The following is a 105334-nucleotide window of genomic DNA, read 5'->3' as shown; positions in this document are numbered from 1 at the left end:
CATCCCGGACCGCGCGCGCCGCTCCGATGCGCGGGGATCGCCCCCCGGTCGCCCCGATTCCGCCACCGCCGGGCGCCGCGACCCGCGCCGGGGCGCCCGTCCGGGCGGCGATCGTCCACGGCTGGGGCGCGACGGCGCCGAACCGGCTGCATTGCCGGCCGGGGCGTGAACGATCCCGCCCTAATTCCGCCCTTCGATCAAGGCACATCGGTGGCATCAATCGGGTGGGAGGAGATCGGAACCATGTCGCGCCACAGCAACCGGACCCAAATCCGTCGCAAGCCCCGCCGGACCAACCCGTCGGTCCTCCACGTCCTCGCCACCGAGGCCCCCGGCCTCCTCGCCTTCTCCGGCGGCGCCCTCGCCCTCCTGACGGTCGGCGCGCTGATCGTGGGCTCGGTGACCTGACGACGGCTCCGCGCCGCCGCGCCTCGGCGGGCCGCGCCTCGAAGCAGGTGGGGACCGCCTCACCGGCCCCGCGGCGATCCAGCGCCGCTCCCTCGTCCTAGAGATCGTCGCCCGAAGGCTCGCGTCTCGTCGAACGCATGGTGCTCGGGCCGGGTCGGACCGACCACCGTCTCGCCTGCGCCCCCAGCCCCGGCGCGTCGGGATCGCGCGCGCAGCCGGGGTCGTGGACAGGGCGGACATCTACGCCTCCGACGCGCTCCACCCGGAGAACCGCAACGTCCGCCCCGAGATCCGGACGCGACGCAAGCTGCGCCGCTACAACGGCGGGGGCGCGTTCACGGGGCGCGGTGCCGACCGCAGGACGCGCTAGCCCTTCTCCACCACCCGCAGCCCCAGCTCCATCATCTGCCCCGGCAGCGGCGCGCTCGGCGCGTCCATCATCAGGTCCTCGGCCCGCTGGTTCATCGGGAAGAGGATCACCTCGCGGATCGCCTCCTCGCTGGCGAGCAGCATCACGATCCGGTCCACGCCCGCCGCGCACCCGCCGTGGGGCGGGGCGCCGTACTGGAACGCCTTGACCATGCCGCCGAACCGCTTGCGCACCTCGGCCTCGTCGTAGCCCGCCAGTTCGAACGCCTTGAACATGATCTCGGGGCGGTGGTTCCGGATCGCGCCGGACACCAGCTCGTAGCCGTTGCAGGCGAGGTCGTACTGATACCCCTTCACCGCCAGCGGGTCGCTCGCCAGCGCGTCCATGCCGCCCTGCGGCATCGAGAACGGGTTGTGCGAGAAGTCGATCTTCCCGTCCTCGCCCTCCTCGTACATCGGGAAGTCCACGATCCACGCGAAGGCGAAGCGGTCCGCGTCGACCAGCCCCAGCTCCTCGCCGATCACCGTGCGCGCGCGCCCCGCGACCGCCTCGAAGTCGGACGCCTTCCCCCCGAGGAAGAACGCCGCGTCGCCCGACGCCAGCCCCAGCTGCTGGCGGATCGCCTCCGTCCGCTCCGGCCCGATATTCTTGGCCAGCGGCCCCGCCGCCTCCAGCCCGTCCGCGCCGTCGCGCCAGAAGATGTAGCCCATCCCCGGCAGCCCCTGTTCCTGCGCGTACTTGTTCATCCGGTCGCAGAACTTGCGCGAGCCCCCGGTCGGCGCCGGGATCGCCCGGATCTCCGTCCCGTCCTTCTCCAAGAGCGACGCGAAGATCGCGAAGCCCGAGCCGCGGAAGTGCTCCGAGACGTCCTGCATCTCGATCGGGTTGCGCAGGTCCGGCTTGTCGGTGCCGTACTTCAGCGCCGCCTCCGCATAGGGGATCAGCGGCCACTCCGCCGACGGGTCCACCTTCTTCTCGGTGAAGGCCGAGAAGACCCCCTCGATCACCGGCCCGATCGTGTCGAACACGTCCTGCTGCTCGACGAAGGACATCTCCATGTCGAGCTGGTAGAAGTCGGTGGGCGAGCGGTCGGCCCGCGGGTCCTCGTCGCGGAAGCAGGGCGCGATCTGGAAGTACTTGTCGAAGCCCGACACCATCAGCAGCTGCTTGAACTGCTGCGGGGCCTGCGGCAGCGCGTAGAACCTACCGGGATGCAGGCGCGACGGGATCACGAAGTCGCGCGCCCCCTCGGGGCTCGAGGCCGTGATGATCGGCGTCTGGAACTCGCGGAAGCCGCGGCCCCACATCCGCTCGCGCATGTCGCGCACCACGTCCGAGCGCAGCGCCATGTTGCGCTGCATCTTCTCGCGCCGCAGGTCGAGGAAGCGATACTTCAGCCGCGTCTCCTCGGGATACTCCTGGTCGCCGAACACCTGCAGCGGCAGGTCGCCGTTCACAGGCCCCAGCACCTCCAGGTCGCGGATGAACACCTCCACCGCGCCGGTCGCCAGCTTCTCGTTCACGAACTCGGCGTCGCGCGCCTTCACCGAGCCCTCGATCATGATGCACGCCTCCGCGCGCAGCTTCTCGACGGCGGCGAAGACGGGGCTGTCCGGGTCGGCGAGGCACTGCGTCGTCCCAAAGGCGTCGCGCAGGTCCACGAACAGGATGCCCCCGTGGTCGCGCACCCGATGGACCCACCCGGCGAGCTTCACGGTCTCGCCCACGTCGCCCTCGCGCAGGTCGGCGCAGGTATGGGTGCGGTAGGCGGACATGGGCGCGGACATGGGGCACGGCTCCTGAGATCGGGGTCGCAGGCGTTCACCCCGTCGCCGCCGCGAAGTCAAGGAATCCCTCCGCGGATTCCCGGCCCCGCCCGTGGGGGCGGTCCGGCCCGCGCGCGGCTACTCCGCCGCCAGCCGCGCGCCGCCGCCCCGCCCGACGACCCCGTCCAGCACCGCCGCGCCGCGCAGCATGACCGTGGCCGCGTCCACCGCCGCGCCCCGCACCGCGCGGGCCGCGCGCGGCCCGGCCGTCACGCACAGCGCCACGCCCCGCGACCCGGCCCGCAGCGCGTCCAAGCCCTCGGCCATCGCGTCCCACGGCCCGAGATGCGCCGCCACCGCCCGCTCCGCGCCCCGCGCCGCGACGCCGAGCCACAGGCCCCGCGCCCGCGCCTCGTCCAGCAGGCGGCCCATGCCGGGCCGCAGCGCCAGCCCGTCGCGCCGCAGCACGTGCGCCAGTTGCCGCTCCGTCGCGCGCTCCAAGCGTTCGATGTCCACCGCCACGCCCGCCGCGCGGCCCTGCGCGGCCAGCCGTCCGGCTCCGCCCATGGAGCGCATCGCGTCCCAGAGCGGCCGGTCCCAGAACCAGTCCAGCCCCGCCTCGGCGAAGGCGCGGTTGTAGCCCCGCCGCCGCGCTTCCGAGCAATCGGCCAGCGCGTCGACGGACGCGAAGAGGAGCGCGTCCATCCTAGTCCTCCCTCGCGCGCCCCGGCCAAGCCCGCGTCGATTCGGGGTGCAAGCTAGCACCGCCGTGCTCAACTTCTACGTGTATTTCGCGGGGTGGCCGCGGGGAGGTCGCACGGCCCCGCGCGGGCGGTCCCCCCGCCCGCGCGCCCGGTCGGAGGCGCCCCATGGGGGCGGGGCCGCCTGTGGCCCGCGCACGCCCTTGCCCCCACCCCGCCCCCCGCATAGGACGCAGCCGTTTGCCAGAGGGGGCTTTGATGCCGAAGCGCACCGACATCCAGTCGATCATGATCATCGGCGCGGGCCCCATCGTCATCGGACAGGCCTGCGAGTTCGACTACTCCGGCGCGCAGGCGTGCAAGGCGCTCCGCGAGGAGGGCTACCGCGTCATCCTCGTCAACTCGAACCCCGCGACGATCATGACCGATCCGGGGCTGGCCGACGCCACCTACATCGAGCCGATCACCCCCGAGGTCGTCGCCAAGATCATCGCCAAGGAGAAGCCGGACGCGCTGCTGCCGACGATGGGCGGGCAGACCGGCCTCAACACCTCGCTCGCGCTCGACGACATGGGCGTGCTGGCCGAGCACGGGGTCGAGCTGATCGGCGCCAAGCGCGCGGCCATCGAGATGGCCGAGGACCGCAAGCTCTTCCGCGAGGCGATGGACCGGCTGGGCATCGAGAACCCCAAGGCCACCATCGTGGACGCGCCCAAGCGCGCCGACGGCACCCGCGACATCGCCGCGGGTCTCGACGCCTGCATGGAGGCCTTGGAGTTCGTGGGCCTGCCCGCCATCATCCGCCCCGCCTTCACCTTGGGCGGCACCGGCGGCGGCGTCGCAAACAACCGCGCCGAGTACGAGGCCATCTGCCGCTCCGGCCTCGAGGCCTCGCCCGTGGCCCAGATCCTGATCGACGAGTCCCTCCTCGGCTGGAAGGAGTTCGAGATGGAGGTCGTCCGCGACAAGGCCGACAACGCCATCATCGTCTGCGCCATCGAGAACGTGGACCCGATGGGCGTCCACACCGGCGACTCCATCACCGTGGCGCCCGCGCTGACGCTGACGGACAAGGAATACCAGTTGATGCGCACCCACAGCATCAACGTCCTGCGCGAGATCGGGGTCGAGACGGGCGGCTCCAACGTCCAGTGGGCCGTGAACCCCGCCGACGGCCGCATGGTCGTCATCGAGATGAACCCCCGCGTCTCCCGCTCCTCCGCGCTCGCCTCCAAGGCCACCGGCTTCCCCATCGCCAAGATCGCCGCCAAGCTCGCCGTGGGCTACACGCTGGACGAGCTCGACAACGACATCACCGGCGTCACGCCCGCGTCCTTCGAGCCGTCGATCGACTACGTCGTCACCAAGATCCCCCGCTTCGCCTTCGAGAAGTTCCCCGGCTCCGAACCGCTGCTGACCACCGCCATGAAGTCCGTGGGCGAGGCGATGGCCATCGGCCGTACCATTCACGAGTCGCTGCAGAAGGCGCTGGCGTCGATGGAGACGGGCCTCACCGGCTTCGACGAGATCACGCTGCCCGACGACCCCGCCGCCATCCGCGCCGAGCTGGCCCGCCAGACCCCCGACCGCCTCCGCGTCATCGCCCAGGCTATGCGCATGGGCCTCTCGGACGACGACATCGGTGCCGTCACCAAGTTCGACCCGTGGTTCCTCGCCCGCATCCGCGAGATCGTGGACGCGGAGGCGCAGGTCCGCGCAAACGGCCTGCCGACCGACGAGGCCCCGCTCCGCCGCCTCAAGCAGATGGGCTTCACCGACGCCCGCCTCGCCACGCTCACGGGCCGCACCGAGCAGGCCATCCGCGCCGACCGCCTCCGCGCGGGCGTGGTCGCGCAGTTCAAGCGCATCGACACCTGCGCCGCCGAGTTCGAGGCGCAGACCCCCTACATGTACTCCACCTACGAGACCCCCGTCATGGGCGAGGCCGAGTGCGAGTCCCGCCCCACCGACGCCCGCAAGGTCGTCATCCTCGGCGGCGGCCCCAACCGCATCGGGCAGGGGATCGAGTTCGACTACTGCTGCTGCCACGCCTGCTTCGCGCTCTCGGACCAAGGGTTCGAGACCATCATGGTCAACTGCAACCCCGAGACCGTCTCCACCGACTACGACACCTCCGACCGCCTCTACTTCGAGCCGCTCACCTTCGAGCACGTCATGGAGATCCTCCGCGTCGAGCAGGAGGCCGGCACGCTCCACGGCGTCATCGTCCAGTTCGGCGGCCAGACCCCGCTCAAGCTCGCCAACGCGCTCCACGACGCGGGCATCCCCATCCTCGGCACCACCCCCGACGCCATCGACCTCGCCGAGGACCGGGAACGCTTCCAGCAACTCGTCCAGCGCCTCGGCCTCCGCCAGCCCGTCAACGCCATCGCGGCGTCGGACGAGGAGGCCCGGCTCAAGGCGCAGGAGATCGGCTTCCCCCTCGTCATCCGCCCCTCCTACGTCCTCGGCGGCCGCGCGATGGAGATCGTCCGCGACATGGGCCAGCTGGAGCGCTACATCCGCGACGCCGTCGTGGTCTCCGGCGACAGCCCCGTCCTCCTCGACAGCTACCTCTCGGGCGCCATCGAGGTCGACGTCGACGCCCTCTCCGACGGCACCGACGTCCACGTCGCCGGCATCATGCAGCACATCGAGGAGGCGGGCGTGCATTCGGGCGACTCCGCCTGCTGCCTGCCGCCCCACACGCTCGACGCCGCCACCATCGCCGAGATCGAGCGCCAGACCGTCGAACTGGCCCGCGCGCTCAAGGTCGTGGGCCTCATGAACGTCCAGTTCGCGGTCAAGGACGGCGACGTCTACCTCATCGAGGTCAACCCCCGCGCCTCCCGCACCGTCCCCTTCGTCGCCAAGGCCGTCGACAGCGCCATCGCGTCCATCGCTGCCCGCCTCATGGCCGGCGAGCCGCTCTCGAACTTCCCCCTCCGCGACCCCTACCCCGAGGGCACCGTCGACCACGTGCCCATGGGCGACGCCATGATGCTCGCCTCGCCCAAGACCCCGTGGTTCTCCGTCAAGGAGGCCGTCCTCCCCTTCGCCCGCTTCCCCGGCGTCGACACGCTGCTCGGCCCCGAGATGCGCTCGACGGGCGAGGTCATGGGCTGGGACCGCTCCTTCCCGGTGGCCTTCCTCAAGGCCCAGATGGGCGCGGGCACGCACCTGCCCGAGGGGGGCACCGCCTTCCTCTCCATCAAGGACGCCGACAAGACCGACCAGCTCGTCGAGACGGCGCTGACCCTCCACGACCTCGGCTTCTCCATCCTCGCCACCAGCGGCACGGCCGCCTTCCTCGACGCCAAGGGCATCCCCTCCACCCCCGTCGCCAAGCACCACGAGGGCGGCCGCACCATCGTCGACGTGCTGAAGGACGGCGAGGTCGCCTTGGTCATGAACACCACCGAGGGCGCCCAGGCCGTCGAGGACTCGCGGAGCATCCGCGCCGTCGCGCTGAACGCCCGCATCCCGTACTACACGACGCTGGCCGGGGCGCATGCGGCGGCGCTGGCGATGGCGGCGCGGGGCGAGGGGGGCGTGGAGGTGCGGTCGTTGCAGTAGGGCGGGGCGGCGACGATTCCGGCGAATCCGCCTGATCGTTGCCGCCGCCGGGACATGTCCGCCGCAAAGTGGCCCCCTCCATGATCCGGATAGCCTTCAGCGTAGCCTTCGACAGCGAACGAAGGCGGCCCCCGGCATGGAACCCATCTCCCTCTCCCTGATGTCCCTCGCGACGACCGGCCACGCCGTGCGGCGCCTGTCGGGCGCCATCGAGGAGGCGCGGACCCGCGAGCACGCCGACTGCGCGCCGTCCCGCCTCGACGCACCGCAATCCGACCTGCTCAGGGGGCTCACCGGTCTCGCCTCCGAGCCGGTCGCGATCCGCCGCCTCGCCCCCGCGGGCGCAGACGACCTGACCGCCCGCCTCGCGCGCTACGCCGCGCTGCACGGGCTGCTGCTGACGTTCCAAGTGGCTCTCGACGCGCTCTTCGCCCCCGCCGATCCGGCCGCCCGCAAGGTGCTGGCCGGGCGCCGGGTCGACATCCTGCTGGTCACCCCCGAAGGCGCGCCCGTCGTCGGCCTCGACCTCACGCCCCATGCGGGTCCATGCCACCGCGACCGCATCCGCCAACGCGCCTTCCGCGAGGCGGGCCTGCCGCTGCTGCGCGTGCCGCTGGACGAGGAGTGGGGCAGCCTCCGCACCCGCCTCGACGAACTGGCCCCCGAGGCCGAGGCTCCGGTCGACAACATCTTCGCCGAGGTCGCGTAGGGTAAAGGGGTGGGGTGGCCCCCGCCCGAGGGCGAACTCGGTGCGGGTCTCGACCCGCCCCGGCCACCCCCCGCCCGGGCGCCCGCTCCCACCCTACCGTCGCTCCGCCCGACCCGCCGCCCGCGCCACCACCGCCTCCAGCTCCGCCAGGGGCTCGCTCGGCTGCCGCCGCATCCTCTTCGCTTCCAACGCGTCCCGCGAGACGTCCGGCTTCGGCTCCCCCGTCCACGTCTCGCGGTAGTCCTTCAGCAAGCGTAGGGTGGGTGGAACCCAGCCCCTCACTCCGGCTGCCACCCCTCCCACTGCCCCCGCTCCCGCGCCTCCCGCTCCTCGCGCAGCCGCCGCAGCTCCTCCACCTGCGCCGTCATCGTCCGCATCAGGCCGGCCGCCCGCTCCACCTCCACGACCGTCTCCGCCGCGTCCGGCTTCGGCTCGCCCATCCACGCCTCGCGGGCCGACTCCACCAAGTCCTCGCCCTCCAGCATCCCCGCCAGCCGCGCCTCCATGAACGCGCGCAGCACCGTGTTGATGCGCGGGCCGTAGCCGTCGCCCATCGAGCGGAAGAACCGCATCACGTCGCGGTCCACCCGCATCGTCACCCGCTCCTTGACGGCCGAGCGGTGCTGCCAGACCTCGCGCCACGCCTCCGGCACCCGGCCCCGGCGCGTCACCGCGTGGTGCATGTCCCATTCGAACCGCAGCATCGCCCGCGCCATCGCGTCCGCCGCCCGCCGCTCCGCCTTCGTGCCCCGCGCCGCCATCGCCGCCCCCCCATCCGAGGCCCCCGGTGATCCGCTCGAGCGGTTAACGAAGCATGAAGGGGCGTATGACGCGCGTATGCACGACATATGAACGGGGGGTGCACGGGGGGTGCACACGCGATATGGCGGTCCCATGACCCGCGCCGCGATCACCGGAACGGGGGTGTTCACCCCCCGAGAGAGCATCACCAACGACGAACTGGTCGCCGCGTTCAACGCCTATGCCGACCGCCGCAACGCCGAAGGGGCCGACCCTCCGGTCCCCCACTCCAGCGCCGAGTTCATCACCAAGGCCAGCGGCATCGAGCGCCGCTATGTCCTTGACAAGTCAGGCGTCCTCGACCCCGACCGCATGTATCCCAAGCTGCCCGAGCGCGCGGACGACCAGCCCTCGCTCATGGCCGAGATGGCCGTCGACGCCGCCACGGCGGCGCTGTCGCAGGCCGGGGTGGGCGCCTCCCAGATCGACGCCGTGATCTGCGCCGCCTCCAACCACGAGCGCGCCTACCCCGCGATCGCCATCGAGATCCAACAGCTTATGGGGACGCAGGGCTTCGCCTTCGACATGAACGTCGCCTGCTCGTCGGCCACGTTCGGCATACAAGCGGCGGCCGACATGATCCGCGCCGGCTCCATCCGCAAGGCCTTGATCGTGAACCCGGAAATCTGCTCCGCCCATCTCGAGTGGCGCGACAGGGACTGCCATTTCATCTTCGGCGACGTCTGCACCGCGGTGGTGCTGGAGCGCGAGGAGGACGCCGCGCAGAAGCCCCGCTGGACCATCGACTCGACCCGCTGCGCGACGCAGTTCTCCAACAACATCCGCAACAACGACGGCTTCCTCCGCCGCACCCGCGACGCGATGGAGGACCGCCGCGACATGCAGTTCGTCCAAGAGGGCCGCAAGGTCTTCAAGGAGGTCCTGCCCTTGGTCTCCAACCACATCGCGTCCCACATGGCGGACGCCGGATGGCAGGCGGACGACCTCGACCGCGTCTGGCTCCACCAAGCCAACAAGTCGATGAACGACTTCATCGGCCGCAAGGTGCTCGGCCGCGAGCCAGAGCCCGGCGAGCAGCCCAACATCCTGCAGGACTACGCCAACACCTCCTCGGCGGGCTCCATCATCGCCTTCTCCAAGTACCAGGACGGGCTGGGCGACGGGGCGCGCGGCATCATCTGCTCCTTCGGCGCGGGCTACTCCGTGGGCTCCGTGCTGGTGGAGCGCCGCGCGCCTTGACCGGCGCGCTGCTCGGGATCACGACTCCCCCCTGACATGGCGAAGCTGCACTTCAACTACTCCACGATGAACGCGGGCAAGAGCACGTTGCTCTTGCAGGCGTCCTACAACTACGTCGAGCGCGGCATGGAGACCTACCTCCTGACCGCCGACTTCGACCACCGCTCGGGCGAGGGGCAGATCGCCAGCCGCATCGGCATCTCGGCCCCCGCGGACACCTACGGCCCCGACGACGACCTCCACGCCATGATCGCCGCCCGCCTCGACGACGGCGCGCTCGCCTGCGTCTTCGTCGACGAGGCGCAGTGGCTGTCGCGCGATCAGGTCTGGCAGCTCGCCCGCGCCGTCGACGACCTCGGCGTGCCGGTCATGTGCTACGGCCTCAAGGTCGACTTCCGGGGCGAGCTGTTCCCCGGCTCCGCCGCGCTGCTGGCGCTCTCGGACGAGATCCGGGAGGTCCGCACCATCTGCCATTGCGGGCGCAAGGCGACGATGGTGGTCCGCCTCGACGCCGAGGGCCGCGCGGTCACCGAAGGCCCGCAGGTCGAGGTCGGCGGCAACGACCGCTACGTCAGCCTCTGCCGCCGCCACTTCCGCGAGCGCATCGGCGACCGCGTCCCCCCGGAGATGCCGGTGTAGGGCGGGCGAACGCCCACGCGGCGCGACCGTGGGCTCTCGCCCACCCTACACCCCCCGCGCCATCGCGAACCGCGCGAAGGCCAGCCCCCCGATCTCCACGGTCTCGGGGGCCTCCACGGCCCAGCCCGCCGCCTCGAACGGCCCCCGCGCGGCGAGGCTGGCATGGGTGGTCAGCCGCACGAGCCCCTCCGCCCGCGCGCGCGCCAGCACCGCGTCGTGCAGGCGCCGGAACGCGCCCGTCCCCCGTGCCTCGGGCGCGACGAAGGCGAGGTCGACGTAGCCCCCCGCGTCCACGGACATCATGCCGCGCGGCCCGTCCGGCCCGTCGATCAGCGCGACCGCGTGGCCCGCCAGCCGCGCCGTCCATGCGGGCCCCGACCGGGGCCGCCCCCCGGCCCACGCCGTCCGATGCGCCTCCGAGTAGGGCGACGGCTCGGCGAGGATCGCCCGCGTCATCAGCGCGCCCAAGGCGTCGTGATCCGCCGCCTCCGCCCAACGCACCGTCATCCGCCCCTCCCGGCTTGACCCTTGGCGGGCGGGCCACTAGGACGCCGCGACCGCACCCCCATCCGGGGGCGCATTCCTGTTTCACATACCTCCGAGGGTGATGCCATGTCGCGCGTCTGCGAACTCACCGGCAAGGGTCCGATGGTCGGCAACAACGTCAGCCACGCGAACAACAAGACCCGCCGCCGCTTCCTTCCCAACCTGCAGGACGTGACCCTGCAGTCCGAGGCGCTGGGCCGCGCGTTCAAGCTGCGGATCTCCAACGCCGCGCTGCGCACGGTGGACCACCGCGGCGGGCTGGACGCCTTCCTCGCCAAGGCGAAGGACGCCGAACTGTCGGCCAAGGCGCTGAAGATCAAGCGCGACATCGACAAGTCGTCGGACACGGCGGCCGCGCTGGAAGCCTGAGGCTCCACGCCCGCGAACGGTTCGAAGCGCCCGCCTCCCGGCGGGCGTTTCTCGTTCTAGGCCGTAGGGTGGGCGAAAGCCCACGCGGTGCGACGTCCGGACCGTTCGGGACGCGCGGGCTTTCGCCCACCTTACCCCCGCGCCGCCGCCCTCTGGAACGCGGGCCGGTCGCGCATCATCCGCGCGTGGTCGCGCAGCCGCTCGTCCACCTCGATCTTCAGGCCCCGCGCCCAGCCGGTGCAATGCGCCAGCACGATGTCCGCGACCGTCGGCACCTCGCCCACCGCGTAGGGCCCGTCCATCAGGTCCGCCACGCGGGTCGAGTTGTGCCCCACCAGCCAGCGCGAGGCGTCCTTCACCTCCGGCACCCGCTTGTCCTCGGGCAGCCCGAACCCGTGCAGCGCCATCGCCCAGAGCGGCGCGTCGAGCATCTCCAGCACGGTGAAGGACATCGCGTCCTGCGTCCCGCGCGCCAGCGACCCGGCGGGATGGGTGAACCGCCCCTCGCGGTCGGCGAGGAAGTGCATCTGCGCGAGGCTGTCGAGGATCACCCCCTCGTCCGTCTCGAGGATCGGGATCGTCCCCTTGGGGTTCAGCGCATAGGCCTCGGGCGAGCGGGGGCCGACCTCGCGCCATTCGAACTCCACCTCCAGCTCCTCCAAGAGCCAGAGCGTCCGCATCGCGCGGCTCCGCACCATCCCGTGCAACCTGAGCATCAGCCTCTCCCCGCCATGCTGGCCAGCCGCAACAGCGCGCGCTCGGCCACGGGCATCTGAGGGGCCTTGGACGCCGACCGCAAGGTCAGGTCCGCGTCCATCAGGACCGCCAGCGCCGCCTCGATCCGGCGCGCGCCCCACGCGCGGGCCTGCCGCTGCGCCGCGTCCCGGTGGCGGCCCCACGCGCTGCCCGCGCCGGCCGCCGCCCCGTGCATCATCTGGAAGTGCCGCGTCGCCCCGATCACCAGCGTGACGGGCGTGACCCCCTGCGCCGCCAGCCGCCGGACGAGCGGGCCGATCTCCGCCACGCGCCCCTCCGCGGCGGCGAGGATCGCGGCGTCGGCCTCTGCGTCCACCGTGGCGGGGGCCATCAGGCGCACCGCCTCGGCGTCCGCCGGCCCGTCGGCATACAGCGCGACCTTCTCCAGCACCTGCCGGACCGCGCCCGGCGTCAGCTCGACCGCCAACGCCTCCAGCGCCGCGCGCCCCTCCGCCGTCGCCTCCACGCCCGCGTCGGCCATCGCCGCCGTGAGCTCCTCGCCCGTCATCGGGTCGTCGAAGAGGGCCACGGCGTAGAGCGACGGATGCGCCTCGAACGCCTTGCGGATCTTCGAGCCCTTCTTGAGGTTGCCCGCCGTCACGACCAGCGCGGCATCCCCCTCGGCGCGGTCGGCCACGGCGGCGAGGACCGGCTTGGCCTGCGTCTCCGTGATCCCGTCGACATGGACGACGCGCGGGCCGGGGAAGAACCCGGTCGCGCGCAGCTCGTCCGAGATGATCGAGGGCGTGTCGCGCAGGTCCGAGGGGGTGACGCGCGCGATCCGCATCTCCTCCTCGGCGCCCTCGCCCGCCAGCGCGCGGATCAGCAGGGCGCGCGCGTCCGACACCCGCGCCGCGTCCTCGCCGAAGATCAGCGCGCCGCCGGTGCCCTTCTCGGGCTTGCGCAGGAACCGCGCGACCTGCGCGCCGCGCAGGATCACAGGGCGTCGGCCCCGGCGAGCAGGCGGGCCACCACCCGGTCGGCGAGGATGATCATCAGCCGCCGCGTCGCGTCGCGCGCGGGCTCCGGCGTGGCGAGGCGCTCGCCGCTGACGGAGTAGCCGGTGAAGCTCCGCTCCGTGCCCTGCAGCAGGGGCGTCTCCGAGCCGATGGCCGTCAGCGTCCACGCCACCGTGCCCTCGACGTTGTAGCGGGTGATGCGGTTGGACCCGTCGATGCCGATGGCCACCCGGCGGGTCGAGATGTCGTAGGCGAGCGCGTAGCGGGGCGCCGCGGGCCGGTCGAGCCGCGCCTCGATCCGCCCGATGAACTCGAACCCCGCCTCGTTGTCGGGATCGTCCGCCCGCACCGCCCCGCGCAGCACGTCCGCGCCGCCGGGGCCGTAGGCCGGCTCGAACCCGCACCCCGCCAGCGCGAGCGCCCCGAGGAGGAGGCCGCGCCGGATCATGCGACCACGTTCACGATGCGGCCCGGCACGACGATGACCTTCTTCGGCGCCTTGCCGTCGAGCGCGCGCACCACCGCCGGATCGGCCAGCGCCATCGCCTCGACCTCGTCCTTGGGGGCGTCCTTGGCCACCGCGATCTCGGCGCGGCGCTTGCCGTTGATCTGGATCGGCAGCGTCACCGTGTCGTCCACCAGCAGCGCGGGGTCTGCCTCGGGCCACGGGGCCTGCATGACGTAGCCCGCGCCGCCCATCAGGCGCCACACCTCCTCGGCCAGGTGCGGGGTCATCGGCGCCATGAGCTGCGCGAAGGTCCGCATCGCCGCGCGGCGCGCGTCCCCGCCCGCGTCCGAGCCGTTGATCGCATTGGCGAAGGCGTAGAGGCGCGCCACCGACTTGTTGAACCCGAACCCCTCCAGCCCCTGAGTCACCTCGTGGACGGCGCGCGCCGTCTCCTTCTCCAAGGCGGCGTCGTGGTCGTTCGCCGCCCGGTCCGCGCGCGCGCAGTCCCCCGCGATCCGCCAGACGCGGGACAGGAACTTGTGGACCGCCTCCGCCCCCTCGGGCGTCCACTCGAAGTCGCGCTCCGGGGGCGAGTCGGACAGCACGAACCACCGCGCCGTGTCGGCGCCGTAGCGGGCGACGATGTCCATCGGGTCCACGACGTTCTTCTTGGACTTGGACATCTTGATCGCGGGGATCGTGTCGAAGGTCTCGCCCGTGGCGCGCACGGTCCCCGCCGACAGGTCCACCTCCTCGGGCATGTGATAGACCGGCTGCCCCTTGTCGCCCTTCGTCACGTAGGCCGGGTGCGTCACCATCCCTTGGGTGAACAGCGCGTCGAACGGCTCCTCCGTGCCCTGCGGCAGGTGGCCGGTCCTGACCATCGCGCGGGCGAAGAACCGGCTGTAGAGCAGGTGCAGGATCGCGTGCTCCACCCCGCCGATATACTGGTCCACGTTCATCCAGTAGGCGGCCGCGTCCACGTCCACCGGCTCGTCCGCGCGGGGCGAGGTGAAGCGGGCGAAGTACCACGACGAGTCCACGAAGGTGTCCATCGTGTCCGTCTCGCGCCGCGCCGCGCCGCCGCAGGCGGGGCAGGGCACGTCGCGCCATGTCGGGTGGCGGTCCAAGGGGTTGCCCGGCACGTCGAACGACACGTCGTCGGGCAGCACCACGGGCAGGTTCTCGCGCTTCTCGGGCACGATCCCGCAGGCGTCGCAATGGACCACGGGGATCGGGCAGCCCCAGTAGCGCTGACGGGAGAGGCCCCAGTCGCGCAGGCGGTATTGGGTCTTGCCACGACCGACGCCATTCTCCTCAGCCCAGCCGATCGCCTTCTCGATCGCCTCGTGCGCGGTCATGGGGCGCTTCTCGCCATGCTTGTGGCGCGGCACCACGAACCCGATGTACCAGACCGGCTCATCCTTGGGTGGAACGTCCGCCTCCTGCAGTCTCGGCAGGTTCTCCTCCTCCGCCTTGGCGCGCAGGCGGAGGCCCATCCCGCCGGTCGGCTTCTCCTCGAACGCGCGCCGAACGGGCAGGTCGTACTTGCGCGCGAAGTCGAGGTCGCGCTGGTCGTGCGCGGGGCAGCCGAAGATGGCCCCCGTGCCGTAGTCCATCAGGACGAAGTTCGCGATCCACACGGGGTGGTCGCGCTCGGGGTAGGCCGGATCGGCGACGCGCAGCCCGGTGTCCCAGCCCCGCTTCTCCGCCGTCTCCAGCGCCGCCTCGGTCGTCCCGCCCCGCCGCACCTCGGCGATCCAGTCGGCCAGCTTCGGGTCGTCCGCAGCCATCGCCTTGGCCAAGGGATGCTCCGGCGCGATGGCCACGAAGGACGCGCCGCGCAGCGTGTCGGGGCGGGTGGTGTAGACCTCGATCCCCTCGTGGCCGTGCGCCGGCGCGGTCAGCGCGAAGGTCATCTCCAGCCCGCGCGAGCGCCCGATCCAGTTCTGCTGCATCAGCCGGACCTTGTCGGGCCACGCCTCCAGCCCGTCGAGCGACTCCAGCAGGTCCTCGGCCATGTCGCTGATCGCGAAGGCCCATTGCTGCAGCTCGCGCCGCTCCACCTCCGCGCCCGAGCGCCAGCCCTTGCCGTCGATCACCTGCTCGTTGGCGAGCACGGTCATGTCCACGGGGTCCCAGTTCACCACCGCGGGCTTGCGGTAGACCAGCCCCGCGTCGAGCATGTCGAGGAAGAGCCGCTGCTGCTGGCCGTAGTACTCGGGGTCGCAGGTCGCGAACTCCCGCGTCCAGTCGAGCGAGAAGCCCAAGGGCTTCAGCTGCCCCTTCATCGTGGCGATGTTCTCGTAGGTCCACGTCTTGGGGTGGCCGCCGCTCGCCATCGCCGCGTTCTCGGCGGGCATCCCGAAGGCGTCCCAGCCCATCGGGTGCAGCACCGAGAAGCCGCGGGCGTGCTTGTAGCGCGCGATCACGTCGCCCATCGCGTAGTTGCGGACGTGGCCGATATGGATGCGCCCCGACGGGTAGGGGAACATCTCCAGCACGTAATATTTCGGCTTCTCGGACCGCTCCGCGCGGAACAGGCCCGCCTCGTCCCACGCGGCCTGCCATTTCGCCTCGATGGCGGATGCGTCGTAGCGGTCCATGATGCCCCCCGGTCCGTGCCCGGAGGGGCTTAGCGCCGCGGCGGCGGGGATTCTAGAGACGCGAGTCGCGGATGCGGAGCTGGCGGGCGCGGGTCAGGATCGCGTCCTCGACCTGCCGCCGCGTCTCGGGGCCGACGGCCCCCCCGCGCGAGCGGAGCGCGACGTTCAGCGACCGCGCGTCGAGCGCCGGGTCCTGGATGTAGACGGTGGCCTGATAGGCGCGCCCGCCGCCCGGCGGCGTCCCGTAGCCGAACTGGATGATGCCGGAGAACGGGTCCGCGTTCTGCACGGGCATGAAGGAGAGCACCTCCAGCGACGCCGCCCAGAGGTAGCGGTTCACCTCCAGCGTGATGTTCGGGTCGTCGTTGTTGTTGAACAGGTCGAAGACCGACGACGCGTTCGAGGTCCGTCGCTGCTCGCGCGCGAGGGTAACCGGGGTCTCCTGCTGCGACGCGCGCTCCGGGTCGCCGCCGAACACGCGATCCACGGTCCCGCAGGACGAGAGCGTCAGCACCGCGCCGAGGGCCGCGCCCGTCATTGCCTTGATCATCCTGCGTCCCCCGCGCTGTCCGTATGGCCCATTAGCCCGCCGCACGCCCCGTCTCAAGCGCGGGCGGCCATGGCAGGCCGGTATCACATATGCCGACCGCCCCGGACATTTCGGCGCGCGCGCGGCACGGTGCAGGGGACTGTGGCATGGTTGCACCAAGGGGATGGCATGTCGGGGACCGCCGATGGGCAGTCATTGCGAGCGGGGCGTCGATCACGGAAGTCAGCGTCGTGCCCAGCGCGATTCCCGTGGTGGGGAAGACAAGAAACACGAGGGAAACTCATGAAGAACGTTCTCTTCGCCTCGACTGCCATGATCGTCGGCTTCGCCGGCATCGCCGCGGCCGACGTCACCATCTCGGGCAACGCCGAGATGGGCATCTTCGGCGTCGACTCCGACGTGGAAGCCGACGACCAAGACGTCCAGTTCCACAACGACGTCGACGTCACGTTCACCATGTCCGGCGAGACGGACGGTGGCCTGGCGTTCGGTGCGTCCGTGGACCTCGACGAAGCCGGCAACCTCGGCGACGAGGAAGACAACATCGGCGTCGCCATCTTCCTGTCCGGCGCCTTCGGCACCGTGACGCTGGGCGACACCGACGGCGCGCTCGACTGGGCCCTGACCGAGGTGAACTTCAACTCGGGCTCCATCCGCGACGACGAGACCGAGCACGCCGGCTTCAACGGCAACGGCGGCCTCGACGGCTTCGGCCTGGGCGACAACCAGGTGCTCCGCTACGACTACACCGTCGGCGACTTCGCCTTCGCCGTGTCGGCCGAGCAGCTGCAGGAGAACGACACGCTCTCCGGCGACGTGAACAACCAGATCTCGGGCGAGACGCTCGGCATCGGCTTCCGCTATGCGGTCGACCTCGGTGGTTCGCAGATCAACCTCGGCCTGGGCTACCAGGACCACTCGGGTGAGCTGTCCGACGGCACCGACGTGGACGCGGACGCCATCGGCGTCTCGGCCAACGCCACCTTCGGCGCGATCACCGCGGGCGTGAGCTACCTCGACCTCGAGGTGGACGATGCGGACCTCGGCTACGAGCACTTCGGCGTCGGCATCGGCTACACCGAGGGCGCGATCTCGGCCTCGCTGAACTACGGCGAGTACGACAACGACGACGGCACCGAGGACGAGGGCTTCGGCCTGTCCGCCGGCTACGACCTGGGCGGCGGCGCGTCGATCCAGTTCGGCTACGGTGACGGCGACGAGGACGGCGTCGACGTGGAGACCTTCTCCCTCGGCGTTCGGATGAACTTCTGATCCATCCGGATCGAGTTTCGGGAAGGGCGCGGCTTCGGCCGCGCCCTTTTCGTTTGGGGCGGCCCTCCCTCCCGCCCGGCGCGGCCGCCGGCCCCGTGCAGCGGGGCCACGGGATCGGGCCGCGATGGGGCGCCGCGTCCCGCGATGTGGCGGCGCCGCATCAAGGGCGGACGGCGCGCGGCGCCCACGTTGATCGATTCGCGATTATCGACGATGCAGGTGGCCGACCCCGCGCGATCCCCGCGACGGGCGGCATGAACCCACGAGGATCATCATGAAGAACGTTCTCTTCGCCTCGACCGCCATGATCGTCGGCTTCGCCGGCATCGCCGCGGCCGACGTCACGATCTCCGGCAACGCCGAGATGGGCATCTTCGGCGTCGATTCCGACGATGGCGTCGACACCGACACCCAGTTCCACAACGACGTCGACGTGACGTTCACCATGTCCGGCGAGACGGATGGCGGCCTCGCCTTCGGCACGTCCGTGGACCTCGACGAGGCCGGCAACCTCGGCGACGAGGAGGACAACATCGGCGTCGCCATCTTCCTGTCCGGCGCCTTCGGCACCGTGACGCTGGGCGACACCGACGGCGCGCTCGACTGGGCCCTGACCGAGGTGAACTTCAACTCGGGCTCCATCCGCGACGACGAGACCGAGCATGATGGCTGGAACGGCAACGCCGGCCTCGACGGCTCGGGCGACGACCAGGTGCTGCGCTACGACTACACCGCCGGCGACTTCGGCTTCGCCGTCTCCGCCGAGCAGATCGACGGCACCTCCGGCGACCTCGACGGCGAGACGCTGGGCATCGGCTTCCGCTACTCCGCCGACTTCGGCGGCGTCGGCCTGAACCTCGGCCTCGGCTACCAGGACACCAACGTGGACGGCGCCGACGCCGACGCGTTCGGCGTCTCGGTCAACGGCTCCACCGGCGCCTTCACGGCCGGCCTGTCCTACGTCGAGGTCGACTCCGACGCGCCGGGCAACTCGTCCTTCGACCACATCGGCGTGGGCGTGGGCTACTCCGAGGGCGCGATCTCCGCGTCGGCCAACTACGGCCTCTACGACTACGACAGCGGCCAAGAGGCCGAGGGCTTCGGCCTGTCCGCCGGCTACGACCTCGGCGGCGGCGCCTCGGTCCAGTTCGGCTACGGCAACTCCTCGGACCAGAACGACGTCCGCGGCAACGGCGGCTCGCGCGACACCTACTCGCTCGGCGTCCGCATGAACTTCTGATCCCACCCGGATCGGACGACCGACGGAGCGGGCCTTGCGCCCGCTCCGTCTCGTTTGGCACACCGCCGCCCATGACCCTGCCCGCCATCACCGCCCGCCTCCACGCCGCCTGCGAGAGCGCCGGGCGCGCCCCCGGCGAGGTGACGCTCATCGCCGTCTCCAAGATGCAGCCCCCCGAGCGGGTCGAGGCCGTGCTCGCCGCCGGGCACCGCGCCTTCGGCGAGAACCGCGTGCAGGAGGCGCAGGGCAAGTGGCCCGCATGGAAGGACGCCCACGCGGGCGTCGACCTCCACCTCCTCGGCCCGCTCCAGTCCAACAAGGTCCGCGCGGCGGTCCGGCTCTTCGACGCGATCCACTCCGTCGACGGCCTCAAGCTCGCCGCGCGCATCGCCGACATCGCCCAGCAGGAGGGGCGCGCGCCGAAGGTCTTCGTGCAGGTCAACACCGGAGAGGAGCCGCAGAAGGCGGGCCTCGCCCCCGGCGCGGTCGACGAGGCCGTCCGCGGGATGCGCGCCATGGACCTGCCCGTCGCGGGGCTGATGTGCATCCCGCCCGCCGACGAGGCCCCCGCCCTCCACTTCGCGCTGCTGGCGAAGATGGCCGCGCGCAATGGCCTGACCGGCCTGTCGATGGGCATGTCCGCCGACTTCGAGCAGGCCGTCGCCTTCGGCGCCACCCATGTCCGCGTCGGCAGCGCGATCTTCGGCGCCCGCCCCTGATCCGCCCCACGCACGACCCCCGCCCCCCACGCACGACCCCCGCCGGCGTGGCCGACATGCCGAGCCGCGGGTGGCCCGGCGGCCATTGACGTCACGGAATGTCCCCGGCCCGCTTCCGGCGCCGGACCCCCCCTCGATAAGATCACGAGCCGGTCCGTCGCCCGACGGAGGCGCGACCGGACCGGAGGGGGACCCGTCATGCGCATCCTGTTCGTCTGCGTCGGAAGCACGTGCCGCTCGCCCGCCGCCGCCCATCTCGCCAAGGCGCTTCGCCCCGACTGGACCACGGACCACGCAGGCACCGCCGTCCGCCACGTCGGCGCGCCGGTGGACCCGCGCATGGCGACGCGGCTGAAGGCCCGCGACCTCGACCCCGCGCCCTCGCGCGCCCGGCAGTTCCGCTCCAACGACTTCGACCGCTACGACCTCGTCCTCGCCTTGGAGGCGCGCAACCTGCGCGACCTCGACGGGCTGCGCCCCGGCCTGATGCGCCCGCCGCACGTCCGCCTCCTCAGCGCGGCGGCGGGGTTGGGCGAGCGCGACATCGCGGATCCCTACGACACCGGCGACTACACCACCGCGCTCGCGGCCATCGACGCGGCCGTGGCGGGCCTGTCGGCCCGCTATCCCGTCCCCGAGGCGTGACGCGCGGGTCCGATCCCGGCCCGGCCCGCGCCCCAACCCCGCCGCACCCGCCGGGCAGGAAGGCGCCGACAGACGCGGGAGCCGCCCCATGATCGACCAAGACGAGACCCCGATCCTGACCCTGCCCGGCCCGTGGGGCGTGCCGATCCAGATCGCGCCGTCCTTCGGCCTGCTGGCCCTGCTCCTCGTCGGCTTCGACCCCTCGATGGGGTCCGTGGCCTTCTTCGGGATCGTCGCCGTCTCGATCCTCCTGCACGAACTGGGCCACGCGTGGGGCAACCGGGTGCAGGGCCTCCGGGTCGAGCGGGTCGTCCTGTGGGGCGGCGGCGGGTTCTGCGTGGGCGACCCCCGCGCCACCCCCCGCGAGCGCGAGCTCGTCGTCGCGATGGGCCCGCTCACCAACCTCGCGCTCTGGGCGATCTGCGGGCTCGCGGTCGGCTGGATCGACGGGCGGTACATGGCCGCCGCGATCTATCCGGGCGGCTGGGCCACGACCGCCACGCTCCTCGAGCAGGCGGCGTGGATCAACCTCTTCCTGTTCGGCCTCAACCTCGTCCCGGTGCAGCCGCTCGACGGCGGCAAGCTGCTCCATCTCGGCCTCCTGCGCGTGCTGGACCGCCGCCGCGCGGCGTGGGTCGCGGGGGCCGTGGGCCTCGTGCTGTCGGTCCTCTGGATCCCCGCGATGATCGCGGCCTTCTTCGCCTTCGGCTTCGCCCTGCTCTTCCTGCCCTCCATCGCCCTGCACCGGGCGATGATGCGCGGCGGCGCGGTGGCCTGACCGCCTAGTCCGCCATCGGCGCGGGGCACGCCGCCGTCCGCGCCCCGCCGCAGGCCAGCGCGGCCTCCATCCACCGGGTCCACGCCCGCACCTCGCCCTCGGCCGGCGGGGCGTCCCACACCCGGCTCAGCACGTGGAGGCGGTCGCCCCGGATCGCCCGGCTTAGCGTCACCGCCTCGGGGTCGTCGCAGGTCGTCAGGTGCAGCGCCCCCGTCGCCCCGCCGAAGGGCAGGACCGTGCCCGCCGGGCAGGCCGCCCCCAGCCTCTCCGCGAGCGCCGCCAGATAGGCCGCCGCCCCCTCGTCGCGGTCCAGCGACCGCACGATCAGGCGCCCCGCCCCGTCCCCGTCGCCGGGCAGCAGGACGGCCAGCGACCCGCCCTCCGGGTCGGGCGCCACGGCCGAGACCGTCCAGCCCGGCGGCGGCGCGGCCAGCAGCCGCTCCTGCGCGGCGACCGGCGCCGCCGCGATCAGCAGGAGGGCCGCGAGCCTACGCACACATCCGCTCGGCGGTGTCGACGAACTGCTTGTAGCGGGTCCAGAAGGCCTCGTCGCGCGCGCGGTCCGACTGCCGGACCTCCTGCGCGCGGTGCGGGTCGCGGTAGAAGGGCAGGGAGCGCCGCTGGTCGCCCGCGCTGAGCGTCCGGTCCGCCGCCGCCTGGACGCAGCCGCACAGCGCGCTCGTCGCCGCCCGCCGGTCCTGGCCGAGGCACGCCGAGCGGATCGGCCCCTCCGCGTAGGCGCGCACCGGTCCCCGGTCGCCCCCGCCGCCGCCGCCGCAGCCCGCCACGCCCACGGCCAAGGCCGCTCCGATCAGGAAGGATCTCATCACCGCTCTCCTCTCGCCCGTTCCGGGTCTCGGCGGGTGGGATGCCACGGGTGCGGCGCTGCGTCCATGCGCGCCCGCGCCGCGCGCCCTTTCCCAGCGGGCGCGCGTGCCATATCTGCGACCGGACCCATTCCAGCAGGCCGCCATGACCGACCTCTCCCGCATCCGCAACTTCTCGATCGTGGCCCATATCGACCACGGCAAGAGCACGCTGGCCGACCGCCTCATCCAAGAGACGGAGACCGTGGCCGCCCGCGACATGAAGGAGCAGCTGCTCGACTCCATGGACATCGAGCGCGAGCGCGGCATCACGATCAAGGCCAACACCGTCCGCATCGACTACAAGGCGGAGGACGGGAACACCTACGTCCTCAACCTCATCGACACGCCCGGCCACGTCGACTTCGCCTACGAGGTCTCGCGCTCCATGCGCGCCGTCGAGGGCTCGCTCCTCGTCGTGGACAGCACGCAGGGCGTCGAGGCGCAGACGCTGGCCAACGTCTACCAAGCCATCGACGCCGACCACGAGATCGTCCCCGTCCTCAACAAGATCGACCTCCCCGCCTCCGAGCCCGAGCGCGTGGCCGAGCAGATCGAGGACGTGATCGGCCTCGACGCCTCGAACGCGCTCCTCGTCTCCGCCAAGACGGGGCAGGGCATCCGCGAGACGCTGCAGGCCATCGTCGACCACCTCCCCGCCCCCAAGGGCGACGCCGAGGCGCCGCTCAAGGCCATGCTCGTGGACTCGTGGTACGACGCCTATCTCGGCGTCATCGTCCTGATCCGCGTCATCGACGGGCGCATCCGCAAGGGCGACCGCGTCAAGTTCATGTCGAACGGCACCGTCCACCAGATCGACCGCCTCGGCGTGTTCCGCCCCGCCATGCAGCCCTTGGACGAGCTGGGGCCGGGCGAGATCGGCTTCCTCACCGCCTCCATCAAGCAGGTCCGCGACACCCGCGTGGGCGACACCATCACCCACGAGAAGAAGGGCGCCGACACGCCGCTCCCGGGCTTCAAGCCCTCCCAGCCGGTCGTCTTCTGCGGCCTCTTCCCCGTCGATTCCGCCCAATACGAGGACCTGCGCGACGCAATCGAGAAGCTCGCCCTCAACGACGCCTCCTTCTCCCACGAGGTCGAGTCCTCCGCCGCGCTGGGCTTCGGCTTCCGCTGCGGCTTCCTCGGCCTGCTCCACCTCGAGGTCATCCGCGACCGCCTCGAGCGCGAGTACGACATCGACCTCATCACCACCGCGCCCAGCGTGGTCTACCACGTCCACATGCGCGACGGCACGGTGACGGAGCTGCACAACCCCGCCGACATGCCCGACCTCACGCACGTCGACCACATCGAGGAGCCGCGCATCAAGGCGACCATCCTCGTGCCCGACGACTACCTCGGCGACGTCCTCAAGCTGTGCCAGGACCGGCGCGGCATCCAGATGGACCTCACCTATGCCGGCCCCCGCGCGATGGTGGTCTACGACCTGCCGCTCAACGAGGTGGTGTTCGACTTCTACGACCGGCTCAAGTCGGTGACCAAGGGCTACGCCTCCTTCGACTACCAGCTGATCGGCTACCGCGAGGACGCGCTCGTCAAGATGCAGGTGCTCGTGAACGAGGAGCCGGTCGACGCGCTCTCGATGATGGTCCACCGCGACCGGGCCGAGCAGCGCGGCCGCGCCATGTGCGAGAAGCTCAAGGAGCTGATCCCCCGCCACATGTTCAAGATCCCGATCCAAGCCGCCATCGGCGGCAAGGTCGTCGCCCGCGAGACCCTGTCCGCCATGCGCAAGGACGTCACCGCCAAGTGCTACGGCGGGGACGTGTCGCGGAAGAAGAAGCTTCTTGATAAGCAGAAGGCGGGCAAGAAGAAGATGCGGCAGTTTGGGAGGGTCGAAATCCCCCAAAGCGCCTTCGTCGAGGCGCTCAAGATGGATGGGTGACTATCATCGCAGTTTGCGCTCGAGTTAGACGGGGAACCAATTGGTCTGCTCCGACTGATATGGACGCAGATCTGATGGGGGGTGGTGCTACATTTCAGGGGTGGGATCCTACAAGCAGCGGGTTCTACATCGCTCGTGGCCGAAGCAGTTTATTCACTACTCTGTTCTCGGCCAGAACGCTTCAAACGGCAGAGGTTGAAAAATATTAGGTATGTCAAGTGAGCCGAAGGTCATCGGGCGAGCAGTTGTAAGGACAGCCGAAGGAGACACTGCGGAGACGGGCCAGCTGCCAGCTTCGGTTATGAGAGCGCTGTTCGAAGAAGTCACTGGCGCTGGTCGACATCTTACCACCTCGGTGAGCCGAAGCGTCGTTATTGAGCGAGACGACATCGCGCAGCTATGCTACAAATTGGGGCAATGGGTCGAGAGCCTTAATCCGGAAGCGGCGAGTTTTTCCTTTGAGGTTGAGTTTCTCGACTCTTCTGGCGCGACGGAAGAAATTTCGCTGTCTTCATTGAACGAGTTTCTCCAGCATGATTTCTCGGGGACGTCACTTGTTTCGGAGATTAACATCAGATTTTCCTTCTTAGTTCCTAATTTTCGGACGGGCGAGCACAATAATTACGATATTCGGGTTGTTCTAAACGGCTTCACCTTGCAGCCTGATGGGTCAAATGCGGTTTTTGGGAACCCGACATATCGCGAGCGATATGGCGCTGCTATGCGAATCTACCTAAGCTATATTGATTACATGGTCGCGCGAAATTTGCAGGTTGTTGTCAAGGGTTGGTACGAAGAGCTGGAAGAATACGATATACCTCAACGTCCTGATTGGTTCCCGAAGCTGGCAGAGGATAATATATATTGGGGCCACGGAGTTTATCCTGTTTCGGCAGGATCGGTGTTCTTCCTAGTCGTTTCCTGGGGGATCCTTCTGCTCGTTGCGAACTATCAAGAAGGGATTTCTAGGCTTTTCCCCGAACTAATCTCTTTACAGGGATTTATTTACATACTCATCGCGTACCAAGCAATGTCTCTCGTTATACGAATGGTGCGGACGTATATTGAGAAGAGAATTTATCCGATTGGCTCGTTTCAAATACTTGCCATCAACAACTCCACAGCGCGGATGAAAGATAGGCATCTCGCTCTTCTGAATAGAAAAGGTAGAGTTGCGCGGGCGCTGTTCTACACCGTCTCGACAGGGGCCATCGGTAGTTTGATAGCAACCGCCGTACTGGCTATTGTGTAACTGTCTCGATCGGTTGGTTGATGTAGCGTAGCAAAAATAGGCTAGTTGGAAGCCACCAACTAAGCCGCTGGCTAGCGCAGGTTCTGCCTGCCCTATGCAACCTCGGCGTATGTTCGACGTTGCTCCGCCGTCCCAACCCGGAGCACCCCCATGTCCACCCAAGACGACCTCGCCGCCGCCTTCTGGTCCCACCTCGCCTCCGACCGCATCGTCATGCTCGCCACCGACGGCGCCCCGCCGCGCCCGATGGCGGCGCTGCTCAAGGACGGCGCCGGTCCAGTCCACTTCTTCACCGCCGCCGACACCGACCTCGGCGAGGCGCTGGCCTCGGGCAACGCCCGCACCGCCACCATGACCTTCCAAGCCAAGGGGCAGGACCTCTGGGCCTCCGTCACCGGCACGCTCACCATGCCGAACGACCCGCAGACCATCGACGCGCTCTGGTCCCCCATGACCGCCGCGTGGTTCGAGGGCGGGCGCGACGACCCGTCCCTGCGCCTGCTCCGCCTCGACCTGCACGAGGGCGAGGTGTGGGAGGACGTCTCCGCCCTCGCCGTCGCGCTCAAGGGCCTGACCGGCGGCACCGTCGACGCCTCCGACAAGAAGGGCCACGTCCCCCTGTAGGGTGGGCGAAAGCCCACGCGTCCGCGCCCTCCCGCCTTCCAGGCCGCCCCGCGGGCCCTCGCCCGCGCCCCGCGGCCCCCACGCGAAAGGGGCGGCCCGCCGGGCCGCCCCCTCCTTCCGTCACGCGGGGCTCACCCGTTGATCGCGTCGCCGAGGTTCTCCGCGTCGTCCACGAAGCCTTCGGCCGTCTCGCAGGCGGCGAGGCCGAGCACGAGGCCCAGCACGAGCAGCAGGCGGGCCATCAGAACAGGTTCCCGCCGTTGTTCTCGGCGGTCTCGTCGGCGGTGATCGCGGCGCCGGCGCCGATGGCGGCGGGAACGCAGCCGGCCACGAGCGGCAGGGCGAGCAGGAGGGCGGCGAGCTTGAGGCGGGTCATCGGGGGCTCCTTGGGGCTGGTGTCCCTGCCGCAACCCCCTCTCCCTCCGGTTGTTCCCGCCGCCCGCCGCCTTTGCGGAGTCCCGCCCACGGCCGCTCAGCCGCGCCGCCACGCCCACGGCGACCAGCGCGCCCGCGGCGCGGGCGGGGCGGCGGGCGGCGGCGCCTCTGCCTCCACGCGCGCCACGGGCGCGGCCACCTCCCCGCCGGGGATCGGCTCCAGCCCCGCCCGCGCCAGGAGCCGCCGCTCCGCCGCGCGGTCGAGCTGCACCTGCCGCAGCCGCACCGCCGCCTCGCTGGGGCTGAGGTAGCGGTCCCCGTCGCGGCGCAGCCCGTTCGGCACCCAGCCCGCCGCCGCGTCCGCGTCCTGCTCCTCCACCCGCGCGAAGCGGTCCAGCCACGCCATCCCGACCAGCGCCGCCACCGCCCGCCCGTGCCGGGTCAGCACCACCGCGTCCTCCCCGTCGCGGACATGGGCGCAAAGATCGGCGAGGCGCTCGCGCGCCTCGGAGACGGGCAGGCGCGGGGCGGGGCCGTCGAGCGGGGTCTTGGGCATGTGAAACCTCCGTACGTTTCGTGAAGACGGCCGCCGAGGCTCCGTACGAACGGTGAAGGAATCCTGAACGGAACCGGCGACTCGCCCCCACGTTGCAGGTGCAGCGAACAGGGAGAGACCCATGACGACCGCCTCCGCCCCCATCGAGCCGACCCCATACACCCCCCACGCCCGCCCCCCCGGCCGCTATGCGACCGGGCAGATCGTGGCCCACTGGACGGTCGTGGGACTCGTTGCGTTCCAATACCTTACGGGTTCCGGGATGGAGGCCGCCTACGCCTACGCGCTCGACTTCGGCACTCTGCCGCCCTCGGGGCACATGTGGGTGCACGGCATCATCGGCGCCTCCATCCTCGCCGCGATGGTCTGGCGCCTCGTCCTTCGCCTCCGCCTCGGCGCCCCCAAGCCGCCCGAGACGGAACCCTCTGTAATCAAACTGCTTTCCCGCTCCGTCCACTACGCCTTCTACGCGATCCTGATCGCCATGCCGCTGTTCGGCATGGCCGCGCTCTGGCTCAAGCAGGGCTGGCTCGGCTGGGCCCACGGCGTCGCCGCCTACGTCCTCGCCGGCCTGATCGCGCTCCACCTCGCGGGTGCCCTGTGGCACGCCGTCAAGCGCGACGGCACCATCCACCGCATCGCGCGCGGCCAGACCTATCCCTGACGGATCAGCGGCTTACACCGGCCCGTTCAGCTCGAGGAGGTTCCCCTCCGGATCCTCGAGGTAGACGTGGCGCAGCCCCGGGATCGCGAACTCCCCCGTCACCGAATGGGGGATTCCCGCGGCCCGGAGCCGCCCGATCACCGCGTCCAGGTCGTCCACCCGGATCGCCACGTGCCCGCCCACCGAAGGGTTGAAGGCCAGCCCGTTGCGCGCGGCGAAGTCCGGGTCGCCCTTGATCAGGTGCAGCCCCGAATGCCCGTCCCTCCCGTCGCCGAGGAGCGCCAACTTGTCAGGTTCGCCAGGGAGATAGCCGCGGCTCTCCGGGAAGCGCCAAGCCTGCTCCTCCATCCCCAGCACCGTCGCGTAGAAGGCGGCCGCCCGCCGCACGTCCTTCGCCTCCAAGTTCACATGATGGATCGACCAGCCCATTCGCGCCTCCCTGTTCGACGGGAACCCTAGCGCCTCCCCGGACCTCCCCCTAGGTCCGACGGAGAGGAGATCCGCCATGACCAACCCCTTGCTCGCCGACTGGGACACCCCCTTCGCGCTGCCCCCCTTCGACCGGATCGAGGACGACCACTTCGGCCCGGCCTTGGAGTGGGGCATGGCGGAGGGCCGCGCCAACGTCCAAGCCATCGCGGACTCGGAGGAACCCCCCACCTTCGCCAACACGATCGAGGCGCTGGAGCGGGCGGACGCCACGCTCGACCGAGTGGCGGGCGTGTTCTACAACCTCGCCTCCGCCGACTCGAACCCGGCGCGCGAGGCGCTGCAGCGCGACATGGCGCCGAAGCTGTCGGCCTACTCGTCCGAGATCACCAACAACACCGAGCTCTTCGCCCGCATCCGCGACCTCTGGGAGCGGCGCGACACGCTGGACCTGACCGACGAGCAGGCGCGCGTCCTGATGCTCACCCATCGCGGCTTCGTCCGCGCGGGCGCCGCGCTGGAAGGGGAGGAGGCCGAGCGGCTGACCGCGATCAAGGCCCGCCTTGCCACGCTGGGCACGCGGTTCCAGCAGAACCTGCTGGCGGACGAGCGGGACTGGTTCATGGACCTCACGGACGAGCAGCTCGCCCCCCTCCCGGACTTCGTGCAGCAGGCCGCCCGCGCGGCGGGCGCGGAGCGCGACCGCGCGCATGCGGTGGTCACCCTGAACCGCTCGCTGATCGTCCCATTCCTGCAGTTCCATCCCGACCGCGCCCTGCGCGAGAAGGCCCATACCGCGTGGACCGCGCGCGGCGCCAACGGGGGCGAGACGGACAACCGCGAGATCGCGGCCGAGATCCTCAAGCTCCGCGAGGAGCGGGCGAAGCTGCTCGGCCACGAGACCTTCGCCGACTACAAGCTCGAGACCGAGATGGCCGGCACCCCCGAGGCCGTGCGCGACCTGCTGATGGAGGTCTGGCGCCCCGCCCGCCGCGCGGCCCGCGCCGACGGCGAGGCGCTGGCCGTCATGGCGCGCGAGGACGGCGTGATCGGCCCGCTGGAGCCGTGGGACTGGCGCTACTACTCCGAGCGGCGGCGGCAGGAGATGCACGACCTCGACGAGGGCGAGATCAAGCGATACCTCCGCCTGCCGCAGATGATCGACGCGGCCTTCGCCTGCGCGGGCCGCCTGTTCGGGCTGGAGTTCGCGCCCCTCGACGTCCCCACCTACCACCCGGACGTGAAGGCGTGGGAGGTGACGCGCGACGGGCGGCACGTCGCCGTCTTCCTCGGCGACTACCTCGCGCGGCCGTCCAAGCGGTCGGGGGCGTGGTGCTCGGCCATGCGGTCCCAGTCGGGCCTGACGGACGAGCGGCCCATCGTGGTCAACGTCTGCAACTTCGCCGCCGGAGACCCCGCCCTGCTCTCCTACGACGATGCCCGCACGCTCTTCCACGAGTTCGGCCACGCGCTGCACCAGATGCTGTCGGACGTGACCTACCCGTCGATCAGCGGCACCTCCGTGGCGCGCGACTTCGTGGAGCTGCCGAGCCAACTCTACGAGCACTGGCTGGAGGTGCCCGAGGTGCTGGCCGAGTTCGCCACCGACGCGGACGGCACCCCGATGCCCAAGGACCTGCTCGACAAGGTGCTGGCCGCCTCCACCTACGACATGGGCCACGCGACGGTGGAGTATATCGGCAGCGCGCTGGTGGACCTCGCCTTCCACGACGGCCCCGCCCCCGCCGACCCGATGCAGAAGCAGGCCGAGGTGCTGGAGCAGTTGGGCATGCCCCGCGCCGTGGGGATGCGGCACGCCACGCCGCACTTCGCCCACGTCTTCGCGGGCGACGGCTACTCCTCGGGCTACTACAGCTACATGTGGTCGGAGGTGATGGACGCCGACGCCTTCGCCGCCTTCGAGGAGGCGGGCGATCCGTTCGACCCGGAGACGGCCAAGGCCTTGGAGGCGAACATCCTCTCGGCGGGCGGGTCCGAGGAGGCCGACGTGCTCTACACCCGCTTCCGGGGCCGGATGCCGGGGGTCGAGGCGCTGCTGAAGGGCAGGGGGCTGGACGCGGCCTGAGGGGCCTCGCCGAACTGTGGCGCGACGCGCGCGTCACGCTGCGCTAGAGGCGGCGCCATGCCCATCACACCAGACCAGTCCGACGCCCTGATCGCCGCCGTCCGCGCGGTGGCGGCCGAGGCGATCCTGCCGCGCTTCCGCAACCTCCCCGACGGGGGGATCGACGCCAAGCGCGCCTTCGACGACCTCGTCACCGTGGCCGACCGCGAGGCGGAGGCGGCCCTGACCGCCCGCGTGGCGGACCTGCTGCCCGGCGCGGCCGTGCTGGGGGAAGAGGCGGTGGCGGCGGACAGGTCCGTTCTGGGCTGCATCGATGCCGACCGCTGCGTGGTGATCGACCCGATCGACGGGACGTGGAACTTCGCCCACGGGATCGCGAACTTCGGCGTCATCGTCGCGGTGGTGGAGGCGGGCGCGACGGTCTGGGGCCTGCTCTACGATCCCTCCTTCGACGACTGGATCGTGGCGCATCGCGGCGGGGGTGCGTCCTTCGTCCGGGGCGGCACCGCCCGGCCCCTGCGCCTGCCGCAGGAGGCGCTGCCCCTCGACCGGATGCGCGGCAACCTCAACGGCGACCTCTACCCGCAGGCGGACCGCCCCGCCATCGCTGCCCTCGCCCCGCGCTTCCGCCGGACCTCCTCGCTGGGAGCTAGCCTGCACGAGTATCGGTCGCTCGCCACCGGGGCCACGCAGTTCTGCCTCAACGGAATGCTCAACGTCTGGGACCACGCGGCAGGCGTGCTGATCCTGGAGGAGGCGGGGGGCCGGTCGGCCCTACTCGACGGGACGGACTACGCGCCTGCGATGCGGGAGGGGCGGCTGCTCAACGCGGCGAACCCCGCGACGTGGGACGCACTGGCGAAGGTGGTGAACGAAGCGTTGGCGGGGTGATGGGGTGAAACCCCATCCTACCCCAGGACCGTAGGATGGGGTTTTACCCCATCATTCGACCCTCTCCACCTTCACCGCCGAGAACTTGAACTCCGGGATCTTCCCGTAGGGGTCGATCGCCGGGTTCGTCAGCAGGTTCGCCGCCGCTTCGACATAGGCGAAGGGCAGGAACACCATGTCCGGCGCCACCGCCCGGTCCATCCGCGCCATTACCTCGATCGACCCGCGCCGGGTGGTCAGGCGGACGTGGCCGCCGGGGTCGACACCCAGCCGCCGCAGCGTGGAGGGGTGGAGCGAGCAGTTCGCCTCCGGCTCCACGGCGTCGAGCACGCTCGCCCGGCGGGTCATGGAGCCCGTGTGCCAGTGCTCCAGCTGCCGCCCCGTGGTCAGGATCATCGGGTAGTCCGCGTCCGGCACCTCGTTGGGCGGCACCACGCTCGCGGGCGTGAACCGCGCGCGGCCCTCGGGGCGCGGGAAGGCGTCGCCGAACACGACCGACTGGCCGGGATCCTCGGGGGACAGGGACGGGTAGGTGACGGGCTCGCGCTCCAGCCGCTCCCACGTGATGTTGGCGAGCGACCTCATGTTGACCGCCATCTCCGCGAACACCTCGGACGGGTGCATGTAGCCCCAGTCCAGCCCGCAGCGCTTCGCCAGCTCCACCGTGATCGCCCAATCCTCGCGCGCCTCGCCCGGCGGCGGCACGGCGGGCCGCACCATCTGCACGGTCCGGTTGGTGTTCGAGACGGTGCCCGTCTTCTCGTAGAGCGCCGAGGCGGGCAGGATCACGTCGGCGTAGTTGGCCGTCTCCGTCAGGAAGATGTCCTGCACGACGAGGTGGTCCAGCGCGGCCAACGCCGCCCGCGCGTTGTCCACGTCGGGGTCCGACATGGCCGGGTTCTCGCCGAGGATGTACATCGCGCGGATGTCGCCCGCGTGGACCGCGTCCATGATCTCGGTGACGGTCAGCCCCTTCTCGTCCGAGAAGTCCTCCGACCCCCAGACCCCCGTGAAGGCCGCGCGCACCGCGTCGTCGGTCACGCTCTGGTAGTCCGGCAGGAACATCGGGATCAGGCCCGCATCCGACGCGCCCTGCACGTTGTTCTGCCCGCGCAGCGGGTGCAGCCCCGTGCCCGGACGGCCCACGTGCCCGCACATGAGGGCCAGCGAGATCAGGCAGCGCGAGTTGTCGGTGCCGTGGACGTGCTGCGATACGCCCATGCCCCAGAAGATCATCCCCGCCTGCGCCTTGGCGAAGTCGCGCGCCACGGCGCGCACGGTGGCCGCGTTGATGCCGGTCAGGTCCTCCACCGTCTCGGGCGCGAAGCCCGACAGGTGGGCGCGCTGCGCCTCCCAGTTCTCGGTCATCGCGGCGATGTACTGCCGGTCGTAGAGCCCCTCCTCCACGATCACGTGCATGATCGCGTTGAGCAGCGCCACGTCCGCGCCGGGCCGGAACTGCAGCATGTGGGTGGCGTGCCGCTTGAGCGCCTGCCCCCGCGGGTCCATGACGATCAGCTTCCCGCCCCGCTTGGCGAACTGCTTGAAGTAGGTGGCCGCGACGGGGTGGTTCTCGACCGGGTTGGCGCCGATCACGATGGCGACGTCGGCGTTCTTGATCTCGTTGAACGTGGCCGTCACCGCGCCCGACCCGACGTTCTCGATCAGCGCGGCGACCGAGGAGGCGTGGCAGAGCCGGGTGCAGTGGTCGACGTTGTTGTGGCCGAACCCCTGCCGGATGAACTTCTGGAAGAGGTAGGCCTCCTCGTTCGTGCACTTGGCCGAGCCGAAGCCCGCCACCTCGCGCCCCCGGCCCTTCAGCCCCCCGGCGGCGGCGTCCAGCGCCTCCTCCCACGTCGCCTCGCGGAAATGCGTCGCCAGATCGCCGGGATCGACGTTCAGCCCCTTCGCGGGCGCGTCCTCGCGCCGGATCAGCGGCACGGTCAGGCGGTGGGGGTGGTGGATGTAGTCGAACCCGAACCGCCCCTTCACGCAGAGCCGCCCCTCGTTCGCGGGGCCATTGATGCCATCCACCTTCACCACGCGCGGCCCGTCGCCATCGTCGCGGACCTTCAGCGAGACTTGGCAGCCCACCCCGCAGAACGGGCAGACGCTCTCCTCCTCGCGGTCGTAGGCGGCGCTGTCGCCCACCTCGCCCGCGCCCACCATCGACGCCTCCATCAGCGCGCCGGTCGGGCAGGCCTGCACGCACTCGCCGCAGGCCACGCAGGTCGACTCGCCCATCGGATCGTCGAAGTCGAAGGCCGGGTAGGCGTCGTGCCCCCGCCCGGCCATGCCGATCACGTCGTTGACCTGCACCTCGCGGCAGGCCCGCACGCACAGCCCGCACTGGATGCAGGCGTCGAGGTTCACCCGCATCGCCACGTGGCTGTCGTCGAGGAGCGGGATGCGCTCGACCTCCAGCGTGGGCAGGCGGCTCTCGGTCACGCCCTGCGCCTCGGCCTGCGCCCAGAGGTCGGAGGAGCGGTCGTGCGCCGCCTCCCGCTCCGGCTGGTCGGCGAGCAGCATCTCCACCACCATCGCGCGGGCCTTCACGGCCCGGTCCGTGGCGGTCCGCACCACCATCCCCTCGACGGGCTCGCGCACGCAGGACGCCGCCAGCACCCGCTCGCCCTCCACCTCCACCATGCACGCGCGGCAATTGCCGTCGGGGCGGTAGCCGGGGCTCGGCTTGTGGCAGAGGTGCGGGATCCGCAGGCCGCGCCCGTGCGCCACCTCCCAGATCGTCTCGCCCGCGCGCGCGGAGACCTCCTCGCCGTCCAGCGTGAACGTGATCACGGCGTCATGTGTGTCGCGCATGGAAGGCCCTCCGGTCGCGCCGACCCTATGCCGGACGCGGACCCGCCGGAAGGGAGGCGCGCGACCGCCCGCGGCCCGCGCGCGACCCCGCCCCCCTCATCTTGGCGGAAATACCTCGGGGGAGGCCGAAGGCCGGGGGCGGAGCCCCCTCAGCGGATGAACCGATCCACGTAGTCCGCCCCGAGGCCGCACGCCTCGTAATGCGCGCGGCACATGGCGATCTTGGAGAACACGTCCTCCGTCCCCGTCACCTTCCCCCACGGGTCGCAGTAGATCATGCAACCGTTCACTTGGAACAGCGTCTGCATCTCCTCGACGTCCTCGGGCACCACGAGCGTGTGCGTCTCGCCCGGCGGCTCCATGACGTAGGCACCCGTCGTCGCCTCCCAGTCGTGCTCGAGGTAGGACCACCGCCCCTTGAGCACGAAGCCATGCACGGCGTTGGGGTGCAGGTGGCGCGACAGGATGCCCGAGCGGCGGACGCGCAGGACGTTGACCCAGTAGCCTTGTGAGGCCGACAGGCAGAGCGGGCGGAACCACACGCCCTCGGCCTGGGGCACCCAGACGCGCTCGTCCTCGGGCACGGCGTCGGGGACGACGATCTCCGCCGCCGCCTCCGGCGGGAAGGGCAGCTGATAGGGCAGGCGATCGGTGTCGGCGTCCTTCATGGGGCGGTCCTCCTGCGGAGGAGCTATCACACCCGTGGGGCGGGGTTCACCCCGCCGTCCGTCAGGCCACCGAATACCCTCCGTCCACGGGCAGGATCGCGCCCGTCACGAAGCCCGCCGCCGGGCTGGCGAGGAACAGCGCCGGCCCGCCGAGGTCCGCCGCCTCGCCCCACCGCCCGAGCGCCGTGCGCGACAGGATCGCCGCCTCCTTCTCCGTGCCGCGCAACGGATCGGTCAGCGGCGTGGCGATCCAGCCGGGCGCCAGCGCGTTGACCCGCACGTCCGGCGCCCATGCCAGCGCCAGCGACTTGGTCAGCTGCGCCACGCCCCCCTTCGACGCCGCGTAGCCCGGCGCGACGGGCGAGCCGAAGAAGGACAGCATGGAGGCGGTGAGGACGATGCTCCCCCCGCGTGCCCGCAGCGCCTCCGCGGCGGCGAGGCAGCACCGCATCGTGCCGGTCAGGTTGACCTCCACCGTCCTAGCGAACCCCTCGGGCGTCAATTCCGTGCCGCGCCCGATCACGCCCGCGCAGCACACCAGCACGTCGACCGCGCGCCCCGCGAAGAACGCCGAGACCGCGTCCGCGTCCGTCACGTCGAGCCGGTGCGCAGCCCCGTCCTCCACGCCGGTCGCCACCACACGGTCGCCCGCGTCGCGGAAGGCGTCCGCGATGGCCGCCCCGATCCCCGAGGTGCCGCCCGTCACCACCACGTCCCGTCCCGCCATCCCGATCCTCCCTGCCGCGCGGCGACCGTGCCCCACCCGCGCGGCTGGTGCCAGCGCGCCGGGGGGGCTAGTCCGGGCGGGAAGGGAGATCGCCCATGACCGTCGCCATCCTCGGGGTGTTCGTCGCCGACACCACCTTCCGCGCCCCGCGCCAGCCGGTGATGGGCGAGACGATCCTCGGGACGGGCTTCGCCCTCGGGCCCGGCGGCAAGGGCAGCAACCAAGCGGTCGCCTGCGCCAAGGCGGGCGGGGCGGCCCTGATGGTCACGCGTATCGGGGCGGACACGTTCGGGGACATGGCGCTGGACGCATGGGGCGCGGCGGGCGTCGACGCGGTCCATGTCGAGCGGGGCGGGACGCCGACGGGGGCCGCCTACATCTTCGTGGACGAGGCCACGGGGGACAACGCGATCATCGTCTATCCGGGCGCGGCCGGGACGATGGACGCGGCCTTCGTGGACGAGCGCGCGGACGCCTTCCGCAGGGCGGACGTGGTGATGACGCAGCTGGAGCAGCCGATGGGCGCCGCGATGCGCGCCCTCGCCCTCGGCCGGGAGGGGGGCGCCGCGACGCTGCTCAACCCCGCGCCGGCGGCCCCGCTGCCGGACGGCATGCTCGCCCTCTGCGACTACGTCACCCCCAACGAGACCGAGGCCGAGGCGATCACCGGCCGTCCGGTGGGCTCGGAGGAGGAGGCCCGCGCCGCGGCCGCCCGCCTTCTGGAGATGGGCGTGGCCAAGGCCGCGATCCTGACCTTGGGCGAGCGCGGCGCGCTCTACCACGCGGCGGACGGCACCTCCGAGATGGTGCCCGCCTTCCAGGCCGGGCCCGTGGTCGAGACGACGGGCGCGGGCGACGCCTTCAACGGCGGGTTCGCCGCCGCGCTGTCCGGGGGGATGGCGCCGCTCGACGCGGTCCGCTTCGGCTGCGCGACGGCCTCCCTCTCGGTGACCCGTCCGGGAGCGGCGGTCTCAATGCCGACGCGGGCGGAGATCGACGCCCTCCTGGGGTGATCCGGTTCCCTGTCAGCCGAGCCTGACAGGAAAATGTTGCGACAAATCAACACGCGGCATGCGAGCGCATGCCGAAACGGCGACCGTCCCCCTGACAGGGCTGCGGGTTGCTCTATCTGACCGGGCTGAAGGTGGATCGGTTGAACGACTCGTCGCCTTCCGCGATACTCGCGCCTTGGCCGCACCCGCAGGAGAACCTCCGGGGCCGCCGCCGAGGCGCCATCGTGGACGACGAGCCGAGAGACGAGGCATTCTGGACGCGGCAGCTCGTGGCCGTGGGGGCGCGGCGGGACCGCGCGGCCTACGCGCAGCTGTTCGAGTTCTACGCCCCGAGGATCAAGGCCTTCCTCATTCGGACGGGCCTCGGCCCGTCGGCGGCGGAGGACTGCATGCAGGACGTGATGGTCACGGTCTGGCGCAAGGCGCACATCTACGACCCCACGCGGGCGAGCGTGACGACGTGGCTGTTCACCATCGCGCGCAACCGCAAGATCGACCTCATCCGCCGCGCCCGCCGCCCGGAGCCCGAGCAGTTGCCGTGGGGCCCCGAGCCGGAGCCCGCGCAGGCCGACGTCATCGCCCTGCAGGAGGACGCGCGGCGCCTGCGCCAAGCCGTCGCGCAGTTGCCGCCGAAGCAGCGCGACCTCGTGGAGCGGGCCTTCTACGGCGACCTCTCCCACAGCGAGATCGCCCTCGAGACGGGCCTGCCGCTGGGAACGATCAAGTCGCGCATTCGATTGGCGATCGACCGCCTGCGCCACGCGATGCAGGCCGACCCGGCCGAGGAGCGCGTGCCATGAGCGTGACGCACGAGATCGACGACCGCCTGCTGATGGGCTACGCCGCCGGCCTCCTGCCGGAGGCCTACGATCTGCTCGTCGCGACCGCCGTGTCGCTCGACGACGAGGCGCGCGCGCGGCTGGAGGGGTTCGAGGCCTTGGGCGGCGCGCTTCTGTCGGAGCAGCCCGTCGCGCCGCTCCGCGAGGGCTCGTTCGAGGAGGTGATGGCGCGGATCAACGGCACCGTCCCCGAGGACACCGTGCATCCCGACGTGCGCACGCCTCGCACCGACCCCGTCCTGCCGCAGCCGCTGCGCGACGCCCTCGGCGGCGACCTCGAGGACGTCCGGTGGCAGTCGATCGGCCTCGGCTCCCGCCAGGCGATCGTCCCGACATGGGCCGAGGAGGGGGCAAGCGTCCGCCTCATGCACATCCCCGCCGGGCAGGCGATGCCGGAGCACGGCCACGACGGGGCGGAGTACGTTCTGGTCCTCAAGGGGTCCATCGAGGACCGGGGCATGACCTTCCGCCGCGGCGACCTGTCCCACGCGGACGGGACGGTCGAGCACACGCCGACCGCCGGGCCGGGCGAGGACTGCGTCTGCCTCGCGCTGACGGACGCGCCGCTCCTGCTGAAGGGCCTGCTCCCCCGCATCGCGCAGCGGTTCCTCGACATCTGACATGACGACGGGCGACTGGCTCGTCTTCGCGGGCTTCTGGGCGGTGTTCGTCGCCTCGCCGGGGCCCAACGCCGTCAACTGCGTCCTCGTCGCATGGCGCGCGGGCCTCCCCCGCGCCCTGTGGTGCGTCGCCGCGATCCTGACGCAGGCGACCCTCTTCCTCACCGCGGCCGCCCTCGGCGTGGCCGCCCTGCTCGCCGCGACGCCGGGCGCGGCGGCGGCGCTGACGCTCGCGGGCGCCGCCGTCCTGATCGGGCTCGGCATCCGCGCGTGGCGCCGCGCGGGCGCCCCCGTCGCCGAGCCGCCGTCGGACGGCGCGATCTACCTGCGCGCGCTGGCCATCGCCACGTTCAACGCCAAGTCGCTCGCGGGCTACCTCGCCGCCTTCACCCAGTTCGTCCGGGCCGACCTGCCCCTCGCCCCGCAGATGGTCGCGATCTATCCGACGGCGCTGACCCTGACCGCGCTGGCCTACACCGGATGGTGCGCGCTCGGGGCGGCGCTGGGGCGCGGGGCCTTGGGCGTGGTCGCGAGCCTTTGGCTTCGGCGGGCGCTCGCCGCCTGCTTCATCGCCTACGGGGTCGCGCTGGCGCTACTGTGAGGCCGCCGCCGCCGGGCTGTAGAGCGGCACCGTCGAGATCGACATCTTGGCCGAGCCCTGCGTGAGCTCCTGCGCATGGACGAGGTAGATCAGCGTCTGGTTCGCCTCGTCGAAGATGCGCTTGATCCGCAGGGTCTTGAGGATGATCGACCGGCTCTCGCGGAACACGGTCTCGCCGTCCTCCGAGCGGTCGATGTCGCCGATCGTGATCGGCCCCGTCTGGCGGCAGGCGATGGACGCGTTGGACGGGTCCTCGAACCAGTTGCCTTGGGACAGGCGGTCGATCAGCGAGCGCTCGAAATAGGCGATGTGACAGGTCACGCCCTCGACGTCCGGGTCGTTGATCGCCTCGATGATGATGTCGTTGCCGACCCAATCGACGCCCACCTCGCCCACCTGCTCGGCGGTGGCGGTGAACGGCAGCAACAGGGCGAACAGGGCGGGGACGAGGCGGCGCATGGGGCTCTCCGGTTTCCTCAGGAGAACGGGAGGGGGGGATCGCCGGTTCCGCACCGTTTCCCTTCCGCGCCTCGACGACCTCCCCGCGCGGGCCTAGGTTCCCGCACATGGAGTTCCTCGCCAGCCTGCATCCCCTCGCATGGGTCGCCTTCCTCGCCATCGGCGCGGCGCTCGTCGCGCCGACCCGGGCCTTCCGCGAGTTCAAGCGGCGCCCGTGGAAGGACGGGCGCGGACGGGACGGGCCTGACCGGGAGGCGGGCGGTCCGCCCCAAGGGTCCTGTGGCGCGCCGCACATGGCGTGGCCCGAGGCCGGGGCGGCGGCGGACCCGAGGCGGGACCGCTGATGCAGATGGTCATCTCCCGCAGGGGCATCCGGTTCGAGCGCGTGCCCCCCGGCGTCCAGCTTCGCCGACTGCTGCGGGCCGTGCGCGTCACCGCGCTGGCCTTCGCCGCATGGGTCGTCACGCAGACCTTCATCCTCTTCACAGTCGACGCGATCCTGTGAACCCGTACGGTCCGACCCGCGGCGAGGCGAAGGTCTGGCTGGTGATCGGCCTCTTCATCCTCGCGCTGCTGGTCCTCGCCGCCGTCACGCGCGGCGTGCGGGGCATCATGGCGGTCGAGATCTTCGGCTTCGGCGGCCTCTTCGCCGTGGGCCTCACGATCTGGGCCGTCCGCGCCCTCTGGCGGACGCGGGGCGGATCGGAGTAGGGCGCGCGCCCATGTCCACCGATCCCGGCCCCAACGCCGTCTCCACCCCCTACGACCCGCCCACGGGCCCGATCCCCATCGTGCACGAGGATGCGGACCTGCTGGTCGTGGACAAGCCCGCCGGCCTGCTCTCGGTGCCGGGACGGGGCGCGCACCTCGCCGATTGCCTGCTGACGCGGCTGCAGGCGATGCGGCCCGAGGTGCTGCTCTGCCACCGGCTCGACCGCGACACGTCCGGCATCATGGTCTTCGCGCTGACCAAGGAGGGGCAGCGCCGCATGGGCCGCCTGTTCGAGACCAAGCGCGTGAAGAAGCGCTACGTCGCCTTGGTCCACGGCGCGGTCGCCGAGGCGGAGGGGACGATCGACCTGCCGCTGATCGTGGACTGGCCCAACCGCCCGCTCCAGCGCGTCGACCACGAGATCGGCAAGGCGGCGGTGACGGACTGGACGCGCGGCGCGGTCGAGGGCGACGTCACGCGCATGATCCTGCGTCCCCGCACGGGGCGGTCCCACCAGTTGCGCGTCCACATGCGCGAGTTGGGCCATCCCATCGTGGGCGACCCGTTCTACTCGGAGGGGGCGGAGACGCATCCCCGCATGTACCTCCACGCCGAGGGGCTGAAGTTCGTCCATCCGGTCACGGAGAAGACCATGCGGCTGGAGGTGCCCGCCCCCTACTGAGCGTCCTCGCCCGGCCCCGGCCCGCTGCAATTCGTTCCAAGACGGGCCGCCGCCGCGGGAGACGATCCCGTTTTGCGCGCCCGCCTGTTCCGGCCGCGCCCCGCCGTCGCTACATCCCCCTCACACACCAGAGGAGGCCGTCATGGCGCTGCGCATCAACCAAGTGGTCCCGGACTTCGAGGCCGACACCTCCGAGGGCCGCATCTCGTTCCACGACTGGATCGGCGACTCGTGGGCGATCCTGTTCTCGCACCCGAAGGACTTCACCCCCGTCTGCACCACCGAGTTCGGCGCCGTCGCCCAACTGGCCGACGAGTGGGAGAAGCGGGGCGTGAAGGTGATCGGCATCTCGGTCGACGACGCCGAGAGCCATCGCAAGTGGAAGTCCGACATCGAGGCGTTCGGCGGCGCGAAGGCCGGCTTCCCGATCATCGCGGACGACTCGCTGGAGGTGTCGAAGGCCTACGACATGCTACCCGCCGACGCCTACCTGCCCGACGGGCGCACGCCCAACGACACGGCGACGGTGCGCTCCGTCTACGTGATCGGGCCGGACAAGCAGCTGAAGCTGTCGATGACCTACCCGATGAACGTCGGGCGCAACTTCGCCGAGGTGCTGCGCGCCGTGGACGCGCTGCAGGCCGCCGCCAAGCACGGCGTGGCGATGCCCGCCAACTGGGAGCGCGGGCAGGACGTGGTGATCCCGGCCACGGTGTCGGACGAGGACGCCAAGGCCAAGTTCGGCGCGTTCAAGACCCACTTCCCCTACCTGCGCACGACGGCGGACCCGTCGGCCTGAGCGGCGTGCAGGCCCGCCCCCGACGTCAGTCGAGGGGCGGGCCGACGAAGCGGACGTCGTGCTCGCCCGCGATGCGGACGATCGTGTCCATGTCGGTCGCCGGGTCCGCGCCCGAGGCGGTGACGGCGGCGAACGTCTTGGACGCGGCGCCGGGGGTTAGCATCACCAGCGCGACCGCGTCCTCCACGCCCTCGAACGCGTGCGGCACCCCCAGCGGGATCATCGGGACGTCGCCCGGACCGGCCTCGAACTCGTCGTCGCCAGCGCGGGATCGGACGCGGCCCGATATCACCGTGAACACCCCGTGCTCCCCGTCATGGACGTGGAGGGGCGGCCCGGCGCCTGCGGGGATCTCCTCCTCCAAGATGGCGAACGCGCCATCCTTGGCCTCGGTGGGAACGGGTCAGGCCGAAGGCGAGATTCTCCCCGCCGCGGCCCATCGGAGCGTGAAGGGCGTCCATGGGGGCCTCCCTTGCGCTGCGACGGGCGCTGGGGAGCGAGGGCTGTTGCGTCGATATCCGGATGTGCGAGGCCGGGTGGGACGCGGACGCGCGTCAGCCCTTGGGGCGGAGGCGGATGACCACGTCGATCTTCGCGACCTCCATGCCCGAGGGGATGTCGGGGAGGTTCGAGATGGTCAGCCCCTCGGACCCGGCATCGGCCAAGGCGCCGTCGCCCTCGAAGTAGAAATGCGCATGGTCGTCGGTGCGGGTGTCGAAGATGGAGCCCGCGCCGTCGACGGTGATCTCCTGCACCAGCCCGGCCTCGGTGAAGGCGCGCAGGGTGTTGTAGACCGTCGCCAGCGAGACCTTGTCCCCCGAGCGGCGCGCCGCGTCGTGCAGCCATTCGGCCGTGACGTGCCGGTCCCGCCCGTCGCCCTTGAGCAGCGCGGCCAGGAGCAGCCGCTGCCGCGTCGGGCGCAGGTCCGAATGCGAGAGCCACCGGCGGCCCACTTCGAGCGCGTCTTGGGAAAGGACGTCCATGTCCTTGAGAATAAGTCGCAAGGCCCGCCGGTTCAACGTGAATCGCGTTCGCGCGCCGATCCCCTCGGGTTGCGGGGTCGAAACGTCGGGTGATAGGGCGGGCCGATCGTCACAGGGGGGCCGCATGAGCCAGTATCCGACCTCGTTCGACAAGGACGACCTGATCCGATGCGCCCAAGGGGACCTGTTCGGCCCGGGCAACGCCCAGCTCCCGATGCCGCCGATGCTGATGATGGACCGGATCACCGAGATCTCGGGCGACGGCGGCCCGCATGGCAAGGGCCACGTCGTGGCCGAGTTCGACATCACGCCCGACCTCTGGTTCTTCGACTGCCACTTCCCCGGCAACCCGATCATGCCCGGCTGCCTCGGTCTCGACGGGCTGTGGCAGTTGACGGGGTTCAACCTCGGCTGGCGCGGCTGGCAGGGGCGGGGCTACGCGCTCGGCGTGGGCGAGGTGAAGCTGACCGGGATGGTGCGCCCCGACCGCAAGATGCTGACCTACCACGTGGACTTCACCAAGGCGATCCAGACGCGCCGCCTGACGATGGGCGTGGCCGACGGGCGCGTGGAGGCGGACGGCGAGGAAATCTACGTGGTCAAGGACATGAAGGTCGCGTTGTCCGAAAGCTGACGCGCCCCTTGACCGGGGATCGCCGCGGGCCGAAGTGAACCGAACTGTTCACTTCGTGAGGTTCCATGCCCGACATCGCCATCCGGCCCTTCCGCCCGTCCGACCGATCCGCGCTGCGCGCCCTCGTCACACGCGTGTTCCCCGACCGCGATCCGCTGGAGCGCGTGGCGACCCATCTCTTCGCGACCCGCGGCGAGGGCCTCCTGCCGCTCCTCGGCATCCGCGCGCCGCGCTTCTGGCTCGCGGACGGGCCGGACGGCGTGGCGGGGATGATCGGCCTCTACCGCCGCGCCGCGGACGACGCGCCGTGGGTGGCTTGGTTCGGCGTCGGTCCGGAGGGCCGGGGCAGGGGGCTGGGGCGCCGACTGCTCGAGCATGCCGCCGAGACGGCGCGGCGGGAGGGGCACGACCGCCTGCGGCTCTACACCTCGACCCATCCCTCGGAGGCGGCGGCACAGCGTCTCTACGACCGGACCGGCTTCCGCCTGACGGGGCGGCGCCGCCCGCTGTCTTGGCGCCTCGCGGGGAGCCCATTGGAGATGCTGCTGCGCGAGCGTGCCCTCTGACGGTCCCGGCCCGCCCTTGCCCCCTCGGGCGGCGGCATCCTAGAGGGGGCGCGACCCTTGAAGGAGGATCGCAATGCGTCGCGTCGTCGTCACCGGGCTGGGCATCGTCTCCAGCATCGGCACCACCGCGGAGGAGGTCACCGCCTCGCTCAAGGCGGGCAAGTCGGGCATCTCCTTCGCGCCGTCCTACGCGGAGCACGGGTTCCGGAGCCAGATCCACGGCGCGCCGGACATCGACCCCGCCGAGCACATCGACAAGCGCGACCTGCGGTTCATGGGGCCGGGTGCGGCCTACGCCTACATCTCGATGAACCAAGCCATCGCCGACGCGGGGCTGACGGAGGCCGAGGTCTCGCACGAGCGGACGGGGATCGTCGCGGGGTCGGGCGGGCCGTCGACGTCGAACTTCCTGATCGCGCACACCACCGTGCTGGAGAAGGGCTCGCCCAAGCGGATGGGCCCCTACATGGTGCCGCGCTGCATGTCCTCGACGGTCAGCGCGAACCTTGCCACGGCCTTCGCCATCAAGGGGATGAGCTACTCCATCACCTCGGCCTGCTCGACCTCGCTGCACTGCATCCAGAACGCGGCCGAGCAGATCGCGATGGGCAAGCAGGACATCATGTTCGCCGGCGGCGGCGAGGAGCTGGACTGGACGCTGTCGTGCCTGTTCGACGCGATGGGCGCGATGTCGTCGAAGTACAACGACACCCCGGAGAAGGCGTCGCGCGCATTCGACGCGGACCGCGACGGGTTCGTGATCGCGGGCGGCGGCGGGATGGTCGTGCTGGAGGACTACGAGCACGCCAAGGCGCGCGGCGCGCGCATCTACGCCGAGGTGACCGGCGCGGGCGCCACGTCGGACGGGGTGAACATGGTCGCGCCCTCCGGCGAGGGGGGCGAGCGGGCGATGCGCCTCGCGCTCCAGTCGCTGCCGGAGGACCGGACGGTCAGCTACATCAACGCGCACGGCACCTCGACGCCGGTGGGCGACGTGGGCGAGGTGGAGGCCGTGCGCCGCGTCTTCGGCGAGGGGGCCACGCCGCCGATCTCGTCCACCAAGTCGATGACGGGTCACTCCCAAGGGGCGACCGGGGTGCAGGAGGCCGTCTATTGTCTTCTGATGCTACGCGACGACTTCATCGCACCGTCGATCAACGTCGAGACGCTGGACCCGGCACTCAAGCCCGCCGAGATCGCCACGTCGCTCGTCGAGGACGCGGGCCTCGACACGGTGATGACCAACTCCTTCGGCTTCGGCGGGACCAACGGGTCCATGCTGCTGTCGCGCCTGCGGGACTGAAGCCATGGACATGACCGGAAAGCGCGGCCTCGTGATGGGTGTGGCCAACGACCGCTCCATCGCGTGGGGCATCGCCCGCGCCTTGCACGGGGCGGGGGCGGAGATGGCCTTCACCTACCAAGGCGAGGCGTTCGGCAAGCGTGTGCAGCCGCTGGCCGAGTCCGTCGGCTCGGACGTGCTCCTCGACGTGGACGTCACGGACGATGCCTCGCTCGACGCCGCGTTCGAACGGCTTGCCCGGTGGGGCCGCCTCGACTTCGTGATCCACGCCGTCGCCTTCTCGGACAAGGCCGAGCTGACGGGCCGGTTCGTCGACACGAGCCGCGCCAACTTCAAGCACTCCCTCGACATCTCCTGCTACTCGCTGATCGAGATCGCGCGGCGGGCCAAGCCGCTGATGACCGAGGGCGGGACGATCCTGACGCTGACCTTCCAAGGCTCGCAGCGGGTCACGCCGTTCTACAACGTGATGGGCGTGGCCAAGGCGGCGCTGGAGTCCTCCGTGCGCTACCTCGCCTCCGACCTCGGCCCCGAGGGCATCCGCGTCAACGCGGTCTCACCCGGCCCGATGAAGACGCTCGCGGGCGCGGCCATCGGCGGCGCGCGCAAGACCTACCGCCACACGGAGGCGAACGCGCCGCTGCGCGCCAACGCCACGCTGGAGGCGGTTGGCGGCACGGCGCTCTGGCTCTGCTCGGAGGCGGGGGCGTGCACGACAGGGGAGATCGTGCACGTGGACGGGGGTTTCCACGTGATGGGGATGCCGGTCTCGGAGAACCTCTAGCGCAGCGCCAGCGTCGCCAGCGTGATCGCGTGGAGCGCGGCGATGGCGAGGTTGGCCACCGCGACGGGATGGCCGATGCCGAGGAGCGGCACGGTCAGGAGCTTGTAGGCCACCTGCACGACGAGCAGGCCCGGCGCGAGCGCGGCCCGCCCGGCGGGCCACGCGAGGAGCACCGCCGACAGGAGCAGGATCGCGGCGTAGACGCAGATCAGGATGCGGCGCGCGGCGGTATCGGGGCCGAAGGCCTCGTCCTGCGTCCCGGACCACAGGCCCCAAGCCACGGGCACCAGAACGGCCACGTTCACCACGAGCGAGATCACCACCATCATGGCGGGGGAGATGGGCCGCTGCGCGCGCTGGACCAGCGCCCGGCCTGCGGTTAGCCGTCGCGTCGGAGGACCGCCCATGCCCATCCCCGAGACAATGCGCGCCGTCGAGATCGCCCGCCCCGGCGGGCCGGACGGGTTGCGGCCGACGACGCGCCCCGTGCCCGTCCCCGCCGCCGACGAGATCCTGATCGCCGTGGATCATGCCGGGGTGAACCGTCCGGACGCGCTGCAGCGCGCCGGCCTCTACGACCCGCCGCCGGGGGCGTCGGACCTGCCGGGCCTGGAATGCAGCGGCACGGTCGCCGCCGTGGGCGGGGCGGTGAGCCGCTGGGACGTGGGGGACCGCGTCTGCGCGCTGCTGCCGGGCGGAGGCTACGCGGAATACGCGACGACCCCCGCGGCGCACGCGCTGCCGATCCCCGGCGGCATGGACCTGCGGGCCGCCGCCGGCCTGTGCGAGACCTTCTTCACCGTCTGGTCGAACGTGTTCGACCGGGGCCGCCTGCGGGCGGGGGAGCGGTTCCTCTGCCACGGGGGCACCTCCGGGATCGGGACGACGGCGATCCAGATGGCCCGCGCGGCGGGCGCACGGGTCTGGGCCACGGCCGGCTCGGACGCGAAGTGTGGCGTGGTCGAGGGGCTGGGGGCCACGGCGATCAACTACCGCGACGCCGACTTCGTCGAGGCCCTGCGCGCGGCAGGGGGCGCGGACGTGATCCTCGACATGGTCGGCGGGGACTATGTCGCGCGGAACCTCAAGGCCTTGGCCGAGGACGGGCGGCTCGTGCAGATCGCCTTCCTGCAGGGGCCGAAGGTGGAGATGAACCTGATGCCGCTGATGACCCGGCGGCTGACGGTGACCGGCTCCACGCTGCGACCCCGCTCGGTCGCGGAGAAGGCGCGCATCGCCGCTGAACTGGAGCGCGACTGGTGGCCCCGCCTCGCCGCCGGAACCATCGCGCCCGTGCTGGACGAGGTGTTCCCGCTGGAGGAGGCCGCCGCCGCCCATGCCCACATGGAGGCGGGCGCGCACGTCGGGAAGATCGTGCTGAAGGTGCGCTAGCCTCCGCGACCGCCGCTCAGGCGTTCAGGCTCTCGATGTATCCGCGCAGCTCCGACGCCTCGCGTCGCGCCTCGCGCAGGCCCTCCATCGCGGCGGCCAGCTCCGCCTCGGTCTGGACCAGCTTGCCGGACACCTCCCGCTCGCGGGCCTGCGCCCATGCGACCGCTTGGTCCCGCTCCTCCTCGGCCACGTGCAGCGCCTGCGCCATCTGGTCGATCTCGCCCATGTCGTCGGCGGTCACCCGGCGGAAGCGTCCCACCACCCACGAGGCCACCCAGCCCAGCGTGAACGCCACCAGCAGCACCACCGCCACCGTCACGACGAACTCCGTGCGGTTCATCCCTCGTTCTCCTCGCTCTCGCCTTCCGCGTCGCCGACGTCCCCGTCGGCGGCTCCCGCCCCGGTCTCCGCGCCGGCCTCGACCGGTGCCGCCGCGCCGGCCGGCACGGGGCTGCCCGGTCGTCGCCCGAGGAGGCTGAACTCGATCCGACGGTTGGCCTCGCGCCCGACCTCGGTATCGTTGTCGGCGATGGGACGCGCCTCGCCGTAGCCCACGGCCGTCATCTGCGACGGGGGCACGCCCCGCTCGATCAGCGCCGCGCGCACCGCGTCGGCGCGCGCTTGGCTGAGCTCCTCGTTCATCACCTCGCGCCCTTGGCTGTCGGTGTGGCCCTCCACCTCGACCACCACGAAGTCGCAGACCCGGAACACCGCGCGCAGGGCGTCGAGCGGATCGGTGTTGGAGATGGAGGCCGCGCCGGGATCGAAGGCGACCTTCTCGTCGATCAGCACGGCGTTGAGCCGGTCCTCGCATTCCTCGGGCGTGGGGATGTTGAGGGTCGGGTCCAGTTCCCGGAGGTAGGTCACGTCGACCCGGTAGTCCGCCTCGGCGCCGAGCCGATCGGACAGCAGCGCGGCGATGGACGCCTCGGCCTGCGGGTCGCCGGTCTGCCCTTCCAGCGCGATCACGGCGGGCTGCACCACCAGCCGTCCGGAGGTCAGCCGGTCCAACGCCTCCAGCCCCGCGAGCACCCGCACCGGCCAGCCCTCGGGCAGGTCCGCGTCCTCGCGCAGCGCGACCCAAGTCCGCTCCGCCCCGAACAGCGCGCGCCCGTAGCTCTCGACCGCCGCCCTCTGCCGCGCGTCCCCGATCCGCCCGCGCAGGCGGACGTCGCCATCGGGGCCGCGGGCGGCGACGAACTCCGGGGTGCCGTCGTCGCGCTCGCCGCTGCCGTCGATCTCGACGGTCTCGGGCAGGACGCGGGACAGGGCGAACAGGGGGGGCAGGTCCGCCTCGAGGCCGTCGGCGATGCGGGCGAAGCGGTCGGGGTCGGTGCCCTCGGGCGCGACCAAGGTGACGTCCGTATCCGACAGGGTGACGGTTCCGCCGCCCACCTCGTCCAGCGCCGCGATGGCGCGCGCGGCGGCCTCGCCCCACGTCGCGGTCGGCGCACCGAGCGCGAGGCGGCACGGGGTCGGGCCCTCGAACCCCGCCGCGGCGGCGGCGGCCTGCACGGCGTCCATCGCCGCCTCGTCGTCCACCGCGCAGGCCGAGAGGCGAAGCCGGTCCTCGGCCATGGTGGCGCGCAGGGTGAAGGGCGCGACGACGGGGCGCGGGGCGTCGATCTGGAGCGACAGCGCCACGCCATCGGGGCGGGCCGAGGACAGGCGCGCCTCGAGGCGGCGACGGTCGGAGTCCGATTCGGCCACGGCGGTGATCTCGACCCGGCCGGGCTCGACGCTGATCTTCGCTTGCGGCAGCGCCTCCAGCGCCTCCAGCGCGTAGGACACCGCCGGGCGCCAGCCCTCGGGCACCCGCCCGCCCGCCGTCTCCAGCAGGTCGGTGTACGGCACCTCCAGCGCGTCCAGCGCCGCCATCACGCGCGCGTCGCCCCCCTCGGGCGCCAAGCCGATCAGCGACACGCCCGCCGCGTTGCGCAGCATCTCGAGGGCGAAGCGCGGCGGCGCGACCTCCTGCGCGGGGGTGACCTCCAAGGCGTCCACGATGCGCGCGGGGTCCACGCCCTCGCCGGCCAAGGTCACCGCGCGGAAGCGGGCCGGCTCGTCGGGGGCGGTGCCGGAGATCACGACCTCGAGGCCGTCGGTGTGCACCTCGGCCCAGTCGTAGCCCGCCACGGACATGCGCCGCTCCACGTCGGCCCGCGAGACGCGCTCGACCCACAGCGCCGCCCCGTACGCCGTCGCGGCGCAGGCCACGGCGGCGATGCCGAAGGCGATGCCGGTCGCGCGTGCGTTGGCCGACGCCATGGGTGGTCCTCTCGATTGCCCCTCGGGACGGCTGGTTAGCCCCCACCCGGGGCGGGCACAATCAGACGAGCGCGGCGGCGGCGAAAAACGGCAGGGGGATCAGGCCCGCGTCCCGGTTCGAGCGGAACGCCGCGAGGCAGGCGGCCGGGTCGGCGAGGTCGAGGCCCCGCATCTGCCGCCGAAGGTGCCAGCCGAAGGATGCCGCCCCCGCGAGGCCGAGGACCAAGGACCACCCCGAGAGCGCGGCCCCGGCCGACAGCGCCATGAGGATCGTGGCCCCCAGCGCGAACCCCGCCAGCCAGCGCGGCGCGTCCGTGCCGAAGAGGCGCGCGGTGGAGCGGACGCCGATCGTCGCGTCGTCCTCGATGTCCTGGAAGGCGTAGATCGTGTCGTAGAACAGCGTCCACGCGATCCCGCTCGCATAGAGCAGCAGCGCGGCGAGGGGCACCTGCCCCGCCTGCGCGGCCCACGCCAGCAGCGCGCCCCAGTTGAACGCGAGGCCGAGGAACATCTGCGGCCACCAAGTGAACCGCTTGGCGAAGGGGTAGACCGCCACGAGGGCGAGCGAGCCGATCCCGAGGCCGATCGCCAATGGGTGGAAGGTCAGCAGGACGGCGAAGGCGATCAGCGCTTGGGCGGCCATCCACGCGAGCGCGCCGCGCACCGTCACCTGGCCGGACGGGATCGGGCGGGACCGGGTGCGCGCGACGGCGCCGTCGAACTCCCGGTCGGTGACGTCGTTCCACGTGCACCCCGCCCCGCGCATCAGGAACGCGCCGAGCGCGCAGCCGAGCGCGATCCACAGCGCGCGGGGATGCCAGCCGTGGGACGCGACGGCGAGGGCGACGGCCCACCAGCACGGCAGCAGCAGCAGCCACGTCCCGATGGGGCGGTCTGCGCGCGACAGGCGGAGGTAGGGTCGCGTGGGCGCGGGCGCGAGGGCGTCGACCCAGTTGTCCTTGACGGCGTCGGCCACGGTGCCTTGAACGGCTCTGTTCATGGAGGGGGCCTCGCGCATGGTCAGGCTGCACGTAACAGGCCCGCTCGGCCCCGGACAACGGGTCGAGACGTCGCCCGCGCAGGGGCACTACCTCGCCAACGTGATGCGGCTGGGGCCGGGCGACGCGGTGGAGGTGTTCGACGGGCGCTCCGGCGGCTGGCGGGCGGAGATCGAGACGGCGGGCAAGCGGGGCGCGGCCTTGGTCTGCGCCGCGCCGGTGCGCGCGCAGCGCGACCCGCCGGACGTGTGGCTGTGCTTCGCCCCGGTGAAGAAGGCCCGCACCGACTTCATCGTCGAGAAGGCGGTGGAGTTGGGGGCGTCCCGAATCGTGCCGGTGCTGACCCGCTTCACCAACTCCGAGCGGGTGCGGGTCGACCGGCTGCAGGCGCATGCCGTGGAGGCCGCGGAGCAGTGCGGCGGAACCTTCGTCCCGGCGGTGGCCGAGCCGGTGCGGCTGGACCGCCTGCTGGACGCGTGGGACGACCGCGCGCTGGTGTTCGCGGACGAGACCCTTTCCGCCGATCCCGACTGGGCGGGGTCCGGTCGCGAGGCGGCCGCCCTCCCCCCGGCGCCCGCGGCGATCCTGATCGGGCCGGAGGGCGGCTTCTCCCCCGAGGAGCGGAACCGCCTCCGCGCGATGAAGCAGGCGTGGCCCATCGCGCTGGGCCCCCGCATCCTGCGCGCCGACACGGCGGCGGTGGCGGCGCTGGCCCTGTGGCAGGCGGCGCAGGGGGACTGGGGCTAGGGGATCCTGCCACGGGGGGTGTCCCCCCGGCGCGGCGGCCCGGCGGAGCGCGTCGGCCGAAGCTACTCGGAGGGGTGCATATCGGGGGCGTCCCAGGTTTAGGTCGGACCCGACTCAGACCGGAGCCGCCCGCCATGATCCGACCCGAAGCCTCCGCGATGCTGCTCCGATGGCGCGAGGCGCTGGTCGGGGCGGGGGCGGTGGCCTTAGGTCTTTGGCTGCTGGCGAGGGGGGGCGGGCTGCCGTGGCTCTTCGGTCTCGTGCTGGTCCTGATCGGCGCGGTCCTGCTCCCCTCCGGCTGGCGCAGGGCCCGCCTGCGGACCGAGGCGGAGGCGCCCGGAATCGTCAGCGCGGTCGAGGGGACGATCGCCTACATGGGCCCGATCACCGGCGGCATGGTGAGCTTGGACGAGCTGTCGGAGGTCGCCTTCCGCCGCGCCTCCACCGGCGAGGGGTTCTGGCGCCTCGCCGCCGTGGACGGCGCCCCGCTCACCATCCCCGAAGGCGCGCGGGGCGCGGAGGTCCTCCTCGACGCGCTCGCCCCGCTCCCGGGCTTCGACGGCGGCGCGATGGTCCGGGCGGTGCGGGGACGCACAGGCACCACGGTCGTCTGGCGCAGGTCCCGCCCGCTGGCCCTCCCGCGCGGTTGACAGGCCCGGCGGGCGCGCTCACTCCGAGGTCCGAGCGAACGGAGGCCGCCCATGTCCATCCCCCAGTCCGGCGGCGCGACGATCACCGACCACGCCCAGTTGGCCGAATATCTCGAGTCCGGCTGCAAGCCCCGCGACGAATGGCGCATCGGCACGGAGCACGAGAAGTTCGGCTACTGCGCCGACTCGCTGCGTCCGCTGCCCTACGAGGGCGAGCGGTCGATCCACGCGGTGCTCTCCGCGCTGCGCGACCGCTTCGGCTGGGCGCCGGTGGAGGAGCAGGGCAAGCTCATCGGCCTGACCAAGGACGGTGCCAACGTCTCGCTGGAGCCGGGCGGCCAGCTGGAGCTGTCGGGCGCGCCGGTCGAGACGATCCACCACACCTGCGACGAGGTGAACGACCACCTGCGCGAGGTGAAGGCCGTCTCCGACGAGATCGGGGTCAAGTGGATCGGGCTGGGCGCGGCGCCCGTCTGGACCCACGACGACATGCCGCTGATGCCCAAGGGCCGCTACAAGCTGATGGACGCGTACATGGACACCGTCGGCACGACGGGGAAGATCATGATGCGCCGCACCTGCACGGTGCAGGTCAACCTCGACTTCGCCTCAGAGGCGGACATGGCCAAGAAGCTGCGCGTGGCGATGGCGCTGCAGTCGGTGGCCACCGCACTCTTCGCCAACTCGCCCTTCCTCGACGGCAAGCCCAACGGCCACCGCTCCTACCGCAGCCGGGTCTGGCGCAGCCTCGACGACGCGCGCACCGGTATCCCCGCCTTCGTCTTCGAGGACGGGTTCGGGTTCGAGCGCTGGGTCGACTACGCGCTGGACGTGCCGATGTACTTCGTCCACCGCGACGGCACCTATATCGACGCGCTGGGGATGTCGTTCCGCGACTTCCTGCGCGGCGAGCTGCCCGCGCTGCCGGGCGAGTTGCCGACCACCGCCGACTGGGCTGATCACCTGACGACGCTGTTCCCCGAGGCGCGGATCAAGAAGTACATGGAGATGCGCGGCGCCGACGGCGGCCCGTGGCGCAGGCTCTGCGCGCTGCCCGCCTTCTGGGTCGGGCTGATGTACGACGACGCCGCATTGGAGGCGGCGTGGGACCTCTGCAAGGGCTGGGACCACGAGACGCGGCTCGGCCTGCGGGTGGCGGCGTCCGAGCGGGCCTTGGAGGCGGAGTTCGGCGGCGTGCGGATGATGGACCTCGCCCACGACTGCGTGGCCATCGCGGAGGAAGGGCTGCGCGCGCGTGCCCGGCCCGGCGCGGGCGGGCTGGTGCCGGACGAGACCCACTTCCTCAACGCGCTGAAGGACACGCTGGAGAGCGGGCGCACCTTGGCCGACGAGATGCTGGACGACTACGAGGGCGCGTGGGCGGGCGATCTGAGCCGGATCTACGCGGAGCGGTCGTACTAGAGAACGACGCGAGCGCATCGCCGGGCCGTGGCGCGGCCGTATCGCGCGGGGCGCCTAGCCTTGGGTGGCTTCGATCCCCTCCAGGAACCGCATCACCTTCGCCACCGGCATCTCGCATGGCTTGAGCCGCGGCCCGGACTCCAGCCGGTAGAGGTTGAGCGACACGTAGTCCGACCCGTCCAAGGACCGCGCCACCAGCTTCTCCGACCGCCCCGCCGCGTGGTGCAGGTGGCTGACCAGCCAGTCCTTGCCGCCCGACCGCACCCGGAACGCGCCCAGCGGCAGGTCCGCGAGGATCGCCGCCGCGCGCTCGGCCTCGCTCACTTCGCCCCGATGCGCGGCTCGCGGCCCGCGGCGATCCGGCGGATGTTGGCGTGGTGGCGCGCGAAGATCAGCACCGCGAGGGCGGCGGCGAAGCCCCAAGCGTCGGGCCGCAGCCACAGCGCCCAGAGCGGCGCGCCCGCCGCCGCCACGAGCGCGGCGAGCGAGGAGATGCGGAAGGCGCCCGCCGTGGCGAGCCACGTCAGGCAGGCCGCGATCCCGACGAGGGGCGACAGCGCCAGCAGCGTCCCGAGGAAGGTCGCAACGCCCTTGCCACCCTTGAACCCGAGGTAGACGGGGAAGCAGTGGCCGAGGAACGCGGCCACGCCCGCGACCTGCGCCGCGTCCTCGCCCAAGGTCGCCCGCGCCACCAGCACCGCGAAGGCCCCCTTGCCCGCATCCCCGATCAGCGTCAGCGCGGCGGCGGGCCTGTTCCCGGTCCGCAGCACGTTGGTCGCGCCGATGTTGCCCGAGCCGATCGTCCGCAGGTCGCCCAGCCCGAAGAGCCGCGCCATCACGATGCCGAACGGGACGGAGCCGAGCAGGTAGGCCAGCGCGGCGGTGAGGAGCAGGAGCGACGAAGGCGTGAGGAGGTCGGGCATGGGGGGCGATGTGCCGAACTTGGCCTGCTAGGTCCAGATGAGCGATGCACGCCCCGCGTTCGCTGGCCCTAAACCCCGCCCCAGACCAGCTCGCCGCCGACCCACGTCGCCTTCACCCGCCCCTGCAGGCGCGTGCCGTCGAAGGGCGTGTTCTTCGACTTCGACGCCATCGCCCAGCGGTCCAGCACGAAGGGCGCGCCCACGTCCACCAGCACGAGGTCGGCCACCGCCCCCTCGGCCAGCGAGCCCCCCTCGATCCCCAGCCTGCGGGCCGGAGCCGTCGACATCGCGCGCCAGAGGACGGGCAACTCGATCATCCCCGCATGGAACAGCCGCAGCGCGGCGGGCACGAAGGTCTCCAGCCCCACCGCGCCGGACGCCGCCTGCTCGAAGGGCAGGCGCTTGGACTCCTCGTCCTGCGGCGTGTGCATGGAGCACAGCACGTCGATCGTCCCGTCAGCCAAGGCCTCGGCCACCGCGATGCGGTCGTCCTCGTCGCGCAGCGGGGGCTTGAGCTTGAAGAAGGTGCGGTAGTCCGCGACGTCGAGCGCGTTGAGCGTCACATGGTGGATCGACGTCCCCGCCGTCACGTCCAGACCCGCCGCCTTGGCTGCGCGCAGCGGACCCAGCGCCCCCTCGGTGGTGATCTGGTCGGCGTGCCACTTGGCCCCGGTCATCCCGACGAGGGCGAGGTCGCGCTCCAGCCCCATCCGCTCCGCCACCGGCGAGACGGCGGGGAGGCCGCGCAGGCTCGCGAACTTGCCCGAGGTCGCCGCCGCGCCGTCCGAGAGCGACGGCTCCTGCGGGTGGCCGATCACCAGTGCGCCGAGCGAGCGCGCGTAGGTCAGGCAGCGCGACAGCGCCTTGGCGTCGCGCACCACGTGGTCCCCGTCGGTGAACGCCACCGCGCCCGCGTCGGACAGGAACCCCATCTCGACCATCTCGCGCCCGGCGCGGCCCTTGGTCAGCGTGGCCATCTGGCGGACGCGGACCCCGGCGGTCGCGGCCCGGCCTTGGACGAAGGCGAAGGTCTCGGGCGTGTCGACGGGCGGGGTCGTGTCGGGGCGGCAGACCATCATGGTCACGCCCCCGCGCCGCGCGGCCTCGCCTGCGGTGCGGAAGCTCTCCTTGTGCCGCTCCCCCGGCTCCCCGACCTTGACCCCGAGGTCGACGATCCCCGGCGCGAGGTGGCGCCCGCCGCAGTCGATCACCTCCTTCGCCGGACCCGGCGGGGTGATTCGCCCGTCCTCGATGCGGATCTCGCCCTCGGAGACGGTCCCCGCCTCGGGGTCGATCAGGATCGCGTTGGTCAGCAGAACGGACATGGCGGACTGCTAGCCGCGCCGTCCTCAGAGCGCCAGCACGAGGATCGCGGCGAGGACCAGCGCGGCCAGCACGATCCAGACGATCGTGCGGTTCGACGTCGTGTCGCCGGTGGAGGCGGCCGGGGTGGCGACGCGCGGCACCTCCTCGGGCGCTTGGCGGGGCAGGGGCGCGGCGGCGTGGTCGGCGGCGGCGGTCGGGTAGGAGCCGACCATGTGCAGGTCGTCCGCCAATTCGAGCGTCCCGCCCGTCGGAAGCGCCTTGGGCGTCACGACGACGACCGTGCCGCGCAGCGCGTCGAGCCAGACCGCGTCCGTCTCCAACGCGCCGGGATCGGCGTCGTAAGCGGAGGCGAGATAGGCCCGCAGGCCCATGCTCTCGACGTCCTGCGCCGAGAACGCCTCGACCCCGGCGGGATCGACGGGCGCGCCGAGCGCCTCGGCCAAGCTTCCGCCGGGCGCCTCGCCGCGGAGCCGGGAGAGATGGGTCGTCGTCTCGATCCCCGCCTCGGGCCGGGCGGCGAGCACGTGGATGCGGGTGTCGTGGGGCGGGAGGGTGAGGCTGCGATCGGTCATGGCCGTGCAACGCGGGAGGGGGGCGGCGGGTTCGATCCGCCGCCCAGGAGGTCAGTGGTCGTGGCCTCCGCCGGCCCGCGCCTCGGCCTCGGCGCGGGTCTCGACGGCGAAGACGACCTCGACGGGTCCCGCGTCCCGGAAGGTCAGGGTGGCGGGCACCTCCGCCCCGGCCTCCAGCCCCTCGACGAGCTGCATGAACATGACGTGCAGCCCACCGCGCTGCAGCACGACCGTCTCGCCCGCCGGCACCGGGATGCCGCCCTCCACCTCGGACATGCGCATGACGCCGCCGTCCATCTCCATCCGGTGGAGTTGGGTCGCGCCGGCGATGGCTTCGTCCACGCTGGCGGAGACGAGCACGTCGTCGGCGTCGCCCGCATTCGTGATCTCGAGGTAGCCGCCCGCGACGGGGGCGTTGGGCGGGGTTTCGATCGCGTAGGGATGCGCGATGGAGAGGGCGCCGACGCCGTAGTCGTGCGCGACGGCGGGCGCGGCCGCGAGCAGGGCGGCGAGCAGGATGCGGGTCTTCATGGGATGCGTCTCCGGACAGGTCTGATGAGGGTGGGTCAGAGCGTCGGAGGAGGTGCGCGGGCCCGGATCGTCGAGGGCCGGGCGACGGGGCCGTCCGCCGGGACCGGTTCGGCGGAGACGGTGAAAGCCGCGGCGGACGCCGGCGGCATGGGGCGCGCGGGTCGGTCGGACGGGATCGCGGCGAGGCAGGGGCCATGCCCCTCGATCTCGACCGGCGCGCCGTCGCCGCCGAGATGCACGGTCACGAGCCGGTCGCCTTGGCAGATCACCACGCGCTCCAGCCCCAGCCCCTCGGCGAGGGCCGCGCCCATCGCGGGCAACGTCAGGCCGATCGTCAGCAGGAGGGCGAGGAGCGCGCGCATGGCATGCGGTGTGACGGGCGCCGGGCCGGGCCGCAAGCGCGTCACGACGTCCTAGGCCGGACCAGCAGCCACGACAGCGCCGCCGATCCGGCCGCCAGCGCCGCCCCCGCCATCGCCGCGAGGGCGAAGCCCGCCGTGAGCGACTCGGCCTGCCCCAGCAGCACGAGGCCGAGCAGCGCCGTCGCCACCAGCCCGCCGACCCGGCTGATCGCGTTGTTCACGCCCGAGGCCACGCCCGAGTAGTCGTCCCCGGCGGCGGCCAGCACGGTGGAGGTGAGGGGGGCCACCGCGAGCGACATGCCCACGGCCATCACCAGGAGGCCGGGCAGGATGTGCACCCGGTAGTCGACCCCCTCGGCGGGGGTGAAGGTCCACAGCCCGAACGCAAGCGCCACCAAGGCCGCGCCCGCCGTGAGGAGGATCCGCGCGCCCAGCCGGTCCGCCAGCGTCCCGCCGACGAAGCGCGAGGCCAGACCCATGATGAGCGGGAAGGGCAGGAGCGCGGTCCCGGCGGCGGTGGCCGACCAGCCGAGGTCTTGGATCATCACGTAGGGCAGCAGCAGGAGCAGGCCGCCGAGCGCCGCGTAGAGCAGGAAGGTGTAGAGCGAGAGGCCCGAGAACGTGCCGTCCCGGAACAGCGCGAGCGGGATCATCGCGCCATCGCCCTTCGTCCGCTCGATCCAGAGGAAGGCCGCGAAGAGCGCCGCGCCCGCGACCAAGGCGCCCAGCACCAGCGGCGTCGCGCCTCGCTCCGGAAGGGCGACGAGGCCCCAGATGCCCGCGCCCAAGGCCGCGGAGACCAGCGCCGCGCCGGTCCAGTCGAGAGCCGCGCGCTCGCCCCGGTCGGCGGTCGATTCGCGCACGGAGCGGAGCGCGAACCAGAACGCGGCGACCGCCAGCGGGATCACGGCGACGAAGGCCCACCGCCAGCCCGCCACGTCCACGATCCAGCCGCCCGCCACCGGCGCCAAGGCCGACGCGGCCGCGCCCGCGCCGGCCCACGTCCCGATGGCCTTCCCCCGTGCCTTGCCGTCGAAGGCGTCCGAGATGATGGCCAGCGAGGTGGGCGCGACGAGGGCCGCGCCTACCCCCTCCAAGGCCCGGCCCGCCATCAGGATCGGGAAGGTCGGCGCGACCGCGCAGATCCCGCAGGCGACGGTGAACACCACCAGCCCGGCGAGGAACACGCGCCGTCGCCCGTAATGGTCCCCGAGCGCGCCGCCGATCAGGACGAGCGCGCCGAGGGGCAGCAGGTAGGCGTTCACGATCCACTGCGCCCCCGTTGGCCCGGCGGCGTAGGTCTCCTGCATCGCGGGCAGCGCCACGTTGACGATGGAGCCCACGATGAACGCGAGCGCCGATCCCAGCGTGGTGGCGATCAGCGTGCCGGTCGTGTCGGGGCAGGTGCCGTCGGACGGGCGTCCGTCGGCGCAGGGCAGGGGGAGGGACTGGGCCATGCCCGCCCCCTATCACGGGGCACGCGTCCCGTCTCACCCCGCCTCACTCGGCGGCCTTCTCCAAGGCGATGGCCTGCGCGCGCGCGCCGCGCTCGGGCGACCACGGATCCTCCACGTCGTCGAACCGCTTGGTCTCGCGCACGCCGGGGAGCGCCGCGACGTCGCGCATGACGCGCTCGGGGAACCAAGCCCGCTTCACCGACGTGAAGCCCAGCTCGCGCAGTACGCCCGAGACCGATTGCCCGCAGGTCGCCTTGCCCGCCGTGCCATGCGCCTGCACCAGTTGCAGGGCCCGCTCGGCGGTGGCCGCGTCGACCGCGATCTCGTGCTTCACCACGTGGTAGGAGGGGCGGGCGTGGTAGTCCTCGTAGAACTCCACCAGCCCGGGCGTCATCCCGAAGAACACGTCGCCGCGCTCCGGCGCGGTCGGGTGGTACCACGATCCCGCCGGATCGAAGAGCACGCGCTGCGACCCCGACACCATGAGCGCGGAATGGCCCCCGCGCCCGGAGAGGTTCGAGATCATCGTGTAGACCGTCAGCGTCGGCGCGCCCGGCGCGCGGTAGGCGGCCGCCTGCGCCTGCGCCAAGGGAGCCTGCACGTCCTCGTTGACGCAGCCCGCGAGAAGGGCGGGCAGCAGGATCAGCGCGGCGAGCCGTGCGAGCCAGCGCCTCAGGTGCGGAAGATCGCGAGCAGGACGAGGATCACGATGATCGCGATCACCGCGTTCTTCGTGAAGCGCATGAAGCCGTCGAAGGTCTTCTCCTGCTCCGTGATGTCCATGGTGCCCGGCTCGTGCGGCTTCTGGTCGGCCATCGGTCGTCTCCTGGTCGTTCGCGGGGCGGGTAGCCCACGGTGCGGGCGCTGTCACGGGGGAGATCGGCGGGGCGAGCGCGTGTCGTGTCGTCGCGGTCATGTCTCGAGATCCTCGGTCTTGTCGTCCTGCAGCGCGGCGGCGAGGCGGAAGCCGATGCGCTGGCCGTCGTCCTCCGGCGGCCTCGGTTCGGCGCGGAGCATCAGGTTGAGCTGGGTGACGTGCTGGATCACCTGCGCGGGGTGGCCGTTGCGGTCCACGCCGCTGAAGGTCACGATATCGGGCGCGTGGAACCCCACGCCCCGCACCCGCAGCAGGCCGCCGGGGCCGCCCGCGAAGGCCATCGCGACCACCTTGTCCTCGGGCAGGCCCTCCTCGAACCGCTTGAGGTAGAGGATCGCGCGCTGCGCCGCCCACTCCGCCGGGGAGCGCGCCTTGCGGATGCCCTCGGGGACCGGCTCGGCGTGGTCGCGCCCGTCCGCGCGCAGGTCGTGCGCGTTCTCGAGGGCCTCGGCGGTGGTGGCGATCTCGTCCATGCGCGCCTTCGTGGCGCAGGGCGGGCGGAGGGCCAAGACGCGGGCCGATCACGTGTCCCGTGAGCCGCGGAGTCGCGCCTCAGGTGGCGCGCCAGAGCCACACCCCGTCGCCCCGGTCCTCGCGGCTCGCGCGCCCGGTGAGCCAGAGGCGGTTCAGGTGCGCCGCCGCCTCGAAGAAGGCGAGGCCGTAGGTCTTCTCGTTGACCGGACGCTTGAACAGCGGCGCGAAGCACTCGCCCCCGGTGCGGGGCGCCTCGGCCAGATGGGCGTGCAGCCGGTCCAGCGCGTGCACGTGGTTCTCCCGGAGCGACCGCATCCGCGCGGGCAGGCCCGTGTAGGGCGTCTTGTGGCCGGGCAGCACGAGGTGGTCCTCGCGCGCCAAGGGGGCCAGCCGCGCGCAGGACGCCATCCAGTCCCCCACCGGGTCGCCGCCCGGCTCGGTCGGGTAGAGCCCGAGGTTGGGCGAGATGCCGGGCAGCAGCTGGTCGCCCCCCAGCACGAGGTCGCCGCCGACCTCGTAGAGCACCGCGTGCTCGGCAGCGTGGCCGTCGCCGGTGTGCACGTCCCACGTCCGCCCGCCCAAGTCGATCCGGTCCCCCGCCTTGATCCGCGTGAACCCGACGGGCAGCGGCGCGACGATGTCGGCGAAGTTGAACGGCCGCTCCTCGGCGCGGGCGGCCAGCACCGCCGCGTCCATCCCGTAGCGGCGGCAGAACTCCAGCGTCTCGGGCGTGGGCCGCGCCTGCTCGTCCAAGGTCAGCATCCGCGCCATCAGCCACGCGGTGCGCGTCGTCAGCAGCTCCGCCCCCCGCTCCATCAGCCAGCCCGCGAGGCCGACGTGGTCCGGGTGGTGATGCGTTACCAGCACCCGCACGATCGGCAGGCCGTCCAGCGGCCCCGCCATCAGCCCCTCGAGGATCGCGCGCGTCCGCTTGGTGTCGAACCCGGTGTCCACCATCGCCCAGCCGTCCCCGTCCCGCAGGAAGAAGACGTTGACGTGGTCCAGCGCCATCGGCAGCGGCAGGCGCGCCCAGAGGACGCCCTCGGCCACCTCGGTCGCCTCGCCCTCGGCGGGCGGCGCGTCCCACGGGAAGCGCAGGCCCCGGCAGCCGGGATCGTCCGAGCGGTCGCCGCCATCCATGGGCGCGTCCCCTTCCTCTTGCCGGAAATATCCCGGGGGCGCGGGGGCTGGCCCCCGCCGGATCGCCCCGCCTCGGCGGGGCGAGACGATCAGGCCGCGATCTCCTCGGCGCTCATCGCGTAGAGATCCTCGGACCCCAGCCGCGCCTTGGCCATCTCGGCCAGCGCCTCGGGCAGCATGCGGGCGGCCGCGAAGCGGGCCAGCGGCGCGCGGGCCGCGTCGGCGCTCGCGGCGCGCAGGTGGTAGGCCGTGCCCAGCACCCGCGCGAAGGCCTGCAGGTAGGGCACCGCGCCCGCGAAGCGGTCCTGGGGCGCCTGCGCGACCATCCATTCGGTCAGCGTCCGCAGCTCCGCAGCGGCGGCGTCCAGCGCCGGGTCCAACCCGAGGATCTCGTCGAGCACGGCGAAGGCCGCCGCGCCGCCATCCATCAGCTTGCGGCCCACGAGGTCCATCGCTTGGATGCCGTTGGTGCCCTCGTAGATCGCGGTGACGCGCACGTCGCGCAGGTATTGCGCCGCGCCCGTCTCCTCCACGAAGCCCATGCCGCCATGCACTTGGATGCCCTCGCCCGCCACGGCGATGCCGGTGTCGGTGCCGTAGGCCTTGGCGATGGGGGTCAGGAAGGCGCCGCGCGCCAGCATGTCGGCGTCGCCGTTCGCCCGGCCCAGGTCGAGCGCGACCGCCGTGTCCATGCAGAGCGCGCGCGCCGCGAAGGTCCGCGCCTTCATGTCGAGCGCCATGCGCCGGACGTCGGCGTGCTCCATGATCGAGCCGCCCTTGCGCTCCGTGCGCCCCTGCACCCGGTCCATCGCATAGGCCATCGCGTGCTGCATCGCGGCCTCGGCCATCGACAGGCCCTGCACGCCCACGCCGAGGCGGGCGTTGTTCATCATGGTGAACATCGCGGCCATTCCCTTGTGCGGCTCGCCCACCAGCCAGCCGGTCGCGCCGTCGTACTGCATCACGGCGGTGGGCGAGGCGTGCAGGCCCAGCTTCTCCTCCAGCGAGACGACCTTCAGCGTGTTCGCCACGCCGATGCCGCCGTCCTCGGTCGGAAGGTACTTGGGCACCATGAAGAGCGAGATCCCCTTGGTCCCCTCGACCCCGTCGGGCAGGCGGGCTAGCACGAGGTGGCAGATGTTCTCGGCCATGTCGTGGTCGCCCCACGAGATGTAGATCTTCTGCCCGGTGATCGCGTAGGTGCCGTCGCCGTTGGGCTCCGCCTTCGACTTAAGCGCGCCCACGTCCGAGCCGGCCTGCGGCTCCGTCAGGTTCATGGTGCCGGTCCACTCGCCCGAGATGAGCTTGGGGATGTAGAGGTCCTGCAGCTCCTTGGAGGCATGCGCCTCCAACGCCTCGATCTGGCCTTGGGTCATCAGCGGGTTGAGCTGCAGCGACAGGCAGGCCGAGCCGATCATCTCATTGACGGCCATCGTCAGCGCGATGGGCAGGCCCATGCCGCCATGCTCCTCCGGCCCGGACATGCCGATCCAGCCGCCCTCGGCGATCGCTTGGAATCCCTCCTTGAACCCGTCCGGCGTGCGCACGACCCCGTTCTCCAGCCGCGAATGCTGCTGGTCGCCCACCCGGTTCAAGGGCGCGAGGACGTCGGTGCACATCCGCCCCGCCTCGGTCAGGATGGCCTCTACGGTCTCGGGCGTGGCCTCGGCGAAGCGGTCGGTGGCGGCGACGCGGTCGAAGCCGACCACGTGGTCGAGCACGAAGCGGATCTCGTTGGCGGGGGCGCGATAGGGCATGGCGGACCTCGGAACTGGGGGCGTTGCGGGCGATGGCCCGCACGGCGTAACTCGCGTGCATGCTAGGGGCGGGGGCGCAGGCGTGACAACTCGGACACCACGTCACGGGCGGGCGCGGCGGCTCGCCGCGGACCCGGACGGCGTCGCAGAGGCGGCGCGCGTGCTGCGGGGCGGCGGCCTCGTCGCGTTGCCCACCGAGACGGTCTACGGCCTCGCCGCCCGCGCGGACGACCCGGACGCCGTGGCCCGCATCTACGCCGCCAAGGGGCGCCCGTCCTTCAACCCGCTGATCGTCCACGTCGCGGACGCTGCCATGGCGGCCGAGGTCGCCGAGGTCGCCGAGGTCGACGCGGTCGCGCGCGGTCTGATGGATCGCTTCTGGCCCGGCCCCCTGACCCTCGTGCTGCCCGCGCGCCGGGGCCTCGCGCAGGCCGTGACCGCCGGCCTGCCCACCGTCGCCGTGCGGTGCCCCGACGGGATCGCCCGCGACGTGATCCGCGCGGTCGGGGTGCCCCTCGCCGCGCCGTCAGCCAACCCGTCCGGCCGGGTCTCGCCCACCACCGCGGCGCACGTGCTCGACGGGCTCGGCGACCGGATCGACGCGGTGCTGGATGGCGGGCCCTGTGCCGTGGGGATCGAATCGACCATCCTTCGGGTCCATCCGCCCACGCTCCTGCGCGAGGGGGGGCTGGCGGCGGAGGAGGTGGAAGCGGCGCTCGGCCACCCCCTCGAGCGCGACACCACGCCCGGTCGCGTCGCGGCCCCCGGCCAGATGGGAAGCCACTACGCCCCGAAGGCCGCCGTCCGCTTGGGTGTGGCGGTCCGGGCGCCGGACGCGGTCTTCGTCGGATACGGCACGGCGCAGGCGGACGTCCTGTTGTCGGAGGCGGGCGATCCGGTGGAGGCGGCGGCGCGGCTGTTCGCGGCGCTGCGCGCGGCGGACGACATCGCGACCGCGCGGGGGCTGTCGCGGATCGACGTCGCGCCGGTCCCGGAGGAAGGGTTGGGACGCGCGGTCAACGATCGGCTGCGCCGGGCCGCCGCGCCGCGCGGCTAGGCGTGGCCCGCCACCCCGGAGAGCTGGGCCGCGCCGATCCCGGCCTGTGCCAGCGCGCCTTCCCACTTGGCGGCGTCCGACCCGCCGAGGACCACGCCGGGGGTGGCGTCGGCGACGAACCAGACGTTGCGCGCCAGCTCGTCCTCGAGCTGCTGCGGCCCCCACCCGGAATACCCCATCGCGATCAGCGGATCGACGGGGCCGCGCCCCTCGGCCACCTCGCTCAGGATGCTGCGCGAGGAGGTCATGTAGAAGTCGTCAGACACCTTGAGCGTCTCCGCCCCCTCATCGTGGTCGGGTCCGTGCAGCACGAAGGCCCGCTCCACCTGGACGGGGCCGCCGGCATGGACCCGGTGGCCGAACGGCGTCCGGTCGGAGCGGCGCCCGAGCTCGAGGAGGAGGCGCCGGAGCGTCATGTCCGGCGCGGGCCGGTTGACCACGAGGCCCATCGCGCCATGCGGGCTGTGCGCGCAGATCATGACGACGGACCTCCGGAAGGCGACGTCCTGCACACCGGGCATGGCGATCAGGAGGCGGCCCGTAAGTCTTTGGTGTCCGTAGGTGAAATCCATGACTGCACCATATGTCAACTTAACCTGACATTCAATCGTCGTTTTTGGATGACGGGCGGGATCGCGCCTGCGGCGGCCTGCGGGGCGGGTCTCGCGACGTGCCGTCATCGTGAGTTCCCCCCCGTGCCCCGAGCCGGTATCGCGGCCGGATGCGTGCCCTCCTCCTGTTCCTCTGCCTCGTCCTGTCGCCGCCCGCGTCCGCGCAGCCCGTCTCCGATCCGTCGGGGCTGATCTCCATCGAGGTGATGCCCGGCTGGCGCGAGAGCCGCGGCACCCACGTCGCGGGCCTCCGGGTGCGGCTGAAGCCGGGGTGGAAGACCTACTGGCGGCGCGCGGGCGAGCTCGGGATCGCGCCGCGCATGGACTGGCGCCGCTCCCGCAACGCCGCCGCGGTGGAGGCCCGCTGGCCGACGCCGTCGGTGTTCCGCTCCCAAGGCGCGATGTCGCTCGGCTACACGGAGGACTTCGTACTCCCCTTGGTGATCCGCGTCGGACGGTCGGCGCGGGACGTCGACCTGCGGGGCCGTCTGGACCTCGGGGTCTGCGCCGAGATCTGCGTACCGGTGCGGCTGGACGTGTCGGGACGCCTACCGAAGGGCGGCGCGCCCGATCCGGAGATCCGCGCCGCGCTGGCCGATCGTCCCCGCCCGTCGCGCGCCCGCGCGACCTGCACGCTGCGCCCCACCGAGGCGGGGATCGCGCTGACCGGGCGCCTCGACCTGCCGCCCCTCGGCGGGCCCGAGACGGTGGTGTTCGAGCTGGACGACCCGTCGCTCTGGGTCACGGACGCCGAGGTGCGCCGCGAGGGCGGGGCGCTCGTGGCGACGTCGGAGGTGATGGGCGGCGACAGGGGGATCGCGGTGGACCGGCGCCGCGTCCGCATCACCGTGATCGGCGGCAGCGGGGCCGTGGAGATCGAGGGCTGCCGCGGTGGCTGACGCGGCGCGAAACCCGAATCGCTTCCGCGACGTTGCCCCCGGCACGACACCGAAGGAGACCCCCATGCCCGAGAGCTTCGTATCCGGCCTAGACGAGCAGACGCAGCAGCAGATGTGCGACCTGCTCAACGCCCGCCTCGCCGACTCGACCGACCTCACCCTCGCGGTGAAGCAGGCGCACTGGAACCTGCGGGGCCGCGGCTACATCGGCGTGCACGAGTTGCTGGACGAGGTGGCCGACCGCCTCCGCGAGCATTCCGACCTCATGGCCGAGCGCATCGCGATCATGGGCGGCCACGCCAAGGGCACGCTGCAGGCGGCCGCGCAGAACTCGACCTTGGAGCCCTATCCGCAGGAGCTCACGGACCTGCAGGCCCACATCGACGAGCTGGTGAAGCGGTTCAAGCACCACGGCAAGCTGATCCGCGAGGGGATCGAGGCCGCCGACGAGGCGGGCGACCCGGACGTCGAGGACCTGCTGACCGAGGTGAGCCGCGAGGTCGACAAGGACGCGTGGTTCATCGGCGCGAACGGCGCGCGCGACTGACGCGCCGCCCGCTCCCGGCGCGAGGCGGGGTTGCCCCCCGCCCCCCCGCCGCCCTACCTGCATCCCGACCTCACGGGAGACGCGACATGCTCAAGGGACTTGGTGGCCTCGGCGGGCTCGGCGACATGGCCGGGATGATGAAGAAGGCCCAGGAGATGCAGGCCCGCATGGCCGAGGTCCAGGAGAGCCTCGGCTCGACGATGGTGACGGGCGAATCCGGCGCGGGCCTCGTGAAGGCGACCGCCACCGCCAAGGGCGAGCTGACCGCCCTCGACATCGACCCCTCGATCTTCGACCCGTCCGAAAAGGAGATGGTCGAGGACCTCATCCTCGCCGCGATCAAGGACGCGCAGGCGAAGGCCTCAGAAACGGCCCAAGCGAAGATGGCCGAGGTGACCGAGGGGCTGGGCCTGCCGGCGGGGATGAAGCTGCCTTTCTGAGGGCGATTCGGCGCCCCCCAGACCTTGGGGTCGGGGACGTCCGGCCCCATATATCAGGGCATGGACACCACCCGTGACATCGAGGCGCTGATCGACCTCATGGCCCGTCTGCCGGGCCTCGGGCCGCGCTCGGCGCGCCGCGCCGTGCTGCACCTGCTGACCAAGCGGGACGCGCAGATGCGGCCCCTCGCGCAGATGATGGGACAGGTCGCGCGCGACGTGCGGACCTGCCTCAACTGCGGCAACCTCTCCACGTCCGACGTCTGCTCGATCTGCGACAGCAACAAGCGCGCGAACGGGCAGATCTGCGTGGTCGAGGACGTGGGCGATCTCTGGGCCATGGAGAAGGCGCAGGTGTTCCAAGGCCGGTACCACGTGCTGGGCGGGACGCTGTCGCCGCTGGACGACGTCGGCCCCGAGGATCTCGGCCTGCCGCGGCTGCGCGACCGGATCGCGGCGGAGGGGGTCACCGAGGTCATCCTTGCGCTCAATGCGACTGTGGACGGGCAGACGACCGCCCATTACCTTGCCGGCGAACTGGCCGATCTAGGGGTTGCGGTCAGCGGACTGGCGCAGGGCGTCCCGATGGGCGGAGAGTTGGACTATCTCGACGACGGGACGCTGAGGGCGGCCCTGTCGTCGCGTCGCCCGCTCTAGGTCGCGCGCGCCGGTCCCGGAGGAAGGGAACGGATCATGGTCGAGGTGGTGGTGGGCATCGTCGTGGCGCTCGCGGCGTTCGGCGTCGGCATGCGCTTCGGGCGTCGCGCGGAGGGGGCCGGCGGCCCGCGCCCCGCCGCCGCCCTCGCCCCGCAGCCCTCGCTGCGCGACGGGCACCGCCCGCTCTCCGAGGCCGACCTGCCCGACGCCGCGACGGTCCGCTCCGCCATGACGGGCGGCGAGTTCGCCTACCACGTGCAGCCGATCTGGAACGTCGAGACCGGGCGGATGATCGGCGTCGAGGCGCTGTCGCGCTGGCTCCGGGCGGACGGCTCGATCGGCCTGCCGGAGACGTTCCTCACGCAGATCACCCGGAGCTACGCCGACGGCGGCACGCCCCCGATGGACCGGGCCGGCGCGACCGCGCGCCCCTTCACCGACGCGGGGCTGTTCTGCGCGTTCAACCTGTCGTCCCAGTTCCTCGACCGCTCGGCCACGGATGCCGCGTGGATGGACGACCTCCTCGGCGCCTTGGCCCCCGACCGGATCGTGTTCGAGATCACCGAGGGCGCGACGATCTCCCACCCCGACCGGACCGCGCGCCTGATCGACGCGCTGCGCGAGCGGGGGGTGCGCTTCGCGCTGGACGACTTCGGCACGGGGCTGTCGAACCTCGAGCGGCTCCAGACCTACCCGGTGGACTTCGTGAAGCTCGACCGCCGCTTCGTGCAGGGGATCGGCGCGGGCCGGGACGTGGGGATCCTCAAGGCGCTCGTGGGGCTCAGCGAGGACCTCTCCTTCGACGTGATCGCCGAGGGCATCGAGGCCGAGGACGAGCGCGACCGCATCCGGGCGGCGGGCATCGTGCTGCAGCAGGGCTACCTCCACGGGCGGCCCGGCCCCGTCGACGACTGGGCCGCGCGGATCGGCGAGCGGCTGGAGGCCTAGCGCGCCGGGTCGAGCAGCGCGTCGCGCATCGCGCAGTCGCGGACCACGTCGCGCCCGCAGTCCCGCGGCTCCAGGTCGCGCGTCAGGCAGACCCGCACCTCTTGGATGCGCCGGTCGCGGCAGGTCACGGTCACCCCGTCCGCCGAGAGCCGCGGGTTGGCCTGCAGGAACGCCTCCTCGACCACGCGGGCGGGCAGGGTGACGGGGCGGTCGAGCGCCTCTAGCGCCTCGGGCCTCTCCACGCGGTCCCACGCGAGGCGCGTCAGGGCGAAGTAGTCCGCCGCCGTCAGCCCCGAGCAGCGCCCGTGCTTCTTCCACTGGTGCCACGCCAGCCCAGACGAGCCCATCACGTCGGCCATCGCGCCCGTCTCGCCGCGCGTCGCCTCGCGGTGGGGGGTGCGGCAGTAGGACGGCCAGCCGACCTCCCCCTGCGGCCAGAGGCCGTGCAGCGTCCACGTCCGGTCGGCCCCGTCGGCGCAGTCGGGCGAGCGGCGCGCGTCCCCCTCCAACGCGCACCACGTCGGCGTCCACGAGAGCGCGAGCACGTAGTAGTCGAACTCTCCCGCCGCCTCGCCCTCGGCGAAGGCGGGCGCGGCCAGCAGCGCGATAAGGCCCAGCACTCGTCTCATGGCTTCCCCTCCGGTCGTCGTGGGCCTATATGCCACCCAAGTTCCCCGACAGCGAGAACCCGCAGGCCCCGCCTGCCGCCGGAGACGGCGCATGAGAGAGATTTGCCCGACGCCCAGGAGGCCCCGCCATGAACAAGCCGCTTCACGCCAAGGCCACCGCCGTCTGGCTGGTCGACAACACCACGCTGACCTTCAAGCAGGTGGGCGACTTCTGCGGCCTGCACGAGCTGGAGGTGCAGGGCATCGCGGACGGCGACGTGGCCGTGGGGGTGCGCGGCTTCGACCCGGTCGCCAACAACCAGCTGACCCGGGAGGAGATCGAGGCGGCCGAGAAGGACCCGCTCCACAAGCTGAAGCTGAAGTTCAACGCCGCCGCCGTGGGCGAGGAGAAGCGCCGCGGCCCACGCTACACGCCCCTGTCCAAGCGGCAGGACCGCCCGGCGGCGATCCTGTGGCTGGTGAAGTTCCACCCCGAGCTGGCCGACGCGCAGATCTCCAAGCTGGTCGGCACCACCAAGCCCACGATCCAGTCGATCCGCGAGCGCACGCACTGGAACATCCAGAACCTCGAGCCGGTCGATCCCGTCGCCTTGGGCCTGTGCAAGCAGTCCGAGCTGGACGCCGCCGTGCAGAAGGCCGCCGCGAAGGCCGCCAAGGAGGGCGGCGCGATGTCGGACGACGAGCGCCGCAAGCTCGTCTCGACCGAGCAGTCCCTCGGCATGGACACCGAGCCGCGCATCCCCGCCGCCATGGCCGGGCTGGAGACGTTCTCCCTGACCGGGGGCGACGACGAGGACGAGAAGGAGCCGTCGCTGGCGGGCCGCGACGCGGACAGCTTCTTCAACCTGCCCGAAGGGGCGGACGAGGACGACGACGACAAGTGAGGCGGGGGCGCGGCGGACCGCTCCGCCGCGCCGTCAGTCCTCCTCGAAGGGGTCGACCTCCTCGGCCTCCTCCAAGGCGTCGAGGGCGGCCTGCGCCTCCTCCGCGGCGCGGGCGCGGACCTCCACGACCTTGGCGCCCGGGAACGCCTGCATCACCGCCTGCGTCAGAGGGTGCTCCATCGCCTCCGCCGCCACCGCGTCCCTCTCCGCCGAGGCCACCTCGGCCACCGTGGGCGCGCCGCCGCCGGACACGACCGACACGCCCCAGCGCGCCCCCGTCCATGTCTGGAGCCTCTGCTGCAGTCGCGAAGGCAGATCCTCCGCCGCGCCGGGGGCCAGCTCGAACTCGATCCGGCCGGGCGCGTAGGCCGCGAGCCGGACGCCCTGCTCGACCGCCGTCAGGAGCGGGATGTCACGGTTCGCACGGATCAGCTCCATCACGCTCGCCCACGTCCCGAACCGGGCCAGCGCCTGTTGCTGCGCCTCGCCCTGCGCCGAGACCACGCCGCCGCCCGCCACCGCGCGCACCCCGCCGCCGGAGGGCGCGGGCGTCGGGGCGGGCGCCGCGGCGGTGGGCGCGGGCGCGTCGCGCAGCTTGCGGATCAGGTCGTCGGGCGAGGGCAGGTCGGCGACGTGGGTCAGCCGGATCACCGCCATCTCGGCGGCCATCATCGGGGTCGGCGCCTGCGCCACCTCCTCCAAGGCCTTGAGCAGCATCTGCCACGCCCGCGCCAGCGACCGCTTGGGCAGTCCTTGCGCGAAGGCCTGCCCCCGCGCCCGCTCCTCCGGCGCCACGGTGGGGTCGTCGGCGGCGTCGGGGGTGACCTGCAACACGCTGACCCAGTGCGTGATTTCGGCGAGGTCGCGCAGCACGGCCAGCGGGTCGGCCCCGTCGGAGTACTGGCGCCCCAGCTCCTCCAGCGCCTCCGCCGCCTGCCCGCGCATGATCGCCTCGAACAGGTCCAGCACCCGCGCCCGGTCCGCCAGCCCCAGCATGTCGCGCACCGCGTCCGCCTCGACCGTCCCGCCCGACATGGCGATGGCTTGGTCGAGGATCGACAGCGCGTCGCGCACGCTGCCCTCGGCGGCCCGCGCGATGAGCGCCGTGGCCGCGTCGTCCACCGTGGCGTCCTCCTTGGCGGCGATGGACGACAGGTGCGCCATCATCACCTCCGGCTCGATCCGGCGCAGGTCGAAGCGCTGGCAGCGCGACAGGACGGTGACCGGCACCTTCCGGATCTCGGTGGTGGCGAAGATGAACTTCACGTGCTCCGGCGGCTCCTCCAGCGTCTTGAGTAGCGCGTTGAAGGCCGAGGTGGACAGCATGTGCACCTCGTCCACGATGTAGACCTTATAGCGCGCGCTGGCCGCCCTGTAGCGGACGCCCTCGATGATCTCGCGCACGTCGTCCACGCCGGTGTTTGAGGCGGCGTCCATCTCCTGCACGTCGACGTGGCGCCCCTCGGCGATGGCGACGCAGGGCTCGCAGACGCCGCAGGGCTCGACCGTGGGGCCGCCGTTCCCGTCCTTCCCGATGCAGTTCAGGCCCTTCGCGACGATGCGCGCCGTGGTCGTCTTGCCGGTGCCGCGGATGCCCGTGAGGATGAAGGCCTGCGCGATGCGGCCCGTCTCGAAGGCGCGGCGCAGGGTGCGGACCATCGCCTCCTGCCCGATCAGGTCGGCGAAGGTCTCCGGCCGATACTTGCGGGCCAATACCTTGTAGTCGTGTGTCATGCGCGTCCCCCGTCTCCCCTCCGATCTAGGGGGTCGGGGCGCGCGGGGCCACCCGGCTCAGAGGGTCCAGAGCACGTAGCCCACGGCGACGGCGGCGAAGCTGAAGACCGAGGCCATGAGGGTGAAGAGGTGGACCGGCTGCGCCTCTGCATGGTGGTCGTCGAGGCGGCGCTGGGCCTTGCCCGCTTGGATGCGGGCCGACCAAAAGATGACGATGGCGATCGCGAGGAAGAGCGTCGCCACCGTCTTGGGGAGCCAGACAGGCTCGGCCTCGCCGAAGATCGCGCGCAAGCCCAGTGCCAGCGCCACGGCGGCCATGCCGGTGCGCATCCAGCCCGCGAAGGTCCGCTCGTTGGCGAGCAGGGTGCGGTCCTCGGCCCAGTCGGTGCGGTCCTTGGCCAGCTCGTTCTTGTCGTCGGTGTTGGCGGTGCCTTGGGGGTCGCGCATGGGGGGCGAACGGACGGCGCGGCGGGTGGTTCCGGACGAAAGGTCCACGCGGGGGCAGGCGCGCGAATTCCACGCGCCCCAGCCGCTTGAGCCGATTTGGTGTGCCGTGCCGGCGAGGGGCTGCCCCATGCGCCCCCGTGCATGCGTCCGTCGGACGGGGGCAGGCGTCCGCCCATCGCTTCCGTGGATCGAGGGGTGCGGAGCGGCGTCGGGGTCGGGGGGCTGCGGGAGACCGCACTCCCGCCCCATTCCCCTGCGACGACGACGGCATGGGACGCCTGGTCCTCCTCCTCCTCTGGACCGCCCTCGCCTCGGCGATGGCGTGGGCCGTATGGGCCGACGCGGCGGCGGAGCCGTGGGAACGGGGGGTGGCCCTCCTCTTCCCGACGTTCGGGGCGCTGGCCCTGTGGATCGAATGGCCCCGCCTGCGCCGGCGGCGCTCGCTGCACCGCGACCGCCGGGACGGCGCGGAGGTCTGGGTGTGGATCGACTTGGACGGCAAGGAGGCGTGGTCGGCGGAGGACCCGACGCCGGAGTGGGACGCGGCGGACGGGGACGGCGATGGGGATGGCGGGGATTAGAGGCCCGAGGGGTGGGTCCGTCCAACGGATGCGCGTCGTCCGGCGGCGAGTTCGGCCCCGTCCGGCCCGATCACCCGGCAGCGGGCGAGGGGCTCGCGCTCGGGCAGGGTGCGGTGGAACATCCTCGCCGCGATCAACTCCTCGGCGAAGGCGCCCTTGACGAAGTGGGACGAGAACAGCGTCGGGTCCATCCACAGGTCCGGCCCGTCGAGCACGGCGGACGAGACCGCGAAGTCGTCATGGCCGAAGATGCCGCTGATCCGACCCTTGGCGAGCGGATGACGGCTGCTTTGGAAGTTCCGCGACCGCTCGGGGTCGAAGCCCTCCTTCTTGGCGCAGAGGTTCAGGAGGAGGTACTCCCCCTCGTAGGCGGTGCGGCGGTTCTTCTTCAGCAGGCGGACGGGGTGGAGCGTGTTCGGCCCCATGTCGTGGCGGGACATGATCTCGGCGAAGGCCCCCGAGACGGCGAAGAGCCCGTTCGCCATGAAGATATGCCTGAGCTTCTTGCGCTCGTTGGAAGACTTGCGGATCCACATCTCGTCCGGGAAGCGGTCGGCGGCAATCTCCTCGCCGGCCTGCGAAGCCCGGATCAGCGCGATGAAGTTCAGCTCCCCGGTTTTCTCGTCCTCCTCGGACTGCGCGCAGGTGAAGCCGTAGATCGAGTTCCCGTCCTGCGGCGTTTTCGTCACCCAGACGCTTGCCGCCCCCACGCCGGTCAACGGAGGCCCCTCATTCCCCCACGCGCCGGATGGCCACCGCGAACCACGGCGCGCGCTCGGGCTGGTCGTTGGGCTTCATCACGCAGAGCAGCTCGTCACCCACCTCCAGCTCCGCCGCCTCGGCGGTGGCGTGCGGGATGAACACCTGCTCGTCCGTGTCCGCCCGGATCGCGAAGGCGGGGGCGTTCTCGTTGGCCTTGGTGACGAAGACGGTGGCTTTCTCGGCCATGCGCGGGCTCCTCCGCTCCGGCGACGGGCAGCCGGCGGTTCGCGGCGTCCTAGCAGATCGACGGGGGGGAGGGGAGGGTGATCGCGGTGCGCCGGAGCCCCTGCGGCGGGCGCGCGCGAGGGGCGCGGGGCGGTCGATCGAGGGTGGGGGCCGCTGGGGCGTCGCTCTCGGGACATTCGCTGCGCGAATGCCCTGCCGCTCCGGTTGCGCCGGTTGGAACGACGAAGCCCGCGCCTGCGCGCGGGCTTCGTTGGTGAGGGGTCAGCAACGACCCAAGCGGGTTCCGTTGTGGCTGCTGCCTTCCGGCCCTGACCAGGTTGGCGGAGCGCCTGCCCGCACCAACCCCTCGGGGCGTCAGATAGGCGAGCGGGCCGGGGCGCGCAAGGATCAGAGGGCGCCGAACAAGCGGAGCATGAGGATGGTGGCGGCCACGGATGCGTCGATCACGGCGGCCGCTGCCGCGAAGGGCGCGAGCAGCCGCGCCCGGTCCGGGTTCGCGCCCTCGAACCGGAGCTTCTGCTGCTCCGCGACGAGCTTGAGCGTCTCCGCGTTGATCTTGCCCGTCTCGGCGATGATCCGGTCGAGTTCGAGCGGGCGGATGCGATGCGCCTCCTCCATCTCCATCGTCCGGTCCGTCATGGCGTCCTCCTGCCCGGAGTCACGAGTATCCAGAGGTAGACGCACCCCTGACCCCCGCCAAGGGACGCGGCCTCAGGCCAGCGCGCCCTGCGCCGTGATGGCGCGCGCGCCCGCCATGTAGGGGGCGAGAACCTCGGGCAAGGTCACGGAGCCGTCCGCCTGCTGGCCGTTCTCCAAGACCGCGATGAGGCAGCGGCCCACAGCGAGGCCGGAGCCGTTGAGCGTGTGGACGAAGCGCGGCTTGCCGCCGTCCGCGGGCTTGAAGCGGGCGTTCATGCGGCGGGCTTGGAAGTCGCCGGTGGTGGAGCAGGAGCTGATCTCGCGGTAGGTGCCCTGTCCCGGCAGCCAGACCTCGATGTCGTGGGTGCGGCGCGCGCCGAAGCCCATGTCGCCGGTGCAGAGCACGACCGTGCGGTAGGGGAGATTCAGGCGCTGCAGGATGCCCTCGGCGCAGGCGGTCATGCGCTCCAGCTCGGCGCGGGAGTGGTCGGGATGGGTGACGGAGACCATCTCGACCTTCTCGAACTGGTGCTGGCGGAGCATGCCCGCCGTGTCGCGGCCCGCGCTGCCCGCCTCGGAGCGGAAGCAGAGCGTGTGGGCGGCCATGCGGCGGGGGAGGTCGGCATCGGCCAAGGTGTCGTTCGCGACCGAGTAGGTGAGCGTGACCTCGGAGGTGGGGATGAGCCACATCCCCTCGCGGGTGCGGTAGCTGTCCTCGGTGAACTTGGGCAGCTGGCCCACGCCGTACATGGCGTCCTCGCGGACGAGCACGGGGCTCGTGTGCTCGGTCAGGCCGTTCTCGGTGGTGTGGACGTCGAGCATCCATTGCGCGAGCGCGCGGTGGAGGCGGGCGACGGCGCCGCGCAGCATCACGAAGCGGCTGCCCGACAGCTTGGCGGCGGTCTCGAAGTCCATGCCCGGGAGGACGCCTTCGATCTCGAAGTGCTCCTTCGGCGTGAAGTCGAGGTCGCGCGGGGTGCCCCAACGGCGGAGTTCGACGTTGTCCGCCTCGTCCGCGCCGTCGGGAACGTCGGCGTCGGGGGTGTTGGGCAGCTCCATCAGGCGGTCGCGCAGGGCGGCCTCCTTGGCGCGGGCCTCCTCCTCCAGGCTCGCGATCTCGTCCTTCTTGGCCGCGACCAGCGCGCGCAGGCGCTCGAATTCGGCCTCGTCGCCCGACGCCTTGGCGGCGCCGACCTGCTTGGAGGCGGCGTTGCGCTCCTGCAGCGCGGCCTCGGCACGGGTGATGGCGTCGCGGCGGGCGGCGTCGAGGGCCACGAGGGCATCCGCCTCGGGCGGCAGGCCTCGGCGGGACAGGGCCGCGTCGAAGGCGGCGGGATCGTCGCGGATCGTGCGGATGTCGTGCATGGGGGGCCTCCGGGTGCGTCGCGCGGGCCGTATGCCGGAGGCGCGCGTGGGGGGGAAGGGCGGAGCGACGCGCGGCGGGCCGCGCCGCCGCCACATCCCCCGGCCAAACCGCCGCGCTACCCTTGCGCCCCGGGCGGGGCGCGGCCATGTGCCCCCAAACCAACAAGGGGACACCGATGCTCTTCGCCACGCCCGCCTACGCCCAAGACGCCGCCGGGGCCGCCGGCGCGTTCGGATCGTTCATCCCGCTGATCCTGATCTTCGCGATCATGTACTTCCTGCTGATCCGCCCGCAGCAGAAGAAGGTGAAGGAGCACCGCGCGATGGTCGAGGCGCTGCGGCGCGGGGACCAGGTGGTCACCGCCGGGGGGCTGATCGGCAAGGTCGTCAAGGTGAAGGACGACAACGAGGTCGAGGTGGAGCTGGCCGAGGGCGTGAAGGTGCGCGTCGTCCGCTCGACCATCGGGCAGGTGCTGTCCAAGACCGAGCCGGCGGCGGACTGACATGCTGCAGATCGAGGGCTGGAAGCGGGTCCTGATCACGCTCGTCTGCCTCGCGGGGATCCTGCTCGCGGTGCCGAACCTGTTCTACGATCGGGTCGAGCGGTTCAACGACGCCGAGGCCGCGATCGAGGCGGGCGTGACGACGCCCGAGGACGCGGCGGACGCGGGGTTGTGGCCCGGCTTCCTGCCCTCGGGTCTGGTCAACCTCGGGCTCGACCTGCGCGGGGGCGCGCATCTCCTGGCGGAGGTGAACCTCGCCGACGTGTATGCCGCCCGCGTGGACGCCTACTGGCCCGAGGTGCGCGACGCGCTGCGCGGGGTGCGCGCCGAGGCGGGGACGATCCGGCGGCAGGAGAGCGCGGGCGACGCGCTGGTGGTCCGCATCAGCCAGCCGGAGGGCATGGCCGCCGCCGTGGAGGCGGTGCGCGGGCTCGCCCAGCCGATCCAGACGCTCTCGGGCGTGGGCTCGACGGACATCGAGGTCTCGGGGGCGGGCGACCTGCTCACCCTCACCCTGTCGGACGCCGAGCGCGCCCGCGTGGACGAGCAGACCATGCAGCAGTCGCTGGAGGTGATCCGGCGCCGCGTGGACGAGGCGGGCACCCGCGAGCCGACGATCCAGCGGCAGGGCGCGGACCGCATCCTCGTGCAGGTGCCGGGCATCGGCTCGGCGCAGGAGCTGAAGGACCTGATCGGCTCGACCGCGCGGCTGACCTTCCACGAGGTGATCGGCTCGACCGGCGACCCGGAGGCGCGGGTGTCGGCGGACCAGCTGCTGGTGCCCGTGGCGGACCCGTCGCGGCAGGGCGAGCTGCGCATCCTCGAGCGCACGCCCGTCGTCACCGGCGACGACCTGACGGACGCGCAGTCGGCCTTCGACCAGAACGGGCGGCCCGCCGTGACCTTCCGGTTCAACCCGGCGGGCGCGCGGCTGTTCGGGGCGTTCACGAGTGCCAACGTGGGCCAGCCCTTCGCCGTGGTCCTCGACGGCGAAGTGGTCACCGACCCCGTCATCAACGAGCCGATCACCGGCGGGTCGGGCCAGATCACGGGCAACTTCACCGTCGAGGAGGCCAACGTCCTCGGGATCACGCTGCGGGCGGGCGCGCTGCCGGCCGAGCTGACCTTCCTCGAGGAGCGGACCATCGGGCCGGAACTGGGGCAGGACAGCATCGACGCGGGGCAGGTGGCCGCGCTGGTCGCCATGGGCGCCGTGGTCGTGTTCATGGTGCTGTCCTACGGCCTGTTCGGGGCATTCGCGACGGTGGCGCTGGGCCTCAACGTGGCGCTGATCTTCGGGCTGCTATCGCTGATCGGCGGCACGCTGACCCTGCCGGGGATCGCGGGGATCGTGCTGACCATCGGCATGGCGGTGGACGCCAACGTGCTGGTCTTCGAGCGCATCCGCGAGGAACTGCGTACCGCGAAGGGCCCGGCGCGGGCCATCGAGCTGGGCTACGAGAAGGCGCTGTCGGCCATCGTGGACGCCAACGTGACGACCTTCATCATCGCGGTGATCCTGTTCGCGCTGGGCTCCGGCCCGGTGCGGGGCTTCGCCATCACGCTGGGGGTCGGCATCCTTACCTCGGCCTTCACGGCGATCTTCGTCACCCGCCTGCTCGTGGTGATGTGGTTCGAGCGCCGCCGCCCCAAGACGATCGAGGTCTGACATGCGCCTGCGCTTGGTCCCCCAAGAGACGAACTTCGACTTCTTCCGCTTCCGGAACGCGACCTTCGGGGCGTCGATCGTCGCGGTGATCGCGTCGCTGGTGCTGTGGCTGACGGTCGGGCTCAACTTCGGGATCGACTTCCTCGGGGGGACGACGATCCGCACCGAGAGCGCGGCGGCCGTGGACGTGGGCGCCTACCGCGCGGCGCTGGAGCCGCTGGCCTTGGGCGACGTGGTGATCTCGGAGGTGTTCGACCCGACCTTCGCGCCCGACCAGAACGTCGCCCAGATCCGGGTGCAGGCGCAGGACGGGGCCGAGGCGGTGACCTCGGACACGGTCGCGTCCATCGAGGCGGCGCTGCAGGGCGTGGACCCGTCGATCACCTTCCCGAGCGTGGAGTCGGTCGGGCCGAAGGTGTCGGGCGAGTTGGTCACCACGGCGCTGGTCGCGCTGGGGGCGGCCATCGCGGCGATGCTGGTCTACATCTGGCTGCGCTTCGAGTGGCAGTTCGCGGTGGGCGCGGTGGCGGCCCTCGTGCACGACGTGATCCTGACGATCGGCATCTTCAGCCTGCTGCAGATCCGCTTCGACCTCGCCACCATCGCGGCGCTGCTGACGGTGCTGGGCTACTCGATCAACGACACGGTGGTGATCTTCGACCGGCTGCGGGAGAACCTGATCAAGTTCAAGAAGACGCCGCTGATCGAGGTGATGAACCGGTCCGTCAACGAGACGCTGGCGCGGACGCTGATGACCTCCGGGACGACGCTGCTGGCGCTGATCGCGCTGCTCGTGCTGGGGGGCGACGTGATCCGGGGCTTCGTCTTCGCCATCTTCTGGGGCGTGATCGTGGGCACCTACTCGTCGGTCTACGTGGCGAAGAACGTGGTTCTGATGCTGGGCGTGGACCGCGACCCCAAGAGCCCCGACGCGGGCACGCAGTTCGCGGACGTGGACGCCTGACGGCGGGCCGCCGGGGGCGCCGCCCCCGGACCCCCGGAGTATTTCCGGACCATCGAAGGGCGCGGGTTGCGCGGTCGGCGCGCGCGGCGCAGGCAGGCGCATGGACTGGCTGCCGCTCCCCGTCCCGGACCTGACCTGGCTCGCCTGCGCCGCGGTGGTGGCGGGGCTGGTGCGCGGCTTCTCGGGGTTCGGGACGGCGCTGGTCTACGTGCCCTTGGCGGCGCAGGTGCTGCCGCCGGTCTGGGTGGTGGTGACGCTGACGGCGATGGACCTGCTCGGACCGCTGCCCTTGGTGCCGCGGGCGCTGCGGGACGGGCGGCTGCGGGACGTGGGCGTCACCTTGGGGGCCGCCGCGGTCACCGTATGGGCCGGGCTGGCGCTGCTCGGGCGGCTGCCGGAGCGTCCGTTCCTCCTCGTGGTGTCGGCGGTGGCGTTAGGATTGGCGGCGCTGCTGGCGTCCGGGTGGCGGTATCGCGGGACGCTCACCGCGCCGATCCTCGCCGGGTCCGGCGGCTTGGGGGGCTTCCTCGGGGGGCTGACGGGGCTGGCGGGGCCGCCGGTGATCCTCGCGCAGGTGGCCTCGATGCAGGCGGCGGCGGTGACGCGGGCGAACGTGCTGCTCTACCTCGTGGGGATCGACGTGCTGATGATGCTGGCGCTGGGCGCGCGCGGGATGCTGACCTTGGAGGCGGTGCTGCTCGGCCTCGCGCTGGTGCTGCCCTACGGGGGCGCGGCGTGGGTCGGGGGGCGGCTGTTCGACCCGGGCCGGGAGCGGCTGTGGCGGGGCGTGGCCTACGGGGTCATCGCGGCGTCGGGGCTCTCGGGGCTGTGGGCCGCGCTCTAGCCTCGCGGGCGAGCAGGGCCCACGCGACCGCCATCAGCGCCGTCGCCACGACGAAGGGGGCGCCCGCGAAGTCGCGCCCGCCGGTGGTGGCCCAGCCGAAGGCCTGCGTCATGATCAGGGGCGAGATGGCGGCGGCGACGGCGGTGATGGAGGCCAGCACGCCTTGCAGCTCGCCCTGCTGGTCGTCGTCGGCGATGCGCGAGGCGATGCCTTGGAGGGCCGGGGCGACGAGGGCGCCGAGCGCGGAGAGCGGCGTGAGGGCGAGCATGAGCCAGCCGTTCCCGGTGGCGGCGACGGCGACCACGGCGGCGAGGATGGCCGCGTTGTAGGGCATCCCGATGGCGAGCGTTCGGCGCTCGCCCAGCCGGGGGATCACGAGGCGGATGAGCCCGCCCTGCACCACGACCATCGACACGCCGTAGACCGCGAGCGAGGCGCCCACCATGAACGCGTCCCACCCGAAGGCGGCTTGGGTGAAGTAGGCCCAGACCGCCGGGTAGACCCAGTTCGCCACCTGGTAGAAGAACCACACCGCCATCAGGAGGCCGAGGCCCGGCAGCGCCCCGATCGCGCGGAACGCCCCGAACGGGTTCACGCGGCGCCATTCGAGCGGGCGGGCGCGGCGCAGCGTCTCGGGCAGCACGAAGAGGCCGAAGGCGAGGTTGAGCGAGGCGAGGATCGCCGCCGCCCAGAACGGCGCGCGGGTGCCGAGATCGGCGAGCAGGCCCCCGATGGCGGGGCCGAGCACGAAGCCGATGCCGAAGGCCGCCGAGACGAGGCCGAAGTTCTGGGCCTTCTCCTCGGGCTTGGAGATGTCGGCCATGAGCGCGGTGGCCGTGGACATGGTCGCGGCGGCGATGCCCGCCACGATGCGGCCCACGAGCAGCAGCCAGAAGGTCGAGGCCAAAGCGAGGATCACGTGGTCGACCGCGATCACGAGGAGCGAGCCGAGCAGCACCGGGCGGCGCCCGAAGCGGTCCGACAGGTTGCCGACGGCGGGCGCGAAGAGGAACTGCATCACCGCGTAGGACGAGGCCAGCACCCCGCCCCAGAGGGCCGCGCCGGACAGGTCGGTGCCCCGCACCTCCTCCAGGAGCGCGGGCATGACCGGGAGGATCAGGCCGATGCCCATCGCCTCGATGGTGATGGTCAGGAGGACGAAGAGGATGCGGAGGTCCATCGCTCCGCCTTGTCATCCCGCGCGCGTGCGGGGAAGAGGCGCGCATGGGAGAGATCGTCCTCGTGCGCCATGGGCAGGCCAATTCCTCCGCCACCTCGGAGGCGGAGTACGACCGGCTGTCCGAACTAGGCCATCGGCAGGCGGAATGGCTGGGCGACTGGCTGCGGGCGAACGAGGGGCCGTTCGACGCGGTCCACCGCGGCTCGCTCCGCCGCCACGCCGAGACGGCGGCGGGGATGGGGGTGGAGGCCGAGGTCGACCCGCGGTGGGACGAGCTGGACTACTTCGACCTCGGCCACGCGCTGGCCGAGGCAAAGGGCGTGCCGTTCCCCGGGCCGGGCGAGTTCGCGGGCCACGTGGTCGAGGTGATGGAGGCGTGGCACGCCGCCGAGATCCGGGGCCGCGAGGACTGGACCTCCTTCGAGGGGCGCGTGGGCACGGCCTTGGCCGAGGCCGCGACCGAGGGGCGGCGGGTGCTGGTGGTGACGTCGGGCGGCGTGATCGGGATGGCGCTGCGCCGGGTGCTGGGCCTCGACCCCGCGCGGATGGCGCACGTGCTGGTTCCGATCCTCAACACCTCCGTGCACCGCTTCGAGGTGCGCGGCGACGCCGCGATGCTGTCGGGCTTCAACACGGTGCCGCATCTGGAGGCGGAGGAGCGGCGGGCGGCGCGCACGACCTACTGACCCGCGGACGGATGCCGCCGGCTCGCGATGTCTTGACCGGCGGACGGATTGCCGGGCCGGGGGCGTGACCTAGCCTGCTCCCCTAGGGAGGACTGCCACATGATCCGCTATGCCTTGCTCGCCGCGACCCTCGCGCTCGCGACCCCCGCCGCCGCCGATGGCCACCGCACCGCCGCCGCCGAGGGGACCGCGGTCTACTTCGTCGGGCTGGAGGACGGCGCGACCGTCCGGAGCCCGGTCACCATCAACTTCGGCCTGCGCGGCATGGGCGTGGCCCCGGCCGGCGCCGAGATCGAGAACACCGGCCACCACCACCTGCTGATCGACCGCCCGGCCTTCGGCGAGGGGGAGGCGGACGAGGCCGACTTCGCCATCCTCAACGACGACAACCACCGGCATTTCGGGGGCGGCCAGACCGAGGTGACGCTGGACCTGCCCCCGGGCGAGCACACGCTGCAGCTGGTGCTGGGCGACGCGGGCCACGTGGCCCATGCCGAGCCGGTGACGAGCGAGCGGATCACGATCACCGTCGCCGAGTAGGCCCCTTGCGCCCGCCTCCGGTTCCGCCATCGTGGCGGGCGGGAGGCGATCCATGCACATCCACGTCCTGCCGCTTGCGCGGCCGACCTTCGACGTCCCCTATGCGGAGGAGGCGCTCGCCGCGATGCGGGCGCGGCTGGACGCGTGGGCCGAGGCCGGGGGGCACCGGGTGACGGGGTCGGACGCGCTCCTGATGGGGGCGGAGGACGGGGCGCTGGATGCGTCGGCGGACGTGCTGCTGATCCTCCAGGTGACCTTCACGGACGCGGGCTTCGCCACCGCCGCCGCCTGCGGGTTCGACGGGCGCGTGGCCGTCTGGGCCGCGCGGGAGCCGCGGGCGGGCGGGCGGCTGCGGCTGAACGCCATGTGCGGGCTGAACCTCCTGTCCCATGCGCTGGGGCTCGCTGGGCGCGACTTCGCGTGGGCCTACGGCGAGGCGGCCGATCTCGACGCGCTGACGACGGGGCCGCTGGCGGACCGGCCCCCGCTCGCGGAGGCCGACGCCGCGCCGCGCCCGGTCCGCGCGCTGCGGATCGGGCGGATCGGGGCGCATCCGGACGGGTTCGACACCTGCCGCTACGATGCCGGCGCCCTGAAGGCGCTGGCCGGGGCGGAGGTGGAGGAGATCCCGCTGCCCGACCTGTTCGACCGGGCGCGCGCCGTGCCCGAGGAGGCCGTCGCTCCCTACGCGGCGAAGGCCGCCGGGCTGGTGGGCGCCGGCGAGTTGGACGCGGGGGAGATGGACCGCTCGACCCGGCTGGCCGCCGCGCTGGACGGTCTGCGCGCGGAGCGGCGGTTCGACGCGATGGCGATCCGGTGCTGGCCGGAGACGTTCACCGAGTATGGCGGCGCCGTCTGCGGGCCGGTCTCGATGCTGGGCGAGGCGCGGGTGCCCTGCGCCTGCGAGGCGGACGTCTACGGCGCGCTGACCCAGTCGATCCTGCAGGACGTGGCCGACGCGCCGGTGTTCCTCGCGGACCTCGTGGACGCGGACGACGACACGGTGGTGGCGTGGCATTGCGGGCAGGCCCCCGCAAGCATGGCGGCGGGGACGCCGGAGGCGACGGTGCACACGAACCGGCGGCAGGCGCTGCTCTATCAGTTCGCCCTCAGGCCCGGGCGCGTGACGCTGTTCCGGGTGAGCCAAGCGAATGGCGCGCCGCATGTCGCGCTGGCGACGGGCGAGGTGGTGGACGCGCCGATGGCGTTCACCGGGACGTCCGGCACGATCCGCCCCGACGGCGGGGGGGCGGCCTTCCTCCGGACGCTGATCGACGCGCGGCTGGAGCACCACATGGCGCTGGCCTACGGCGACCACGCCGCGGCGCTGCGGGGGGTGGCGGCGGGCCTCGGCGTGCCGGTCCTGGAGATGACGGCATGATCCGGTACGGGCTGATCGGCGGCGGGATGATGGGGCAGGAGCACATCCGAAACATCGCGCTGCTCGGCGACGCCGCCGTCACCGCCGTGGCCGACCCGGACGAGGGGATGCGCCAGCTCTCCCTCGCCACCGCGACGTCGGCCAAGGGCTACCTCACCGCCGAGGACCTGATCGCGCGGGGCGAGGTGGACGTGTTCCTCGTGGCCGCGCCCAACGACCTCCACGCCGGGCTGGTCCAGCAGCTCATGGCGACCGAGAAGCCCATCCTCGTGGAGAAGCCGCTGGCGACGACCACGGCGGCCTGCCGCGACCTGCTGAACCAGTCCAAGGGCCGCCGCGCGCCCATCTGGGTGGCGATGGAGTATCGCTACATGCCGCCGATCCAGCGCCTGCTCGGCGCGCTGGAGCAGGGGGCGGCGGGCACGCCGCGGATGTGCGCCATCCGCGAGCACCGCTTCCCGTTCCTGCCGAAGGTCGGCGACTGGAACCGTTTCAACGCGCGGACCGGCGGCACGCTGGTCGAGAAGTGCTGCCACTTCTGGGACCTGATGCGCCTGCTGCTGCGCGCTGATCCGGTGCGGGTCTACGCCTCGGCGGGCGTGGACGTGAACCACGCCGATGAGCGCTACTACGGCCACCGGCCCGACATCGTGGACAACGCCTTCGTGGTCGTGGACTTCGAGAACGGGGCGCGGGGGATGCTGGACCTGTGCATGTTCGCGGAGGGCTCCCACTGGCAGGAGACGGTGACCGTCACCGGCGAGGTGGCCCGGCTGGAGGCGCGCATCCCCGGCCCGCTCCGCTTCGCCCCCGAGGGGGCGCATCCGCAGGCGCAGTTCGTCACCTCCGTCCGCGCCTTCCGCCGCGAGATCGTGGAGGAGGTGCCGGTGCCCGCCGAGCTGCTGCGCGCGGGCGACCACCACGGCTCGACCTTCTACCAGCACCGCCGGTTCCTCGACCTCGTGCGGCGGGGCAAGGGGGTGCCGGAGGTGACGCTGGAGGACGGCTACTGGTCCGTGCTCGTGGGCGAGGCGGCGGAGGAATCGGCGCGCTCGGGGATGCCCGTGGACCTGCGCGGACGGCGGCCTTGATCGGGATCGGCCGCCTTCGGCGACCGATCCGCCGGGGCTCCGCCCCGGACCCCGGAGTATTTCCGGAACATCGAAGGGGGCGCCCGTGATCCTGATCACCGAGTTCATGGACGAGGCGTGGGTGGAGTGGCTGCGCGGGCGGGCGGAGGTGGTGTACGAGCCGGACCTTCCGGATCGTCCCGACGACCTGTCGCGGCTGGCGGCGGGGGCGCGGGCCCTGATCGTGCGGAACCGGACGCAGGTGCGGGGGCCGCTCTTGGAGACCGGGTTCTCCTGCGTCGGGCGGCTTGGCGTGGGCCTCGACAACATCGACATGGACGGCTGCGCCTCGCGCGGTATCGAGGTGTTCCCCGCCGTGGGGGCCAACACGTTGTCGGTCGCGGAGTACGTGGTCACGACGGCGGCCGTGCTGCGCCGGGGCGCGTACCTGATGCGGGGCGCGATGGAGGCGGGCGGCTGGCCGCGCGGCCTCGCCGGGCAGGGGCGCGAGATGGCGGGCGCGGTGCTGGGGCTGATCGGCTATGGCGGCATCGCGCGGGAGGCGGCGCGGCTGGCCCGCGCGTGGGGGATGGAGGTGGTGGCTGCCGATCCCTACGCGCGCGACTTCGAAGGCGCGCGGGAGGCCACGGCGGCCGAGGTGCTGGCGCAGGCGGATGTCGTGTCGCTGCACGTGCCCCTGACCGACGAGACCCGGCATCTGATCGACGCGGACGCGCTGGCCGCGATGAAGCCCGGCGCGGTGCTGGTGAACGCGGCGCGCGGCGGCGTGGTGGACGAGGCCGCCGTCTGCGCCGCGCTGCGCTCGGGGCAACTCGGGGGCGCGGCGCTGGACACGTTCGAGACGGAGCCGCTGGGCCCTGACCACCCCTTCGCGGGCGTGTCGAACCTGATCCTGACGCCGCATATCGGCGGCGTGACGCAGGAGGCGAACGCGCGGGTCTCCGAGATGACCGCGCGGCGCGTGGCGGAGCATCTGGGCCTGTGATCGAGATCGCGTCCTCCGCGCTGACCGCGCGCCTCCTGCCGATGGGGGCCATCCTGCGGGACCTGCGGCTGGCGGGGCACGAGGCGCCGCTGGTCCTCGGCCTCGCCGACGATGCGCACTACCCGGAGCATTCCAACTACATGGGCGCGACCGCCGGGCGGGTGGCGAACCGGATCGGCGGGGCGCGCTTCGTCCTCGATGGGGCGGAGCACCGCACCGACCCCAACTTCCGGGACCGGCATACGCTGCATGGCGGCTCGCGCGGGATGGGCAAGCGGGTGTGGGACGTGGTCGAGACCGTCCCCGACGCCGTGACCTTCGGGATCGACCTCGCGGATGGCGAGATGGGCTTCCCCGGCGCGCTGCGGGCGACCGCGCGCTTCGCGGTGGAGGGGTCCACGCTCCGCATCGACTACGAGGCCACCTGCGACGCGCCGACGGTCTGCAACCTCGCCCATCACAGCTACTGGAACCTCGACGGGACGGAGGACCTGCGCCACCACGTCCTGACCGTTGATGCCGACCGCTACCTGCCGGTGGACGACGACCTGATTCCCACGCGTGTCGCCCCGGTGGCGGGGACGCGGTTCGACTTCCGCGACGGGCGCCGGTTCGGGGGGCGGGACGACGACCTGCCGCTCTTGGACCACAACCTCTGCCTGTCCGACGGGCAGGGGCCGCTGCGCGATGTCGCCATGCTCCACTCCGAACGGTCCGGCATCGCCATGACCATCGCCACCACCGAGCCCGGCCTGCAGGTCTACGACGGCGCCAAGCTCGCGACGCCCGTGCCCGGCCTCGACGGCCGCACCTACCGCGCCCGCGCGGGCGCCGCGCTGGAGCCGCAGGGCTGGCCCGACGCGCCGAACAACCCTGGCTTCCCCTCGGTGGCGCTGCGCCCCGGCGGGACGTATCGTCAGACAACCACCTTCGCCTTCTCGAAAGGATAGCCCATGCTCGACGCCACCCGCTCTTGGATGCGCGAGGCCAACCTGATCGGCGGCGACTGGGTCGGCGCGGATTCGGGCGACACCATCGACGTCACCAACAAGGCCACGGGCGAGGTGATCGGCACGGTGCCCGCCGCCGGCACGGCCGAGACCGAGCGCGCCATCGCCGCCGCCGCCGCCGCCTTCCCCGCATTCCGCGACATGCCCCTGATGGAGCGCTGCGGCCTGCTGTGGAAGCTGCACGACGCTCTGATGGACAACCAGAAGGCCTTGGCCGAGCTGCTGACCGTCGAGATGGGCAAGCCCTTGGCCGAGGCGATGGGCGAGATCGCCATCGGCGCGCAATACGTCCGCTGGTTCGCCGAGGAGGCGCGCCGCGCCAAGGGCGAGATCGTGCCCGCCGGCGTGAACGGGCGCCGCATCCTCGTGACCAAGCATGCGGTGGGCGTGGTCGGCATGATCACCCCGTGGAACTTCCCGTCCTCCATGCTCGCCCGCAAGATCGCGCCCGCGCTGGCCGTGGGCTGCACGGTGGTGGCCAAGCCCGCGACTGCCACGCCCTACAGCGGGATCGCGTGGGGCGCGCTTTGCGAGGAGGTGGGCTATCCGAAGGGCGTGGTGAACGTCGTCACCGGCTCCGCGCGCGAGATCGCGGGCGCGCTGATGGCCGACCCGCGAGTGCGGAAGATCACGTTCACCGGCTCGACCGAGGTGGGTAAGGAGCTCATCCGTCAGTCGGCCGACACGGTGAAGAAGGTGTCGATGGAGCTGGGCGGGAACGCCCCGTTCCTCGTGTTCGACGACGCCGACCTGGACGCGGCGGTCGACGGGGCGATGGTCTCCAAGTTCCGCAACTCGGGCCAGACCTGCGTCTGTGCCAACCGCATCTACGTGCAGGCGGGCATTCACGACGCCTTCGTGGCCAAGCTGAAGGCCGCCGTGGAGGCGCTGAAGGTCGGCGACGGGCGCGAGGACGGCGTGACGCAGGGGCCGATGATCGACGCGGACGCGGTGGAGAAGGTCGAGGCCTTCGTGGCGGACGCCAAGGCCAAGGGGGCCGAGGTCGTGACCGGCGGCGGGCGGCACGCGAAGGGCGGCACCTTCTTCGAGCCGACCGTCGTCACGGGCGCCACGCAGGCGATGGACTTCGCCACCGAGGAGATCTTCGGCCCGCTGGCGCCCGTGTTCCGCTTCGAGACCGAAGCCGAGGCCATCGAGATGGCGAACGCCACCGTCTACGGACTGGCCTGCTACGCCTACACGAAGGACCTCGGGCGGGCGTTCCGGCTGAACGAGGGGCTGGCCTACGGGATGATCGGGATCAACTCGGGGCTGATCACCACCGTGGAGGCGCCGTTCGGGGGGGTGAAGGAGTCGGGCCTCGGCAAGGAGGGCGGGTCGCAGGGGTTGGAGGATTATCTCGAGACCAAGTATGTCTGCGTGGACGGGATCTGACGCCCGATGGGGTAGAACCCCATCCTACGATCCCGTTGGTAGGATGGGGTTCCACCCCATCATATGAGCCTACCCTGCCGCGGCCATGTGCCCTCGTGGCGGAGCAGCGCCTCCTTGGTGGCGAGGCTGCCGCTGAACCCGCCCAGACCGCCATCGGCGGCGACGACGCGGTGGCAAGGGATCAGGAGCGGGATCGGGTTGGCGCCGTTTGCGGCGCCCACCGCGCGGGCCGCGCCGGGGTCGCCGAGGCCGCGGGCCACGTCGCCGTAGGAGCGCGTCTCGCCCTTCGGGATGGCGCGCAGCGCGTCCCAGACCCGGCGCTGGAAGGGGCTGCCCTCCGGCGCCAGCGGCAGGTCGAAGGCGTCGCGCGTCCCGTCGAAGTAGGCGGCGACCTGGGCGCGGGCCTCGGGCAGGGCACCGGGCTCGTCGCCCCAGTCGACGGCGCGGTCGCCGGGGAGCCATGCATGGGTGATCGCGGCGTCGGTGCCGCGCAGCCAGAGCGGGCCGAGCGGGGTGTCGATCCGCGCGGCGGTCACACCGGGTTCGGGGGATCGCGCCCCTCGGCGATGGCGACGGCGTTGTCGAGCGCCATGTGCCCCATCTCCTCGCGCACCTCCAAGGCGGCGGTGCCGAGATGCGGCAGGAGGGTGACGTTCTCCATCGCGATCAGCGCGTCGGGGACGTGCGGCTCCCGCTCATAGACGTCCAGCCCCGCGCCGCCGATGGCGCCCTTCGACAGCGCGTCGATCAGCGCGGCCTCGTCCACCACGTCGCCGCGGGCGATGTTCACGAGGATGGCGTGGGGACGCATCGCGGCGAGCGCCGCCGCGTCCATCAGGTGACGGGTCTCGGGCGAGGCGGCCACGGCCATGACGACCACGTCCGCCGCTGCGCAGACCTCGGCGACGGAGCCCAGCTGGCGCGCCCCCTCCACGGCCTTCTCCGAGCGGTTCCAGTAGACCACGTCCATCCCGAAGCCGCCCGCGCAGCGCCGCGCGATGGCCTGCCCGATGCGGCCCATGCCGACGATGCCCACCGTCTTGCCGCTGACGTGCAGGCCCAGCATCTGCACTGGGTGCCAGCCGCGCCACTCGCCCGCGCGGACCATGCGCTCGCCCTCGCCCGCCCGACGGGCGGTCATCAGCATCAGCGTCATCGCGATGTCGGCGGTGGCGTCCGTGACGGCGCCCGGCGTGTTCGTCACGACCAGCCCGGCCGCCCGCGCCGCATCCACGTCGATGTGGTTGTAGCCCACGCCGAAGTTCGCCAGCCCCTTGGCCCGGATCTTCCCCCCGTAGGCGTCGGCCCCCAGCGGGTCGCCCAAGGTCGGCAGCAGCACGTCGTGGGTGGCGAGCGCGTCGCGCACCTCCTCGGGCGACATGGGCTGCGTCGTGTCGCGCACGGTGACGTCGAAGCGGGCCCGCGCCGCCTCCATGACGCTGTCCGGGAGCGCGCGTGAGATGTGGAGCTTCAATGCATCCTCCCGCCCAAGGGCACGTCGTGGTCCGGCGCGAGCAGCACCACCTCGCCGTCGGCGTCCGGGACGCCCAGCACGAGCACCTCGGACATGAACGGCCCGATCTGGCGGGGCGGGAAGTTCACGACGGCTACCACGTGGCTCCCTATCAGCCCCTCCGGCGTGTAGTGCTTCGTCACCTGCGCCGAGGTCTTCCGCTCGCCGAGCTCGCCGAAGTCGATCCACATCTTGATCGCGGGGCGGCGCGCCTCGGGGAACGGCTCGGCGCGCGTCACCCGGCCCACGCGGATGTCGACCTTCAGGAAGTCGTCGAAGGAAATCATCCGCGCAGCTCTTCGCTTCGCCGCGCCGCAGCATCGACCGTGCGCGTCATCAGCCCCGTCAACTCGGGCATCAGCACCTCCAGCCCGGCCTGCGTCGTGCCGTTCGGCGACGTCACGTTCACCCGCAAGCGCTCCGCGCTCTCCTCCAACCCGTCGAGCAGCGCGCCCGCGCCCGCGACCGTCGCGCGGGCCAGCCGCATGGCGAGGGCGGGGGCGAGGCCGCGCGCCTCGCCCGCCGCGGCCATCGCCTCGACCATGTGGAAGACGTAGGCGGGGCCGGAGCCGGAGAGGCCGGTCACGGCGTCCATCTGGTCCTCGCGGTCCAGCCGCACGACATCGCCCACGGCGGAGAGCAGCCCCTCGGCGAGGTCGAGATCCGCCGCCGTCGCCGCCCCGTTGCCGACGATCGCGGTGATCCCGTGCCCCACGGCGGCGGGGGTGTTGGGCATCGCGCGCACGAGGCGGATGTCGCCCAAGGCCGCCTCGTAGGCCGCGATGGGCGTGCCGGCGGCGACCGTGACGAAGAGCGTGTCCGACAGGCCGCGCAGCGCGGACAGCGCCTCGCCCATCATCTGCGGCTTGACCGCGATCAGCGTGACGGCGGGGGCGGGCGGCAGCGCGCCGTTCAGCGCGACGCCCGTGCCGCGCAGCCATTCCGACGGGGCCGGGTCCAGCACGTGGACGGCCGAGGCGGGCAGCCCGCCGTCGAGCCACCCGGCCAGCATCGCCGAGCCCATCTTGCCGCAGCCGAGCAGGACGAGGCCGCGCTCGGCCACCGCCCCGATGTCAGGCATGGCCGTAGGCCTCGGCGATGGCGATCTGAATCGCGTCCTTCGCGGGCCGGTCGCCCCAGCAGCAAAGCTGGAACGCCGGATAGAACCGCTCGCCCGCCAGCACGGCCTCGGCGACCATCTGGTTGATCTGGCCGACCTCCGCCCCGGCGCCACCCGCCAGCACGAGGCCGTAGCGGTAGACCATCAGCGACTCGTCGGCCCAGAAGGTGAAGCCGCCCGCCCAGCACTGGTCGTTCACGAGGTTCAGCAGCTCCCACAGGCGGGGATGCGACTCGGCGGGCGGGTCCATCTCGAAGCAGCAGATCAGGCGCAGCGTCTCGTCGGCGTCGGACCATGCGAGGGTGACGGCGTAGGAGCGCCAGCGCCCCTCGACCGTCATCGCGATCTGGTCGTCGTCGACGCGCTCGAAGGCCCAGTCGTGCCCTTCGGCCACCGTCTCGACGAGGTCGATCGGATGGAGGTCGCCGGTCTCGGAGAACTGCTCGCGCTCGTGGTACATGGCCCGCCTCGCTGCTTGGGGTGATGCCGGGGACATCGCCCATAGGTCTGGGGGAGGAAGCGACCGCTATGGGGCCGCCGCGTCCGCCCCTACGAGATATGGTGGAGCGGTCGACCGGACCTGTCCAACCCTTTCTCCGGCTTTCCACAGGAAATGAAGACCGCGCCGGGCGCGGATCACGGGCCCGTCGCGGCGACGTGACTGGCCAGCGCGTCCCGCCCGGCGCAGGTCTTGCGCCATGACACGACCGCTCGCCCTCGGCCCCGCCCTGCTCGCCGCGCTCCTCGCGCTCCCCGCCGCCGCCACGCCCGTCGCCTTCGACGGCTCGTGGCGCGAGCAGGGGTTCCTCCGCCTCTCGTCGAACGACTACCGGCAGGGCGGCGGCACGCTGGGCGTCACGTCGGACGGGACGGTCTCCCTCCTCTGGAAGGCCGTGCCCGACGCACTGCGCGGCGCGACGCGGGCCTCTTGGGGATGGGCCGTGTCCGACTCGGTCCCCGCCACGGACCTGCGGCGCAAGGGCGGGGACGACCGCAACCTCGCGCTCTACTTCGCCTTCACCACGCCCGAGGCGGCGGCGCGCGCGGACCCGTCCAACGCGCGGCGCCTCCTGCGCGACCCGGACACGCGCATCCTCGTCTACGTCTGGGGCGGGCAGTCGGGGCGCGGCACCATCCAGGCGTCGCCCTACCTGCAGGGGATGCGGACCGTGGTCCTGCGCCCCGCCGGGACCGGGCAGCACGTGGAGCAGGTGGACCTCGCCGCCGATCACGCGCGCGCCTTCGGGACGGCGCCGGGGGTGCTGGTGGGGCTGGGCGTGTCGGCGGACGCGGACGACACGGACAGCCTGATCCGCGGGTCGATCACCGCGCCCGACTTGCGCTGATCCGCGCGGGGGCTAAAGCCGGGGCATGGACCTCGCCGATTGGACCCCGCCCCTCGGCTGGACGCCCGCCCGCATGGTGGGCGCGCATGTGGCCGTCGCGCCGCTCGCCGCCGACCACGCCGCCGCCCTGCACGACGCCTTCGCCGGAGACGACGGGACGTGGGACTACATGCCCTACGGGCCGTTCGATGCGGCGGGCTACGCGGACTGGGTGGCGGAGAAGGTAGTCTCGGCGGACCCGCTCTTCGTCGCGCTGGTCGACGGGGACGGCCCGGCCGGGGTGGCGTCGTGGCTCCGGATCGACCGGCCCAACGGGGTGGTGGAGATCGGGCACATCGCGCTGTCGCCGCGGCTGCGGCGGACGCGCGCGGCGACGGAGGCCCTGCACCTGATGATCGATGCGCCCTTCGCCGCCGGATTCCGGCGGGTGGAGTGGAAGTGCAACGCGCGGAACGCGGGGTCGCGGCGGGCGGCGGCGCGGCTGGGCTTCGGCTACGAGGGGACCTTCCGGCAGCACATGGTGATCAAGGGCCGCAACCGCGACAGCGCGTGGTTCTCGATCCTCGACGCCGAGTGGCCGCGCCTGCGCGCGGCGCACCGGGCGTGGCTCGACGACGCCAACTTCGACGCGGACGGGCGGCAGCGGCGGTCGCTGTCGGAGATGACGGGCTAAAGGCCCCCGCCCGCCCGCCGCGCCTCGACGGCGCCGCGCAGGTCCTCCGGCCCGTCCTCGGCGGCGGCGCGCAGGGCGGCGGCGAGCAGATCGGTGTCCTCGTCCGCGCGGGCGAGCCCCGCGACGAAGGCGGCGGCGAAGGCCGGGTCGCTGTCGAGCAGCGCGGCCGCGCGGTCCATGTCCTCGGCTAAGGCGAGGCGGTCCGGCTCGACCCGGTCCTGCGTCACCAGCGACAGGCCCAGCGGGCGGCGGTCGTCGGGCAGGTGGCGCAGCACCGTCGCTTGGAACGCGGCGAGGCCCGCGACCGGCTTGGCGAGGAAGCCGTGCGCGCCGGCCTGCGCGGCGACGCCCTTGCTCTCCTCCGGGTCGCCGCCCGAGAGGCCCAGCACGACCAGCGGCGGCGCGGCGGCGAGATCCGCGATGAGGTCCGCCCCCGACCCGTCCGGCAGCCCGAGGTCCACGATGGCCACGTCGGGCGCGTAGGCGGCGAGGTGGCGGCGCGCGGCGGCGACCGTGTCGGCCCGGCGCAGCCGCGCGCCCGAGCGAAGGCAGAGGAGGCGCATCGCCTCGGAGGCGAAGCGGCTGTCCTCGACCAAGAGGATCGTCAGCCCGGCGAGGGGGCGGTCCCGGGTGGGGCGGGCGCGGGCCATCATCGCGGCGGCGAGGTCGTCCATGAGGGTCTCCTTCGCCGCGACTCTATGCCCCCGCGCCCCTAACGGGGCGTTAACGCCCCCACCGTTGCCCCCCGCGCGGGGGCCGCATACTCGGGGCCCAGGAGGACGCGCCCATGATCGGACGACTGAACCACGTGGCCATCGCCGTGCCCGACCTGGAGGCGGCGGCGGCGCAGTACCGCGACGCGCTGGGCGCATCGGTCGGCCCGGCGGTGGACCAGCCCGATCATGGCGTGACGGTGGTGTTCGTGGACCTGCCCAACACGAAGATCGAGTTCCTGCACCCCCTGGGCGCGGACAGCCCCATCGCCGGCTTCCTCGCCAAGAACCCGGCGGGCGGGATGCACCACGTCTGCTACGAGGTGGACGACATCCGCGCCGCCCGCGACCGGCTGGTGGAGACGGGTGCGCGCGTGCTGGGCGACGGGGAGCCGAAGATCGGCGCGCACGGCAAGCCCGTGCTGTTCCTGCATCCGAAGGACTTCACGGGCGTGCTCGTCGAGTTGGAGGAGGTCTGATGGGCGTGTTCTCGGCCTTCGTCCTGTTCGCCATGATCTGGGCGATGGTGATGCTCATCATGCTGCAGGTGAAGGTGACGACGCAGGGCGACCTCGGCTACCGCGACCACGGCACGCAGGCCTCCGCCCCCGAGACGGTGGGGCTGAAGCGGCGGCTGCTGATCGCGACGCTGATCGCGCTGCCGCTCTGGGGGCTGCTCGTGTGGCTGATCCTGTCGGGGCTGATCGGGATCGACAACTTGCCGCGCCTCAACCCGGACGCGCCCGCCGGCTGAGGCGGTGGAACTGGTGGGTGAAGGCGGCCGCGCCGACCACCGGGACGAGCAGGTTTAGGACGGGCACCGAGAGCGGGATCGCCATGAGGATGCCCAACGCCCAGACCTGCGCGCGGTGGCGGCGGCGGTAGGCCTTGGCCTCCGCGCGGGGGAGGTGCCGCGCCGCCGCGAGCTGCGCGTACTCCCGGCCCAGCAGGAAGCCGTTCACCGCCCAGAAGATCAGCAGCGCGAAGGGCGCGAGGACGAGGTAGGCCACCAGCGCCACGAGGTTCACTCCGATCACGAGCGCGAGGAAGCCCGCCGTCTCGGAGATCGCCTCGCCCCATGGCTGCGATCGGGCGGGGCCGACGGCGGGGTAGTGCGCGCGCTCCACCGCCTCGGCGATCCGGTCGAGGAAGAGGCCGGTGAAGGCGCTCGCCACGGGGACCATCAGGAACACGCTGGCGACCAGCATGACGGGGATCACCGCGATGCCCGCCGCCTCGTCGAGCCATGTGACGTCGCCGATCCACGGCAGGCTCACGGTCGGGCCGACGGCCCAGCGGGCGAGCCAGACGAAGGCGGCGGTGAAGGCCGCGAGCAGGCCGAGCGACAGGCCCACGCCCGTCAGGAGGACGCCCCGGAAGCGGGGGTCGCCGATCTGGCCCAAGGCGAGCAGGACGTTCTTCATCGGGCGGGCAGCATCAGGCGTCGATCCACGCGATCTTGGCGGCCGGGTCGGGGCGCGGGCGGTCGGGCGGCGTCGCGGTCTCGGTGCCCAAGACGATCAGCCCCGCGACCCACTCATGCGCGTCGAGCGCGAGCCCGTCCGTCAGCCACGGGCGGTCGAGCGCCATCCAGCCCGACAGCCAGTTGGCGCCCCAGCCCGCGGCGAGGGCGGCGGTGGTCAGATTCTGACAGACGGCGCCCGCGCTGAGCACCTGCTCCTCGGGCGGGATCTTGGGGCTGTCCACGGGGGCGGCGACGACGGCCACCATCACGGGGGCGTCCGCGAACATCGCGCGCGCCTTGGCCGCCTTGTCCGGGTCGAGGCCAAGCGCCTCGGCGCGGGCCGCGGTGAGGTCGGCGAGGCGGTCGAGGGCGGCGCCTTCCAGCACGATCAGGCGCCACGGCTCCAGCTTGCCGTGATCGGGGACGCGCAGGGCGATCTCCAAGAGCGGCTCCAGTGCGGCGCGGTCGGGGCCGGGCGCGCGCAGCGTCTTGGCGGGGCGGGAGCGGCGGGTGCGGAGGAAGTCCAGCACGGCGGGGCGGGCGGCGAGCGGGGGCAGGGCGGTCATGGGGGGGATGTCGGGAGAGGGGGGCGAGGCGTCAAGGCGTGGGATGGGCGGGTCCCGCGTCGTACCGTGGCCATCTCGCGCGCACGCTTCACTCGAAGTCGGGACGCCCCCGCCCTGAGCGGGGGCCTCACTATGCATGCGCGCCTCGCGCCGGAGCCGTTCGCCCGGGGGACGCCGGGGCCCCCGCGCAAGGCGGGGGCGGAGCCGCCTACTCCTTCGCCGCCGCCTTCTTGGGCGCCGCCTTCTTCTTCGCGGCGGGCTTCTTGGCCGCGGGCTTCTTCGCCGCCGCCTTGCGCGCGGGCTTCTTGCCGCCCTTGGCCTCGCGCTCGGCGATCAGCTTGACCGCCTCGTCCATCGTCAGCGCCTTGGCATCGGCGCCCTTGGGGATCGTTGCGTTGACCTTGTCCCACTTCACGTAGGGGCCGAACCGGCCCTCCATGACGTTGACGGGGCCGCCCCGCTCGGGGTGCTCGCCCAGCTCGACCAAGGGCGCGGCGGCCTGCCGCCGTCCCGGCCCGGCGGCCTGCTTCTTGGCGAGTTCCTCCACGGCGCGGTTCATCCCGAGGTCGAACACGTCGTCCGGCCCGATGGGCGCGTAGACCTTGTTCCAGCGCACGGCGGGGCCGTAGCGGTAGAAGTTCGTCTCGACGATCTCGCCGTCCTCGGGGTGCTTGCCGATCTCGCGCGGGAGCGACAGCAGCTTCAGCCCGCGGTCGAGGTCCATCGTGGCCACGTCCCACGTCTTGGGGACGCTGGCGCGCTTGGGCTTCGGGTTCTCCTCCGTCGCCTCGCCCAGCTGCACGTAGGGGCCGAAGCGCCCGTCCTTCAGCCAGACCTCCTCGGACGACTCGGGCTCGACGCCCAGCATCCGGTCGATGCCCGCGCTCTCGCCCTCCATGCCCGGCGGGCCGAAGGGGCGGGTGTAGCGGCACTCGGGATAGCGGTTGCAGCCGATGAAGGCGCCGCCTGCGCGTGCCGTCCGCATCGACAGCCGCCCCTCGCCGCAGTTGGGGCACAGGCGCGGATCGGTGCCGTCGCCCTTGTCGGGGAAGAGGTGGGGCGAGAGGACGTCGTTGATGACCTCCAGCACCTCTCCAATGCGCAGGTCGGCCGTCTCGTCCACGGCGGCCTTGAAGTCCCGCCAGAAGCGATCGAGCACGTCCTTGTAGTCGCGGTCGCCCGCCGAGACCTCGTCCAGCTCCCCCTCCAGCCCCGCCGTGAAGTCGTAGCCCACGTAGCGTCGGAAGTAGTTGGTCAAGAACGCGATCACGAGGCGCCCTTGGTCCTCGGGGATGAGGCGGCCCTTGTCCTTCCGCACGTAGCCGCGGTCGACGATTGTGCTGAGGATGGAGGCGTAGGTCGAGGGGCGCCCGATCCCGAGTTCCTCCATCCGCTTCACCAGCGTGGCCTCAGTGTAGCGGGGCGGCGGCTGGGTGAAGTGCTGCTGACCCGCCACGGCGCCGTCGCCATCGCGCAACTGCCTGTTGTCCGAGCTGTCGTCCTTGAACCCGTCCGCGACCTTCTTGGCGGGCTCGCCCTGCTCGATCATCGGCAGGCGCTTGTCGTCCTCGTCGCCCGAGGCGACGTCGTCGCGGCCCTCCTGATAGACCTTCATGAAGCCGTCGAAGACGACGACCTGCCCCGTGGCGCGCAGCTCCACCTCGCGGTCGGCGCTGGCAATGGTCACGGTGGTCCGCTCCAGCTTGGCGGCGGCCATCTGGGAGGCGAGCGTCCGCTTCCAGATCAGGTCGTAGAGCTTGCGCTGGTCGCCCTCGGAGACGCGGATGTCCTCGGCCGACTTGGTCATGTCGGTGGGGCGGATGCACTCGTGCGCCTCTTGGGCGTTCTTCGCCTTGTTCTTGTACATCCGCGGGCTGCCGGGGACGTAGTCCTTCCCGTAGCGGTCCGCGATGGCGTCGCGCGCGGCGTGCACGGCCTCGGGGGCCATGTCGATGCCGTCGGTCCGCATGTAGGTGATGAGCCCCGCCTCGTAGAGCCGCTGCGCCGCGCCCATGCAGGCCCGCGCGCCCATCCCGAACTTTCGGGACGCTTCCTGCTGGAGGGTGGAGGTCATGAAGGGCGGGCTGGGGTTGCGGGTGCCGGGCTTGGCCTCGACCTCGGCCACGTGCAGGTCACGGGAGGCGACGGCGGCCACGGCCACCTGCGCGGTGGCCTCGTCCTTGAAGGTATCGCGCTCGACCTTCCGGTCGCCGAGCTTAGTCAGGCGCGCCTCGAAGGTCTTGCCGCGTGGGGTCGCGAGCATGGCGCGGACGGACCAGTATTCCTGCGGGTCGAACGCCTCAATCTCCATCTCGCGCTCGACCACGAGGCGGAGCGAGACGGACTGGACCCGGCCCGCGCTGCGCGATCCGGGCAGCTTGCGCCAGAGGACGGGGGAGAGGGTGAAGCCCACGAGGTAGTCGAGCGCGCGGCGCGCGAGGTAGGCGTGGACCAGCGGCTCGTCGATCTGGCGGGGGTTGGCGATGGCCTCCTGCACGGCCTTCTTGGTGATTGCGTTGAAGGCCACGCGGCTGACGGGCGTGTCCTTCTTGATCGCGCGGCGCTTGGTCAGCGCCTCCTGCAGGTGCCACGAGATCGCCTCGCCCTCGCGGTCGGGGTCGGTGGCGAGGATCAGGTTCGGGTCCTTGGCGAGCGCGTCGGCGATGGCCTTGACGTGCTTCTTGGAGTCCGCGGGCACCTCCCACGCCATGTCGAACCCGGCCTCGGGATCGACCGAGCCGTCCTTGGCGGGCAGGTCGCGGATGTGTCCGTAGGAGGCGAGGACGGTGTAGTCCGAGCCGAGATATCCGTTGATCGTCTTGGCCTTGGCCGGGGATTCGACGACGACGACGGGCATGGGCGGTCCTCTCGCGAGTGGCGGCAGGGCGAGGTCGCCATGCCGGAGCGAGGGAATGAAGGGCGCCCCGGCGGGATGTCAACCGGGGGCAAACCCGGCGGGCGCCCCGTGTGCACCCCCCGTGCGCCTCCCTCGTGCGGCCTGACGACGGCGGACCGGGGCGCCGCCCCCGACCCAGAGGCATCCCCGGCGGGACGAAGGCGGCCGCGCGCTACAGCCGCACGAGGCCGCCGCCGGGGCGGCGGGCGAGACGGCCCTCGAGCTCGAGGGCGGAGATGAGGGCGGACACCTGCGCCGCCGCCGCGCCGCCGCCGTCGCAGAGCTGGGCGATGACCGCGTCCTCCTCGGCCGGGACCTCGCCCAGCAGGTCGAGGAGGGCGGCGGCGGGGACCGCCTCGAAGGGCGGCGCGGGGGGAGGGGCCGCGGCCGGGGCGGAGGCGTCGTCGGCGGCGGCGCGCATCGCCTGCTCCAGCACGTCGAGCACGTCGTCCGCCCCGCGCACGAGGGTCGCGCCGTCGCGCAGGAGCAGGTTGCAGCCCGAGGCGCGGGCGTCGAGCGGATGGCCGGGGACGGCCGCGACCTCGCGGCCTTGGTCGAGCGCGTCGCCCGCGGTGATCATCGAGCCGGAGCGCGCCGCCGCCTCGACCACCACCACGACGCGGGACAGGCCCGAGACGATGCGGTTGCGGCGGGGGAAGTCGCGCGCGACGGGATGGAGGCCGAAGGGTCGCTCGGACAGGGCCACGCTTTCTGCGGCGATGCGGGTGGCGAGGTCCACGTTCTCGGGCGGGTAGGGGCGGTCGAGGCCGCCCGCGTGCACGGCCGCGGTGCCGCCGGTGCCGGTGCGCGCGGCGGCTTGGAGGGCGGCGGCGTGCGCGCCGGCGTCGACGCCCCGCGCGAGGCCCGAGACGACCGTCACCCCCGCCTCCGCCAGGTCGCGCCCGAGGGCGCGGGCCATGCGGAGCCCGAGGGACGAGGCGTTGCGGGTGCCCACGACGGAGACGCAGGGCGCCGCGAGACGGGCAGGGTCGCCAATGCACCACAGGACGGGCGGCGCGTCGGCCACCTCGGCAAGGCGTGCCGGGTAGTCGGGATCGCCCAGCGTGAGGAGGCGCGCGCCCACCGCGCGGGCGGCGCGGCCCTCGGCGCGGGCGGCCCTCTCCGGATGGACCTCGTAGTCGTCGGCGCCCGCCTGCGCGGCGATCCGGGGCAGGGCGGCCAGCGCGGCGGCGGCGTCCCCGTGCTCGGCCATGAGGCGGCGGTAGGTCGCGGGGCCGACCCGCCGGGAGCGGGCCAGGCGGAGGCGGGCCATGCGCTCCCCCGCGTCGGGGGCCGCCGCGGGAGCGAACGCGGCGGGCGCCTCGGCGAGGTGGAAGGGGGGCGGCTCGGACAGGTCGAACATGACCCGAGGGCTAGCGCCCCGAATCCCAACGGGAGGTTAACGGACGCGCCGGGGCGGTGGCATCACGCCGCCGAGCCGCCCACCGTCAGCCCGCCGATCATCAGCGTGGGCTGGCCCACGCCCACGGGCACCCATTGCCCCGCCTTGCCGCAGTTCCCCATGCCGGGGTCCAGCGCCATGTCGTTGCCGATCCCGCGCACCTGCGTCATCGCGGTCGCGCCGTCGCCGATCAGGGTCGCGCCCTTGACCGGCGCGCCGACGACGCCGTCCTGCACGCGGTAGGCCTCCGTGCAGGAGAACACGAACTTGCCATTGGTGATGTCGACCTGCCCGCCGCCGAAGCCCACGGCGTAGAGGCCGTCCTTCAGGCCCGCGAGGATGTCCTCCGGGTCCGCGTCCCCGCCGAGCATGTAGGTGTTCGTCATCCGCGTCATCGGCGCGTGGGCGTGGCTCTCGCGGCGCCCGTTGCCCGTGGGCTCGACCCCCATCAGGCGGGCGGACTGGCGGTCCTGCATGTAGCCTACGAGGATGCCGTCCTCGATCAGCATCGTGGCCGACGACGGCGTGCCCTCGTCGTCGATCGTCACGCTGCCGCGCCGGTCGGGGATCGTGCCGTCGTCCAGCACGGTGACGCCGGGGGCGGCGACCCGCTGGCCCATGAGGCCCGCGAAGGCCGACTGGCCCTTGCGGTTGAAGTCGCCCTCCAGCCCATGTCCCACCGCCTCGTGCAGCAGGATGCCGGGCCAGCCGGGCCCGAGGACGACGTCCATGACGCCCGCCGGGGCGGGGACGGAGTCGAGGTTGACGGTGGCGACGCGCAGCGCCTCGCGGGCCACGCTCTCCCAGTGGTCGCGCTCCATCAGCCCGTCGAGGCCGACGCGCCCGCCGCCGCCGGCCGAGCCGCTCTCGCGGCGCCCGTCGCGCTCGACGATGACCGAGACGTTGAGGCGGGTCATCGGGCGCGCGTCGCGCAGCTCCGCGCCCTCGGGCCGCAGGATCTCGATCTCCTGCAGGCTTGCGGCCATCGAGGCCGTCACCTGCACCACGCGCGGGTCGAGCGTGCGCAGGAAGTCGTCGATCTCACGCAGCGTCTCGACCTTCAGGCCGAAGGGGCGGCCCGCCACGGGGTCCGCATCGCCGTAGAGGCGGCGGTTGGTGCCCGGCGGCGGGGGCGCCATGGTCCCGCCGCCGTCGCCCACGGCGAGCCGCGCGGTCTCGGCGGCGCGGCGCAGCGCGCTCTCGGACAGTTCGGTCGTGTGGGCGTAGCCCGCCGCCTCGCCGCGCACGGCGCGCAGGCCCATCCCCTCGGAGGCGTCGAAGGAGGCGGTCCTCAGCCGCCCGTCGTCGAACACCAGCACCTCGGAGCGCCGCCGCTCGAGGAACAGCTCCCCGTCCTCGCCCCCGGCGAGCGCGTCACGCACGATGCCGAGCGCCGCCTCGCGGTCGAGATGGGTGTCGAACGGGCGGAAGGGGGCGTCTTGGGTCATGTCGGCGGCCTCGGGGCTGGGTCACCCCGGAGATAGGGCGGCGGCGGCGGGATGTCAGCGGAGCTGCACGTGGATGTGGTCGTCGTGGCGCGCCGCGCGACAGCCTTGGAACCGCAGCTTCGGGTGCGACAGCCCGAGGCGGCGCTGCAGATGCGGCTCGAGCAGGACCTTGCCGGTCCGCGGGTCGTCGAGCAGCCATGCCACCGCGTCGCGCGTGGCAGCCTCGTCGAGCGGGGCCGCCCGCCAGAGCGGCTGCAGCAGGTCGAGATCCCAGCGGAGCGTCGGCCACGCGGCGGGGCAGTCCGTCGGGCCGTCCTCGAAGGCGAAGTATCCCAACGGCGAGCGGAGGCGCGCGCCCTCGTACCACAGGGCGAGGTCCGCCTTCTCGCCGTCGTCGTGGGAGAGATGCGGCAGGAGCGGCATCCCGTCGAGGAACGGGAACCCCGCGTCCAGCAGGACCGGCGGGCGCCCCGGATTGCGGGTGGCCATGTGGCCGGCGAGGTCGCGCATCAAGGCCGCCATCTCCGGGTCGGCGTAGGTGCGCGGCAGGACGCAGTAGAGCGCGGGCGTCGCCAGCCCGTCCCCGGCGCCGCAGCCCAGCCGCTCGCGCGGGGAGGCGAGCGGGGCGAAGGCGACGAGGCCGGCGTAGAGCGCGGCCGCGGTGGCGGCAAAGGCGAGGGGCCGGCGGCACGGGGGCAGGGCGAGGAGCCATGCCAATGCCCCGATCTGGGTCAGGACGGCGAGAGCGAGGAGCGCGGAGGCGTGAAGGAGCGGGCGCATCGGTCGGATCCGCGTCGGCGCGACGCATCCGGCAGGCCGGTCGTGGGATGCGTCGTCGGGCGCGGGCGGCATGGGGCCGACGGTGGCGCGGAACCGGCCGCGGAGCAACGGCGAACCGCGGCACACGATGGTATGCACCGCCGCCACGGCACCCCTCGTCCGGGTGCGACGCCTAGCCGCCGGGCCTTGCGCGCGACCCCCGCGTTGTGGTGATAGGCCCCGAACGCGGCGGGCCGGACGACCCCGTGGGCGGAGCGCCCACCAACTAGGCCCCCCGAGACGGGATGACAGTTATGACGCGATTCTTCGCGGGCCTCGCGGCCCTGACCTCCTCGGCGACGCTCTCCACGGCGGCCCTCGCGCAGTCGGCGGTGATCCCGCAGGACCTGCCGGTGATCGGCGCGCCGCAGCCGGGCGGCATCGGCTTCCAGCCGGCCGCGACCTCGCTGGCGCGCGACATCCACGCGCTGAACGGCGGCCTCTTGGTGGTGATCACGCTGATCACGCTCTTCGTCATGGGCCTGCTGGGCTGGGTCGTGCTGAAGTACCGCCGCTCGGTGAACCAGGATCCCGCGACCTTCACCCACAACTCGCCGCTCGAGGTGACGTGGACGGTGGTGCCGATCCTGATCCTCGTGGGCATCGGCGCGTTCTCCCTGCCGGTCCTGTTCGACCAGCAGCGCATCCCCGAGGGCGACGTGGTCGTGAAGGTCACCGGCTACCAGTGGTACTGGGACTACGAGTATCCCGACGAGGACATCCAGTTCTCCTCCTACATGATCGGCGCGGGCGACCACCGCCCGACCGAGGAGGCGCTCGCCGACCTCGCGGCGCTGGGCTACGACGAGAGCGCGTTCCGGCTCGCCACCGACACCTCCATCGTTGTGCCCGTCGGCAAGACCATCGTCATGCAGGTGACGGCGGGCGACGTGATCCACTCGTGGACGATCCCGGCCTTCGGCGTGAAGCAGGACGGCATCCCCGGCCGCCTCGCGCAGCTGTGGTTCCGCCCCGAGCAGGAGGGTGTCTACTTCGGCCAGTGCTCCGAGCTGTGCGGCATCGCCCACGCCTACATGCCGATCACCGTGAAGGTGGTCTCCGAGGAGGTCTACGCCGCGTGGCTCGACGAGGTCCGCGCCGGCGAGGTCGCCGCGTGGTGACCTGACGGGCCCATGACCGACGCCTCCCTGCATATCGCACCCGCTGGGGCCGCCTCCGACGAGGCGGCCTTCGGCGACTACGTCGCGCTCCTGAAGCCGCGGCTGATGTCGCTTTGCGTGTTCACGGCGGCCGTGGGCCTCGTGGCGGCGCCCGGCAGCGTGCATCCGGTGCTGGGCGCCATAGCGGTACTGTTCATCGCGCTGGGCGCGGGGGCGTCGGGCGCGCTCAACATGTGGGTGGACCACGACATCGACGGGATGATGAAGCGCACCGCCAAGCGTCCGATCCCGGCGGGCCGGGTGACGCGCGACGACGCGCTGGCCGTGGGCCTCGGGCTGTCGGGCCTCTCGGTGGTGATGCTGGGGCTGGCGGCCAACTGGGCCGCCGCCGGGCTGCTGGCCTTCACCATCTTCTTCTATGCCGTGATCTACTCCATGTGGCTTAAGCGCACGACGGAGTGGAACACGGTGATCGGCGGCGCGGCGGGCGCCCTGCCTCCGGTGATCGGCTGGGCGGTCGCCACGGGCGGCGTCTCGTGGGAGGCGGCGCTGCTCTTCGGCCTGCTCTTCGCGTGGCAACCCACGCATTTCTGGGCGCTCGCGCTGTTCGTGAAGACCGACTACCACGCCGCCGGCATCCCGATGCTCACCGTGACCAAGGGGCGGAACGAGACCCGGCGACAGGCGATGGCCTGGGCGGTCGTCACGGTCGCCGTCTCCATGGCCTTCGCGCTGTCCCCTGCCGGCGGGCCGCTGACGCTCGCCGTGGCCACCGTGCTGAACGCCGTCTGGCTGCAGCGCGCGTGGATCGTGTGGCGTTGCGACGACGCGGCCTCGCACGAGGACGGCCATGCCGCCGAGAAGGCGCTGTTCAAGTGGTCGCTGGTCTACGTGCTCGTCCACTTCGCCGTGATCGGCGTCGAGGCGCTGCTCCCGATGGGAGGCTGGTGACATGGCCCCGCCGCGGATCGAGCCGCTCCACGAGGTACACACCCGCCGCAAGGGCCGGAACATGGGTGTGCTCGCCGCGCTGCTGGGCATGATCGTCGTGGTGTTCGCGCTGACGGTGGTGAAGGTCCGCACCGGCGGCTTCTCGGAGGCGTTCGACCACGTGGTGCGCCCGCAGCTGGCCATCGAGGCGGACGAGGGGACGGACGGATGACGCGGTGGTGGCGCAGCCTGACGGACAACCAGCGCGTCGTCGCGGGCGCGGTGGCCGTGGTGGTGGGCATGGGCTCGCTCGGCTGGGCGTCGGTGCCGCTCTACGACCTGTTCTGCCGGGTGACGGGCTACGGCGGCACCACGCAGGTGGCCGACGGCGGCGCGCCCGAGATCCTCGACCGGACGATCAAGGTCCGCTTCGACGCCTCGCGGGAGCGCGGGATGCCGTGGGAGTTCAAGCCCGTCCAGCGCGAGATGGAGGTTCGCATCGGCGAGACCCACCTCGCCTTCTACGAGGCGACGAACCCGACAGACCGGCCCGTCGCGGGCACGGCCTCCTACAACGTCGCGCCCTTCGCGGCGGGGGCGCACTTCGTGAAGATCGACTGCTTCTGCTTCGAGGAGCAGGTGCTCCAGCCCGGCGAGTCGGTCACCATGCCCGTCACCTTCTACGTGGACCCGGAGGTCGTGGACGACCCCGAGACCAAGTGGATGCCCGAGATCACCCTGTCCTACACGTTCCACGTGATGGACATGCCGGACGAATACGCGGCGGCCTACCCGACCCCCGGGCGCGCCGACCCCGAGACCAACTGAGGGACCGACCATGGCGCACGCCAAGAACCACGACTATCACATCATCCCGCCCTCGGTCTGGCCGTTCCTCGGCGCCGTCGCGGCCTTCTTCATGCTCGTCGGCGGCGTCATCTGGATGTCGCCCAACGTCGAGAACAACCATCCGTGGCTGTTCCTCGCGGGCTTCGTCGGCGTCCTCGCGGTGATGGTGGTCTGGTGGGCCGACGTGATCCGCGAATCGAACGCGGGCGACCACACGCCCGTCGTCCGCATCGGCCTGCGCTACGGCTTCATCTTCTTCATCATGTCCGAGGTGATGTTCTTCGCGGCGTGGTTCTGGTCGTTCTTCAAGCACGCCATCTACCCGATGGGCCCCGAGGCCCCGATGGTGGACGGCGTCTGGCCCCCCGCCGGCATCGAGACCTTCGACCCGTGGCACCTGCCGCTGATCAACACGCTGATCCTGCTCTGCTCGGGCGCGGCGGCCACGTGGGCGCACCACGCGCTCGTGCACGAGGACAACCGCTCGGACATGAAGTGGGGCCTGATCCTCGCCATCGTGCTCGGCGTGATCTTCACCGGCTTCCAAGCCTACGAGTACAGCCACGCGGCCTTCGGCTTCGGCGGCAACATCTACGGGGCGAACTTCTTCATGGCGACGGGCTTCCACGGGGCGCACGTCATCATCGGGACGGTCTTCCTCGCGGTATGCCTCTGGCGGCTGCAGCAGGGGCACTTCACCCCCGAGAAGCACATCGGCTTCGAGGCCGCCGCGTGGTACTGGCACTTCGTCGACGTCGTCTGGCTGTTCCTCTTCGCCGCCGTCTACGTCTGGGGCGGCTGAGCGCCCGCCCACGGGACTGCGCGGGCCTCCGCGTCGAGGCTTGGCGGCGCCTGCGGGCGCCGCTTCGCATGAAGGGAGCGCGATGCGCCTGATCTTCCCCCTGATCCTCGGCCTCGCCGGGGCCGCGGTCCTCGTGTCGCTCGGCATCTGGCAACTCGGCCGCGCGGCCGAGAAGGACGCGACCCTCGCCGCCATCGAGGCCCGGCTCACCGAGGCGCCGGTCGATCTGCCCCCCGCGCCGCGCAGCCCGGCGGATCTCTACCTGCCGGTCGCGGTCGAGGGCGTGGTGGACGGCCCCGCCATCGCGGTGTTCGACACGTGGCGCGGCTTCGGCGCGGGGGTGCGCGCGGTGGTGCCGCTGCGCGTCGGCGCGGCGTCCATCCCGCTCGACCTCGGCGTCCGGAGTTGGGCACCCGGCACCGACCCCGCCGCCGCCGCGCAGGACGCGCCGCCGCCGGGCACCGTCCTGCGGGTCGAGGGCAACCTCGACTGGCCCGAGGACGGACGCGCCGCGCTCTCGACCCCCGTGCTCGTCGCCCGCGAGGTGACGCCCGCAACCGCCTTCACGCCCATCCCCGTCTCGGCCGAGGGCATCCCCGACAACCACATGGGCTACGCGATCCAGTGGTTCGGCCTCGCCCTCGTCTGGGTGGGGATGACACTCTACTGGGTGTGGCGTATCAGGCGCCGCACCTCCTGAAGGACCGACATGCGCTACGTCTCCACCCGCGGCGAGGCCCCCGACCTGGGCTTCGAGGACACGATGCTGACCGGGCTCGCCCGCGACGGCGGCCTCTACGTGCCCGCCGATGTGCCGGTGATGGCGCACGACGAGATCGCGGCGCTGGCGGGCAAGCCCTACGAGGAGGTGGCCGTCCGCGTCATGGCCCCCTTCGTGGCCGACGCCTTCTCCGAGGACGAGCTGGCCGAAATGGTGCGCGACGCCTACGCGGGCTTCGGCCACCCCGCCCGCGCGCCCCTGCGCCAGATCGGGCCGGACCACTTCCTGTGCGAGCTGTTCCACGGACCGACCTTGGCCTTCAAGGACTTCGCCATGCAGCTGATCGGCCGCATGTTCGCCAAGTCCCTCGCCCGCCGGGGCGAGCGGGTGACCATCGTCGGCGCCACCTCCGGCGACACGGGATCCGCGGCGATCGAGGCCTTCGCGGGCCAGCCGGGGACGGACGTCTTCATCCTCTACCCGCATGGCCGCGTGTCCGAGGT

Annotated in this window: 123 protein-coding genes and 1 other RNA gene (1 of these 124 running past the window's edge); 65 read left to right on the top strand and 59 right to left on the bottom strand. The window is 72.3% G+C overall.

Annotated features, from left to right (window positions below):
* The first annotated feature begins 243 nt into the window (after positions 1-243).
* Positions 244-408 carry a hypothetical protein gene (locus JQC91_RS01980; protein WP_203285092.1) on the top strand — a complete coding sequence of 55 codons (165 nt, stop codon included), beginning with the start codon at positions 244-246 and terminating at the stop codon, positions 406-408.
* Positions 409-631: 223 nt separating this feature from the next.
* A complete protein-coding gene (locus JQC91_RS01975; protein WP_203285091.1) occupies positions 632-778 on the top strand; it encodes a hypothetical protein in 147 nt (48 codons plus the stop codon).
* Here the strand turns inward: JQC91_RS01975 and aspS are convergent.
* Positions 775-2553 (bottom strand): aspartate--tRNA ligase, encoded by a 1779-nt coding sequence (gene aspS, locus JQC91_RS01970; protein ID WP_203285497.1) that lies wholly within the window; start codon positions 2551-2553, stop codon positions 775-777. The genes JQC91_RS01975 and aspS overlap by 4 nt on opposite strands.
* Positions 2554-2682: 129 nt before the next feature.
* Positions 2683-3249, bottom strand: coding sequence for a hypothetical protein (locus JQC91_RS01965; RefSeq protein WP_203285090.1), 567 nt, complete (start codon positions 3247-3249; stop codon positions 2683-2685).
* A 254-nt stretch (positions 3250-3503) separates the two neighbouring features.
* Between JQC91_RS01965 and carB the strand changes: the two genes are divergently transcribed.
* Positions 3504-6821 (top strand): carbamoyl-phosphate synthase large subunit, encoded by a 3318-nt coding sequence (gene carB / locus JQC91_RS01960; protein WP_203285089.1) that lies wholly within the window; start codon positions 3504-3506, stop codon positions 6819-6821.
* A gap of 136 nt (positions 6822-6957) precedes the next feature.
* Positions 6958-7530, top strand: coding sequence for a hypothetical protein (locus JQC91_RS01955; RefSeq protein ID WP_203285088.1), 573 nt, complete (start codon positions 6958-6960; stop codon positions 7528-7530).
* Positions 7531-7623: 93 nt separating this feature from the next.
* Here JQC91_RS01955 and JQC91_RS18095 read toward each other — a convergent pair whose 3' ends face one another.
* Entirely contained in the window at positions 7624-7782 is a 159-nt protein-coding gene (locus JQC91_RS18095) for a hypothetical protein (RefSeq protein WP_203285087.1), read from the bottom strand.
* A gap of 26 nt (positions 7783-7808) precedes the next feature.
* On the bottom strand, positions 7809-8291 hold the full coding sequence (locus JQC91_RS18090; protein ID WP_203285086.1) for a BrnA antitoxin family protein: 483 nt from the start codon (positions 8289-8291) through the stop codon (positions 7809-7811).
* Positions 8292-8424: 133 nt separating this feature from the next.
* Here JQC91_RS18090 and JQC91_RS01940 point away from each other — a divergent pair, with 133 nt between their 5' ends.
* Together JQC91_RS01940 and JQC91_RS01935 are read left to right on the top strand one after the other, a co-directional pair.
* Complete coding sequence (locus tag JQC91_RS01940; protein WP_203285085.1) at positions 8425-9531, top strand: beta-ketoacyl-ACP synthase III; 1107 nt, start codon at positions 8425-8427, stop codon at positions 9529-9531.
* A 36-nt stretch (positions 9532-9567) separates the two neighbouring features.
* Entirely contained in the window at positions 9568-10170 is a 603-nt protein-coding gene (locus JQC91_RS01935; RefSeq protein WP_203285084.1) for a thymidine kinase, read from the top strand.
* Positions 10171-10215: 45 nt separating this feature from the next.
* Here the strand turns inward: JQC91_RS01935 and JQC91_RS01930 are convergent, their stop codons facing one another.
* A complete protein-coding gene (locus tag JQC91_RS01930) occupies positions 10216-10677 on the bottom strand; it encodes a GNAT family N-acetyltransferase (protein WP_203285083.1) in 462 nt (153 codons plus the stop codon).
* A gap of 105 nt (positions 10678-10782) precedes the next feature.
* Here JQC91_RS01930 and rpmB point away from each other — a divergent pair, with 105 nt between their 5' ends.
* Positions 10783-11085, top strand: a complete 303-nt coding sequence (gene rpmB / locus JQC91_RS01925; protein ID WP_203285082.1) for a 50S ribosomal protein L28 — start codon at positions 10783-10785, stop codon at positions 11083-11085.
* Between the two features lie 131 nt (positions 11086-11216).
* Here the strand turns inward: rpmB and JQC91_RS01920 are convergent, their stop codons facing one another.
* The 5 genes from JQC91_RS01920 to JQC91_RS01900 are packed head-to-tail and all read right to left on the bottom strand — an operon-like array spanning position 11217 to position 16404.
* The gene (locus tag JQC91_RS01920) at positions 11217-11801 is read right to left on the bottom strand and encodes a glutathione S-transferase family protein (RefSeq protein WP_203285081.1); all 585 of its coding nucleotides are present in this window, start codon (positions 11799-11801) and stop codon (positions 11217-11219) included.
* The gene (locus JQC91_RS01915; RefSeq protein WP_203285080.1) at positions 11801-12781 is read right to left on the bottom strand and encodes a DNA polymerase III subunit delta; all 981 of its coding nucleotides are present in this window, start codon (positions 12779-12781) and stop codon (positions 11801-11803) included. The genes JQC91_RS01920 and JQC91_RS01915 overlap by 1 nt, the downstream gene beginning before the upstream one ends.
* The gene (locus tag JQC91_RS01910; protein ID WP_203285079.1) at positions 12778-13248 is read right to left on the bottom strand and encodes a hypothetical protein; all 471 of its coding nucleotides are present in this window, start codon (positions 13246-13248) and stop codon (positions 12778-12780) included. The genes JQC91_RS01915 and JQC91_RS01910 overlap by 4 nt, the downstream gene beginning before the upstream one ends.
* Positions 13245-15854: a leucine--tRNA ligase gene (gene leuS, locus JQC91_RS01905; protein ID WP_203285078.1), complete on the bottom strand. Its 2610-nt coding sequence runs from the start codon at positions 15852-15854 to the stop codon at positions 13245-13247. Before leuS ends, JQC91_RS01910 begins: the two co-directional genes overlap by 4 nt.
* A 52-nt stretch (positions 15855-15906) precedes the next feature.
* A complete protein-coding gene (locus JQC91_RS01900; protein WP_203285077.1) occupies positions 15907-16404 on the bottom strand; it encodes a DUF3576 domain-containing protein in 498 nt (165 codons plus the stop codon).
* A 282-nt stretch (positions 16405-16686) separates the two neighbouring features.
* On the opposite strand from JQC91_RS01900, the gene JQC91_RS01895 reads away from it, so the two are divergent.
* The 5 genes from JQC91_RS01895 (at position 16687) to JQC91_RS01875 (ending at position 21058) form a co-directional block, all read left to right on the top strand.
* Positions 16687-17676 carry a porin gene (locus JQC91_RS01895; RefSeq protein WP_203285076.1) on the top strand — a complete coding sequence of 330 codons (990 nt, stop codon included), beginning with the start codon at positions 16687-16689 and terminating at the stop codon, positions 17674-17676.
* A gap of 274 nt (positions 17677-17950) precedes the next feature.
* Positions 17951-18916: a porin gene (locus JQC91_RS01890; RefSeq protein WP_203285075.1), complete on the top strand. Its 966-nt coding sequence runs from the start codon at positions 17951-17953 to the stop codon at positions 18914-18916.
* Positions 18917-18987: 71 nt separating this feature from the next.
* On the top strand, positions 18988-19635 hold the full coding sequence (locus JQC91_RS01885) for a YggS family pyridoxal phosphate-dependent enzyme (protein WP_203285074.1): 648 nt from the start codon (positions 18988-18990) through the stop codon (positions 19633-19635).
* 198 nt (positions 19636-19833) lie between these two features.
* Positions 19834-20280, top strand: coding sequence for a low molecular weight phosphotyrosine protein phosphatase (locus tag JQC91_RS01880; RefSeq protein ID WP_203285073.1), 447 nt, complete (start codon positions 19834-19836; stop codon positions 20278-20280).
* Between the two features lie 88 nt (positions 20281-20368).
* The gene (locus tag JQC91_RS01875) at positions 20369-21058 is read left to right on the top strand and encodes a site-2 protease family protein (protein WP_203285072.1); all 690 of its coding nucleotides are present in this window, start codon (positions 20369-20371) and stop codon (positions 21056-21058) included.
* Between the two features lie 4 nt (positions 21059-21062).
* Here the strand turns inward: JQC91_RS01875 and JQC91_RS01870 are convergent, their stop codons facing one another.
* Positions 21063-21554, bottom strand: coding sequence for a hypothetical protein (locus JQC91_RS01870; RefSeq protein WP_203285071.1), 492 nt, complete (start codon positions 21552-21554; stop codon positions 21063-21065).
* Entirely contained in the window at positions 21547-21885 is a 339-nt protein-coding gene (locus JQC91_RS01865) for a hypothetical protein (RefSeq protein WP_203285070.1), read from the bottom strand. The genes JQC91_RS01870 and JQC91_RS01865 overlap by 8 nt, the downstream gene beginning before the upstream one ends.
* A 145-nt stretch (positions 21886-22030) precedes the next feature.
* Here JQC91_RS01865 and lepA point away from each other — a divergent pair, with 145 nt between their 5' ends.
* The 3 genes from lepA to JQC91_RS01850 all read left to right on the top strand — a co-directional run bounded on the left by lepA (position 22031) and on the right by JQC91_RS01850 (position 25706).
* Positions 22031-23830, top strand: a complete 1800-nt coding sequence (gene lepA, locus JQC91_RS01860; protein WP_203285069.1) for a translation elongation factor 4 — start codon at positions 22031-22033, stop codon at positions 23828-23830.
* 301 nt (positions 23831-24131) lie between these two features.
* A complete protein-coding gene (locus JQC91_RS01855) occupies positions 24132-25082 on the top strand; it encodes a hypothetical protein (RefSeq protein ID WP_203285068.1) in 951 nt (316 codons plus the stop codon).
* Between the two features lie 150 nt (positions 25083-25232).
* Positions 25233-25706 (top strand): pyridoxamine 5'-phosphate oxidase family protein, encoded by a 474-nt coding sequence (locus JQC91_RS01850; RefSeq protein ID WP_203285067.1) that lies wholly within the window; start codon positions 25233-25235, stop codon positions 25704-25706.
* A gap of 241 nt (positions 25707-25947) precedes the next feature.
* Here the strand turns inward: JQC91_RS01850 and JQC91_RS18085 are convergent, their stop codons facing one another.
* Positions 25948-26082 carry a hypothetical protein gene (locus JQC91_RS18085; protein WP_275296964.1) on the bottom strand — a complete coding sequence of 45 codons (135 nt, stop codon included), beginning with the start codon at positions 26080-26082 and terminating at the stop codon, positions 25948-25950.
* A 96-nt stretch (positions 26083-26178) separates the two neighbouring features.
* Positions 26179-26637, bottom strand: a complete 459-nt coding sequence (locus tag JQC91_RS01845; protein ID WP_203285066.1) for a type II toxin-antitoxin system Phd/YefM family antitoxin — start codon at positions 26635-26637, stop codon at positions 26179-26181.
* A gap of 121 nt (positions 26638-26758) precedes the next feature.
* Here JQC91_RS01845 and JQC91_RS01840 point away from each other — a divergent pair, with 121 nt between their 5' ends.
* A complete protein-coding gene (locus tag JQC91_RS01840) occupies positions 26759-27301 on the top strand; it encodes a cytochrome b/b6 domain-containing protein (RefSeq protein ID WP_203285065.1) in 543 nt (180 codons plus the stop codon).
* 12 nt (positions 27302-27313) lie between these two features.
* Here JQC91_RS01840 and JQC91_RS01835 read toward each other — a convergent pair whose 3' ends face one another.
* A complete protein-coding gene (locus tag JQC91_RS01835; RefSeq protein ID WP_203285064.1) occupies positions 27314-27730 on the bottom strand; it encodes a VOC family protein in 417 nt (138 codons plus the stop codon).
* Positions 27731-27806: 76 nt separating this feature from the next.
* Here JQC91_RS01835 and JQC91_RS01830 point away from each other — a divergent pair, with 76 nt between their 5' ends.
* A complete protein-coding gene (locus tag JQC91_RS01830) occupies positions 27807-29816 on the top strand; it encodes a M3 family metallopeptidase (RefSeq protein WP_203285063.1) in 2010 nt (669 codons plus the stop codon).
* A 57-nt stretch (positions 29817-29873) separates the two neighbouring features.
* Positions 29874-30707 (top strand): inositol monophosphatase, encoded by an 834-nt coding sequence (locus JQC91_RS01825; RefSeq protein WP_203285062.1) that lies wholly within the window; start codon positions 29874-29876, stop codon positions 30705-30707.
* Between the two features lie 51 nt (positions 30708-30758).
* Here the strand turns inward: JQC91_RS01825 and fdhF are convergent, their stop codons facing one another.
* From fdhF to JQC91_RS01810, 3 genes are all read right to left on the bottom strand, one after another.
* Positions 30759-33527, bottom strand: coding sequence for a formate dehydrogenase subunit alpha (gene fdhF, locus JQC91_RS01820; RefSeq protein ID WP_203285061.1), 2769 nt, complete (start codon positions 33525-33527; stop codon positions 30759-30761).
* 149 nt (positions 33528-33676) lie between these two features.
* Complete coding sequence (locus JQC91_RS01815) at positions 33677-34195, bottom strand: 2,4'-dihydroxyacetophenone dioxygenase family protein (RefSeq protein ID WP_203285060.1); 519 nt, start codon at positions 34193-34195, stop codon at positions 33677-33679.
* 61 nt (positions 34196-34256) lie between these two features.
* On the bottom strand, positions 34257-34922 hold the full coding sequence (locus JQC91_RS01810; protein ID WP_203285059.1) for an SDR family oxidoreductase: 666 nt from the start codon (positions 34920-34922) through the stop codon (positions 34257-34259).
* 95 nt (positions 34923-35017) lie between these two features.
* On the opposite strand from JQC91_RS01810, the gene JQC91_RS01805 reads away from it, so the two are divergent.
* The 4 genes from JQC91_RS01805 to JQC91_RS01790 all read left to right on the top strand — a co-directional run bounded on the left by JQC91_RS01805 (position 35018) and on the right by JQC91_RS01790 (position 37995).
* Positions 35018-35935 (top strand): ribokinase, encoded by a 918-nt coding sequence (locus JQC91_RS01805; protein ID WP_203285058.1) that lies wholly within the window; start codon positions 35018-35020, stop codon positions 35933-35935.
* 224 nt (positions 35936-36159) lie between these two features.
* Positions 36160-36735, top strand: coding sequence for a sigma-70 family RNA polymerase sigma factor (locus tag JQC91_RS01800; RefSeq protein ID WP_343069885.1), 576 nt, complete (start codon positions 36160-36162; stop codon positions 36733-36735).
* Positions 36732-37394, top strand: coding sequence for a ChrR family anti-sigma-E factor (locus tag JQC91_RS01795; protein ID WP_203285057.1), 663 nt, complete (start codon positions 36732-36734; stop codon positions 37392-37394). Before JQC91_RS01800 ends, JQC91_RS01795 begins: the two co-directional genes overlap by 4 nt.
* Before the next feature lies 1 nt (position 37395).
* Positions 37396-37995 carry a LysE family transporter gene (locus JQC91_RS01790; RefSeq protein ID WP_203285056.1) on the top strand — a complete coding sequence of 200 codons (600 nt, stop codon included), beginning with the start codon at positions 37396-37398 and terminating at the stop codon, positions 37993-37995.
* Here JQC91_RS01790 and JQC91_RS01785 read toward each other — a convergent pair.
* Positions 37987-38454 (bottom strand): CreA family protein, encoded by a 468-nt coding sequence (locus JQC91_RS01785; RefSeq protein ID WP_203285055.1) that lies wholly within the window; start codon positions 38452-38454, stop codon positions 37987-37989. The two genes, JQC91_RS01790 and JQC91_RS01785, sit on opposite strands and share 9 nt — an antisense overlap.
* Before the next feature lie 107 nt (positions 38455-38561).
* Here JQC91_RS01785 and JQC91_RS01780 point away from each other — a divergent pair, with 107 nt between their 5' ends.
* The 5 genes from JQC91_RS01780 (at position 38562) to JQC91_RS01760 (ending at position 40647) form a co-directional block, all read left to right on the top strand.
* A complete protein-coding gene (locus JQC91_RS01780) occupies positions 38562-38798 on the top strand; it encodes a hypothetical protein (RefSeq protein WP_203285054.1) in 237 nt (78 codons plus the stop codon).
* Positions 38798-38959, top strand: a complete 162-nt coding sequence (locus tag JQC91_RS01775) for a hypothetical protein (protein WP_203285053.1) — start codon at positions 38798-38800, stop codon at positions 38957-38959. The genes JQC91_RS01780 and JQC91_RS01775 overlap by 1 nt, the downstream gene beginning before the upstream one ends.
* Entirely contained in the window at positions 38956-39165 is a 210-nt protein-coding gene (locus tag JQC91_RS01770) for a hypothetical protein (RefSeq protein ID WP_203285052.1), read from the top strand. The genes JQC91_RS01775 and JQC91_RS01770 overlap by 4 nt, the downstream gene beginning before the upstream one ends.
* A gap of 11 nt (positions 39166-39176) precedes the next feature.
* Positions 39177-39848 (top strand): RluA family pseudouridine synthase, encoded by a 672-nt coding sequence (locus tag JQC91_RS01765; protein ID WP_203285051.1) that lies wholly within the window; start codon positions 39177-39179, stop codon positions 39846-39848.
* 142 nt (positions 39849-39990) lie between these two features.
* Positions 39991-40647 carry a peroxiredoxin gene (locus JQC91_RS01760; protein ID WP_203285050.1) on the top strand — a complete coding sequence of 219 codons (657 nt, stop codon included), beginning with the start codon at positions 39991-39993 and terminating at the stop codon, positions 40645-40647.
* Between the two features lie 25 nt (positions 40648-40672).
* Here JQC91_RS01760 and JQC91_RS01755 read toward each other — a convergent pair whose 3' ends face one another.
* Together JQC91_RS01755 and irrA are read right to left on the bottom strand one after the other, a co-directional pair.
* Positions 40673-41011 (bottom strand): cupin domain-containing protein, encoded by a 339-nt coding sequence (locus JQC91_RS01755; RefSeq protein WP_203285049.1) that lies wholly within the window; start codon positions 41009-41011, stop codon positions 40673-40675.
* A gap of 190 nt (positions 41012-41201) precedes the next feature.
* The gene (gene irrA, locus JQC91_RS01750; RefSeq protein ID WP_203285048.1) at positions 41202-41630 is read right to left on the bottom strand and encodes an iron response transcriptional regulator IrrA; all 429 of its coding nucleotides are present in this window, start codon (positions 41628-41630) and stop codon (positions 41202-41204) included.
* A gap of 124 nt (positions 41631-41754) precedes the next feature.
* Here irrA and fabA point away from each other — a divergent pair, with 124 nt between their 5' ends.
* The 4 genes from fabA to JQC91_RS01730 all read left to right on the top strand — a co-directional run bounded on the left by fabA (position 41755) and on the right by JQC91_RS01730 (position 44917).
* Positions 41755-42264, top strand: coding sequence for a bifunctional 3-hydroxydecanoyl-ACP dehydratase/trans-2-decenoyl-ACP isomerase (gene fabA / locus JQC91_RS01745; protein ID WP_203285047.1), 510 nt, complete (start codon positions 41755-41757; stop codon positions 42262-42264).
* A gap of 65 nt (positions 42265-42329) precedes the next feature.
* On the top strand, positions 42330-42830 hold the full coding sequence (locus tag JQC91_RS01740; protein ID WP_203285046.1) for a GNAT family N-acetyltransferase: 501 nt from the start codon (positions 42330-42332) through the stop codon (positions 42828-42830).
* A gap of 73 nt (positions 42831-42903) precedes the next feature.
* Positions 42904-44133 carry a beta-ketoacyl-ACP synthase I gene (gene fabB / locus JQC91_RS01735; RefSeq protein WP_203285045.1) on the top strand — a complete coding sequence of 410 codons (1230 nt, stop codon included), beginning with the start codon at positions 42904-42906 and terminating at the stop codon, positions 44131-44133.
* Between the two features lie 10 nt (positions 44134-44143).
* Positions 44144-44917 (top strand): enoyl-ACP reductase, encoded by a 774-nt coding sequence (locus tag JQC91_RS01730; RefSeq protein ID WP_275296971.1) that lies wholly within the window; start codon positions 44144-44146, stop codon positions 44915-44917.
* On the opposite strand, the gene JQC91_RS01725 is transcribed toward JQC91_RS01730, so the two are convergent.
* Entirely contained in the window at positions 44914-45246 is a 333-nt protein-coding gene (locus JQC91_RS01725) for a hypothetical protein (protein WP_203285043.1), read from the bottom strand. The genes JQC91_RS01730 and JQC91_RS01725 overlap by 4 nt on opposite strands.
* An 82-nt stretch (positions 45247-45328) precedes the next feature.
* Here JQC91_RS01725 and JQC91_RS01720 point away from each other — a divergent pair, with 82 nt between their 5' ends.
* A complete protein-coding gene (locus JQC91_RS01720) occupies positions 45329-46309 on the top strand; it encodes an NAD(P)H-quinone oxidoreductase (protein WP_203285495.1) in 981 nt (326 codons plus the stop codon).
* 16 nt (positions 46310-46325) lie between these two features.
* On the opposite strand, the gene JQC91_RS01715 is transcribed toward JQC91_RS01720, so the two are convergent.
* From JQC91_RS01715 to ubiA, 3 genes are all read right to left on the bottom strand, one after another.
* Complete coding sequence (locus tag JQC91_RS01715; protein ID WP_203285042.1) at positions 46326-46649, bottom strand: hypothetical protein; 324 nt, start codon at positions 46647-46649, stop codon at positions 46326-46328.
* The gene (locus JQC91_RS01710) at positions 46646-48577 is read right to left on the bottom strand and encodes an OmpA family protein (protein WP_203285041.1); all 1932 of its coding nucleotides are present in this window, start codon (positions 48575-48577) and stop codon (positions 46646-46648) included. The genes JQC91_RS01715 and JQC91_RS01710 overlap by 4 nt, the downstream gene beginning before the upstream one ends.
* A gap of 61 nt (positions 48578-48638) precedes the next feature.
* Positions 48639-49577, bottom strand: a complete 939-nt coding sequence (ubiA, locus tag JQC91_RS01705; protein ID WP_238941242.1) for a 4-hydroxybenzoate octaprenyltransferase — start codon at positions 49575-49577, stop codon at positions 48639-48641.
* Between the two features lie 16 nt (positions 49578-49593).
* Here ubiA and JQC91_RS01700 point away from each other — a divergent pair, with 16 nt between their 5' ends.
* The 3 genes from JQC91_RS01700 to JQC91_RS01690 all read left to right on the top strand — a co-directional run bounded on the left by JQC91_RS01700 (position 49594) and on the right by JQC91_RS01690 (position 52394).
* The gene (locus JQC91_RS01700) at positions 49594-50322 is read left to right on the top strand and encodes a 16S rRNA (uracil(1498)-N(3))-methyltransferase (protein WP_238941241.1); all 729 of its coding nucleotides are present in this window, start codon (positions 49594-49596) and stop codon (positions 50320-50322) included.
* A 134-nt stretch (positions 50323-50456) separates the two neighbouring features.
* Complete coding sequence (locus JQC91_RS01695; RefSeq protein ID WP_203285038.1) at positions 50457-50972, top strand: hypothetical protein; 516 nt, start codon at positions 50457-50459, stop codon at positions 50970-50972.
* 51 nt (positions 50973-51023) lie between these two features.
* Positions 51024-52394, top strand: a complete 1371-nt coding sequence (locus JQC91_RS01690; RefSeq protein ID WP_203285037.1) for a glutamate--cysteine ligase — start codon at positions 51024-51026, stop codon at positions 52392-52394.
* A 54-nt stretch (positions 52395-52448) separates the two neighbouring features.
* Here the strand turns inward: JQC91_RS01690 and JQC91_RS01685 are convergent, their stop codons facing one another.
* The 12 genes from JQC91_RS01685 to JQC91_RS01630 all read right to left on the bottom strand — a co-directional run bounded on the left by JQC91_RS01685 (position 52449) and on the right by JQC91_RS01630 (position 61813).
* Entirely contained in the window at positions 52449-52718 is a 270-nt protein-coding gene (locus tag JQC91_RS01685) for a hypothetical protein (RefSeq protein ID WP_203285036.1), read from the bottom strand.
* Positions 52715-53317, bottom strand: a complete 603-nt coding sequence (gene plsY / locus JQC91_RS01680; RefSeq protein WP_203285035.1) for a glycerol-3-phosphate 1-O-acyltransferase PlsY — start codon at positions 53315-53317, stop codon at positions 52715-52717. Before plsY ends, JQC91_RS01685 begins: the two co-directional genes overlap by 4 nt.
* Before the next feature lie 68 nt (positions 53318-53385).
* On the bottom strand, positions 53386-54642 hold the full coding sequence (gene pyrC, locus JQC91_RS01675) for a dihydroorotase (RefSeq protein ID WP_203285034.1): 1257 nt from the start codon (positions 54640-54642) through the stop codon (positions 53386-53388).
* A 24-nt stretch (positions 54643-54666) separates the two neighbouring features.
* Positions 54667-55215, bottom strand: a complete 549-nt coding sequence (locus JQC91_RS01670) for a hypothetical protein (protein ID WP_203285033.1) — start codon at positions 55213-55215, stop codon at positions 54667-54669.
* A 51-nt stretch (positions 55216-55266) separates the two neighbouring features.
* Positions 55267-55746 carry a copper chaperone PCu(A)C gene (locus tag JQC91_RS01665; RefSeq protein ID WP_203285032.1) on the bottom strand — a complete coding sequence of 160 codons (480 nt, stop codon included), beginning with the start codon at positions 55744-55746 and terminating at the stop codon, positions 55267-55269.
* Between the two features lie 35 nt (positions 55747-55781).
* Positions 55782-56108, bottom strand: coding sequence for a hypothetical protein (locus JQC91_RS01660; protein WP_203285031.1), 327 nt, complete (start codon positions 56106-56108; stop codon positions 55782-55784).
* A gap of 41 nt (positions 56109-56149) precedes the next feature.
* Positions 56150-57565, bottom strand: coding sequence for an MFS transporter (locus JQC91_RS01655; RefSeq protein WP_203285030.1), 1416 nt, complete (start codon positions 57563-57565; stop codon positions 56150-56152).
* Positions 57566-57608: 43 nt separating this feature from the next.
* Positions 57609-58166 carry a hypothetical protein gene (locus JQC91_RS01650; RefSeq protein ID WP_203285029.1) on the bottom strand — a complete coding sequence of 186 codons (558 nt, stop codon included), beginning with the start codon at positions 58164-58166 and terminating at the stop codon, positions 57609-57611.
* Between the two features lie 71 nt (positions 58167-58237).
* Complete coding sequence (locus tag JQC91_RS01645) at positions 58238-58381, bottom strand: aa3-type cytochrome c oxidase subunit IV (protein ID WP_203285028.1); 144 nt, start codon at positions 58379-58381, stop codon at positions 58238-58240.
* A 96-nt stretch (positions 58382-58477) separates the two neighbouring features.
* The gene (locus JQC91_RS01640; RefSeq protein WP_203285027.1) at positions 58478-58915 is read right to left on the bottom strand and encodes a hypothetical protein; all 438 of its coding nucleotides are present in this window, start codon (positions 58913-58915) and stop codon (positions 58478-58480) included.
* A gap of 79 nt (positions 58916-58994) precedes the next feature.
* A complete protein-coding gene (locus JQC91_RS01635) occupies positions 58995-60056 on the bottom strand; it encodes an MBL fold metallo-hydrolase (protein ID WP_203285026.1) in 1062 nt (353 codons plus the stop codon).
* Between the two features lie 89 nt (positions 60057-60145).
* The gene (locus JQC91_RS01630; RefSeq protein WP_203285025.1) at positions 60146-61813 is read right to left on the bottom strand and encodes an acyl-CoA dehydrogenase; all 1668 of its coding nucleotides are present in this window, start codon (positions 61811-61813) and stop codon (positions 60146-60148) included.
* An 82-nt stretch (positions 61814-61895) separates the two neighbouring features.
* Here JQC91_RS01630 and JQC91_RS01625 point away from each other — a divergent pair, with 82 nt between their 5' ends.
* On the top strand, positions 61896-62870 hold the full coding sequence (locus tag JQC91_RS01625; protein ID WP_343069884.1) for an L-threonylcarbamoyladenylate synthase: 975 nt from the start codon (positions 61896-61898) through the stop codon (positions 62868-62870).
* Here JQC91_RS01625 and JQC91_RS01620 read toward each other — a convergent pair.
* Positions 62867-63442: a YqgE/AlgH family protein gene (locus tag JQC91_RS01620; protein ID WP_203285023.1), complete on the bottom strand. Its 576-nt coding sequence runs from the start codon at positions 63440-63442 to the stop codon at positions 62867-62869. The two genes, JQC91_RS01625 and JQC91_RS01620, sit on opposite strands and share 4 nt — an antisense overlap.
* A 149-nt stretch (positions 63443-63591) precedes the next feature.
* On the opposite strand from JQC91_RS01620, the gene JQC91_RS01615 reads away from it, so the two are divergent.
* The 5 genes from JQC91_RS01615 to JQC91_RS01595 all read left to right on the top strand — a co-directional run bounded on the left by JQC91_RS01615 (position 63592) and on the right by JQC91_RS01595 (position 66972).
* Positions 63592-64380 carry a protein-disulfide reductase DsbD domain-containing protein gene (locus JQC91_RS01615; protein WP_203285022.1) on the top strand — a complete coding sequence of 263 codons (789 nt, stop codon included), beginning with the start codon at positions 63592-63594 and terminating at the stop codon, positions 64378-64380.
* A gap of 64 nt (positions 64381-64444) precedes the next feature.
* A complete protein-coding gene (gene dps, locus JQC91_RS01610; RefSeq protein WP_203285021.1) occupies positions 64445-64927 on the top strand; it encodes a DNA starvation/stationary phase protection protein Dps in 483 nt (160 codons plus the stop codon).
* Positions 64928-65013: 86 nt separating this feature from the next.
* Positions 65014-65367: a YbaB/EbfC family nucleoid-associated protein gene (locus JQC91_RS01605; RefSeq protein ID WP_203285020.1), complete on the top strand. Its 354-nt coding sequence runs from the start codon at positions 65014-65016 to the stop codon at positions 65365-65367.
* Between the two features lie 60 nt (positions 65368-65427).
* The gene (recR, locus tag JQC91_RS01600; RefSeq protein ID WP_203285019.1) at positions 65428-66024 is read left to right on the top strand and encodes a recombination mediator RecR; all 597 of its coding nucleotides are present in this window, start codon (positions 65428-65430) and stop codon (positions 66022-66024) included.
* Between the two features lie 36 nt (positions 66025-66060).
* On the top strand, positions 66061-66972 hold the full coding sequence (locus tag JQC91_RS01595; protein WP_203285018.1) for an EAL domain-containing protein: 912 nt from the start codon (positions 66061-66063) through the stop codon (positions 66970-66972).
* Here the strand turns inward: JQC91_RS01595 and JQC91_RS01590 are convergent.
* Positions 66969-67601 (bottom strand): ribonuclease T2, encoded by a 633-nt coding sequence (locus JQC91_RS01590; RefSeq protein ID WP_203285017.1) that lies wholly within the window; start codon positions 67599-67601, stop codon positions 66969-66971. The genes JQC91_RS01595 and JQC91_RS01590 overlap by 4 nt on opposite strands.
* 128 nt (positions 67602-67729) lie before the next feature.
* Here JQC91_RS01590 and JQC91_RS01585 point away from each other — a divergent pair, with 128 nt between their 5' ends.
* On the top strand, positions 67730-68485 hold the full coding sequence (locus JQC91_RS01585) for a DUF1013 domain-containing protein (protein ID WP_203285016.1): 756 nt from the start codon (positions 67730-67732) through the stop codon (positions 68483-68485).
* Positions 68486-68518: 33 nt separating this feature from the next.
* Here the strand turns inward: JQC91_RS01585 and JQC91_RS01580 are convergent, their stop codons facing one another.
* Both JQC91_RS01580 and JQC91_RS01575 read right to left on the bottom strand, forming a co-directional pair.
* Complete coding sequence (locus tag JQC91_RS01580; protein WP_203285015.1) at positions 68519-70219, bottom strand: DNA polymerase III subunit gamma/tau; 1701 nt, start codon at positions 70217-70219, stop codon at positions 68519-68521.
* A gap of 57 nt (positions 70220-70276) precedes the next feature.
* On the bottom strand, positions 70277-70666 hold the full coding sequence (locus JQC91_RS01575) for a DUF202 domain-containing protein (RefSeq protein WP_203285014.1): 390 nt from the start codon (positions 70664-70666) through the stop codon (positions 70277-70279).
* A gap of 269 nt (positions 70667-70935) precedes the next feature.
* On the opposite strand from JQC91_RS01575, the gene JQC91_RS01570 reads away from it, so the two are divergent.
* Positions 70936-71247 (top strand): hypothetical protein, encoded by a 312-nt coding sequence (locus tag JQC91_RS01570; RefSeq protein ID WP_203285013.1) that lies wholly within the window; start codon positions 70936-70938, stop codon positions 71245-71247.
* Here JQC91_RS01570 and JQC91_RS01565 read toward each other — a convergent pair.
* The 5 genes from JQC91_RS01565 to serS all read right to left on the bottom strand — a co-directional run bounded on the left by JQC91_RS01565 (position 71244) and on the right by serS (position 74199).
* Positions 71244-71936, bottom strand: a complete 693-nt coding sequence (locus JQC91_RS01565) for a hypothetical protein (protein ID WP_203285012.1) — start codon at positions 71934-71936, stop codon at positions 71244-71246. The genes JQC91_RS01570 and JQC91_RS01565 overlap by 4 nt on opposite strands.
* Positions 71937-71976: 40 nt before the next feature.
* The gene (locus JQC91_RS01560; protein ID WP_203285011.1) at positions 71977-72195 is read right to left on the bottom strand and encodes a hypothetical protein; all 219 of its coding nucleotides are present in this window, start codon (positions 72193-72195) and stop codon (positions 71977-71979) included.
* A 251-nt stretch (positions 72196-72446) separates the two neighbouring features.
* Positions 72447-72544: signal recognition particle sRNA small type (ffs, locus tag JQC91_RS01555), an RNA gene on the bottom strand.
* Between the two features lie 38 nt (positions 72545-72582).
* The gene (locus JQC91_RS01550) at positions 72583-72834 is read right to left on the bottom strand and encodes a hypothetical protein (protein ID WP_203285010.1); all 252 of its coding nucleotides are present in this window, start codon (positions 72832-72834) and stop codon (positions 72583-72585) included.
* A gap of 72 nt (positions 72835-72906) precedes the next feature.
* Positions 72907-74199, bottom strand: a complete 1293-nt coding sequence (gene serS, locus JQC91_RS01545; RefSeq protein WP_203285009.1) for a serine--tRNA ligase — start codon at positions 74197-74199, stop codon at positions 72907-72909.
* A gap of 176 nt (positions 74200-74375) precedes the next feature.
* Between serS and yajC the strand changes: the two genes are divergently transcribed.
* The 4 genes from yajC (at position 74376) to JQC91_RS01525 (ending at position 78179) form a co-directional block, all read left to right on the top strand.
* Entirely contained in the window at positions 74376-74702 is a 327-nt protein-coding gene (gene yajC, locus JQC91_RS01540) for a preprotein translocase subunit YajC (RefSeq protein ID WP_203285008.1), read from the top strand.
* 1 nt (position 74703) lies between these two features.
* A complete protein-coding gene (gene secD, locus JQC91_RS01535) occupies positions 74704-76371 on the top strand; it encodes a protein translocase subunit SecD (protein ID WP_203285007.1) in 1668 nt (555 codons plus the stop codon).
* Between the two features lies 1 nt (position 76372).
* On the top strand, positions 76373-77335 hold the full coding sequence (gene secF, locus JQC91_RS01530) for a protein translocase subunit SecF (RefSeq protein ID WP_203285006.1): 963 nt from the start codon (positions 76373-76375) through the stop codon (positions 77333-77335).
* A 100-nt stretch (positions 77336-77435) separates the two neighbouring features.
* Positions 77436-78179 (top strand): TSUP family transporter, encoded by a 744-nt coding sequence (locus JQC91_RS01525; protein ID WP_203285005.1) that lies wholly within the window; start codon positions 77436-77438, stop codon positions 78177-78179.
* Here the strand turns inward: JQC91_RS01525 and JQC91_RS01520 are convergent.
* On the bottom strand, positions 78136-79359 hold the full coding sequence (locus tag JQC91_RS01520) for a TCR/Tet family MFS transporter (RefSeq protein ID WP_203285004.1): 1224 nt from the start codon (positions 79357-79359) through the stop codon (positions 78136-78138). The genes JQC91_RS01525 and JQC91_RS01520 overlap by 44 nt on opposite strands.
* A 44-nt stretch (positions 79360-79403) precedes the next feature.
* On the opposite strand from JQC91_RS01520, the gene JQC91_RS01515 reads away from it, so the two are divergent.
* From JQC91_RS01515 to JQC91_RS01485, 7 genes are all read left to right on the top strand, one after another.
* Entirely contained in the window at positions 79404-80045 is a 642-nt protein-coding gene (locus tag JQC91_RS01515) for a histidine phosphatase family protein (RefSeq protein ID WP_203285003.1), read from the top strand.
* A gap of 99 nt (positions 80046-80144) precedes the next feature.
* Complete coding sequence (locus JQC91_RS01510) at positions 80145-80585, top strand: DUF4399 domain-containing protein (protein WP_203285002.1); 441 nt, start codon at positions 80145-80147, stop codon at positions 80583-80585.
* 52 nt (positions 80586-80637) lie between these two features.
* Positions 80638-81966, top strand: a complete 1329-nt coding sequence (locus JQC91_RS01505; RefSeq protein WP_203285001.1) for a hypothetical protein — start codon at positions 80638-80640, stop codon at positions 81964-81966.
* A complete protein-coding gene (locus JQC91_RS01500; protein WP_203285000.1) occupies positions 81963-83057 on the top strand; it encodes a Gfo/Idh/MocA family oxidoreductase in 1095 nt (364 codons plus the stop codon). The genes JQC91_RS01505 and JQC91_RS01500 overlap by 4 nt, the downstream gene beginning before the upstream one ends.
* Before the next feature lie 85 nt (positions 83058-83142).
* Positions 83143-84042, top strand: coding sequence for a hydroxyacid dehydrogenase (locus tag JQC91_RS01495; RefSeq protein WP_343069883.1), 900 nt, complete (start codon positions 83143-83145; stop codon positions 84040-84042).
* A complete protein-coding gene (locus tag JQC91_RS01490; RefSeq protein ID WP_343069882.1) occupies positions 84039-84992 on the top strand; it encodes an aldose epimerase family protein in 954 nt (317 codons plus the stop codon). Before JQC91_RS01495 ends, JQC91_RS01490 begins: the two co-directional genes overlap by 4 nt.
* A gap of 3 nt (positions 84993-84995) precedes the next feature.
* Complete coding sequence (locus JQC91_RS01485; protein ID WP_203284999.1) at positions 84996-86447, top strand: NAD-dependent succinate-semialdehyde dehydrogenase; 1452 nt, start codon at positions 84996-84998, stop codon at positions 86445-86447.
* A gap of 59 nt (positions 86448-86506) precedes the next feature.
* Here JQC91_RS01485 and JQC91_RS01480 read toward each other — a convergent pair whose 3' ends face one another.
* The 5 genes from JQC91_RS01480 to JQC91_RS01460 are packed head-to-tail and all read right to left on the bottom strand — an operon-like array spanning position 86507 to position 89540.
* Positions 86507-86983 carry a methylated-DNA--[protein]-cysteine S-methyltransferase gene (locus JQC91_RS01480; RefSeq protein ID WP_343069881.1) on the bottom strand — a complete coding sequence of 159 codons (477 nt, stop codon included), beginning with the start codon at positions 86981-86983 and terminating at the stop codon, positions 86507-86509.
* Positions 86980-87921, bottom strand: a complete 942-nt coding sequence (locus JQC91_RS01475; protein WP_203284998.1) for a D-glycerate dehydrogenase — start codon at positions 87919-87921, stop codon at positions 86980-86982. The genes JQC91_RS01480 and JQC91_RS01475 overlap by 4 nt, the downstream gene beginning before the upstream one ends.
* On the bottom strand, positions 87918-88247 hold the full coding sequence (locus tag JQC91_RS01470) for a tRNA-binding protein (RefSeq protein ID WP_203284997.1): 330 nt from the start codon (positions 88245-88247) through the stop codon (positions 87918-87920). The genes JQC91_RS01475 and JQC91_RS01470 overlap by 4 nt, the downstream gene beginning before the upstream one ends.
* Positions 88244-89041 carry a pyrroline-5-carboxylate reductase gene (gene proC / locus JQC91_RS01465; protein ID WP_203284996.1) on the bottom strand — a complete coding sequence of 266 codons (798 nt, stop codon included), beginning with the start codon at positions 89039-89041 and terminating at the stop codon, positions 88244-88246. Before proC ends, JQC91_RS01470 begins: the two co-directional genes overlap by 4 nt.
* Entirely contained in the window at positions 89034-89540 is a 507-nt protein-coding gene (locus JQC91_RS01460; protein WP_203284995.1) for a YbjN domain-containing protein, read from the bottom strand. The genes proC and JQC91_RS01460 overlap by 8 nt, the downstream gene beginning before the upstream one ends.
* A gap of 238 nt (positions 89541-89778) precedes the next feature.
* Here JQC91_RS01460 and JQC91_RS01455 point away from each other — a divergent pair, with 238 nt between their 5' ends.
* On the top strand, positions 89779-90426 hold the full coding sequence (locus JQC91_RS01455) for a DUF3047 domain-containing protein (RefSeq protein WP_203284994.1): 648 nt from the start codon (positions 89779-89781) through the stop codon (positions 90424-90426).
* A 25-nt stretch (positions 90427-90451) separates the two neighbouring features.
* Positions 90452-91099 carry a GNAT family protein gene (locus JQC91_RS01450; protein WP_238941240.1) on the top strand — a complete coding sequence of 216 codons (648 nt, stop codon included), beginning with the start codon at positions 90452-90454 and terminating at the stop codon, positions 91097-91099.
* On the opposite strand, the gene JQC91_RS01445 is transcribed toward JQC91_RS01450, so the two are convergent.
* Positions 91096-91773: a response regulator gene (locus JQC91_RS01445; RefSeq protein WP_203284993.1), complete on the bottom strand. Its 678-nt coding sequence runs from the start codon at positions 91771-91773 to the stop codon at positions 91096-91098. The two genes, JQC91_RS01450 and JQC91_RS01445, sit on opposite strands and share 4 nt — an antisense overlap.
* 113 nt (positions 91774-91886) lie before the next feature.
* On the opposite strand from JQC91_RS01445, the gene mce reads away from it, so the two are divergent.
* Positions 91887-92291 (top strand): methylmalonyl-CoA epimerase, encoded by a 405-nt coding sequence (gene mce, locus JQC91_RS01440; RefSeq protein ID WP_203284992.1) that lies wholly within the window; start codon positions 91887-91889, stop codon positions 92289-92291.
* Positions 92291-92566: a DUF1467 family protein gene (locus tag JQC91_RS01435; protein WP_203284991.1), complete on the top strand. Its 276-nt coding sequence runs from the start codon at positions 92291-92293 to the stop codon at positions 92564-92566. The genes mce and JQC91_RS01435 overlap by 1 nt, the downstream gene beginning before the upstream one ends.
* On the opposite strand, the gene JQC91_RS01430 is transcribed toward JQC91_RS01435, so the two are convergent.
* From JQC91_RS01430 to JQC91_RS01405, 6 genes are all read right to left on the bottom strand, one after another.
* Positions 92541-93236 (bottom strand): EI24 domain-containing protein, encoded by a 696-nt coding sequence (locus tag JQC91_RS01430; protein WP_203284990.1) that lies wholly within the window; start codon positions 93234-93236, stop codon positions 92541-92543. The genes JQC91_RS01435 and JQC91_RS01430 overlap by 26 nt on opposite strands.
* A gap of 13 nt (positions 93237-93249) precedes the next feature.
* Positions 93250-93843, bottom strand: coding sequence for a nitroreductase family protein (locus tag JQC91_RS01425; protein WP_203284989.1), 594 nt, complete (start codon positions 93841-93843; stop codon positions 93250-93252).
* 208 nt (positions 93844-94051) lie between these two features.
* Positions 94052-96700, bottom strand: coding sequence for a type I DNA topoisomerase (topA, locus tag JQC91_RS01420; RefSeq protein ID WP_203284988.1), 2649 nt, complete (start codon positions 96698-96700; stop codon positions 94052-94054).
* 211 nt (positions 96701-96911) lie between these two features.
* Entirely contained in the window at positions 96912-98012 is a 1101-nt protein-coding gene (gene dprA / locus JQC91_RS01415) for a DNA-processing protein DprA (RefSeq protein ID WP_203285490.1), read from the bottom strand.
* Between the two features lie 152 nt (positions 98013-98164).
* Positions 98165-99589, bottom strand: a complete 1425-nt coding sequence (locus JQC91_RS01410; protein WP_203284987.1) for a metallopeptidase TldD-related protein — start codon at positions 99587-99589, stop codon at positions 98165-98167.
* Positions 99590-99643: 54 nt separating this feature from the next.
* Complete coding sequence (locus tag JQC91_RS01405; RefSeq protein ID WP_203284986.1) at positions 99644-100369, bottom strand: hypothetical protein; 726 nt, start codon at positions 100367-100369, stop codon at positions 99644-99646.
* A gap of 293 nt (positions 100370-100662) precedes the next feature.
* Here JQC91_RS01405 and coxB point away from each other — a divergent pair, with 293 nt between their 5' ends.
* From coxB to thrC, 7 genes are all read left to right on the top strand, one after another.
* Positions 100663-101529, top strand: a complete 867-nt coding sequence (gene coxB / locus JQC91_RS01400; RefSeq protein WP_203284985.1) for a cytochrome c oxidase subunit II — start codon at positions 100663-100665, stop codon at positions 101527-101529.
* Between the two features lie 12 nt (positions 101530-101541).
* On the top strand, positions 101542-102480 hold the full coding sequence (gene cyoE, locus JQC91_RS01395) for a heme o synthase (RefSeq protein WP_203284984.1): 939 nt from the start codon (positions 101542-101544) through the stop codon (positions 102478-102480).
* A gap of 1 nt (position 102481) precedes the next feature.
* Positions 102482-102691, top strand: coding sequence for a hypothetical protein (locus JQC91_RS01390; protein ID WP_203284983.1), 210 nt, complete (start codon positions 102482-102484; stop codon positions 102689-102691).
* A complete protein-coding gene (locus JQC91_RS01385) occupies positions 102688-103287 on the top strand; it encodes a cytochrome c oxidase assembly protein (RefSeq protein WP_203284982.1) in 600 nt (199 codons plus the stop codon). Before JQC91_RS01390 ends, JQC91_RS01385 begins: the two co-directional genes overlap by 4 nt.
* Positions 103288-103297: 10 nt before the next feature.
* On the top strand, positions 103298-104110 hold the full coding sequence (locus JQC91_RS01380; protein WP_203284981.1) for a cytochrome c oxidase subunit 3: 813 nt from the start codon (positions 103298-103300) through the stop codon (positions 104108-104110).
* Positions 104111-104192: 82 nt separating this feature from the next.
* On the top strand, positions 104193-104810 hold the full coding sequence (locus JQC91_RS01375) for an SURF1 family protein (protein WP_203284980.1): 618 nt from the start codon (positions 104193-104195) through the stop codon (positions 104808-104810).
* A gap of 9 nt (positions 104811-104819) precedes the next feature.
* A protein-coding gene (thrC, locus tag JQC91_RS01370; RefSeq protein ID WP_203284979.1) for a threonine synthase crosses the window boundary here: on the top strand, positions 104820-105334 show its 5' end (the start). It continues 877 nt past the right edge of the window; only the first 515 of its 1392 coding nucleotides appear in the window; it begins with the start codon at positions 104820-104822; the stop codon falls past the right edge of the window.

The organism is Jannaschia sp. Os4 (assembly GCF_016820245.1).
In the GTDB taxonomy this organism is placed as follows: domain Bacteria; phylum Pseudomonadota; class Alphaproteobacteria; order Rhodobacterales; family Rhodobacteraceae; genus Jannaschia.
The sequence above is the reverse complement of the archived record's forward strand: the minus strand, read 5'-3'. Positions and strand labels throughout refer to the sequence as shown.

Excerpts from the sequence above, each read along its gene's own strand:
- JQC91_RS01980 (WP_203285092.1), top strand. The coding sequence starts at position 244 with ATGTCGCGCCACAGCAACCGGACCCAAATCCGTCGCAAGCCCCGCCGG.
- aspS (WP_203285497.1), bottom strand. The coding sequence starts at position 2,553 with ATGTCCGCCTACCGCACCCATACCTGCGCCGACCTGCGCGAGGGCGAC.
- JQC91_RS01965 (WP_203285090.1), bottom strand. The coding sequence starts at position 3,249 with ATGGACGCGCTCCTCTTCGCGTCCGTCGACGCGCTGGCCGATTGCTCG.
- carB (WP_203285089.1), top strand. The coding sequence starts at position 3,504 with ATGCCGAAGCGCACCGACATCCAGTCGATCATGATCATCGGCGCGGGC.
- JQC91_RS01955 (WP_203285088.1), top strand. The coding sequence starts at position 6,958 with ATGGAACCCATCTCCCTCTCCCTGATGTCCCTCGCGACGACCGGCCAC.
- JQC91_RS18090 (WP_203285086.1), bottom strand. The coding sequence starts at position 8,291 with ATGGCGGCGCGGGGCACGAAGGCGGAGCGGCGGGCGGCGGACGCGATG.
- JQC91_RS01940 (WP_203285085.1), top strand. The coding sequence starts at position 8,425 with ATGACCCGCGCCGCGATCACCGGAACGGGGGTGTTCACCCCCCGAGAG.
- JQC91_RS01935 (WP_203285084.1), top strand. The coding sequence starts at position 9,568 with ATGGCGAAGCTGCACTTCAACTACTCCACGATGAACGCGGGCAAGAGC.
- JQC91_RS01930 (WP_203285083.1), bottom strand. The coding sequence starts at position 10,677 with ATGACGGTGCGTTGGGCGGAGGCGGCGGATCACGACGCCTTGGGCGCG.
- rpmB (WP_203285082.1), top strand. The coding sequence starts at position 10,783 with ATGTCGCGCGTCTGCGAACTCACCGGCAAGGGTCCGATGGTCGGCAAC.
- JQC91_RS01920 (WP_203285081.1), bottom strand. The coding sequence starts at position 11,801 with ATGCTCAGGTTGCACGGGATGGTGCGGAGCCGCGCGATGCGGACGCTC.
- JQC91_RS01910 (WP_203285079.1), bottom strand. The coding sequence starts at position 13,248 with ATGATCCGGCGCGGCCTCCTCCTCGGGGCGCTCGCGCTGGCGGGGTGC.
- leuS (WP_203285078.1), bottom strand. The coding sequence starts at position 15,854 with ATGGACCGCTACGACGCATCCGCCATCGAGGCGAAATGGCAGGCCGCG.
- JQC91_RS01900 (WP_203285077.1), bottom strand. The coding sequence starts at position 16,404 with ATGATCAAGGCAATGACGGGCGCGGCCCTCGGCGCGGTGCTGACGCTC.
- JQC91_RS01895 (WP_203285076.1), top strand. The coding sequence starts at position 16,687 with ATGAAGAACGTTCTCTTCGCCTCGACTGCCATGATCGTCGGCTTCGCC.
- JQC91_RS01890 (WP_203285075.1), top strand. The coding sequence starts at position 17,951 with ATGAAGAACGTTCTCTTCGCCTCGACCGCCATGATCGTCGGCTTCGCC.
- JQC91_RS01885 (WP_203285074.1), top strand. The coding sequence starts at position 18,988 with ATGACCCTGCCCGCCATCACCGCCCGCCTCCACGCCGCCTGCGAGAGC.
- JQC91_RS01880 (WP_203285073.1), top strand. The coding sequence starts at position 19,834 with ATGCGCATCCTGTTCGTCTGCGTCGGAAGCACGTGCCGCTCGCCCGCC.
- JQC91_RS01875 (WP_203285072.1), top strand. The coding sequence starts at position 20,369 with ATGATCGACCAAGACGAGACCCCGATCCTGACCCTGCCCGGCCCGTGG.
- JQC91_RS01865 (WP_203285070.1), bottom strand. The coding sequence starts at position 21,885 with ATGAGATCCTTCCTGATCGGAGCGGCCTTGGCCGTGGGCGTGGCGGGC.
- lepA (WP_203285069.1), top strand. The coding sequence starts at position 22,031 with ATGACCGACCTCTCCCGCATCCGCAACTTCTCGATCGTGGCCCATATC.
- JQC91_RS01855 (WP_203285068.1), top strand. The coding sequence starts at position 24,132 with ATGAGAGCGCTGTTCGAAGAAGTCACTGGCGCTGGTCGACATCTTACC.
- JQC91_RS01850 (WP_203285067.1), top strand. The coding sequence starts at position 25,233 with ATGTCCACCCAAGACGACCTCGCCGCCGCCTTCTGGTCCCACCTCGCC.
- JQC91_RS18085 (WP_275296964.1), bottom strand. The coding sequence starts at position 26,082 with ATGACCCGCCTCAAGCTCGCCGCCCTCCTGCTCGCCCTGCCGCTCGTG.
- JQC91_RS01845 (WP_203285066.1), bottom strand. The coding sequence starts at position 26,637 with ATGCCCAAGACCCCGCTCGACGGCCCCGCCCCGCGCCTGCCCGTCTCC.
- JQC91_RS01840 (WP_203285065.1), top strand. The coding sequence starts at position 26,759 with ATGACGACCGCCTCCGCCCCCATCGAGCCGACCCCATACACCCCCCAC.
- JQC91_RS01835 (WP_203285064.1), bottom strand. The coding sequence starts at position 27,730 with ATGGGCTGGTCGATCCATCATGTGAACTTGGAGGCGAAGGACGTGCGG.
- JQC91_RS01830 (WP_203285063.1), top strand. The coding sequence starts at position 27,807 with ATGACCAACCCCTTGCTCGCCGACTGGGACACCCCCTTCGCGCTGCCC.
- JQC91_RS01825 (WP_203285062.1), top strand. The coding sequence starts at position 29,874 with ATGCCCATCACACCAGACCAGTCCGACGCCCTGATCGCCGCCGTCCGC.
- fdhF (WP_203285061.1), bottom strand. The coding sequence starts at position 33,527 with ATGCGCGACACACATGACGCCGTGATCACGTTCACGCTGGACGGCGAG.
- JQC91_RS01815 (WP_203285060.1), bottom strand. The coding sequence starts at position 34,195 with ATGAAGGACGCCGACACCGATCGCCTGCCCTATCAGCTGCCCTTCCCG.
- JQC91_RS01810 (WP_203285059.1), bottom strand. The coding sequence starts at position 34,922 with ATGGCGGGACGGGACGTGGTGGTGACGGGCGGCACCTCGGGGATCGGG.
- JQC91_RS01805 (WP_203285058.1), top strand. The coding sequence starts at position 35,018 with ATGACCGTCGCCATCCTCGGGGTGTTCGTCGCCGACACCACCTTCCGC.
- JQC91_RS01795 (WP_203285057.1), top strand. The coding sequence starts at position 36,732 with ATGAGCGTGACGCACGAGATCGACGACCGCCTGCTGATGGGCTACGCC.
- JQC91_RS01790 (WP_203285056.1), top strand. The coding sequence starts at position 37,396 with ATGACGACGGGCGACTGGCTCGTCTTCGCGGGCTTCTGGGCGGTGTTC.
- JQC91_RS01785 (WP_203285055.1), bottom strand. The coding sequence starts at position 38,454 with ATGCGCCGCCTCGTCCCCGCCCTGTTCGCCCTGTTGCTGCCGTTCACC.
- JQC91_RS01780 (WP_203285054.1), top strand. The coding sequence starts at position 38,562 with ATGGAGTTCCTCGCCAGCCTGCATCCCCTCGCATGGGTCGCCTTCCTC.
- JQC91_RS01775 (WP_203285053.1), top strand. The coding sequence starts at position 38,798 with ATGCAGATGGTCATCTCCCGCAGGGGCATCCGGTTCGAGCGCGTGCCC.
- JQC91_RS01765 (WP_203285051.1), top strand. The coding sequence starts at position 39,177 with ATGTCCACCGATCCCGGCCCCAACGCCGTCTCCACCCCCTACGACCCG.
- JQC91_RS01760 (WP_203285050.1), top strand. The coding sequence starts at position 39,991 with ATGGCGCTGCGCATCAACCAAGTGGTCCCGGACTTCGAGGCCGACACC.
- irrA (WP_203285048.1), bottom strand. The coding sequence starts at position 41,630 with ATGGACGTCCTTTCCCAAGACGCGCTCGAAGTGGGCCGCCGGTGGCTC.
- fabA (WP_203285047.1), top strand. The coding sequence starts at position 41,755 with ATGAGCCAGTATCCGACCTCGTTCGACAAGGACGACCTGATCCGATGC.
- JQC91_RS01740 (WP_203285046.1), top strand. The coding sequence starts at position 42,330 with ATGCCCGACATCGCCATCCGGCCCTTCCGCCCGTCCGACCGATCCGCG.
- fabB (WP_203285045.1), top strand. The coding sequence starts at position 42,904 with ATGCGTCGCGTCGTCGTCACCGGGCTGGGCATCGTCTCCAGCATCGGC.
- JQC91_RS01730 (WP_275296971.1), top strand. The coding sequence starts at position 44,144 with ATGACCGGAAAGCGCGGCCTCGTGATGGGTGTGGCCAACGACCGCTCC.
- JQC91_RS01725 (WP_203285043.1), bottom strand. The coding sequence starts at position 45,246 with ATGATGGTGGTGATCTCGCTCGTGGTGAACGTGGCCGTTCTGGTGCCC.
- JQC91_RS01715 (WP_203285042.1), bottom strand. The coding sequence starts at position 46,649 with ATGAACCGCACGGAGTTCGTCGTGACGGTGGCGGTGGTGCTGCTGGTG.
- JQC91_RS01710 (WP_203285041.1), bottom strand. The coding sequence starts at position 48,577 with ATGGCGTCGGCCAACGCACGCGCGACCGGCATCGCCTTCGGCATCGCC.
- ubiA (WP_238941242.1), bottom strand. The coding sequence starts at position 49,577 with ATGAACAGAGCCGTTCAAGGCACCGTGGCCGACGCCGTCAAGGACAAC.
- JQC91_RS01700 (WP_238941241.1), top strand. The coding sequence starts at position 49,594 with ATGGTCAGGCTGCACGTAACAGGCCCGCTCGGCCCCGGACAACGGGTC.
- JQC91_RS01695 (WP_203285038.1), top strand. The coding sequence starts at position 50,457 with ATGATCCGACCCGAAGCCTCCGCGATGCTGCTCCGATGGCGCGAGGCG.
- JQC91_RS01690 (WP_203285037.1), top strand. The coding sequence starts at position 51,024 with ATGTCCATCCCCCAGTCCGGCGGCGCGACGATCACCGACCACGCCCAG.
- plsY (WP_203285035.1), bottom strand. The coding sequence starts at position 53,317 with ATGCCCGACCTCCTCACGCCTTCGTCGCTCCTGCTCCTCACCGCCGCG.
- pyrC (WP_203285034.1), bottom strand. The coding sequence starts at position 54,642 with ATGTCCGTTCTGCTGACCAACGCGATCCTGATCGACCCCGAGGCGGGG.
- JQC91_RS01670 (WP_203285033.1), bottom strand. The coding sequence starts at position 55,215 with ATGACCGATCGCAGCCTCACCCTCCCGCCCCACGACACCCGCATCCAC.
- JQC91_RS01665 (WP_203285032.1), bottom strand. The coding sequence starts at position 55,746 with ATGAAGACCCGCATCCTGCTCGCCGCCCTGCTCGCGGCCGCGCCCGCC.
- JQC91_RS01660 (WP_203285031.1), bottom strand. The coding sequence starts at position 56,108 with ATGCGCGCGCTCCTCGCCCTCCTGCTGACGATCGGCCTGACGTTGCCC.
- JQC91_RS01655 (WP_203285030.1), bottom strand. The coding sequence starts at position 57,565 with ATGGCCCAGTCCCTCCCCCTGCCCTGCGCCGACGGACGCCCGTCCGAC.
- JQC91_RS01645 (WP_203285028.1), bottom strand. The coding sequence starts at position 58,381 with ATGGCCGACCAGAAGCCGCACGAGCCGGGCACCATGGACATCACGGAG.
- JQC91_RS01640 (WP_203285027.1), bottom strand. The coding sequence starts at position 58,915 with ATGGACGAGATCGCCACCACCGCCGAGGCCCTCGAGAACGCGCACGAC.
- JQC91_RS01635 (WP_203285026.1), bottom strand. The coding sequence starts at position 60,056 with ATGGATGGCGGCGACCGCTCGGACGATCCCGGCTGCCGGGGCCTGCGC.
- JQC91_RS01630 (WP_203285025.1), bottom strand. The coding sequence starts at position 61,813 with ATGCCCTATCGCGCCCCCGCCAACGAGATCCGCTTCGTGCTCGACCAC.
- JQC91_RS01620 (WP_203285023.1), bottom strand. The coding sequence starts at position 63,442 with ATGGATTTCACCTACGGACACCAAAGACTTACGGGCCGCCTCCTGATC.
- JQC91_RS01615 (WP_203285022.1), top strand. The coding sequence starts at position 63,592 with ATGCGTGCCCTCCTCCTGTTCCTCTGCCTCGTCCTGTCGCCGCCCGCG.
- dps (WP_203285021.1), top strand. The coding sequence starts at position 64,445 with ATGCCCGAGAGCTTCGTATCCGGCCTAGACGAGCAGACGCAGCAGCAG.
- JQC91_RS01605 (WP_203285020.1), top strand. The coding sequence starts at position 65,014 with ATGCTCAAGGGACTTGGTGGCCTCGGCGGGCTCGGCGACATGGCCGGG.
- recR (WP_203285019.1), top strand. The coding sequence starts at position 65,428 with ATGGACACCACCCGTGACATCGAGGCGCTGATCGACCTCATGGCCCGT.
- JQC91_RS01595 (WP_203285018.1), top strand. The coding sequence starts at position 66,061 with ATGGTCGAGGTGGTGGTGGGCATCGTCGTGGCGCTCGCGGCGTTCGGC.
- JQC91_RS01590 (WP_203285017.1), bottom strand. The coding sequence starts at position 67,601 with ATGAGACGAGTGCTGGGCCTTATCGCGCTGCTGGCCGCGCCCGCCTTC.
- JQC91_RS01585 (WP_203285016.1), top strand. The coding sequence starts at position 67,730 with ATGAACAAGCCGCTTCACGCCAAGGCCACCGCCGTCTGGCTGGTCGAC.
- JQC91_RS01580 (WP_203285015.1), bottom strand. The coding sequence starts at position 70,219 with ATGACACACGACTACAAGGTATTGGCCCGCAAGTATCGGCCGGAGACC.
- JQC91_RS01575 (WP_203285014.1), bottom strand. The coding sequence starts at position 70,666 with ATGCGCGACCCCCAAGGCACCGCCAACACCGACGACAAGAACGAGCTG.
- JQC91_RS01570 (WP_203285013.1), top strand. The coding sequence starts at position 70,936 with ATGGGACGCCTGGTCCTCCTCCTCCTCTGGACCGCCCTCGCCTCGGCG.
- JQC91_RS01560 (WP_203285011.1), bottom strand. The coding sequence starts at position 72,195 with ATGGCCGAGAAAGCCACCGTCTTCGTCACCAAGGCCAACGAGAACGCC.
- JQC91_RS01550 (WP_203285010.1), bottom strand. The coding sequence starts at position 72,834 with ATGACGGACCGGACGATGGAGATGGAGGAGGCGCATCGCATCCGCCCG.
- serS (WP_203285009.1), bottom strand. The coding sequence starts at position 74,199 with ATGCACGACATCCGCACGATCCGCGACGATCCCGCCGCCTTCGACGCG.
- yajC (WP_203285008.1), top strand. The coding sequence starts at position 74,376 with ATGCTCTTCGCCACGCCCGCCTACGCCCAAGACGCCGCCGGGGCCGCC.
- secD (WP_203285007.1), top strand. The coding sequence starts at position 74,704 with ATGCTGCAGATCGAGGGCTGGAAGCGGGTCCTGATCACGCTCGTCTGC.
- secF (WP_203285006.1), top strand. The coding sequence starts at position 76,373 with ATGCGCCTGCGCTTGGTCCCCCAAGAGACGAACTTCGACTTCTTCCGC.
- JQC91_RS01525 (WP_203285005.1), top strand. The coding sequence starts at position 77,436 with ATGGACTGGCTGCCGCTCCCCGTCCCGGACCTGACCTGGCTCGCCTGC.
- JQC91_RS01520 (WP_203285004.1), bottom strand. The coding sequence starts at position 79,359 with ATGGACCTCCGCATCCTCTTCGTCCTCCTGACCATCACCATCGAGGCG.
- JQC91_RS01515 (WP_203285003.1), top strand. The coding sequence starts at position 79,404 with ATGGGAGAGATCGTCCTCGTGCGCCATGGGCAGGCCAATTCCTCCGCC.
- JQC91_RS01510 (WP_203285002.1), top strand. The coding sequence starts at position 80,145 with ATGATCCGCTATGCCTTGCTCGCCGCGACCCTCGCGCTCGCGACCCCC.
- JQC91_RS01505 (WP_203285001.1), top strand. The coding sequence starts at position 80,638 with ATGCACATCCACGTCCTGCCGCTTGCGCGGCCGACCTTCGACGTCCCC.
- JQC91_RS01500 (WP_203285000.1), top strand. The coding sequence starts at position 81,963 with ATGATCCGGTACGGGCTGATCGGCGGCGGGATGATGGGGCAGGAGCAC.
- JQC91_RS01485 (WP_203284999.1), top strand. The coding sequence starts at position 84,996 with ATGCTCGACGCCACCCGCTCTTGGATGCGCGAGGCCAACCTGATCGGC.
- JQC91_RS01470 (WP_203284997.1), bottom strand. The coding sequence starts at position 88,247 with ATGATTTCCTTCGACGACTTCCTGAAGGTCGACATCCGCGTGGGCCGG.
- proC (WP_203284996.1), bottom strand. The coding sequence starts at position 89,041 with ATGCCTGACATCGGGGCGGTGGCCGAGCGCGGCCTCGTCCTGCTCGGC.
- JQC91_RS01460 (WP_203284995.1), bottom strand. The coding sequence starts at position 89,540 with ATGTACCACGAGCGCGAGCAGTTCTCCGAGACCGGCGACCTCCATCCG.
- JQC91_RS01455 (WP_203284994.1), top strand. The coding sequence starts at position 89,779 with ATGACACGACCGCTCGCCCTCGGCCCCGCCCTGCTCGCCGCGCTCCTC.
- JQC91_RS01450 (WP_238941240.1), top strand. The coding sequence starts at position 90,452 with ATGGACCTCGCCGATTGGACCCCGCCCCTCGGCTGGACGCCCGCCCGC.
- JQC91_RS01445 (WP_203284993.1), bottom strand. The coding sequence starts at position 91,773 with ATGGACGACCTCGCCGCCGCGATGATGGCCCGCGCCCGCCCCACCCGG.
- mce (WP_203284992.1), top strand. The coding sequence starts at position 91,887 with ATGATCGGACGACTGAACCACGTGGCCATCGCCGTGCCCGACCTGGAG.
- JQC91_RS01435 (WP_203284991.1), top strand. The coding sequence starts at position 92,291 with ATGGGCGTGTTCTCGGCCTTCGTCCTGTTCGCCATGATCTGGGCGATG.
- JQC91_RS01430 (WP_203284990.1), bottom strand. The coding sequence starts at position 93,236 with ATGAAGAACGTCCTGCTCGCCTTGGGCCAGATCGGCGACCCCCGCTTC.
- JQC91_RS01425 (WP_203284989.1), bottom strand. The coding sequence starts at position 93,843 with ATGACCGCCCTGCCCCCGCTCGCCGCCCGCCCCGCCGTGCTGGACTTC.
- topA (WP_203284988.1), bottom strand. The coding sequence starts at position 96,700 with ATGCCCGTCGTCGTCGTCGAATCCCCGGCCAAGGCCAAGACGATCAAC.
- dprA (WP_203285490.1), bottom strand. The coding sequence starts at position 98,012 with ATGGCCCGCCTCCGCCTGGCCCGCTCCCGGCGGGTCGGCCCCGCGACC.
- JQC91_RS01410 (WP_203284987.1), bottom strand. The coding sequence starts at position 99,589 with ATGACCCAAGACGCCCCCTTCCGCCCGTTCGACACCCATCTCGACCGC.
- JQC91_RS01405 (WP_203284986.1), bottom strand. The coding sequence starts at position 100,369 with ATGCGCCCGCTCCTTCACGCCTCCGCGCTCCTCGCTCTCGCCGTCCTG.
- coxB (WP_203284985.1), top strand. The coding sequence starts at position 100,663 with ATGACGCGATTCTTCGCGGGCCTCGCGGCCCTGACCTCCTCGGCGACG.
- cyoE (WP_203284984.1), top strand. The coding sequence starts at position 101,542 with ATGACCGACGCCTCCCTGCATATCGCACCCGCTGGGGCCGCCTCCGAC.
- JQC91_RS01390 (WP_203284983.1), top strand. The coding sequence starts at position 102,482 with ATGGCCCCGCCGCGGATCGAGCCGCTCCACGAGGTACACACCCGCCGC.
- JQC91_RS01385 (WP_203284982.1), top strand. The coding sequence starts at position 102,688 with ATGACGCGGTGGTGGCGCAGCCTGACGGACAACCAGCGCGTCGTCGCG.
- JQC91_RS01380 (WP_203284981.1), top strand. The coding sequence starts at position 103,298 with ATGGCGCACGCCAAGAACCACGACTATCACATCATCCCGCCCTCGGTC.
- JQC91_RS01375 (WP_203284980.1), top strand. The coding sequence starts at position 104,193 with ATGCGCCTGATCTTCCCCCTGATCCTCGGCCTCGCCGGGGCCGCGGTC.